The organism is Streptomyces sp. CC224B (assembly GCF_030010595.1).
In the GTDB taxonomy this organism is placed as follows: Bacteria; Actinomycetota; Actinomycetes; order Streptomycetales; family Streptomycetaceae; genus Streptomyces; species Streptomyces longispororuber.
Window position 1 is genome coordinate 107577 of the sequence record NZ_JASCXL010000001.1, and the last position, 94446, is coordinate 202022.

The window sequence follows — 94446 nt, forward strand, 5'->3', positions numbered from 1 at the left end:
GGGGTGAACCGGTCGGGCACGAGGTCGGTCCGTTTCGTCAACCGCTCCCGAGTGATCTGAGGAGGCGTCGTGACTGCCGAAGCCGTCATCACCGCTTGGGACCGGGCCGACCCGGCCGCGATCCATCCCACGCGCCACGTCTCAGAGGACGCCTACTGGGAGTCCGGTCAGGTGCAGGCCGACATGCTCGCCCAGGTGATACCCGACGGTGCGAGGGTGCTCGACTTCGGGTGCGGTGACGGCCGCGTCGCCATCCCGCTCGCTGCCCACGGCTACGAGGTGACCGCCGTCGACAGCTCGCAGCGGATGCTCGACCGGCTCGCGCGCCTCGCGTTTCAGCGAGCCAGCCTCACGACGGTGAACGCGGACGCCGACGGCATCGCCGCGCACCTCGGACGCCGACGCATGGATGCCGTGTACGCGCTCGCCGTCCTCATCCACCACAGCTGGGCGGACTGCCTCCACATCATCGGCAGACTCCGGGCCGCGACGAAGCTCGGCGGGATCCTCGTCCTGGACTGGCCCGTCTCCGAGACGCCCGAAGAGGCCGACTCGTGGATCGGTGTCACCACCTGGTCGGCGCAGCAGCAGGCCGACGCCTGCCAGCGGATCGGCCTGGAGCCTGTCGACAGCGGGCTGCCGTGGGGCGTCTACCGGGCCGTAAAGGCAGGCTGACCCGCGTGCTTTCGTTCTTCCTCCGACGGCTGCGAGTCCACCACCGTTCGGATCGGGCAAGGTTGCGCCGTCCCGTCTGCCGTTGTGGACGACCCCATCCCGGACCCCGCTGAGCCGAGGAGATCCCGATGCGTGTCCTCCTCTCCGGAGCCTCCGGCTTCGTCGGCCGCCGCCTGCATCGCGCGCTCCTCGACCGTGGCGACCTCGTCCTCGGCATCGACCTCAACTGCACCCCGCTCGTGAAGAGCGGTGACGCCCTCGACTTCTTCCGCACCGACGACCGCCGGTGGGACCTCGCCATCCACTGCGCGGCGGTCGTCGGCGGGCGGGCCAGCATCGACGGCTCCCCGCTCGGCGTCGCCACCAACCTCGCGCTTGACTCCTGGTACTTCCGGTGGCTGATCCGTACCGGCACCCCGCGCGCCGTGTACTTCAGCTCGTCTGCCGCGTATCCGGTCGCGCTTCAGCAGCCGGGTGAGATCCACCGGCTCGTCGAGACGGACATCGACTACGAGCAGCCCGGACGGCCCGACGCCACCTACGGGCTCGCCAAGCTGGCGGGGGAGCAGCTCGCCCGGTACGCCGAGGCTGCAGGCTGCCGGGTGCACGTGCTGCGGCCGTTCTCCGGTTACGGCGAGGACCAGGACGAGGCGTACCCGTTCCCCGCGTTCATCCGCCGAGCTCGTGAGCGGCAGGACCCGTTCGAGATCTGGGGCGACGGCAGCTCGACACGCGACTGGATCCACATCGACGACCTCGTCGGCGCCACCCTCGCCGCCGTCGACCAAGACGCAACCGGGCCGATCAACGTCGGCTGGGGCAGGGATGCGTCGTTCGACGAACTCGCCGGGCTCGTCACCGCCGCAGCCGGCTACCGGCCCGAGCTGAAGCACCTGCCGACCGCACCGCAAGGCGTCCACCACCGCGTGTGCGACCCCAAGCGGATGCTCGACGTGTACCAGCCGCGCGTCAGCCTCGAAGAGGGCATACATCGCGCGCTCGCCGCCTGACCACCCCACACCGGAAGGCCCGCGCCCATGGCTTCCACACCTCTCGCCCTCGTCCGCAGCACGAGCCACGGCCACGGAGCTGACGTGCCCTGGCAGTACGTTGTCGGCTACATCGCCATCGGCCTGTTCGCATGGTTGGTCACGGCCATCCTGATCCTCCGCCGTGATCTGACGGGCAGCGGCGAGCCGATCGACAACGACGAAAAGATCTTGGCCGTCATGATGGGTCTGGTCACCGCCGCCGTATGGCCTCTCGCCCTTGTCGGCTTCGCCATCTGGAAACTCATCGGGCACTTCGTCCGGCAGCCGGTCAGCATGACCAAGCGGGACCAGTAGGAGCCGCCGTGACCGAGACCTGGCCCAGCCTCCTCGCCACCCTCGTCCTCCTCGGCGTGGCCTGCGGACTCGCGTGGGCCGTGACCACCGTCATGGACAAGATCGACCGCCGATAGCCACAGGAGCCCGCGCCATGGATCTCCACGCCTGGATCACCCAGCAAGTCGAACACACCCGACTCGTCGCCCTGAATGCGACGCCGCAGAACTGGCGAGACGAAACCTCGCCCGAACACGGCTTCCGAGTCGGGACAGCAGACGGAGCCGAGTGGGTCGCCTTCACTGGCGCCCCCGACGATGACCCCAAGCAGCCAGCAGCCGACGCCCGGCATATCGCCATGCACGACCCGGCCGCCGTCCTGCGGCGCTGCGAGGCGGACCGCCGCATCCTCGCCATCCACTACGCGATCAACAACGGCTACGACGACCCCGTCTGCGACGGATGCGGTACCGCAGGAATTTACGACAATTGGATCACCGAGAACATCAACGACTGCCCCATCCTGCTAGCCCTCGCCCACGCCCACGGCATCACCGACGAGATTCTCACCGAACTCGACCGGCCCCAGCCGCCCGAGCGGAAGCCTGCCACCACCGGGCCCCTCGGCCTCGCCGACGTCCTCGCCGCCCCGCCCATCACGACCAGCGACGTACCCGCCGGACTACGCGGACCCCGCTGGAAGCCATAGCTCAGACACCACGGCGTCCCCTCATCACCAGCTCGTCACCCGAGGCGGCAACGGCGGGTAAGCGGCGCCGCCCTGCGACCAGACGGTGATGTTCTCGAAGCCCAGCCGCTGAAGGTGTCGCTCCAACTCATCGACGTGCCCGTCCCCGTAGTTCCAGCCGAACCACAAGACCGCGCCGTCCGCCCCCTTGCTGCCGCCCTGGAGCGAATGCCAGTCATCACGGCCGAGGGAGATGACCGGAGGAGGGCTGGCGGACACCTCCGGAATGAAGTCGGCAATGGCCCCAGCGACCTTGGGAGCCACCTCGTCGGCGCTACCACCGCCACTATCGCCAACGATCACGAACACGCTGGTCACGTTGCTCATACGGCGGCTCCCCGCTACTCGTCGGAACAAGTCCACCGTAACGCCCCCACACCACAGGAGCCCGCGCCCATGGCCCGCTACCGCATCACCTACGACAACGACCACGACGAGACCGTCACCGCCGCCAACGTCACCAAGGACATCGACAGCGACCAGTACCGCTTCACCGACACCAACCACCTCGACGTCGCCCTCATCCCGGCCGACAACGTCCTCAGCATCATCCGCCAAGACGACGAAGCGGTGACCGGCTGATGGCCACCGTTGAACTGCACATCGCCGACGAACTCCTCCACGACTTCGAGACGATCCGCCCTGCACTCAACGGGCGCGAGATCGGACGCCGCCCAAGTCCGACATGCGACGCCTGCACCATCCTCGACATGGCTATGGCCGACGCGCCCGCCCACGCGAAGACCATGGAGATCATCCTCCAACGCGTCGACAACCAGCCCGTGATCAAAGAGATCCATTACTGGGACGAGCGCGGGGACTTCATCGCGCCCGCAGTCCCGTTCCGCGAGGTGACCGGCTGATGGCCCGCCTGCAGATCCTCGAACTCCCCGAAGGCAGCAGCGACGACAGACCGCCGTTCGTGCTCGTCGTCGACGAGTCCATGCCGCAGCGCATCCTGCTCGGTTTCGACAACCCGATCCGCGACTACTGGCAGGACATCGCTGACAAGATCGGTGCGCGTGCCGTCATCGTCACACCTGAGACCGTCGAGATCCCCGCCAACGACACCAGCGCCTACCTCTGCGAGAGCGGAGAGGCTGTCCGTTCGCGGGCAGACGAGACGCAGGGGCGCACAGCAGAAGCCCTGAGGCTCGCTCACGAGCGCACCGATATTGCCCGTGACATGGACCGGCTCGCCAAAAGACGCAACGAACTCGCCGACGCCCTCGGCATCGACCGACTCCGCGACTGGGACGACATGCGCAACGCCGCCGCCCGGCTGCGGCAGGAACGCGACGCGCAAGCCTTGGCCATCGGACGCGTCCGCGACCTGCACCGACCCGTCGAGTACCGGGGCACATCCATCTGCGTGGAGTGCTCCGCATTCGCAGGCTCAACCACAGACAACGCGCCCGTCGCCTACAACCAGTGCGGCACCCTCCGGGCATTGAACGGCGAGACCGAACGCAGCCCCGAGGAGTAGGAGGCAGCAGCCGTGAGCGGAGGCTGGCAGAACTCCGGGAGGAAGCAACGCCTCCCGTCCGGGTGGGCCAAGATCCGGGCACGGATCCTCGAACGCGACAAGATCTGTGTTCTCTGCGGGATACGACCCAGCCGGTTCTGTGATCACATCGTGGCTAAAGCCGACCTCAACGGGGACTCGGATCTACAGGGAGTTTGTGGCCCCTGCCATGATCGAAAGAGCAGTCGTGAAGGGAATGACGCGCAGCGCGCCAACCCCAAACCCGGACGGCAACGCCCCGCCGAGCAGCACCCCGGACTCCTGTAAGGCGGTGACCATGCCCGCATACCTGATCGTCCACGCTGAGCGGCGACGCGAAGACATGCTCGTCGAAGACCCCGCCCTCACACTGCAGATCAGAGACGGCTGGGCCGTCATAACCGACACCCACGGCATCGCACTCGCCCTCCCCACCGAACACGTCGCCTGCATCCAACGGGTAGACGAAGAGCCGGAGCCCGAAGACCAGAAGCCCGTGCCAAACGAGGAGTGATCCACGTGGCGAGCAAGGGACGAGGAAACCGCAGCCGCCGAGGCAACGCCGAGACGCTCCGCCGATACTGGGGCCCCTCGGGCGCGGGCGGGTCCCGCATCCACTGGGGCACACCAAATGACTGGGGTCGATGCAACCGGCTACTCAGCAAGTACATGGGCGCGAGAGCCAAGGGCTACTGCCAACTCATGCATATCCGAGCGACAGGCCGTGCAACTGGTAGCAGGGCGAACCCCGGTCGACGCAGAACCCGTTGATGCCAGCCGTCGCGCACACCCGATGCGGCGCGTGCCGCGCCCTGATCCCTGTCGCCGTCACCTCCGATCCTGCACACCGGCCGGGCGAGCCGATCACTCTGGTCCTAGACGAGACCGATCTGTGGGTACACGCCCACGAGGAGCAGGCCGACCGCGAGGGGTAAGGCAGGCCATGCCGGCCCCGTCCTCCTGCCCCTACGTCCGCCCGTCCGGGGTGGCCGGCGGGTCGGGTATGGGTAGTGGGCAGTGGGCAGTGGCAAGGCCATGCTGCGTGGTCGTGCATGGCGATGCGATGGTGATCGCGTGAGAGCAATCAGATCTTGATCAGCGAATTGATCAATGATCGAAGTCGAAGAAGATCGAGAATGAAGATCGATTCGAGAACGTTCAGGGTGATCGACAAGACCTTAGTGATCTCCAGGCAAGGTCACTCCGACCGACCAGATGATCCCTTGGGCGATCCGAACGATCTCCGATCTGATGGGCTTGGCGATCACGCCTCTGACCTGGGGATATATCCCTGACCTGCGATTATAGGGATCGGGCTCGTATTGCCGTCGTCCTTCTGTACGGGCCTGGGGATCTGGAGGTGGTCGCGATGGCGGGCCAAGGACCAGCCCCGAAGGACCCCGCGCGGCGGGCACGGCGCAACAAGGATCCACAGCCCCAGACGATTCTGCGGTTCGAGCGGGCAGAGGCCCCTGATCTGCCGGACTTCCGGATCGAGCAGGATGGCGATCTCGTCGAGTTCGTGTGGCCGGAGCGCACCCGCGAGTGGTGGCAGATGTGGGTCGACTCCCCGCAGGCCGAGCACTTCGGTTCGACCGACTGGGACTTCCTGCTGGACACAGCGTTGATCCACGCTCGCTTCTGGCGAGGGGATCTCTCGGTGGCCGCCGAGCTTCGCCTTCGGGTGGCCAAGCACGGGGCCACGATGGAGGACCGCGCACGGCTGCGCATGGCTTTTGCCGAGGCCGATGGCGCGGACGGCGGCCAGGGTTCGTCGGGCGCTGATGCCGCGAAGGCTCGGTACGCGAAGTTGCGGGTGATCAAACCCGGCAAGGAGGGCGAAGCGTCAGGGGGGTGAGTCGATGCCCTGGCGTGGACCCACCTACTCGGGAGAGATTCCGACGCTCGGCTACCAGGTTCTTGGCTGGATCGCTGAGAACCTGATCGTCCCGGACGGGCCGGCGGCCGGAGAGCCGCTGGAGTTCACGGACGAGCAGGCGATGTTCGTGCTCCAGCTGTACGCCATCGATCCGCGCTTCGCGGGCCCGGCGATCGGGGGGCGGGCGCTTCGTAACGGACGCCGTATCCGGCGAGCCGTCCTGTCTCGCCCCAAGGGCTGGGGCAAGTCCCCGTTGGTAGCCGCGCTGTGCCTGGCGGAGGCCCTCGCCGATGTTGTGCCGGACGGCTGGGATGCGGATGGCGAGCCGGTGGGCCGCCCATGGACCTCGTTGGGGTTCAAGGCGAAGGTGCAGATCGTCGCCGTCTCGGAAGATCAGACGGCGAACACCTGGGATCCACTGCTGGAGATGGCGCGTGGCGGGCCCGTTCTCGATGCCTACGACATCGAGCCGATGGAGACGTTCGTCAACGTCCCCCGCGGCCGGGTCGAGTTCGTGACCAGCTCTGGCACAAGCCGCGAGGGCTTCCGGCCCGTGTTCTCTGCAATGGACCAAACGGAGTCATGGATCCCGTCGAACGGCGGCCGCAAGCTGGCCGCCACGATCCGCCGGAACCTCGGCAAGGTGAACGGGTGCTCGGTGGAGACACCGAACGCGTTCATCCCCGGTGAGGGCTCGGTGGCGGAGCGCTCGTTCGAAGCGTGGACGAAGCAGCAGGAAGGGAAGCTCAAGCTGGATGAGGGCCTCCTGTTCGACCACCGGGAGGCGCCACCGGAGACGGACCCGGCCAACGAGCGATCCCTGATGGACGGTTTGGCCGTGGCTTATGGCGATTCGGCTGACCGGAACGGCGGCTGGGTGAACCTGCGTCGCCTGCTGGCGGAGTACTGGGATCCGGACACGGACCCGCAGGACGCCCGCCGGTACTACCTCAACCAGGTCACTCACGCGACGGACGGATGGATCAGCCAGCCCGAGTGGGCCAGCGTGGCCGCGGCGGAGAAGGTGGTCGCGGACCAGGACGAGATCGTTCTTGGGTTCGATGGTTCCCGCCGTCGGTCCCAGGGCGTGACGGATGCGACGGCCTTGGTGGGCTGCCGCGTCTCGGACGGCCATCTGTTTCTGCTCGGCTGCTGGGAGCAGCCGGACGGCCCGTTCGGCGCCGACTGGCAGGTTCCTACGGTCGAGGTGCTCGCTGCGGTTGAGGACGCTTTCCGGGACTACCGGGTGGTCGGGATGTACGCGGACCCGGCGAAGTGGGAGTCGCACATTGCCGCCTGGGAGGCGAAGTTCGGGCGTCGGCTGAAGGTGAAGTCGTCGACGCAGCATCCGATCGAGTGGTGGATGACGGGCGGCCGGGCGATCCAGATCGTGCGGGCGCTGGAAAAGTTCCGTTCGAGCGTGGTCGACGGTGAGCTGTCGCATGACGGATCGAGTGTGCTGACGAGGCACATCCTCAACGCCCGGCGGCGCGAATCGCGCAGCGGCATCCAGATCATGAAAGAGCATCCGGACAGCCCGAGGAAGATCGACGCAGCGATTGCCGCCGTCCTCGCTTGGCAGTGCCGTGTTGACGCGATGGCCAAGGGGCTCGGCAAGAAGAAGGCCGGCAAGTCGGGACGGGTGGTGGTGCTCCGATGACCATCTCCATCCCCGAGCTTCCGCTGGTGACGTTGTCGGACGACGAGTTGGCCCTGGTCAACGTGCTGCGGGCGGACATGTTGCGGGACCGGTGGGCTCTTCAGCTCCGGGATGCGTACTTCAACGGCGAGCAGCTTGTCCGCGACTTGGGTATCTCGATCCCGCCGCAGCTCAAGGGGCTGCACACGGTGATCGGCTGGCCGCGGGTTGGCGTCGAGTCGCTGGAGGAACGCCTTGACCTGGAGGCGTTCCGGTGGGCGGACGGTTCGGATTCCGCAGAGCTGACGGAGATCGCCGAGGCGAACGATCTTTTTGACGAGTCGAGCCTCGCCCACCTGGACGCTCTCGTCTACGGCCGTGAGTATCTGGCGGTCGGCTCGGGGGACTGCGGTACGGATGACTGCCCGCCGTTGATTTCGGTGGAGTCACCGCTGGATATGACGCTGATGTGGGATGCCCGGTTGCGGATGGGTACGGCGGCGCTGCGGGAGTGCGCGGCCGACACCTACATGGAGGCGGGCCCCGACGAGCGGATGCTGGTGCTGTACCTGCCGGATCAGACGGTGGTGTGCCTGCCGTCGGAGTCGGGCGGCTGGGAGGTCATCGGCCGGGACATGCACGGCCTTGGGGTCGTGCCGGTGGTGCGGCTGGCGAACCGGCAGCGGACCGCGGACCGGATCGGCCGGTCGGAGATCACCCCCGAGGTCATGTCGATCACGGATGCGGCGTGCCGTCGGCTGATGGGCATGGAGGTGGCTGCCGAGTTCTTCGGGGCGCCGCAGCGCTACATCCTCGGTGCGTCCGAGTCGGCGTTCCAGGACGCGGAGGGCAATGCCAAAAGCGCCTGGGAGACGTATATCGGCCGTGTGCTCGCGCTGGAGCGGGACGAGGACGGCCAGGTGCCGAGCGTCGGCCAGTTCGCGGCGCACGACCCGACCGGCATGACGAAGATCATTGACTTGTATGCGCGGATCATGAGCTCGCAGTTCGGGCTGCCGCCGCACATGCTCGGCTACACCACCGACAACCCGGCCTCGGCGGACGCGATCCGGTCCACCGAAGCCAAGCTCGTGAAGCGCTCGGAGCGCCGCATCCGACGCTTCGGCGCCGCCTGGCAGCAGGCCATGCGGCTTGCCCTGTGGATCCGTGACGGGGAACCGCCAGACAAGGCCCGGCGGATCGAGACGGTGTGGCGGAACCCGGCGACACCGACCGTCGCAGCCCAGGTGGACGCGACGGTGAAGCTCGTGCAGGCCGGTGTGCTGCCCGCCGACTCCGACGTGACGCTGGAGATGGCCGGCTTCACGGAGGCCCAGCGGCAGCGTGTCGCGGCCGACCGGCGCCGGTCGAGCGCCGCCGCTACCGGCGGCAGGCTGCTGGACCGCCTTGCCGCGGTCAACGAGCAGCCCCAGGGCGGCCTGCCGGATGCCGCGGAGGTGAGCGGTGGTGACGACGGTCTCTGACGGAGGCCGTGACCCCGACCGCTACCGGTCGGCTCAGCTCGGCCTGACGCGGCTGCTGGTCCGGGACGTGCGCGGGCTACGGCGGCTGATCATCCCGTCGCGGCTGCGGACGTCGATACCGGACTGGATCGCTGCGGTGCAGGCCGTCGTCGACCAGTACGCGCAGGCATCCGCTGCCGTGGGGGCCGAGTTCTACGACGCTCAGCGGCAAGCGGCCGGCGTGAGCGGTCAGTTCACGGTGCCGGTGGCGGGTCCTCCGCCCGACGGGAAGACCGAGGCGAGCCTGCGGTGGGCGACGAAGGACGTGTGGGAACGCGACCCGGAGCAGGCCACCGAGGCGCAGCGGCAGCCGCTGGAGACGCGGCTGGAACAGGCAGAGAAGAAGTCCGAGCAGGTTGTCCAGAAACTCGTCGCCGACACCGGCCGCAGTACCGTGCTCGAGGCGGTGCGGCAGGACCGGAGGGCGACCGGGTGGGCCCGCTCGGCGGCTCTGGGTGCCTGTGCCTTCTGCAAGTTGCTGTCCTCGCGGGGGGCCGTGTTCGCGCGGGAGACGGTGGGCTTCCGGGCCCATGACGGCTGCCACTGCGGCGTGATCCCCGTCTTCGCAGGCCAGACCTTCGAGCTGTCCAATCACGCTCGTGAGTGGGCGCGGCTGTACCAGGAGTACGCCGCCGGCCATCCGGGCAGCCAGCTTCGCCGCTTCCGGAGGGCGCTGGCCGAGCACGACCCGAACCCGCTCCCCGGTTCCTTCTGATCAACGAGGTCGCCCCGGTGGCGGCCTTTCTCATTTCCGCACTTCGGCCGCCTCGGTGGCGGACCGTTCTGCCCCCGGAGGGCTAGCCATGTCTGAAGAGATCGAAGCTCCCGAGCCGCCCCAGCCGGAAGGGGAGGTGGAGGCGCCTGAGGCGCCGCAGCCTGAGCTGGAGCACGGCAACGACCCGAAGGCTCAGCCAAAGAAGCCGAAGGGAAACCCTCTCGACACCCTTCTGGCAACGCTCGATGACGAGGCCAAGCTGGCTCTCCTGAACGAGGGCGGCAAGAAGGCGCTGCTCGCCGAGCGAGAGAAGGCGAAGCAGGCACGCGATGCTCGTGACGCTGCTCTCGCCAAGGTGCAGGAGTTCGAGCGGGCCAAGCTCAGCGAACAGGAGCGCATCGCTGCCGATCTGAGCAACGCCCAGAAGCAAGCAGCGACCTTCCGTCAGCGGGCAGTTCGTTCTGAGGTGCGCGCGCTGGCGGCGGCCTCATTCGCTGACCCGGACGACGCGGCCGGCGCACTCGATCTCGACGACTTCATCAACGACTCGGGAGACATCGACGAGCAGGCCATCAGGTCTGCTCTCGATGGCCTCTTGGAGCGCAAGCCGCACTGGGCGAAGCCCCAGCCCCCGGAGGGCCCGCGGCGTCCCGCGCCGGATCGCACTCAGGCATCCGGCGCCAACAAGCAACGGACCCTCAACCCCGCCGACGAGTTCGCGGGGTTCATAAAGGCGCGGCTGAAGTAGCCGCTGAAAGCGAGTAGGCCATGGTGGCTACGGCCCCTCTCAAACTCTCCGACGTCAACGATGCGCTCCTGCCCCGGACCCTGACCGGTCCGATCTTCGAGAAGAGCGTGGAGCAGTCTGCGGTGATGGCGCTGGCGCGCCGGGCGCCGCTGGCGATCGATGCGACGACGTCGGTGCCGATCCCGATGGACGTGCCGACCGCGGACTGGGTCGGGCAGGCGGCGAAGAAGCCGCTGTCGACGTCGTCCGTGGGCGTGAAGCAGATGACGGCGAAGAAGTTGGCGGTGCTCATCCCGGTCGCGGAAGAGGTCGTGATGACCAACGCGGGCGGCCTGTGGACGCAGCTCCAGACGGACCTGCCGACCGCCTTCGCGCGGGCCTTCGACCACGCGGCGATCCACGGCAAGACCATGAAGGGCGCCGCCGGGCCGTTCGACGACTACCTGGCGGAGACCACCAACTCGGTGGCGCTGGGCACCGCGTCGCAGGGGACCGGCGGCATCTGGGCGGACCTGGTGACCGGCATGGAGAAGGTCATCGACTCGGACTGGGACTACACCGGCACGGTCGCGGACCACCGCCTTAAGCCGAAGCTGTTGCTGGCCACGGACACCACGGGCCGTCCGATCCTGGTCGACACGACCACGCCGGGCACGAACATGGCGGCAGCGGGCACGCTGATCGGCGAGCCGCTCGCCTACTCCCGATCGGTGTCGGGCAAGCAGCGCCGCCAGTCCGCCAGCACGGACTCGGGGCTGCGCGGCATCGGCGGCGACTGGTCCCAGGCGGCGTTCGGCGTCGGCATGGACATCACGGTCCGGATCTCCAAGGAGGCTACCTACGTCGATGAGGACGGCGGCGTCCACTCGGCGTTCCAGGAGAACCTAGTGCTGCTGCTCGCGGAGGCCTTCTACGGTCTCGTCATCGGCGACACGGACGCGTTCGTTAAGTTCACCGGCACGCCGTCGGGTAGCGCCTGATGGGCGGGGCTGTCCCGGCTTCCGCGCCGGGCGGGGCAGCCAAGCCCCTGAAGATCGTAGCCCGCGCGCACGCCATGCCACCGGAGCACAACGCCGGCGCCGAGCACATGCTGGTGTCCATGCTGCGGCCTCTGGTGGAGCGCGGGCACGACGTGTCCGTGTGGCTGTCCCGCTACGGCAACGCTCACCAGGAGTACGAGTACCGCGGAATCCGGGTGATCCCGCTGGAGTCGCGCCTGGACTTTCCCTCGACGGTGCGCCGCGCGGACGTGCTGCTGGCCCACCTGGAGACGGTGCCGGCGACGGCGTCGCTGGCCCGCGGGTACGGCAAGCCGCTGGTTGTGGTCTGCCACAACACGCACCGGCCGACGTTCCGGGACATGGCTGCGGGTGGGACCGCGCTGGCGGTGTACAACTCGCGGTGGATGGAGGCGGAGGCGGAGGTCTTCTTCGCTGAGTACCCGAAGTCCACACGTCCTGCGGAGGCGCTGATCGTGCGGCCGCCGGTGTTCGCCGACGAGTACGCGACGAAGCCAGGCAAGGCCATCACGCTGATCAACTGCAACCCGGAGAAGGGCGGCAGGGTCCTTGGGGCCCTGGCGCGCCGCATGCCGGAGCAGCAGTTCCTCGCGGTGAAGGGCGCCTACGGTGAGCAGATCTTGCCGGGTCTGCCGAACGTGGAGGTCGTCGAGCATGTCGACGGGCAGGAGATGCGGGACCGGGTGTACGCGCGGACGCGGGTGCTGCTGATGCCGTCGTCCTACGAGTCGTGGGGCCGTGTCGGCTGCGAGGCGCTCGCCAGCGGGATTCCCGTCGTCGCGCACCCCACGCCCGGGCTGTGCGAGTCGCTGGGCGAGGCCGGGATCTTCGTGGACCGGGCCGACCTGGACGGCTACGAGGCGGTGCTGCGGAAGCTGACGGCGGCCGCCGAGTACCGGCTGGCGTCAAAGCGCGCCAAGGCCCGCAGCGCTGAACTCGACCCTGCGGCTGATCTGGCCGCCTGGTGCACGGCGGTGGAAGCCCTGCCGGGATAGGAGGTCGGAATGGCGTTCCAGACGCCGACGGCCGAGGATCTCGGCCTGTACCTCGGACTCGACGAGATCGAAGGCGACCGGGCCGCGCTGCTCATCCAGCAGGCTGTCAGCCTGTGCGAGTCCGTGGTGAAGCCGCTCCCGGACCAGGCCACCGCGGTGGTGCTGTCGGTTGGGGGCCGTGCCTACGTGAATCCGCAGCAGGTCTCCTACGAGACGATCGGTCCGATGTCGGTGCAGCGGCCGTCCGGGTCGGGCGGCCTGTACCTGACCAAGTCCGACAAGGCCGCGCTCAAGGCGTTGGCAGGCCGGGGCGGGGCGTTCATGGTGGACCCCACACCGGCGACGGCTGATCCGTCTCCGACGTGGCCGGTCGACGATGCCGGGTTTGCGGACGAGTTCGAGCCGGGCTGGGGGTACTCCTGATGCCCGGCCGGTACCCGTTCGGGGAGACCGTGCGGATCCTGCGCACCGGCCTTTCGCCCGGACGCGACCCTCGTGGGCAGCCCCTGCCCGGCCCGGACGAGTCGTTCGATCTGCAGGGCTGTGTGGTCACGCCGCGCGCGGAGACTCCGCAGGTGGGCGGTTCCCAGCAGCAGGCGCGGGACACCGTGATCGTCGGCTGGACCGTGTACGTCCCCGCCAGCCAGAGGGCACGTTCGAGCCTTCCGCTGCGCACCACCGACAAGGCCCTGGTCCGCGGCGTGACCTGCGAGATCACCGGCGAGCCCGGCGACTGGGGGCGTAATCCGTTCACCGGGACGCGCGGCGTGATCCAGTTCGCTGCCGACCGGATCACCGGCTGACGAAGGGAGGGTGCTGTGGCTGCCCGTGTCAAGGTCAAGAGGAAGGGCGTCGGCGAGATGCTGCGGATGCCCGGCATGCGGGCGGAGATGCTGCGCCGCGCCGAGGCCATCAAGACCGTCGCGGTGGCGACTTCCCCGGTCGACCAGGGGAGCCCCCATCCGGGCCACTACAAGGCGTCGTGGGAGACGGACAGCACGAGCCGCGGCGGACGCCGCCGGGACCGTGCCGCAGCCTACGTCCGCAACACGTCCTACTACGCGCGCTGGGTGGAGTACGGCACCGAACGCGTCCCCGCGCACCATGTGCTGCTGCGGGCTGCGCAGATCGGCGGGCGAAACCGGTGACCGCGCTCCTCGATGTGGAGGCCGAGCTCATAGCCCGCGGCGCCGCCCGCTTCCCGCAGGCGGTGGTGCGGGACGAGCTCGACAACAACCTTCTCAACGAGCTGCCGACGATTCAGATCGAGCAGGCGCCTGGCGGGAATGACGACGGGCTGCGGCTCTCGCGTCCTCTGGTCGACATCAACGTGTACGCGGCCACCCGCGCCGGGGCCATCGCCCTCGCCCTGCAGGTGCACGCCTGGGTAACGGGCGAGCTCCGCGGTTCTACGAGCAGCACCGCGGTGATCGGCCGCACGGCTGCTCTGGCTCTGCCCGCTGTCCGCCCCTACGAGAACACTGGGCTCCGTCGTGTCGGAGCCACCTACGAGATCTACCTTCACCCGGTCTCCTGACCGGCCTCGGGCCCGCGCCGGACCCCGTTCCCTCGACCCCGTCTTGGCGGGGTTTTCGCATGTCTGGAGACCCTTTCATGGTCAACATCACTAGGGCGGCGGACCTGACGGTCATCGGCGCGAATGGCGCCGGCTGGGTGGCTGCCACCGGTACGGCTGCTCCCACGGGGCCGCTCACTCAGCCGATGCCTCCGTGGGAGCCGCTCGGCGCCATCAGCGACGACGGCCTCGTTTACGGCTTCGATGAGGACAGCCAGGAGTTCACTCCCTGGGGCCTCACCAGCCCGTTCCGCACGCAGATCACCAAGTCGGTCCGGACTTTCCAGATGACGTTGTGGGAGACCGCGCGCGTCGCCGTCCAGTCGATCATGTACCGGATCTCGGAGGCTGAGCTCGAGCCGGTCGGCGGGATCACGTCCTTCGCCGAGACCGCGAGCCCAGTGCCGGACCGGCGCGCCTGGTGGTTCCTGGTCCTCGACGGGGACACCAGCCGAGGCTTCTACGTGCCCCAGGGAGAGGTTTCCGACCGCTCGGACGTGACGTTCAAGCAGGACGAGATGTCCGGCTACGAGATCACGATCACGGCCTACCCGGACTCGGCGGGCAACACCGTCTACCACAGCGACAAGCTGCCCGTGACGCCCGACTACTCCGGCTCCTGAGCCGGATCTGTGCTGGTGGGCGGGCCGCCACCCTCGGCGCGGGCCCGGCCCGTCCACCTCTTCCCCCTTGCCCGCGCCATGAGCCGAGGAGGCCCGCGCCATGCCCGCCACCAAAGAACAGATCGACGCCGCCCGCGCCCAGGAGACGGAGGCGGAACTCGACGACGGGTACGTCACCGTGCCACTCGTCGGCTACGACGGCGTCACCAAGGACATCCGGGCCCTGCCTCCCACCAGGTGGCGGGCATCAGCACTCCGGGCCCTCAACCAGGGAGACTTCGACGGCCTCATGGCGATCGTGCTGCACGAAGACGATTACGACACCTACGTCGATCTGGACCCGACGGCGGAGAGCATCGGCCGCTTCGCCGAGGCCGCAGCGCGCGCGACTGGCGAAGACCTGGGAAAGTCCAGTGGACAGCGGCTCTCCTCGCGGAGCACGCGGAAGCGGTAGAAGCTGACCTGCTGGAGCGTGGCATCGACGTCCTGGACGTGCACCGGGGACGCATGTCGTGGCGGCGGCTGCGGGTGCTGATCGAGCATCTGCCGCCGGAGTCCCACACGATGACCTCCCTGCGAAACGAGCTCTCCGATGAGGAGTTGGCGGAGCAGGCGGACCAGGGAGAGCCGGAGAAGGGGCGTTGGTCGCAGCAGGAGCAGCTCCTGGCGGCGGCCGTGGATGCTCTGCGACGCGTGGAGTACACGCTGATCTGCGCGAACAGCGAGAAACGCAACCGCCCCAAACCTCCTGAGCCGATGCGGCGCCCGGGAGCGAAGGCCCGCCCGACTAAGCAGGCGCTGACCGAGACGCAGGCCGAGCGCCTGTTCCGGATCATCAACGGGGGCGCGGCCTAGCGCGTGTCTCTTTGATGGTTGATCAGTTGATCGGATGTGCCTGTCCGATTAGTGATCACTGATGCGATGTGGGACCGGATCGAGCCGCTGATGCCGGCCGATCCGGTCCGTGGGCGGCGGTGGGCCGACCATCGCCGCACCCTCGAGGCCATCGCGTGGAAGTACCGCACGAACTCGCCCTGGCGGGACCTGCCCGACGAGCTCGGCTCGTTCCAGACCGCCCACAAACGGCTGATCAGATGGGCCGTCGATGGCACCTGGGAGACAGTCCTTGCCACCGTTCTGGCAGCGGCGGACGCCGATGACGACATCGACTGGACGGTGTCGGTGGACTCCACGGTCGTCCGCGCCCACCAGCACGCTGCCGGAGCGCGCAAAAAAAGGGGGCGGCCCGTCCAGGCGAGCCCGCCGATCACGCACTCGGACGCTCCCGCGGCGGGCTGAGCACCAAAGTCCACCTGGCCGCGGACGGCGGCGCACGGCCTCTGGCCTTTACCGTCACCGCAGGCCAAGCCGGTGACGCTCCGGCTTTCGAGACGGTGATGTCCCGCATTCGAGTCCCCCGTAGCGGCCCGGGCAGGCCGCGAACCCGACCCTTCGCCGTACTGGCTGACCGCGCCTACTCATCCCGCGCCATCCGCAGCCACCTGCGGCGCCGGGGCATCCGCGTAGTCATCCCGCAGCCGTCCGACCAGATCGGCCACCGCCTGCGGCGAGGACGCCAAGGCGGCCGCCCGCCCGGCTTCGACCTCGAGGCGTACAAGCAGCGCAACACCGTCGAGCGGTGCATCAATCGCCTCAAGCAGTGGCGGGGCCTGGCCACACGAACCGACAAACTTGCCATCGCCTACCAGGCCGCACTCCACCTCGTCGGCATTCTCATCTGGACCCGACGCTGACCAAAGAGACAGGCCCTAGCACGCGAGAGGGGGACCTCTCGTGGCGATCAGTGTCGGCTCCGTCGAGATCGATGTCATTCCGAACGCGCGCGGCGTCCACGGCCGTCTGCGGGCGGCGCTGGTGCCTCCGGCGTCGCAGATCGGCGACGAGGTCGGCCGGATCATCGGCCGCCAGATCGCCACCCACATCACCCCTGCGGTACGGGACGGCATCCAGAACGGCGCGCGCGCAGCCCGCCCGGCCGCCACCCGGCAAGGCTCGGACACGGGCGGTGCGTTCGCGCGGTCGCTGCGGGCGCGCCTGGAGGCGGCGTTCCGCAGCATGCCCAGGCTCGACGTTCGCCTGTCCGACACGGGTGTGGACGCGGACCTGGCGCGGCTGCGGGCCCGCCTGGAGGCGCTGTCCGGCAAGACGATCGGTGTCGACATCGACGCGCAGGCCGCCCGCGCGGAGGCCGCGGACATCGAGGAGCGGCTGCGCCGCATCGGCGCCGCCCACCCCAACGTCGCCGTCCGCGCGGACACGGCGGCGGCGATCGCCCAGCTCCGGCTGCTGCGCGAGCAGATGGACGAGCTGTCCGCCGACCCGGCCCGCATCCGGGTCGAGACCGACGGCACCTTCGGTCAGCGGCTGCGCGCCCAGGTGCAGGCCGCGGAGGCGAGCCTCCCCAACATCAACATCGGTGCGGACACGAGTCCCGCCGAGGTGGAGCTGGCCCGGCTGCGGGCCCGGCTGACGGCGCTGCGCGATGTGCGGATCGGCGTCGACATGGACGCCGCCACCGCACAGGCCGAGATCTCCGCGATCGAGGCGCGCCTGCAGGCTCTGGCTGCCCAGGACGCGGATGTGGCAGTGCGCGTGGACGCGGCGGCTGCCGCAGCCCAGCTCGCCGCCGTCCAGGCGATGGTCAACCGGCTGGACTCCGACGACGTGCGGATCCGCGTCGACACGTCGGGCGCCATGTCGGCGATCTTCCAGCTCACGGTGGCGCTCGGGTCCGTAGCAGCCATCCCGGCGATTCCCGTGCTCGCGGCGGGGATGGGCGCGATCGCGTCCGCCGGTGTTGCTGCCGCGGCCGGCGTGGGTGCACTGGGAGCCGTGGCGATCCCGGCGTTCATGGGGATCGCCCGGGCGGCACAGGCCCAGAAGGCGGCGCAGGACGCGGCGACGACCGCGCAGATCAAGGGCGGGCAGGCAGCGGCGCAGAGCGCTGCGCGTGCCTCGCAGCTTGCGGGCGCCCAGCAGGCTCTGGCAGCCGCGCACAGAAATGCCGCGCGGCAGATCCAGCAGGCCGAGCAGGCCGTCGCCGACGCCAAGAGGTCGGCAGCCGAGGCGACCCGCAACGCCGCCCAGCAGATCCGCCAGGCGGAGCAGGATGTCGCCGCCGCGGTGCAGCAGGCGGCAGAGCGGCAGAGGGGTGCGGCACAGCAGGTCAAGGACGCCAAGCAGTCCCTGGCGAACGCGGTCCAGCAGGCTGCGGACCGGCAGCAGGCCGCGAACGAGCGCGTCGTGGCGGCCGAGCAGTCCCTCGCGGACGCCCAGCGCACGGCCCGTCAGGCCCAGCAGGACCTGACGCAGGCACGCCGTGAAGCGTCGATGGAGCTAGAGGATCTCGGCAACCACCTGGCCAGCGCGCAGTTGTCGCAGCGGGACGCGGTCCTTGGCGTGCAGGAGGCCGAGCAGCGGCTGCGCGCGGTGCGCGCAGCCGGGTCGAAGGCGTCGGCGCTGCAGCAGGCTCAAGCGCAGCTCGCCTACGACCAGGCCGTCCAGCGGCTGCGGGAGCAGCAGCTCGCCACGAAGCGCATCGCCGACGAGAAGAAGAAGGCCGACAAGGCTGGCGTGGACGGCTCGGACCGGGTCAAGAGCGCGCAGGACCGGTTGGCCCAGGCGCAGCGGCAGGTTCGTGAGCAGACCGCCGACCTGGCCAAAGCGCAGCAGGCGGCGGCGCGTCAGCAGCACGAGAACGCGCTTGAGATCGCGTCTGCGCAGGAGCGGGTGGCGGATTCGCAGCGCAGCGCCGCGCGTGTGCAGAAGGACAGCGCAGATGCGATCGCCGCCGCACAAGCCAAGGTCGTTGAGGCGCAGCGGGATGCGCGGCGGGTTCAGGAGGACGGGGCTCGGTCGGTTGGGCGCGCGCAGGAGTCGCTGGCACACACGCACACCACGGCGGCGGAGTCGATCGCTTCGGCTCAGCGTCAGGTTGCCTCGGCGTCGCAGCAGGCGGCCGGGGGGATGGATCAGGCTGCCGTCGCGCAGGCCAAGTACCAGGACGAGCTGTCGAAGCTGAGTCCGTCGGCGCGTGACACGTTCGACGCGTTCACCGAGCTGCGTTCGGCGTTCACCAAGTGGTCGGAGTCGCTCCAGCCTGCCGTGATGCCAATTTTCACGCGTGCGCTGGTGGGGTTGAAGAACGCCCTGCCGGGTCTGAGCCCGTTCGCACGGGCTGCCGCCGGTGCGATCGGTGAACTGCAGGACCGGGCATCCCGTGGCTTCAACAAACCGTGGTGGAAGGGGTTCAAAGCTGATCTTTCGGGTGCCGTCCGGCCCGCGATCATTGGACTCGGTGTGGCCTTCGGCAACGTTTTCAAGGGGATGGCGGGCGTTGTCCAGGCCTTCCTGCCTCACATGGACTCGATCTCCACGCGGATGCAGGCCGTCACCGCCCGCTTCGCGAGCTGGGGCACCGGGCTGAAGGGCTCTCCGGCATTCGAGCGGTTCCTGGCGTATGCCGCGGAGAACGGGCCGCTCGTCGCCCGCACCATCGGCGACATCAGCTCGGCGTTCTACCAGGTTGCCCGCGCTCTGGAGCCGCTGTCGGGGCCGATCCTTCAGGTGCTCGGTGCGCTGGCCCGCGGCCTCGCCTCCGTTGCGGAGACTCTGCCGTGGCTGATCCAGGGCCTGTACCTGCTGTACATCGGCACGCGCCTGTGGACCCTGTCGCTGATCGCTCTGAGGCTGGTGATGGCGGCTCACCCGCTGACGCTAATCGTGATCGCGGTCGTAGCGCTCGTTGCGGCCGTCGTCTATGCGTACAAGCATTTCGGCTGGTTTCGTGAGGCAGTCCAGGCTGCATGGCGGGGCATCCAGGCTGCCGCGCTGTGGGCATGGACAAACATCCTCAAGCCGACCTTCGACGCGATCGTGGGCGCTTTGCGCACCGTAGGCCGGTGGGCGTCGTGGCTGTGGCACAACGCCATCAAGCCCGCTTTCGACGGCATCGTGCTGGCCGCGCGCATCCTGGTCGCACTCATCGCCGTCGTGCTGGTCGCCCCGCTGCTCCTGGCCTTCCGTGGTATCGCCGCCACGGGGAAGTGGCTGTACGAGCGAGTCCTGGCCCCGGCTTTCAGAGGTATCGGGAGCGCCGCCGATTCGCTGTGGCGCAACGTCATCGAGCCTGTTGGGGCCGGTATCGCCGCGGCGTTCCGCTTCGTGGCACGCGTCGGCAAGTGGCTGTACGAGACCATTCTGCGGCCCACTTTCCAGGACATCGGTGCGGCGGCTGGCGCGCTGCACCGGGCGGTGATCAAGCCGGTCGCTGACCGCATCGCCGAGGCGTTCCGGGTCGTGGCGCGAGTCGGGAAGTGGCTGTGGCGGGAAGTGCTCGCCCCGGCTTTCCGTGGGATCGGCGGCGCCGCGAGGTCTCTGTACGAGAAGACCATCCGGCCTGTCTTCGGGCACATCGCTGGGCGGGCATCGTGGCTGTGGAACAAGGGGCTGAAGCCTGCCTTCGACAAGATCAAAGAAGGTGTCCGGCTCGTCGCTCAGGCCTTCGAACGGGCGAAGAAGTGGATCGGGTCAGCCTGGGGCAAGCTCAAGTCCATCACCAAGGGCCCCGTGAACTTCGTGATCGAATGGGTCTACGGCAAGGGGATCCGGCCCGTCTGGAACGCAGTCGCGAAGATTGTCAGCCTGGATGAGCTGCCCAAGGCGCCGAAGCTACTGGCGGCAGGCGGCACGGTCGGTAACGGCTTCGACCCGGCACGGCCCATGGTCACCAACCGGCCGACGGCGATCGTCGGCGAGGGCAACAGGTGCATCGCGCATGGGACGGAGATCCAGACAGCGGCTGGCCCACGGCCGATCGAGGACATTCAAGCCGGTGAACAAGTTCTCACCCGTTACGGATATCGGTTGGTAAAATGGTCTGGCCTCACCCGGCCGGACGCCGAGGTTTTGCGGCTCGTGACCGCCAGCGGCGATGGGGTGGTGTGTACACCTGATCACCTGGTCTGGACGGCGCGAGGGAGCAAGAGTGGCGACAGAAGCGGAGATTGCCTGGGCCGCAGGGCTGTTCGAGGGGGAGGGCTGCTTCCTGATCACCAGGACGCCCTACGACACACGGGTTCCGTCGATGCATTTGAGCATGACGGATCGCGACACGGTGGAGCGGTATCAGCGCATCGTGGACTCAAGTCGAGTCTGGGGACCCACGGCTCGCGGGCCTGGCCGGAAGCCGATGTACGGCGTGGACGTGTCCGAGCGGAAGAGTGTCAAGCGGCTGATAATCGCCTTCCTGCCCTGGCTGGGGGCACGCCGCACAGCGAAGGCGCAGGAACTGCTGGCATTGATCGAGGAGCTGGACGCCGCCGCGGAGTACCGGAAGCACTTCTGCAAGCGCGGACACCCGTGGACGCAGGAGAACGTGTACACGAGTCCGCGCGGCATTCGGGCGTGCCGTCAGTGCAAGAAGGACGCTGGCCGCGAGTGGATGCGCCAGAAGCGGGCGAACAACCCGGAGTTCCACGAGCGGGAGAAGGCGAAGGGCCGAGAATATCAGCGCCAGAAGCGTGCTGGCGCGAAGCGCGCGATCTCATCCCAGGAGACTGGGTCTGGGTCCTAACCGACGGGGGCCTGTGCGCCATGCGGGTGGCTGCGGTCACACCTGCGGAGCGCACGGACACCTTCGACCTGACGGTTGACAGAGATCACGAGTTCGTGGCCGGGGGGATCCTGGTTCACAACTCGTACCCCGAGTACGTCATCCCTACGGACCCGAAGTACCGGGGCAGGGCCCGTTCGCTGTGGGAGGCCGCGGGCACGAAGCTGATGGCCGACGGTGGAATCCTTGGTGGCGCCTGGGACTGGACCAAGGGTGCCTTCGGCAAGGTAGCCGGCTGGGCGAAGACCGGCTGGGACCTGATGACGAACCCGTCCAAGGTGTGGGACAAACTCGTCAGGCCGATCAAGGACCGGGTTGCGGAAAAGCTCAGCGGTCCGGGCCTGTGGGCCAAGGCCATCCGCCGCGTGCCGGGCCAGTGGTTCGGCAAGCTCAAGACCAAGCTCGTCGACGCGGTGAACAGCATGCTCGGCGGCGGCGCCGACGGGGCACTCGGCGGCGCCTGGCTCAAGCCCGTCGACGCCCGTTTCGGCACGCGTTTCGGGGCCCGCGGCAGCATGTGGGCTTCCGGCCGCCACACCGGCCTGGACTTCCCTGCCGCCATCGGCACCGCCGTCAAGGCAGTCGCCGACGGCACCATCGCCAAGACCGCGGACGGTGGCCCTTACGGCAAGCACATCGTGATCAATCACGGGAGTGGGCTGCAGAGCCTGTACGCCCACCTGTCAGCGATCCTCATGCGGCAAGGCCGCGGCGTCGCGGCGGGCACCCAGATCGGGCGTGTGGGCCGGACCGGCAACGTCACAGGTCCGCACCTGCACCTCGAAGCCCGCGTCAACGGCAGGTCCGTCGACCCGATGCCGTTCCTCACCGGCGGCGGCAAGGGCTTCAAGGCGACCGCGGTCGGCGCCGCACAGCGGTACGCCAAGGCGATCCTCGGGCGTTACGGCTGGGGTCCGGAGCAGTTCGGGCCGCTCAAGAAGCTCTGGCACGGCGAGTCGGGCTGGCGCTGGAACGCGCGGAACCCGAGCTCCGGCGCATACGGCATCCCGCAGGCGCTTCCGGCGACGAAGATGCGGTCGGCAGGCGCTGACTGGCGGACCAATGCGGCGACGCAGATCCGCTGGGGGCTCGGCTACATCAAGGGCCGCCCGGACTACGGCAGCCCGGCCCGTGCCTACGCGAAGTGGCTGGCCCGCAGCCCGCACTGGTACGACCAGGGCGGCATGCTCCAGCCCGGCCTCAACCTGGCCTACAACGGCACGGGGCGGCCGGAGGCGGTGCTTACGGGTTCTCAGTGGAACATCCTGACCCGCGCGGCCAGCGGGTCCGACCTGGGTGACCTGCACGTGTCGGTGTACGTCGGCGACCGGGAGATCACGGATATCGCGCGCGCCGAGGTGCACCGATCGAACGGCGAGCTTGTGACGATGCTGCGTGGCGGGAGGGGGTGAGCGATGCCCATCCCCGGCAACCTCCTCAGCACCACCACGTCGGAGATCGACCCGAATACCAGCGGTTGGACACCCAAGCTGAACTGCACCATCAGCAAGGGCATCAACGGGCGCATCGGTGACGGCTGCCTGTCGGTGCGGTCGGTGGCGGCGGGGGAGATGCAGGCCCGCACCGTCTCCTCCTACCCGGTTGTCGCTGGGACCGTGTACCAGACGTTCTCGGATGCCGCGGGCGTCGTGCCCGAGCGCATCGGGATCCGCTGGCTCAACGCGGCGGGCGCCCAGATCTCCATCACCTGGTCGCTGACCACGCTGTCGGCGTCGTCGGGCTGGCATCGCGTCGGCGTGGCCGGGGCCGCACCGGCCGGTGCGACGAAGGCGCAGGTGCTGCTGTCGTCCACGGAGACCGCATCGAACTCTTCCCATTTCTGGGAGAACGTCTACCTCGGCCTGCCCATCCGCACCCAGGGCAACCTGTTCGGCTTCAACACCGAGAGCAGCGAGGTGGACGCCTCGGGGTGGACGCCGGAGGTCAACGCGACCGTCGGCCGCCAGGTACCGCCGGTCCTTTGGGCCGTCGACAACTACCTGGTGGGCGGCCACGTCCTCGCGATCACCGCCACTGGGGCCGGTAACGCGCAGGCGGTGGCGACGGACCGCCCGGTGGTCACGCCCGGCACCGACTACCGGGCCTACGTCTACCTCAACCCCCCGACCCTGGCAGCCGATGCGTGGGTTGAGCTGCGCTATTACGACGCCAACGGCAACCAGATCAGCGCCGCCCGCTCCTCCCTGGTGCAGCCGTCGCCGGGGCAGGGCTGGTACCGGCAGCGCGCCTCCGGCATCGCCCCCGCCAACGCCGCCACCTGCTCCATCGCAGCCGGAATTACCGGTGCGGCGGCCGGACAGGTGCTGCGGCTGGAGGGCGCAGTCGTCACCGTCGCCCCCAAGCTGCAGGCCGGGACGGTCGTGCCCTACGCGGACGGATCCTTCGAGCAGGGCGTCGCCGGATGGGCGGCCGTCTCCGGCGTGGCGGCGATCGCCCGCTCCACGCCGTGGGCTGCCGCAGCCTGGGACGGCGCCTACTCGCTGGCGATCACCTCGTCGACAGCCGCGACGAGCGTGATCCGCTCCGGGCGGTTCCCGGCGCCGGCGGGCACCAGCTACCGGGCGCAGGTCATCGCCAGCCGGTCGGCGGGATCGTGGAGCACCGTCAACGTCAAGGTCCGCTGGTACGACACCGGCGGCACCGACTTGGGCACGACCGGCGGCACCAGCTACAACCTGCCGTCCATCTCGTGGTGGGCGATGGCGACCGACGCGCCGGTGCCCGCGACGGCGACGCAGGCCGCGATCGAGGTGACCGTCACCGCGTCGTCCGCCAGCAGCGGCATGTACGTGGACATGGTGGCGCTGTGGGAAGCGCTGCCGCTGACCGCGGTGGAGGTCGTCGAGTCGACGGCCAGCATCACGCTGACGCTGCGGGAACTGCCCCTCGACTACGACATCACCGTCTACCGGGTGGCCTCCGACGGGTCCCGCACCCTGGTGCGTGGCCAGGACGGGCTCCTCGACCGCACGCTGATCGCTTCCGACCTGATGGTGATCGAGGACTATGAGGCGCCGCTCGGCGTCCCGGTGTCGTACCGGATCGAGCTGTATGAGCCCGGCTCGACCAGCCCGTCCACCCGTAGCTCCGACACCGTCACCATCCCGGCCGGGGACCGCAATGAGGCCTGGCTGAAGGACCCCGGCAACCCGCAGCGGAACTGCAAGGTCATGGTGACGAAGGCGCCGGACTGGCAGCGGCCCATCGAACAAACCACCTACCGGGTCAAAGGGCGCCGCAACGCCGTCACCCTCTCCGCCACGCGCGGCGGCCTCGAGGGCGATCTCACCGTGTGGACGCGGACCGACGACGAGCGCGCGGCCTTGCACTGGATCCTCGACTCCGGCTCCACGCTGCTGTGGCAGGCCGCACCCGGCATGGGCGTCGCCGACATGTACGTCACCGTCGCCCAGGCCACCGAGGCCCGCACCGGCGGCACTGCCATGGACCCCTGGCGGGCCTGGACGCTGCCGCTGACCGAGACGGACATGCCCGTCACCACCGGCGTCGGCACCAGCGCAGGCCGCACCTGGCAAGACGTCCTCGCCGAGTTCAACACGTGGCAGGACGTCCTCGACACCTACGCCACCTGGGAGGACGTACTCCTCGACCGCAGAACGGGGTGATCTGTTGTATCCCGTCTCGGACCAGTTCCTGCCGCGTCTCGCCGAATCCCACACGCCCGTCACCCGCGTCCAGTTGTTCCACACCGACGGCAGCGTTCTCGATCTGGGGCACACCGGCGGCTCCGTGCCGGTGGACCGCGGGCAGGCGATCCGCCGCACGTGCACGGTCACCACCGCGGACGTCTCCCTCATCCCTCGCACCCCGACCGACCAGCTTGCCGTGTACGGGTCGAGGCTGCGGATCGCCCGTGGCGTCGACTACGGCGACGGCTCGCAGGAGTTCGTGCCGCTCGGCGTCTTCCGGCTCGACAGCGTCGAAGGCGATGTCGCCGAAGGTCCCGTCACTCTCCACGGCAAAGACCTGTCGGCCTGCGTGGCCGACGACAAGTTCACCGAGCCGTACAAGGCCACCGGCACCGTCGTCGGCGCGATCACCGCGCTGATCCAGCGCAGCCTCCCCGCCGCTGACGTCATCAGCACCGTTGCGGACGCCCCGATCGGCGCCCGCACCTTCGACGTCGAAGCCGACCCATGGGCTGGCGTCCAGGAGATCGCCGCCGCGGCTGGCGCCGAGTGCTACGCCAACGCCGACGGCGTCTTCGTCGTCTCCACGCTGCCGGATCTGACGACGACCCCCGCGGTGTGGGAGGTCGCGGCGGGGGAGGGCGGCGTGTACGTGTCCGGCAGCCGCGCCATGACCAGCGACAACGTCAACAACGGTGTCCTGGCGCGCGGAGAAAACACGGAGGAAAACCTTCCGCCCGTCTCCTACCTGGCGACGGATGACGACCCGACGTCGCCGACGTACTGGGGCGGCCCCTACGGGCGCCGCCCTCTGTTCTACAGCTCGTCGACGCTGACCACGGTCAACGCGTGCGCGCAGGCCGCGAACCTCAAGCTTGCCGCCGCCAAAGCACCGAACGCCAGTGGCGACTTCAGCAGCCTGCCGAACCCCGCGCTCGAGCCGGGCGACATCATCCGTGTCATCCACCCCGACGGCAGCCGGGAGTTGCACCAGGTGCAGTCCTTCACCGTTCCGCTCGACACCGGCGGCGACTTCCCCATCGCCACGATCTCGGCGAAGGAGGACGAATGACGCACTCCTCCGTGCGGCGGCTCGCTGACGCCGTCGTGCACTCCGCGCGCAGGGTCGGGGAGACTACGCCGGCGGTGCGCGGCGCGGACTGGCGGACTGCCACGGTGACCGCGGTCGGCGCGGGCACGGTGACCGCCGAGGGCATCGTCTGCCGCTGCCTCGAAACCTACGCCCTCCCCGTAGTTGGGGACCTGGCCGTCATCACGCAGTCTTCTTCGGGGAACTGGCTCGCGGTCGGACGGACCTCGGACGGGACGGCCGTGGGCTGGGTGACCCCGACGCTAGGCACCGGCTACACCCAGGGCAACACCAGCTCCAGCGGCAACAACAACGGACCGATCCGCTACCGGAGAGTGCCGAGGCTGGGGACCTGGTGGATGGAGTGGGACGGCGGCGCCAACCGATCGAACGGCGCCCAGACCGCGAACATCCTCGCCTCCGCCCTGGCCAGCCAGTACCGGCCGACGGCACGGGCATCCATGGTCATCGCCAGGAACGCAACCAGCATCACGGGCGTCGCGAACTCCAACTCCGTCGTCCACAGTCTGAAGATCGATTTCGACTCGGACGGCACCGTCTCCCTGGTCTCCGCGACCGCAGGCGACGTCGAGACGAATTGGTTCTCCCTTAAGGGAATCCGCTACCCCCTCAGCTAGGAGGCCCTGTGCCGATCACGGACGACTACGGGCAGGGCATCCAGATCGCCGCCCTCACCGACCAGCCGGACGCCGGGAAACTCGCCCGCGACATCGCCAACGCTCTGGCCCGGCGCAGCGTCCTCAGCTTCGCCTCCGCCTCCGCGCGCGCGGCCACCCTCGTGGGGGCTGCGGCCCCGGTGGAGGGCATGCTCACGCACCTGCGGGACGTCAACCGTTTGGATCACTATGACGGATCGACCTGGGTAGCCGTGGCCACCGGCGCCTCCACCTGGAAAACGATCTCCCTCGCCAGCGGCTGGTCGCAGAACGGCAACTCAAACGGCACCCTGCAGTACAGGTTGCTGAACATCTCCGGGGAGGAGTCGCTGCAGTTCCGCGGCGCCGTAGAGCGCAACTCCTACTCTTCCTCTCCGCCGGTCTCCTACGTCATCAACTCGACCGCCCTGCCGTCCGCCGTGCGGCCGTCGACGCTGCGTACCGTGCTGATCCCCTGCTCGGACATCTCCTCGAGCCGCATCGCCCTCAAGCTCGACGTGCGTACCGACGGGATCCTCGAAGTTTTCGGCTTCAGCAGCAGCGTGAAACCGCCGTGGGTCGGCTTCAACGGCACCATCGTCAGCCTCTAACCAACTCACACTCCCGACACGCCCCTGAACTGGGGCTTTTTCTATGCCCAGAACAGGGGGCCCGCATGGCCAAGAGCGGTCCACAGCGTTACCCGGGCGCCTCCACCTCGTACTGGTACGGCAGCCGCTACCCGGGCTCGGCGATGGAAGTCAACGTCATCGTCTGGCACTCCACCGAAGGCACGAGCCTCCCCTCCTACGGAGGCGGCGCCTCGGCACCCAACTTCACCGCCAAGCCCGACTTCCAGGCGAAGCGCCTGGTCTGGTACCAGCACTTCGACTTCGACGTCTCCTCCCGCGCCCTCATGAACCGCAGCGGGGGAGTCGAGACGAACACCCTGAACGCCTGCCAGGTCGAGATCGTCGGCACCTGCGACCCGGCCACCCACGCCAAGTGGGTTCGCGCCGGCTACCCGCACCTGTACATCCCGGAACTGCCGGACTGGGCCATCCGCGACCTCGGCGCGTTCGCCCGCTGGGCCCACGACAAGCACGGTGTCCCGCTCTCCAGCGGACTCACGTTCAAGGCCTACCCGTCCAGCTACGGCAACAGCTCGGTGCGCATGAGCCACAGCCGCTGGCTCAACTTCAAGGGGCACTGCGGCCACCAGCACGTCCCCGAAAACGACCACGGCGACCCCGGCGACTTCCCCATGGCCGCCATCCTCAACGCCGCCAAGGGCGGCACCACACCGCCCAAGGAGGACGACGTGCCCCTCACCAAAGCCGACGTCAACACCGTCTTCAACACCGACAACGTCATCGCCGTACCCGCCGACTGGTCACCCGGCAACGACTACTGGACCGCCGCCAGCCTCCTCGTCGACCAAGGCAAGCGGATCCGTAGCCTCGACAAGAAGCTCGACGCCCTCACCACGGCGAACAACAAGCTTGTCGACACCGTGGCCCAGCTCGCAGCAGGCCTCGGAGACCTCGACCCCGCGGCGATCGTCGCGGAACTCCGCGCAGCCATCGAATCCATCGAGGTCCGCCTCGACGTCCCTGACGCCTGACAGAAGTGAGAACCAAGATGAGGATCTTCGGTAGAGAGCCTGCTCTCGTCATCGCCACCGTGTCGGCAGGCTTGTCGCTGTTGGTGAGCTTCGGCTTCGACGGCCTGTCCGCCGAGCAGGCCGCCGCGATCGTAGCCGTCATCAGCGCCGTCTTCGCCGCAGTCACCGCCGCCGTCACCCGGCCTGTCGCGCCGTCGGCGTTCACCGGGCTCGCCGCCGCGGGCTTCGCGCTGCTCGCTGCCTACGGCCTCGACGTCTCCCAGGAGACCGTCGGCGCCGTCAACGCCCTCATCCTCGCTGTCCTCGGCCTGCTCACCCGCGGCCAGGTCGCACCGACCAACCGCCCCGTCCGGGGAGTGTGATGCGCTGCCGCGCGGCCCACGGTGCCGCCGTGCGCCTCGGCCGCCGCGGCACCTTCCTCCTCATCCTCGGCGTCGGGAAAACGTGCTGGGGTCTCAGCTTCCTCTTCGACCCGCCGCCCACGCAAAGCCTACGGCTGCTGACGTCGATGTGCGACATCCGGCACTGGGCCTGGCTGTGGATCATTGCGGGGTTGATCACCCTGAGCTCAGCGTTCCTGCGCGTCGGACGCGACTGGGCCGGATACGTGGCAGCCCTCATTCCCCCCACCGTGTGGGCCATCGCCTACACCGTCGCCGTCATCAGCGGCGACTACTCCCGCGGCGCCTGGGTCGCCGTCTGGTACCTCACCTCGCACGTCGGGGTCATAATGTGGGCGGCCACGGTGCCCGAGCATTCGGTCCCCCACGCGCCGAGACGCCTCAGAAAGGGCGTCGAATGACACTGTGGGCAGGCGTTGTCGCGGTCTGCGGCACCCTCGGCATGGTCCTCGCGGGCCTCTTCGCCGCACGGGCCACGCGGGCAGCCGCGTCCGCGACAGCAGAAGCCACCCGAGCAGCAGCCCAGGCACAGGCGGAGCCGAACCAGCGCGCCGAGGACCGGCAGGCATTCGAGGCGATCAAGACGGAGCTGCGCGCCGAGCTGACCTCGACACGAGAAGAAGTGCGCTCCCTGCGGTCCCTGGTGCGGGCCTTCTCCTGGTACGTGGCACAGCTCACCCAGCAGATGCGCGACCACCGCATCGAACCTCCGCCACCCCCCGCCCGCGTCGACGAGTACAACCGGACGGGGGTCTGACCATGCCGGACCCGCGTCCGCTGACTCGCCGCCGCGACGAGAACGCCGCCGACACCGAAACGCTCGCGCGGCTCGGCGTGGTCGACGAACCCCCAGACCCCGCCCCGCCCCCAGAGCCGGAACCGCCGGCCGAGCCGGATCCCGAACAGCAAGCAGCCCTGACAGCGGCGATCGTCGACGCCGGTGTGGACCCGGACACCCTGGCCGACCTCACCCCGAGACAGATGTCCGCTGTCGCACGGCTGCTGAACGGCAAGAGCACGATGATCAAGTAGAGGAGCACTGGGTGGACGAAGATCCTGAGCCGCCGTTCTGGCTGTCACCGCGGCCTTTCCTCGAGCCCGACTGGCCACCCGACGACGAGTAGCCCACGCCCCGCCCCTGCTTCGGCAGGCGGCGGGGCGCTTCGCCGTCAGTACTCCAGTTGCTTCTTCACCTCGGCCACGTGAGGACCCGCGTCCTTGAGCGGCATCTTCCACCGGTAGGCGGTCCCTTCGCCGTCCGTGTAGATGAGCGTTCCGCCCTTGGCCTGCTCCTCGGTCAGGTCGAAGACCTGCGAACGCCACTGCCAGGTGCCGGGCTGAACAGGGTCGGCGTTGCTGTACTTGTCCATGGAGACGTTCGTCGAGTTGCCGCTGTCGAAGCCGATCGCCTCACCATCGGGGGCGATCCACGACCAACCGCCGTTACTGATCGGTGGTGCTTCATCCGCCGGCGCCCCGGTCATCGCCTTGTCCTTCATCGTGATGACGGCGAAGACGCCGTTCTCGGGGACCTCGCCGCTGCCCTTCTTCACGTACACGATGGTGTCGGGCGTGATCTGCAGGACACCGCCCTCGTCGCCGATAGTCTCGGCGGGCTCGCCCAGCTTCATCGTCTTCGCCTGCCCTTCGGTCCCGTCCCCGCCGGTGCCGCCCCCCTCCTTGCCGGCACAGTGGTCCATCCATTCCTTCTGGCTGAGGTACTCGTCCGTGCAGTCGACCTTCTTCGACGCCGCGGCTTTCGAGGCTGCAGGCGGCTTGCTGTCGGCCTTGTCGTCGTCACCGCCGCCGCACGCGGTCAGGACGGCCAGGAGCAGGGCAGCCGTAGCCGCGGTAGTGCGAACGCGCATGCGCCCCCCAAGGTTGAACCAGTCGGGACACCGTAGGGCAGGAGGGGTGGGCGGGGGAGGGGCGTTGCCGAGCTGTGACCACGCCGGACACGGCAGCACGGGCCTTGCCTCAGAACGGGGCGTCTCCGTCGCCTTCGATCCGGATCCGGAACTGGCCTGTCGGGGAGTTGATCCAGTCCGAGGCGTCGGGCCGGATGAACGCACCTTCCCGGCCGTGGATCGAGAGGCGGCCCTCGGCCAGGTTCAGCAGCTGGGCAGTTCGCGCTTCGGCGGGGAAGATGAGGCTGCCTCCCCACGTCCCCGTCTCGTCTTTGCGCAAGTCGCCTGCCGCGGCAGGCTTGTCGTCGTCGCTCAGCAGGAGGATCACGGTTCCTCGGTACGCGCTCATGCCGCGAACCTATCGATGCCGTCAAGCCGAATACCCCCGTAGGCGAGCTCCAGGCCGCGTCCCTAGCCGGGCGTTGCTCGATATCAAGGCATGACTCCAGAGGAACGCCGACAACTCCTCGGCGACGACTGCATCGCCGAGATCCACGCCCGAGTAGCCCAAGCTCCGCAAGCGCCACCGGAAGTGATCGAACGACTGCGTCGCATCATGGGTCCCGCCATCGAGCGAACCCTGGCGAAGAAGGCGGCGAGGGCCAACGAATCCAGCTAGCGCATAACGTTCCCTTCTGCGCTGCGGGTTGGCTCGCAACGCTTCCGCCTACGGTGTGGGTGCGCCGAACTCGGTCAGCAGCTCCTGCGTGGTTAACACCTCAATGCCCCACTCGCGAGATCGGGCCGTCAGGCGGCGTTCGTTGGTGACGAGGGCGCACTTCTCGTACCGGGCGGTCGAGGCGATCAACGCATCGCGCGTGTGGTTGATGTTCCCTGACCTGAGAGCTTCCAGAAGATCTCCGTCGGCGTCGCTCCCGGCCCTGCAGAAGTTGAGGCGGGAGAAGCCGACGGCAGCAGTTCCGGTTGGAACCAGGCGGCCGAGGCCGACCATCAGCAGCACGAGCAGGGAGCGGCGCTCCTGGTCAGGGATTGCGGTGAGCTCGTCGATCGTGATGTGTGTGTACAGCACTTCAAGCGAGCCTGAGGCCGTGGCCTCCCTGAGGGTCTCGAACGCGCCTTCTGTTACGGCTAGCGGGTCGATGGCGTTGGAGTCGAAGACGACACGTCTCATAGCGGCAGGCTAGTGATCGCTACGCCGGGCGCCAAATAGATGGCTGACTACGCCGAGTTGGCCATGAGTACTCTCGATAACATGCCATATCGGGGGCGTTATTTGGGGTGATTGTCCGGCTCTCGCTCGGCCGCTTTCATGAGCAACCGGATCTGCTCGCGCGTCCATCCGGTGATACGCGCTACTTGTGCTTGGGCGCCTCGCTCGTTGGTGCTGCGCAGTACTGAGACGACCTCGGCTTGGAGGTCGGCGCGGGCGGCGTCGAGAGCCTCCTGTGCGTCGCGGTAGCGCTGGGCTGCGAGTTCGAGCTTGGCGGTGTCCATGCCGTCATCATGCCATCTGCTTGGCCAAGTCGCTAGGCCGAACCGCTTGACAAGGCCGAGTCACTAGGCCAAGCTGAAGGGCATAAGGGACGGCAAGTGAGGGGGGTCGGAAATGGAACGAAGCGACTGGGGCGAGATCGACGACTGCACCTGCATTGAGTTTTGCGACGAGGGCCCGAGGGTCTCGTGCCGACTCTCCGGCAGGCCGCACGTCCACCCGGAGGACCCGAATCACCCCCGCGCCTACGGGCCCTGCCCGGTCCACCCGGATCGACCCGGTGACCACTGAGTAGGAGTGGCGATGCCCCGGCTGAAGGAAGCAGCCGGGGCATCGCCCGTACCGTACCCGATTGGAGAGTCCGTGACCGACCTCATCCCGCACCAGCTGGACGCCACCCCCGCCGTCTACGACGCTGCGACGCTCGCCGTCCTCGCCGCCATGGAAAAGGCAGCCGGGAAGCACCTCCGCGCCATCCGCCCCCCGGTCTGGTTGAAATGCCTGACGCCATCCGACTCTGTGGTTGATAATGACAGTTATCCAATACTCGCGTTCATGAGGGAGAGCACCGTGACCTACTCCAACTACATGCCGCCCGTCGGAGGAGAGAAGCACCAGTACTTCCCGCTGGAGGATGACTGCTTCCGGTCGGACGGGGAGGCGCACCCCGAGCACGACTACCCGCCGGTCGGCGAGGGCGACGAGTGCCGCCGGTGCGGCGCCGAAGCGGGCGATGACTGAGTCCGGCGAGACAGGCGCGCTCGTCCCACGCCTATCGACGGAGCTGTCGATCGGCCGCCATGACCCCCGCGGTGATCAAACCAACCGCTGAAGGAGACTGAAATGTCCAAGCAACTCCCCGCGAGCATCGAGTCCATCCGTGAAGCAGCCCAACAGGCCCGAACCGATCGCGCCTACGAGAAGTCTCGCCAGTTCACCGTCTTCATCTACTCAGACGGAGAGACGGAGATCGAGCTCGCAGAGTTCGAAGGGCCGATGCCCGTCCCTGTCCCTGGGCAGACCGTCAGCCTGTGGACCAACAAGGTCAGCGTCGTCGTCGACCGTATCGAAACCTTCTACGGGCTCGGGGAAGGCGGCACGCAGCTGGCATCCGTGCAAGTCTTCGTGAAGGCAACCGAGGGCGCATGAGCGGAGACTCGCTGCCCGCGCCGCGGCTAACGGGCGAGGTCTCCACGGAGCGACACGACCCCCGTGACGACTGGCCTAATGAAGCCCGCACCCTCGCCGACCATCTCACCGCCATCTACGGCGACCGCGACCCGTTGCCCACCATCGCCGGGGGATGGATCGCCCGCCAGAAGAGCCGCCACACCCGCCGGGCCTACGTGCGCACGTTCAAGGCGTGGGAGGAGTACGCCCGGTCCACCGCCATCCATCCCCTCCAGGCGAAGCTGCCGCTCGCCGACGCCTACGCCAAGTACCTCGCCAAGACCCCCACCCGCAACGGGCGGCCCCCGGCGGAGACGACCCAGGCGCAGGCCCTCGCTGCCGCCGGGTCCTTCTACACCTACGCAGCCCGCCTCCAGGTCGTCGACACCGACCCGTTCGCCGCCGTTAACCGGCCCTACGTCGACCCGGACTACAGCCCCACCGAAGGCATGACCGAGGCCGAGACCATGCGGCTCATCGAGACCGCACGCCGCTGGGCTCCCCGCTCCTACGCCCTGGTCATGCTGCTCTACCTCACCGGCGCCCGCATCGGCGAGCTGCTGTCTCTCAACGCCGACCAGCTCGGCTACGACCGCGGCCACCGCACCCTGCCCCTCACCCAGAAGGGCGGGAAGAAGCGACCCGCCCCAGTGCCGCCGCTTGCTCTCGACGCGCTCCTCGCCTACCTCGGCGACCGCACCGACGGCCCGCTGTTCACCACCGAGACTGGCCGCCGCTGGACGCAGCCCGAAGTCTGGAAGCACCTGCGCGTCCTCGCCCGCCGCGCCGACATCCCCCAAGCCGCCACGATCAAACCCCACACGCTTCGGCACCAGTTCATCACCGACAACCTCGCCAACGGTGCCCCCCTCCAGGACGTCCAAGACGCCGTCTCTCACTCCGACCCACGCACCACGCAGCGGTACAACCGGCGCCGACGGCAGCTCGACAACCACCCCGCCTATGCCCTCGCGGCCAGGCTCGCAGCAACGTTAGGGAGACAGAATGGATGAGCTGATCCAATGGCTTGAGGGGCAACTGGCGAAGGATGCCCATCGCTGCGAGCTCTGGCACGACTACGAGTGCGACCTGCTGGCGCAGGAAACGGAGGGCGGCTTGCGGTCGGCTGCGGCAGCCCTGGAGATGATGGCAGCCGTGCCGGGAGCGGTGTGCTCGTGCGGGGTGCCTGCGCGCGCCCTGCGCGAGATTGAGTGCAAGCGGCGCGTGCTAACCGAGTACGTCAAGGAAGCCCGCGTGATGGAGCGGGGCCACCGGACGGGCTGGACGGAGGGCGGGCAAGCAGTCCGCAAGCATCTCATCAAAGCGTGGGCTCTGGCCTTCGAGCACCGGCCCGGGTACCGACCGGAATGGCGCCCGTGACCGCCTCACCCGCTCTGAGGGCGGAGTCGTAAAAAGGCGGGATCCTGTACAGCCACTGCGCCCCACCGCAATGATGAGCAGACCCGCAGGAGAGGGAGGCCCCGTGCCTGAGAGGCCTGAACTGCTGACTGAACGCGAAGAGGGAATGCTGATCATGCGCGCGCGTGGTTACACCTTCGCCGAGATCGGCCCTGTGTATGGCGTCGGGGGGAGCCGAGCCCACCAAATCATCAAGGGTGCGTGTCAGGCCCTGGGTGCCAGCGACCCGGCCCACGCCATCGGGATCGCCCTGTGCGCCGGCCTTATCACCGTCGAAGACCTCAGTGGCAGCGACGGCAATGACCGTCTCGGGGAGATGCGGATCCCGGAGCACGTCCGTGAGGCTGTGTCCGGGGTCGGCCAGGAGAGCCGCCCGTGATCCAGATCCGTCTGCTGGGCGGCCCCGAGGACGGCCGCACCCTCACGATCCCTGACGACGAGCCGCCCTCGATGTACTTGATCCCGATCACCCCGCCGCTTTCCGACCTATGGATCGGGCCCCTCGTAGCCAAGCCCACCCAGACATCCGAGTACGAGCCGCTGTGTACCCCGGACTGGGAACATCGCCGCGCAGGTGACGGCGCCTACCTGTACCGGTATCGCGTGCCCCCTGTCTCAGCGGCGGACCGGCAGGCCCTCGAAGAGGCCCGCCGCGCCGCGAAGGCTGCAGAGGAAGAGCGTGAGGCCATGCTGGACGCGGCATGGCAGGACATCCGCAGGGAGCGCCCGCACTACCCTGCCGACCGACGCGAATTCCTCCGCAACCTCTTCAAGGAACCTCCGCGGCGGCAAGACCCCTGAAAGCCGCCAAGGTCTCCCGGGGCCTGTGTAGGAAGTCGCCGGTGACGGGGATGACCGGCAGCGCCCGCCCCGAGCTGGGGCGGGCGTGCTCGCGTGTCAGAGTTCGCCGGGGTTGACCTGTCTGACCGTGATCTCGGTGCAGCCTTCGGTTTCGAGTCTCTGCTTGCGGTCTTGGGCGCTGGGTTTGTCGTAGGTGACGGCGCTGGTGTGGTTCTTGCCCGTGGGGTCGGTCCACTCGAGCCGGTAGCTGATCATTGTGGTGGTCATGGGTGCATCATCGCTGGTGGCACTGACAATGGCCGGTCACCTGGCTGCCGGACCGTGTGGTGCGCCGGGCTGGGGCTGCTCGTAGGCTGGCTTCCTCGGGGCTGTCACGGAGGTGTGCGATGCCCCGCCCTGTCTGGTCCGGCGCGATCTCGTTTGGCCTGGTCACGATCCCGATCAAGGTGGTGAGTGCCACCGAAGATCACAGCATCCATTTCCACCAGTACCACCTGGAGGACATGGGCCGCGTCCGCACCCGCAAGATCTGCGAGCTCGAAGGCCGGCCGGTCGGCCAGGACGAGATCGGCAAGGGCTACGAGTACGCGCGCGATCAGATCGTCGCCGTCTCGGACGCCGAGCTCCGCGAGATCCCCCTGCCGACGGCCAAGGCCATTGAGATCGTCGCGTTCGTGCCCTACGAGACCATCGACCCGATCCGCATCGGCGACGGCTACTACCTCGAGGCCGACGGCGCGGTCGCGGCGAAGCCGTACACGCTGCTGCGCAAAGCCCTCCAGCGGAACAGTAAGGCGGCAGTCGCGAAGTTCGCGTGGCACGGCCGTGAGCGCCTTGGCCTGCTCCGCATCAAGGACGACGTGATTGCCCTGCACGCCCTGCGCTGGCCGGACGAGATCCGCTCCCCAGAGACGCTGGCGCCGGAGTCGGTCGAGGTCAGCGACGAGGAGATCGAGCGGGCCCTCCTCCTCATCGACTCGATGACCGAGGAGAGCATCGAGGGCGCCGAGTGGGCCACCGACCGCTACACGGAGGCCCTCCAGGACGTCATCCACGCCAAGACCGAAGGCAAGCGGGTGCCGCAGCCGGAGGCGGCCGAGCCGTCGGCGGGCCGGGTCGTCGACCTCATGGCCGCCCTGCAGGAGTCCGTACAGAAAGCCAGGGAGTCTCGCGGCGAGCCGGCCGAGGTCCACGAACTCAAGCCGAAGAAGAAGGCGGCGAAGAAGGCCGCGACCAAAAAGACGTCGGCACGCAAGCCACGCAAGAGCGCCTGAGAGGGCGCGCGCTTCGCCTACTCGAGCACCCCGAGTTCCTTGTCGGGCTGGCAGTGGGGGCAGGCGGGGACCTGCTCGTACAGGGCGCGCCGCGCCTGCTCTGCGGTGACGCCGAGGCAGCGCTTGCCCGTCATGTGGCAGTCGCCGACGTGCACGTACACGGGCAGCCGGTCCGCGCCGATGCCAGTCTCCAGCAGCCACTCCGGCGCCGGCGGACGGGCGGCCAGCCCTCGCTGCCGTTCGGCCTCACGTCGCTCCTCGGCCGCGATCCACCGCCGGGTGCGCTCCAGGTCGCCGAGCTGCACACGCTCCAGGAAGCGGAGAGCGGCGAGGCGGTCGTACTCGGCGGCATGGTCGTGCATACGTTCGATTCTATGCATGGCCTGATCTACGCTGTACCCGTGAGCGAACCCGGCAGATACCGCGTCACCCTGACCAGCCACAACAGGACCGTCGCCCGAGGCTGGTGGCACGTGCGAGGCACGGCAGAGCGCAAGTTTTCGGCCGACGTAGGCCTGTACGGCAGCATCGACGGCATGAGCGTCGAACTCGCCGAGCATGACGGCGAGGACTGGCGGGTCCTCAAGACGTGGCCCGACGGACGGGACGCCTGAGCCGCACGGCCGTTGTCAGTGCTGCCCGCTACGGTGGCCCGTATCTATCCGCGTCTGCTGGCTGCAGCGCAACGCCCCGCCCGGAGTGGTGCCCGGACGGGGCGCACTGCTGTCGGCCTGCGGCGGTGGGGCGTGATCACTTTACGGGCGCCCGTAAAGTGATCAAGCGACTTCGCCCTCCGGCTGCGAGTGCCGGACGAGCTGCTTGAGCTGCATCTCCACGGCGGTACGCGACTGCCCCGCCTCGGCGGCGACCTCCGTGATCCGCTCCTGCACTTTCTGTGCCGTCTCCACGGTCAGCGTGCCGTTCTGGATGGCGGTCCAGGCGGATCGTTCCAGCTCGATGAGGTCGTCGGGGATCTCGATGTCTGCCACGTCGTTGAATCTTAAGCGACATTCATGATTCCTTTGCCGAACCCTGGACTGTAGCGAACGCTGCATGTAGCGTGTGCTACATGAACGATGACGGGAAGGCCGCCGCCGAACGGGAACTCACCCAGTACCGGCGCACGGTCGACGGCCGCGACGAGATGATCCGGCGCGCAAACCAGGCCGGTGTCAGCAAGCACCGCATCCATCTCCTGACCGGCATCGCCCGCACCACCATCGACCGCATCCTGAAACCCAAGGAGGAGCAACCATGAAGACGTACACGCTGACGATGAGCATCCAGGCAGACGACGACGTCGACCCCGACCAGATCCGCAACGAAATCTACGATGCGGGCGAACACGTCCCCTTCAGCTTCGACATCACCAGCATCACCGAGGAGAGCTGATGGCCACGAACAAGCCGACGAAGCCCCAGAGGGCGGTGCTCGCCCTGATCGCCTCCGGGGGCGTGTACCGCTGGGAGCGCAATGCCTCCTCCTACGTCACCAGCCCGGACGGCTCAACCATCTCGAAGGTGACTGTGAGCGCGCTGGTGCGCAACGGCTGGGTCCGGTACGGCGACGCCGCAGGTATCAGGCGGCCGCTGCTGATCACCGATGCCGGCCGCGCACTGCTCCCCAGTGCCGCCGAGTAGGAGCGAGCACGGGTACGCAGAAGGCCCGGCCCAGGGTAAGTGGGCCGGGCCTTCCGCCGTCAGCCTACGCCGCTTCGGCGACCTCCAGGCGCTGAGCCTCCACCCACTCCGCCCGCAGCCGCTCGTACCGCTCCCGCGTCGGCCCCCACAGCCAGCCGCCCGTCGCCAGCAGCAGGGCGCGGATCTCCGCATCCACGACCTCCGCAGAACGCACGGAGCCTGCTGGCGGGGGAGAAGGGGGCATAGGGATCAGCCTATGTGCCGGGTCTGACCGCGGGCTACGGCTAATCAGCCGCAGGCTGCTCGGCGATGTACGTGCCCTTCGAGGGCAGAGTCACCGCCAGGCCGCGGTCCCGCAGCTCCTGAATCGCCCGCCGCGCCGTGCCGATCGCGACCTGGTACTCCTCGGCCAGCTCCCGCTCGCCGGCCAGGCGCGCGCCCACCGGGATCTCTCCCGACGCGATCCGCGCGGCCAGGTGGTCGGCAACCTGCACGTACACGTAGACGGGTCTCGACGGATCCACCACCGGCTCTTGATCACCCATGCCGTCAACGTAAAGCGGCGGGTCACACCCCGAAACCGCAGGTAGCGGCATGGTGCTCCATGTAGCGGTATAGAGCGGTACCGTAGACGACCACGCACAGCAGACCCCCGCGACCGCGCGACCGGCCCGGGGGCATGGCCGACGAACGGAGCGTCGACATGAGCCAGCCTAGAGATCACCAGCGAGCGCGCCAGACCACCGACCAGACGGGGGTGTAACCATGGCGCGCACCAGCTACCGCTACATCGACTGGACCCTCGGCGCCGACCCCGCGCAACCGTCGCATCGCCGCATCGAATGCGCCGACTGCCCCGCCGCCTCCGGCGACAGCCCCGGCCAGCTCGGCCCCGACCGGTGGGCCCTCCAGCACGCCGGCGCCACCGGGCACCGCGGCTACCGCGAGACTGTCATATCTCACCTCCGTGCCACGCCCGCCGAGGATGCCTAGTCTCCGGATTCACACGGGGTGTGAAGAGCGTGACGCGACTCTTGTGGTGCACACGCTTCTCGGCATATGCATATATGCAAGACGCTGGTGGAGGCCGGGCCTGGACCCCGCCCGGCGGCAGCTCCTGTTACCTGATCAGATCGGTGATGTGCATGCCGAGGACGCGCGTGATCCGGAGGAGGGTGTTGATCGTGGGATTACCCTGGCCGGACTCGATGTCCTGGTAGACGCTGCGGCTCACTGGGACCCGTAGGTAGACCTCCTCCTGGGTGAGGTTGCGGTGCATGCGGGCGTCGCGCAGGCGGGCGCCGATGGCGCGCCGCTCCCGCAGGAGCCAGGCGTGGTCGTCATCGGGCAGATCAGGCACTCGACAAACGCTCTGACCTGCGTGATCATAAGTCAGCCCGGTATACCGGGCATTTTGTGATCTTGAAACAGTCGAGACTCACGCCCCCGTGACGGCCGACGGCGTCCCGTTGGTTGCCGCTCCCTGTGAGGTGGCGGCATTGCGGGGTCGATGGCGGCTGCCCAGAATCGAATGTATGTTCACCCGAAAGGGTGAACAGCGAATGACCTGCGCATCTCGTTGGGCTGGAGGGAAACATGACCACCACCCCTGTACACATCAGCCCTATGAGCAGGAGGCAGGACATGACCAGCGAGGAGATCCTCGCCCTCTACGAGTGGCAACAGGGTGTCTGCTTCCGTCATCCCACCGCGGGGGAGATCCCGACGGCTGGACTGAAGGCGCTTCACCCGCGGGCCGGCGGCGCCGAGCATGTCGTGCGGGCATGCCACGCCTGCGTCCTCCAGCTCGAGGACGAGCGCCGGGCTGAGGCCACCGAGCGGGGAGTCACCTACGTGCCGGGCCATGCCGGGGAGCCGCTGGTATAAGGCCAGCTCACCTACCCATGGCAGAGGCGCTGCTGGGGAGAATCTGGGGAGCGATCAAGCTATGGGGAGCATCTGGGGAGGGCTGCGCACGCCACCCATCACCACCCAGTGCCACGGTGCGCCACCAGGAACCACCAGGTCAGAAGCCTGGATAGCCTCTTCGGGGCATCGGTCCCAGGTCACGGCTGACACCCGTTAAGTTCTGCATGAACCACGACGGCCGCAGCACCGCCCACTCGTCGAACAGGCCGGGCAGGGCCTGGTGCACCTTCCCCACCGCCGGGCCGCCCTCGGGGACGGCCGAGGCGCTGAGCAGCACCGCGCGGCGGACACCGGCGGCGCGGGCCCGCCGGAGGAACGGCAGCATGACCGCCGCCGGATCCGGGTCGCCGAGGGGCGGGACCAGGTAGACGCGGTCGGCTCCGCCGAGCGCGGCGGCGTGGGTGGCGGGCTCGTACCAGTCGAACCGGACCGGTTCGGCCCCGGGCACCGGCGTGGCGCGCCGGCCGGCGGCCCGGACGCGGTGGCCGGCGGCCGCCAGGCCCGCGACCGTACGGCTGCCGGTGGTGCCGGTGGCCCCGATGACGAGGGTGGTGCCGAGGGGTGAGGCCGCCGCGGGGGTGGGGGCGGTGGTCATCGGCCGCTCCCGGCGAAGTCCGTGCCGGATGCCAGGACGGCGAGCGGGTTCCAGTAGTCGCGGTACGACGTGATGCGCCCGTCCCGGACGGTCACGACGGCGATGTACGTCATGTCGTAGGGGCGGCCGGTCTCGACCAGCCGGCCGACGCCGCGCATCTCGGCCACGATGGTCCCGGGGTCCGTGGTCTCGTGGATCCGCAGGTCGGGGAAGTCGTGCAGGTCGATGTGGTCCGGATAGGGGCGCATATAGGCGGCGACGGCCTCCCTGCCCTCCAGGCGCCTCGGCCGGCCCTCGGGGGCGAAGGGGAACTCCATGACGCCGTCCTCGGCCCACAGGGCGACCCAGCCGCTGATGTCCTTGTCCAGCAGGAGCCGCAGACTCCGGCGGTAGACGTCCGAAGGGGAAGCCGGTGAGGCCGGGGGCGCCAGGGGCGCCGGGTCGGGCTGCGGTACGGATGCGGGGGCGGCGTGCGGCGTGGCCGTCCGCCCGGGCGTTGTCGTGGGTGCGGACATGGGTGTCCTCCGTCTCGTAGAATCTGGACCCGTGGTCCGCTTCGACGATACGGACCGGTGGTCCGCTTTGTGAAGGGAGAGGGAGCAGCAGCATGCCCGAGCGCAAGCCCCGCAAGGACGCCGCGCGGAACCGGGAGGCCGTCCTCGCCGCCGCCGACGCCCTCTTCGCACGGGGCGGGAGCCCGGAGGACGTCACCATGGCCGACGTCGCGGCGGCGGCCGGGGTCGGCAAGGGCACGCTCTTCCGGGCCTTCGGCGACCGCCCCGGACTGCTCCGCGCGCTGTACGAGGCGCGGCTCGAACCGGTCAGGGAGGCGGTGGAGTCAGGCCCTCCGCCGCTCGGCCCCACCACGCCGCCGGAGCAGCGGGTGCCCGCCCTGCTCGACGCCGTCCTGTGCTTCAAGCTCGACAACCGCCGCCTCGCCCTGGCCCTGGAGGAGAGCGGGACCGGCAGCCCGTACCAGGCGGAGCACTACCGGCAGTGGCACGGACTCCTCCGCGCGGTCCTGGAGCAGATCCCCGGCCTGTCCGACAGCGCGTTCACCGCCCACGCCCTGCTCGCCGCGACCCGGGCCGACCTCGTCGAGCACCTGGCCGCGGCGGAGCGCCTGCCGCGGGAGCGCCTGCGGGCGCAGTTGGCGGACTTCACCGAGAGGGTCCTGGCCTCCGGCGCACGCCAGGGTCCGCCGTCCGCCGAGCGCTGAGAGCCGGTGCCGGGAGGGCTCCGGGCGGGGCCGAGGCGGGATGCGCTGTCCCCGGGCCCTGCCCGGTGGTTCACTGTCCTCCCGCGGTGTCGCCGGTTCGTTCTGGAGGGCAGTGTGTGGATCACGCTTGTGGCGACCCTGTGCGGTACGGCCGCCGGTGTCGCCTCGACGCTCGTCGCCGACAAGGTGCGGTGGAAGCGCGACCGGGCCCACCAGGAGCGGGACAAGCAGGTGGAGATCTGCGTGGAGTTCCTCAGGGCGCTGATGCGTGCCTACGAAGGGCTGTACGACATCGCCAGCCGCGAGGACCGCGGCGCCGAAAGGAACTACGGCGCCGTCCGGGACCTCGTGTCCGACGCGGGCACGGCGGACTCCCGGCAGCTCCTGCTCGTCACCACTCCGGCGCACGTCACGACGGCGTGCGAGCACGCGTTCTCGGTGCTCAGAGACCTCAGGGACGCCGTGGGCGGGGGCCTGACCGTGGACACGAGCGCCTACCAGGAGCTCGACCGCGCCTTCCGGGACGCGCTGCACGACGTCCGCGTCGAGGTCCGGCGCAGCCAGGGCCTCGCCGACGCGGAGGCCCTGCGCCGTCCCCGGGTCCCGCCCTACCGGATGGTCCCCGCCCCGGCTGCCGACGGCTCGCCTTCCGCGCCCGCCCGGCCCGGGACGACCGGTGCGTGAGGCCGGACTCCGCAAGCAACGCGCCCCGCGTGCCACCGGGTTCGGCCCGCCGCCGGCCGGGCGCCGTCAGGCGAACAGGTCCGCGCGCTCCCACGGGCTCGGCCCGGTGCCCTCCCGCCACGCGAGCAGGTCCTCGCCGTTGACGCACACGATCCCGCACTGCTGCGCGTACTCCAGGGCGGGAAGCGTGAAGTCGCTCGTGGTGACGAGGGCCGCTATGTCGGCCTCGTGGACGGTGAAGCACGTACCGCCGAAGCGCTGGAGGTCCTGCGAGCCGACCTTGTTGCCCTCCGCGTAGCGCTTGCACTGGATGACGAGGCGCCGGCCGTCGGAGGTGAGCGCGAGGACGTCCGCCCCCAAGTCGCACGCCCCGCCGACCACTTCCACCTCCCGGCAGTGGTCACGGGCGCAGAGGTCGGCTATGGCCTGCTCGAAGTCGTCCGGATCGAGCGCGGCGTAGTCGGGCTGCGGGTCGAGGGCGACGGTCGTGCCCTCCTCGGCCGACTCTGCCGCTCCCTCGGTGACCTGCACTGTGTACACGCCGGGGCACTCCTCCGCCAGGACCTGGACCCCCGGGGACGCGGCGGCGTACGCCTCGCCGGACGCGTCCCTCCGTACGGTGGGCGGCACAGCGGGCGCCGCCCCGCCCGCCGCCGGTACGTCGTCGAGTTCGCCGGAGGCTTCTTCGGCCGCTTCCTCCAGCGCCTCCGCCGCGCGGCGCGCGTACCGCGCGGCGGAGAAGCGGCGCCACCTCGACCGGCTCAGCCCCGCGGCCGCGACGCCGACCACGAGGAGGGTGCAGGCCCACAGCGGGCGGTTCTCGACCACGCGCGCCGCTGTCCGGACCACGAACGCCACGAGGCACAGGACGAGCGCCAGCAGGACGAAGAACAGGGCGGTCGAGCGCAGGTCGAAGCGGTGCGCACGATCCCCGCGCCGCACAGGACGTGAGGGTCCGGTCATGTCACTCCCCTCTCGGACGGCGAAGATCAGATGATCAGTCGTCTCCGTCTGCCCCGGTTCGGGGTGCGTCAAAAACCCGTGGTGACCGCGCCCTTCGCGCCCGGTGACGGTGGTGCCCGGAACTCCGCCGCCGCGGCCACCGCCGCGTGCCGGGCGGGCGCGGCCGGGCGGCCGGAACATCTCTCCGCTGAAACGAACGTTCTACCCAGCGGGAGTTGGTGGCACCGGGCCCCGGCTGCCGGGTCGGCGCGTGGGTGAGGGCCGCGTCTCCGACTGCCGTGGGGGAGCGATCGGGTCCGGGCGGCCCTCGCCACCAGCCTGCCCGGCGTGCCCGGCTCCATCCACGGCTCCACTCCTGCGGGTGACAGCGTCCCTCCGCAGGGGCACAGTGCCGCGTTTCGGTGCATATGGGTCGGTCGCCGTTGCCTGGGCGCCCCGCCGCCGCGGCCGGACGCCCGTCCGGGTATGGGACCGGGGCATCGCGGGCACAAGGGCGGCATGAAGATCCTCTTGGTTCTGGTGGTCATCGCCATCGCGGTCGCAGTCATGTACACGCGCTCACGGAAGGGACGCTGACGGGAGCGTGGGAGACGCGGGCGGACGGGCCGGTGTCTCCCGCCCCGTCCGCCCGCGTGCTCACGCCGCCGCGCCGCCCGGTACGGACGTCCGGTCCGGCGTGTCCGGCGTGGTCGCCGGGGCGGCGGCGAGGTCGTGGCGGAGGCGGTCGGCCGGCAGGCCCCGGGCACACAGACCGCGCACGGTGGCGGCCAGGCCGGGCGGGCCGCTGACGAAGACCGGGCCGGACGGCGGCCACTCGGCGTGCCGGGCCACCGCGTCGGCCAGCGCGTCATCCTCGGCGGCCGCGCCGAGCACGGGAACCACCCGCAGCCACGGGGCCCGGGCCTCCCACTCGGCCACCGCGTCCAGGTCGTACAACTCCTCGCGGGTGCGCGCGGCGAGGAACAGGCGCGCGACACGGCCCGGCACGCGGCGCCGCGCCAGGTCCTGGAGCAGTGCCTTGGCCCCGGCCCAGCCGGTGCCGCGCGCGACGACCACCGCGTCGTGGTCGCGGTCGTCCTCGTGGAGGGTCATGGCGCCCTGGGCGGGGCCGAGGCGCAGCGGGTCCCCGACGCGCGTCCGCGTCACCAGGGCGTCGCTCACCCCGCCCGGGCCGGTGCGGCGGACGTGGAACTCCAGCTCGCCGTCCGCGCGGGGCGCGCACGCCAGGCTGAACGGCCGCCAGGCGCGCGCGAGCTGAGGCGACTGGAGCAGCGCGTACTGACCCGCGCGGTACGGGTACGGCTCGGCGGGGGCGACCCGGAGCACGGCCAGGTCCGGGCCGCGCTCGTCCCGGCCGGTCACGGTGACGTCCCAGAAGGGGCGCTCGGCCAGCGCCGCCTCCGCGCCCCGCACCATGGCCGTCACCGCCCGCCGCAGCATCCGCCGCCACGCCTCCTCCGTGTCCGCGCGCCACCACGTGCCCGCGCGCCGGCGCAACGCCTCCACCAGCGCCGCCTCGAACACGTCGTAGTGCACCGGGCGCACGCCGAGCTTGCGGTGGTCCCGGCCGAGCCGGGTGCAGAACGCGGTCACCTCGTCCGGGCGGTCCAGACGGTCGATCAGGAAGCGGAAGGCCCGCTCCAGATGGGCCTGCTGGAAGGCCATCGACTCGGGGAAGAGCCCCCGCAGATAGGGGTGCCGCTCGAACATGGCCGTGTACAGGTCGGCGATCAGCCCGGGGAAGGGCGTGATCAGCGCCAGGGACTCGGTGATCAACCGCTGGTCGTCGGCTCCGTGGTGGCCGGGTTCGGCGGCGTGTAACGGCTGGGCGTCGGCGGTCCCCGAGGCGTTCGAGGCACGCGGGGCGCCAGGGGTGCCAGGCGTACTCGGGGCGTACGAGGCGTACGAGGCGTACGGGGTGTCCGGGGCGTTCGAGGTGCCCGGGGTGTCCGGTGTCAGCAGTCTTCGCCGGAGCCGCTTCGCTTCCTGGCGCGCGAGCAGGACGCGGTACTCCTCGTACGCATCGGTGGGGTCGGTCATCACAACGGGATCTCCTGCGTAGGGGGCGGGGTGCGCGCGCGTCCGGTCCGAGTGTCGCACCGCGCCCCGCCCGCTGACCGGCCCCATCCATAGGGTCGTTCGGCCCTGTGCGCACGAGGCGGGCACCCGCTACGGCCTGCGGTGACTCAGGCCGGAGGGTCCTCGTGCGGGAGACGCGCGCGGGCGCGCCGGCGGACCCTGCGGCCATGGGCGAACGCGAGGGCGAGGAACAGGCCGAGGACCGCGGCGGAGGCGGCCGCCGCTCGCGGCCAGTCCGCGCCGCCCCCGGGCCCGGCGGCGACCTTGAGGCCCGCGGTGGTGACGGCGGCGACCAGGCCGGTGCCGACGAGGACGGCCACCACGTGCCGCGCGTCGCCCGTCTCGGCGGGCGGCGGTGCGCCGTCCCGCAACCGCGTCCAGTGGTACGCGGCCTCCCGTTGCTCGCGCCGTCGCCGGACGCCGGCACACACCCGGAGGGCGACGGTGACGGCGGCCCCCGCGACCACCGCGGCGCAGGGGAGCCACCAGGCCTCGGCCACCAGCAGCAGCACGGCGGCCGAGGCGATCGTGGTCCATCCGCTCAGGCAGGCCGCGGCGGCCGTACGGCGGGAGACCGGCCGGTCGGCCCCCGCGCGCAGGTCGGCGAGGGCCGGCAGGTACCAGACGCAGCCCGAGGCGGTGACCACGGCGGCGCCGACGGCGAGGACGGTGTGGGACACGGGCCTACCTCGCCGCCCCGGCCCCGGCGCCCTCCGGCTCCGCGGCACTCTCCAGCGCGGCGATCTCCGGGTGGTGCAGGTCGAAGGCCGGGGACTCGGAGCGGATCAGCGGGAGCCGGGCGAAGTTGTGCCGCGGGGGCGGGCAGGAGGTCGCCCACTCCAGGGAGCGGCCGTAGCCCCAGGGGTCGTCGGCGCCGACGGGCTCGCCGTCCTTGGCGGTCTTCCAGACGTTGTAGAAGAACGGCAGGAGCGACAGGCCGAGGAGGAACGACCCCATGGTGGACAGGGTGTTGAGGGCGGTGAAGCCGTCGGCCGCGAGGTAGTCGGCGTACCGGCGGGGCATGCCCTCGGCGCCGAGCCAGTGCTGGACGAGGAACGTGAGGTGGAATCCGGCCGTGAGCGTCCAGAAGGTGATCTTCCCGAGGCGTTCGTCGAGCATCTTGCCGGTGAACTTCGGCCACCAGAAGTGGAACCCGGCGAACATCGCGTACACGACCGTGCCGAAGACCGTGTAGTGGAAGTGCGCCACCACGAAGTAGGAGTCGGAGAGGTGGAAGTCCATCGGCGGCGAGGCGAGGATGACGCCGGTCAGACCGCCGAAGACGAAGGTGACGAGGAAGCCGACCGCCCACAGCATCGGCGTCTCGAAGGACAGCGAACCCTTCCACATGGTGCCGATCCAGTTGAAGAACTTCACCCCGGTCGGCACCGCGATGAGGAACGTCATGAAGGAGAAGAAGGGCAGCAGCACGCCGCCGGTGACGTACATGTGGTGCGCCCACACGGTCACGGACAGGCCGGCGATGGCGATGGTCGCGCCGACCAGGCCCATGTAGCCGAACATCGGCTTGCGGGAGAAGACCGGGACGACCTCGCTGACGATCCCGAAGAACGGCAGCGCCAGGATGTACACCTCGGGGTGGCCGAAGAACCAGAACAGGTGCTGCCACAGCAGCGCCCCGCCGTTGGCCGGGTCGAAGACGTGGCTGCCGAACTTCCGGTCGCACTCCAGGGCGAACAGGGCCGCCGCCAGGACGGGGAAGACGATCAGGACGAGCAGCGCGGTCAGCAGCACGTTCCAGGTGAAGATCGGCATGCGGAACATGGTCATGCCGGGGGCGCGCATGCAGATGATGGTGGTGATGAAGTTGACCGCGCCCAGGATCGAGCCGAACCCGGACAGCGCCACGCCCATGATCCACAGGTCGGCGCCGACGCCCGGCGAGTGCACCGCGTCGGACAGCGGGGCGTACAGGAACCAGCCGAAGTCGGCGGCCCCGCCGGGGGTCAGGAAACCGGCGGCGGCGATCGCGGAGCCGAACAGGAACAGCCAGTACGCCAGCATGTTCAGGCGCGGGAAGGCGACATCGGGAGCGCCGATCTGCAGCGGCATGATCCAGTTCGCGAAGCCGGTGAACAGCGGCATGGCGAACATCAGCAGCATGATCGAGCCGTGCATCGTGAAGGCCTGGTTGAACTGCTCGTTCGACATGATCTGCGTGCCTGGGCGGGCCAGTTCGGCGCGCATGAACAGCGCCATCACGCCGCCGACGATGAAGAACACGAACGCGGTGACCAGGTACAGCGTCCCGATCTTCTTGTGGTCGGTGGTGGTCAGCCACTCCGTCCACGAGGGCCGCTCCGCCCCGCCCGCGGCCCCGCCTCCCGGCGTCCCGGCCCGCACCTGCTGTATCTGCGCCTCGTCCACCGGACGGCGTCCTTCCTTCGTCGCTCACGTCGTCGACGGGCCGGGAAGCGCCGCGCCTGAGGGAGTGAGCGCGGCACCTCCCGGCCGCCGCCACAAGATCACCGCAGGGGCACCGGTGCGGGCCAGGGCCGAACAGTCCCCGCTCCCGCCGCCGGACAGGGCCCAACGGCCCTGCCTCCGCGCGGACGCAGCGGCGGTGCGGCGGGGGAACAGGGGCGCACCGGGCGGCGTGCGGCCGCGCCGCGCTCCGGCGACGAGGCCGTTTCGCCACGGATGCGCGGTACGGCGGGGCAAGGAGTCGCGGGAAGGCACTGGCGTGAGCCGCGCGGCCCGATACTGTGCTGGACATGGCGAACAGTAAGACGACCGACCGTGACCTGCCCGGATACGCTCTGCTGGTTGCCGCCGAGCCGCCCGTACGCCATCCGCTCGCGGTGACCGCGCAGTTGCCGCCGCTGGCCGCGCTCCCGCCCGCGCGTCTCGTCGGCGCCGCGCACGCCAGTGCCGTGCAACTGGCCAACCCCGACGACCCGCAGACGGTCCTGACGTGCCTGCGCACCGCGGCCGCCGCCGAGGGGCACCTGCTCGTCTTCGCCGCCGGGCACCTCGTCGTCGACCCGCGCCAGCACCAGCTCCACCTCGCCCTGGCGCGCACCACCGCCCGCACCGTGCGCTACACCGCGCTGCCGTGGCACTGGCTCGCCGCCGAGCTGCGGCACAGACCACCGGGCACCACCACCGTGGTGGCCGACCTGGCCGCCGACCCGGAGGTCTGGCAGGCCCTCGTCCGCCGTGAGCGGTCCCTGGAGGGCCCGTACGCCCTGTACGGCGCCGTACAGGTGCTTGACCGCCAGCACCGCCCCGAGCCCGCCTACACGCGCGCCCTCGCCCACATCCTGCGCGGCAGCCCGGTCACACCCCCCGCGGACGTCCTCCACCTGGAAACCGCCCGCGCCGCCGCGGCGGACGTCGACGAGGCGGCCACCCTGTGGCTCGGCGGCTTCCTCCCGCCGGCCACCGCACCGGGGCACCCCGTCGACGTGCCGGGGCAAAGGAGCACACCGGCCGTGCCGCACGCGCTGGCCGTGCCAGGCGCAGGGGCCGTACCGGATGCGTCGGGCGCGCCGCACGCGGCATTCGTAACGAACCCACCCGTCGCACCCACCGCACCGGTACCCGTCGCACCGGCCCCATCGGTTCCATCAGTCCCAGCGGCCACACCGATCACGCCCGCCGTGGCGGCCTCCGCCCCGCTCGCGATGGTCGAAGAGGACGCGCACCGCGCCATCAGTGAGGCGAGCCGGGCCGGACGGCACGCCGAGGCGGCCGCCATCGCCGCCGCGTGCGAGCAGAGCGCGCTGCGCAGCCACGGCGCCACCTCGCCCGAGGTGGCCCACTGGATCGAGGTACGGGCCTTCCTCGCCTTCACCGAGGGCGCTCCCGACCGCGCCTGCGAGCTGTGGATGCGCGGTGCCGGGACCCGCCTGGCGGCGGGCAGGGCCGTGACCGGTCCCGACGTCGTCGAGGCCGTCGACCGCGCCCACCACGCCTGGCACCGTGTCACCGACCCCGGCCGGATCCGCGAGCTGGGCACCGGACTCCTCGACCTGCGCACCCGCGTCCCCGGCAGGAACGGCGCCCGGGAGGACGTACGGCAGCGCCTGGCGAAGCTGACCGAACCCCTCAGCCACTGAGCCGGTCACGCGTCAGCCGGCGAGGCGACCACGCGTCAGCCACTGAGCCGACCAGGCGTCAGCCCCTGAGCCGACCACGCGTCGCGGTCCGGCCCCGGGCGGCTCCGCGGGGCCTTGCCGCGCGGCGGTGACCTCGCCGTCGAGCGCCTCGTTGTAGCCGCTGTGCCCGCGAACACACCGAAACACGCCCCGAGTCGGAGCCACCACGACGCCGTCGTCATCGGCGCCGGAACCAGCGGTCTGGCCACCGCGGCGCTGCTGCGCCGCGCCGGTGTCCCGGTCGTGGTCCTGGAACGTTCCGGCCAGGTCGGAGCGAGCTGGCGGCAGCGGTACGACCACCTCCGGCTGCACACCACCCGCGGCGCGTCCAAGCTCCCCGGCCTCGCGGTGCCCCGGCAGGCGGGCGCCTGGGTGGGCAGGGACGACTGGGTGCGCTACCTGGAGCGCTACAGCGCCCACCACCGGCTGGACGTCCGCACCCATTCCCCCGTCCACCGGGTCGAGTCCGCGCCGGCGCCCCACGGGACGCGGTGGCTCGTCACGACCGCCGATGAGGCCTTCACCGCCCGCGCGGTCGTGGTCGCCACCGGTCGCTGTCACACCCCGTACGTGCCGGACTGGCCCGGGCGCGACACCTTCACCGGGGAATTGGTGCACGCGTACGACTACCGGGCGCCGGCCGGCTACCGGGACAAGGACGTGCTCGTGGTCGGCGCGGGCAACAGCGGCACGGAGATCGCCGTCGCCCTCGCCGGGGCCGGAGCGGGCCGGGTCCGCCTCGCGGTCCGTACGCCGCCGAACATCCTGCCCCGGTCCAGCAGCCGCTGGCACACCGTGGGACGGCTCTCGGAGGCGCTGCTGCCCCTGGCCTGGCGGGACCGCATCTCGCTGTGGACGCAGCGCACGGCGCTGCCGGATTTGACCGCGTACGGGCTGCCGCGCCCGACGGAAGGGGTGTACACGCGGAACGCCCGCGACGAGGTCAACCCGGTCCTCGACCACGGGTTCGCGGCCGCGGTGCGGGCCGGGGACGTCGAACCGGTGGCGGCCGTGGAGCGGTTCGACGGGCCCCGGGTGGTGCTGGCCGACGGCGCGTGCGTGACGCCGCAGACGGTGATCGCCGCCACCGGCTACCGCACGGGCCTGGACGGCTGGCTCGGGCACCTCGGCGTGCTCGACGACCACGGGTACCCGTTGGTGCGCGGGGCCCAGACCGCCCCGGACGCCCCGGGGCTGTACTTCGTCGGCTACGCCAACCCCCTGAGCGGCGCGCTGTACCGGGCGGGCGTCGAGGCCCGGGCCGTCACCCGCGCGATCCGCCGCATGCCCGCACCCGTCCGCATCCCCGCCGCCCGCCGCGGCGACCGCCCGCCCGGGCACGCGTACGGCCTCCCCGGCGAGCACGCCCGCCGGGACACCCCCACCGAGGCGGCCGAGTGAGCCGTACGGGAGCGTGGGCCGTACTCCTGACGACCGGCCCCGCCTGAGCGGCGGTCACGCGGGCTTCTCGTCGGCCGCTTCCTCCTCGCCGCCGTCCCGGGAGCTGCCGGGCGCCTCGCCGGCCGCCCTCGCGGGGGTGGCCGCACGGGTGTGCACGTAGGCGGTGAGCTGACGCACCTGGCGCTCCAGGGACTTGATGCGGTCCACGATGTCCTCGGGGAGATTCGGCATCAGTCGGCCTCCTGACCGTCGCGGTCCGATTCCTGTCCTGCGTGTCCTGCGTGTCCTGCGTGCCTTGTGTGTCCGGTGTGGTCTGCGTATCCCGCGTATCCCGCGTATCCCGCGTGCCCCGAGGGAGCCCGTCCCCCGACCCCCTGCTCCTCGGGAGCCCCGCGGTCATCGAGGCCTTCGAGGAAGAGTTCCGCGGACTCCGCGCGGCCGCGCTCGGGGGCGGTGACCTTGACGCCGACGACGCGGTACGCCGCGTCGAGGCCCGGGCTGAACCACACGTTGTGGATCCGCAGCCGCACGGTCGTGCCGAGGAGCAGGGGCGGGGTGTCCGCGTCCAGGCGGACGCGGACGGCGGGGATGACCACGGGCCCGCCGAGCGCGGCCAGTTCGGCGCGGGCGAGGGCGTTCAGCGTCGCCTTGTCGGTGACGTTGCCGTGGTCGGAGGTGGTGTCGAGGCGGGGAAAGCCGCCCTCGATGAGGGCCCGCGCCACGTGCTCGTCCGAGACGACCGGGCCCGCGGCGCCCTCCGGGGTGCCGCCGCGGGCCCGCGCGGTCGTACCGCCGCGGGTGGCGTCGCGCGGGAAGGAGTACGTGAGGACGTCGCCCGGCAGGTCGAGGACCGTGGTGCCCTCGCCGAGGTCGAGGCGCGGGACGCCGAACAGCAGCCGCTTGGCCCGCGCGCCCGTCGCCGGGTCGCGGTGGACGCTCACCAGGTACTCGAACCCCGGGTCCGTGGCGGCCAGTTGCGCGACGGCCTCCTCCACCAGGGTCTCCTCCCCGTCGTGGTAGGTGACCGTGCGCGGTGTGCCCGGCGGCGCGGGCGCGTAGCCGACGCCGATGTCGCCGCTGGGCACCTCCTGGATGTGCTCCCACAGCCGGCGCACGATGGTGACGTCGTCGGTGGCGGTGAAGGCCAGGGTCCGCCGGATGCGGCGGCGCGCCGCGTACGAGTCGAAGGTGGCCGCCTGCAGCGCGACGGTGACCAGGCCCTGCTCGTCCATGGCGGGGGTGAGCGTCCAGACGATGCCGCCCCAGCACACCTGCCCGCCGCGCTCCAGGTAGACGGCGGTGCGGCCCTCCACGATCTCCCTGACCCGCGCCGCCATCCGCCGGTTGGGCACCGGCAGGGTGGCGGAGAGCGACCCCGGCCTGCCGATGTAGTCGTCGAACTCGAGCCCCTGCAGCGGCAGCACGTCGATGGGCGTGTCGGTGCGCAGGTCGGCGAAGTACGCGAGGTACGGGCTGTCCACGGCTCAGGCGACCGGGTCGACGCGGAGGAAGCGGTTGTCGAACCAGGCCTTGGTGGTCCCCGTCCGGTGGGCGGCGGTCACGCTGTACTCGGTACCGGGCGTGAGGCGGCCCAGCGGGACGTTGGTGTACACCGAGGCGGAGCCGGCCCCGGTGTAGATGGCGGCCAGGTCGTCGGAGGCCGTCAGGAGGAGGGCGCCGCCCGCCTTCGGCCGGACGTTCACCGACAGGTACGCGCCGCCGCCGTCGTCGCCCGCGACGCGCGCCCCGAACGCGATGTGCACCCAGGTCGAGGCGGGGGCGACGAAGGTGGTGGTGAGCGGCACGGCCTCGTTGAGCGCCTCGGTGAACGTCCTGGAGGTGGTCCACCCCAGGTCGATGCTGTGCCGCAGGACCGCGTCGGGGATGTACTTCTGCCACTGGCCGCCGTCCCAGCGCTCCAGGCGGCCGCCCGCGTCCCGGTACTGGCCGGGGTGGGCGCCCTGGGTGCCGTGGCCGCCCCCGGCGGGCAGGATGCCGCCGAGCGCGGCGGTGTAGCGGCGCCGGTCCGCGACCGACGTGGCCCAGGTGATGCCGCGGGCCGCCGAGGCCCCCGCCGGGACCGACACCTCGTAGAGCAGCTCGGCGCTCCTGGGCAGCGCGGGCGGCACGGGCGCGCTCGCGGGGGTGCCCTGCACGATCTCCAGGACGGCCTCGTAGCGGCCCGACGCGTCGTAGTCCGCGTCGTACACCCGCACCACCAGCGCGTCCACGCGCGGCAGCGTGGCGTGGCCGTCGGCGAAGGTGAGCTGCGTGTCGGCGTCCACGGTGACGGGGTAGCCGCCCTGGGCGGCGGCGGAGCCGCCCGGCACCCACAGCCGCCCCGGGGACAGCCGGGCCTGCATGCTGGTAGCGGCCGTGCCGGTGAGCTGGAGCTCGCCGACGACGCAGCCGCCGCGCGCGGTCAGCGGCCCGGACGCGGCCAGGCCGAGGCTCACGGCGAGCCGGGTGTCCTCCCGGGTCTGCCCGGTGGGCAGGTGCCATGCGGAACGTGTCGTCATCGAACACTCCAAGGTTGCCGGTCGTCGGTCCGGGCGCGACCGCCGCCCGGGGCGGCGGGCCCGGCCGTGCTGTGGGGCGGCGGGCCCAGCCGTGCTGCGGGTCTCACCACTCGGCCGAGCGCCAGGTGACGGTGGCCGACGCCTCCTCCGCCCAGCCGGACGCGGCCCGGAAGGACAGCCGGGACGGCCCGGGGGCGAGCGTGAACAGCTCCTCGGGCACGCTGCCCACGGTCGCCAGGTGGCGGCGCGAGGCGGTGCCGTTGAACAGGACCGTCCCCTCGGCGGTGTCGACCTCCAGCACGTCGCCCCGCGTCAGCTCGATGCCGTACTCCAGCCAGGTGCCGTCCCGGTGGTTGGCCAGCCGCGGCGTCAGGCACGGCCCGGTGAAGGCGACCAGCACGGGCGTGGCCGCGCTGCCCGCGTTCTCGACCGTCAGGTCGCCGCTCGCGCCCGGGGTGCCCCAGGTGAGCGGCCACGTGAGCGGCCAGGACAGGCCCGGCTCGGCGCGCGGCAGCCCGACCGCGGCGCGGCGCGCGTCGCTCGCGTAGCGCCGCGGGTCCATGGCCTTCCACTGCACGGTCACCTTGGCGAGCCGGCTCGCGAGGAACTGCCGGTCGGTGGGCACCACCCGCTGGGTGACCCGCGCCCTGACGGCCAGTGTCTCCCCGTGGAGGCGTACCGCGAGCCACTCCTCCTCGTCGCGCACGGCGGTCGCCGAGCGCAGCGCCCGCAGGGCGGCGAGCACCGCGTCGGGCCCGCCGTCCGGGTCCGGCGCCAGCCACAACTGGGCGGTGACCGTACGCGGCTGCGCCCACTGCGTGCCCGGCCAGCCGCCGTGCCCCGCCGGGCGGTTGGCGTCGGAGGACTCCAGGCCCGGCAGCTCCTCCCAACCGGTCAGCCCCTCGGCGGCCACCCAGTACACGGTGCCGGGGCCGAGGAGGAGGTCCGCCCACTGCACCTGCCCGTCCGCGGTGATCAGCTCCCCGGGCCCGCCGGCCGCCGCCTCACCCCCTGGCCCTCATCAGGAACATCAGCTCCTCCGCGGTCTGCCGGGCGCTGCCGCCCCGCGCCTCGTGGTAGTGCTCGATCACCAGGGAGCCGGTGCCCCGCGGGTGCGGCCCCAGCGCGGGGACCGGGCCCGCGCCCGGCCGCGCGGAGCGGGTGAGCAGCGCCTCCAGCCGGTTCAGCGGCAGCACGGCCTCGGCCTGCCCCGCCTCGGCGAGCAGGGCGAGCGTGCCGCCGGCGCGGGGCAGGACGACACCGCCCCGGGCCAGCGTGGGGATCGTCGGCAGGCTGACGCCGAAGGACTGGCCGCCGAACTTCGGCACCCACTTCGGGATGGTCACCTTGACCTTGTTCAGCGCCCCGATCGCCGAGTTGACCAGGCTGATCACCGCGTTGACGGGGCCCTTCACGGCGCCGAGCACGCTGGTGAAGACGCCCTTGGTGAAGTTCGCGAGCCCGCTCCAGGCCCGGTGCAGTCCGTCGCGCACGGCGCGGAACGCCGCCGGGACGCGCTCCCGCAGGAACGACAGGGCGGGTCTGATCACGGCGAGGATCGCGCGGATCACCGTCGTGATGATGGTCTTGTAGATCGTGAAGTAGGTCCTGACGACGGTCCAGATCACGCGCAGGACCACCTGGAAGGCGACCCTGATGGCGTTCCAGGTGCTCTGCACGACCTGCCGCGCCACCCGCATCGTCGTCCCGATCACCTGTCCGATGACCCGGAACGCCGTCCGTACGATCCGCTGCACGGTCCTGGACTGCAGGGCCATGTCGACGAGCTTGGTGATGAGCGGCAGCAGCAGCGCCATGAGCGCGCCGAAGACGTTCGCCTTCATGGCGGTGTTCAGCCCCCGCTGCGCGGTGGTGACGCCCTGCAGCCCCGTCCTCATCCGCCCCATGAGGCCGCCGCCGCGCGTGGCCGACCTTCCGGCGCCGTCCATGGCCCGGTCGGCCTGGCGCACGCTGCGCGCCGCGGCGTCGGCCCCTGTCCTGACGCCCCGGAAGGACTGTGCCGTGCGGTCGAGGCCCGCCTTGATCCGGGTCACCGCCCGGTCCGCGGACTGGACCGTGGTGCGCAGCCGGCCGACCCCGGACTCGGCCTGCCCCGCGTTCGTCCGCAGCCCGCGGAAGCCGGTGGCGGAGCGGTTGAGGGCTGCTACGAGGGACATGGGCTGCCTCCTTGCCGTGGTCGTCGCGGTGGTACGGCTGCGGTGGTGCGGCTCTCGCGGGCGGGGTCAGCCCAGGGCGCGGGCCAGCCCGTCCACCCGGCGCTCCAGCTCGCGCAGGGCCCGGGTGGTCTGCTCGACGCTGCCCACGTCCACCCGCTGTGCGGGCCCCCGCGCGCGCCCGGCGGCGCGGGGCGCGGTGTGCCGCTGCCGCAGCGCGGCGTCCGCCTTGCGCACGCCGGTGCGCGCGGTGCGCAGCGCCTGCTCGGCGGTCGCCCTGACGGCGGCGGTCGCCTGCCGGTCCCGCTGGGCGCGCAGCATGGTCCGGGTGAGGGACCTGCGGAGCAGTGCGCTGCGGTTCCTGAGGTCGGTGACCTGGCGGTTGACCTGTCCTTCCAGGGCGTCGACGCGCGCCTTGAGCTGCTCGGGCGTCAGGCCCTTGCGGGCGAGGAGGTAGGTGTCGAGCACCTTGTTGAGGTCGAGGAGCGTCCTCTCGAAACCGACGAGCTTGATCCCCGCCGCGGCGCCGACGCCTTCCACCTTGGCCGCGGACACCTCGCCCTTGGCCTCGGGGTCGACGAGCCCCTTCTTGATGTCGCTCACGATGCGCGTCGCCTGCGTGTCGAGCCACTTGGCGAAGGCACGCTGGGCGTCGTTGTACTCCCTGCTCAGCGGCCCCATCGGGCCGGGCGGTACGGACATGGGCCCTCCTTGGTGGTCGTCGCTCCGGCCTGCGGACGCCGGTCAGCCGAAGAAGCGGGCGAGTTCGGCGGGGCCGGGGCCCTCGGGGACGCCCTCGTCCACGCCCGGCCGCGGCACCGGCTGGGGTGGTTCGGGGGCCGGGTCGTCCTCGTCGCGGTTGACGGAGGCGAACATCCAGTTGGCGATGGCCAGGTGGTCGACCACGGCGGCCAGCAGGTGGTCGGTGAGCGTCCACCGCGCCGCCTCGCCCTCGTGCGCCGCCCGGAACGCGCTGTCCTGCGGCAGGTGCCGTACGAGTACCGCGAGCCGCCGCGAGGACAGCTCGCCGCGGTGCCAGTCGAGCAGGTCGACGCCGTAGTGCCGCAGCAGGTCGGCCTCCAGCGCCTCGGCGTGCTCCTCCACGAGCGCGCCGAGGCTCAGCCTTCCCCCACGCTCAGGCCGGTGTCCTCCCCGTACGCGTTGAGGATGGCGGCGACGTCCTGGACGCTCAGGTCGTGGTCACCGAGCCGCTTGTACTGCTCGTCGCCGAGCAGCAGCGCGAGCAGGCCGTCGAGGTCGTCGTCGCCCAGGGAGGCGAGCGCCTGGGCGGAGCGGCGCGGTATCTCCGTGGGCAGCGAGAACGTCTCGCCGTCCACCTCGAACTCCCACCTCAGGCCCAGCGTCTCCAGGCGCTGGGCACGGGCGGCGTTGACGTTGAAGGGCGCGGGCATACGACTCCTCGGGCGCGGGACGGCTGCGGTCCGCCGGTCTGCGGGCTACTTGGCGAAGGCGGGGTCGTTCGTGATCCAGATCGCGAGGGGCTTGGTGTTGTCCACGGCGAGTGCGGTGAAGGTGACGCCGAGCTTGACCGACGCGGTGCGGGTGAGCTGGAACTCCTCGGTCTCGGTGACCTGCCCCCGCTCGATGACGAAGCGGTACTTGATCGTGTCGCCGTCGGCGAACTCCACGCCCAGCATCCGCTCGTCCTTCCTGGGCTCGGCGGACACCTCGTACCGGTAGAGCTTGGAGCCCTCGGCGGTCTCCTTGACGTCGCCGCCGCCGAAGAAGTACGGCAGCGTGTCCTCGTTGAGCTGGAGCAGCGCGAACTTCACGGTGAGGTCGCGGTCGGAGTACACGAAGCGGGCCGGGCTGACCGACTGCCAGGTGTCCACCGGGTCGATCTTGTCCTTCTTGTTGAAGCGGATGCCGTCGGTCGTCGTGTAGCCCAGGTCGCGCCAGCCCGCTCCCCAGTTGGCGGTGACGTCGGCGGGCGCCGGCGTGCCGGGCGGAGCGGTGAGGATGCGTCCCGTCCCGGCGACACGGATCTCGTTGGGGTTCATTCCGGGCATGCGGGCTCCTTCGGATCGGGCGCGTCAGGAGGGGCGGATCGAGAGCCGGGTGGTGGACAGGTAGCGGCTCGCGGCCTGCCGGCGGTAGTCGGGCAGCCAGCGCGGTCCGTCCGCCTCGACGGCGTCGGTGACGTGGGCGGTGCCGTACGTGGTGCCGCGCACGGTGAGCAGCGCCGTACGGGCCGCGGTGGCCACCGCGTGGGCCGTCGGCTTGTCGGGGCCGTAGATCTCCAGGTCGATCAGGGGCTGGTCGAGGTGCTGGTCGTCGACCCAGGCGCCGCCCGCCCGGGACACCAGGACGGCCTTCTGGGTGCCGTCGAAACCCGGGGGAGTGCGGTTGTCGACGAGGACGCCGGACAGTTCGGGACGGCTCTTGAGGTGGTCGACGACGAGGCGTTCGACATCCGGGAACACGATGGGCGGAACACTCACGCGCACCCTCCTTGCGTGGTCCGGGACGCTCATTGTGCGGGGCGGGTGAGGCGGGTGCAATGTGCTGTCGGGGAAAACCTGGGGACCGCGTATCGGAATGTGATGCTCCGTCAACTCGCCTGTCGTGCAAGGCCTGTTGAGGCCAGAGGGGACTTCTGAGCCGGGCCCGCCGTCACGGCCGTGGCCGAGCCTGCCGCGCCAGGTGGTCCTGGAGCTCGCGGTGGCGGAACTGGTAGGCCGTTCCGGCCACGCGGAGCAGACCGGCGTCGTAGCACCACGCCAGGAACCGCCCGAGCCGCCAGGGCAGCGGCCTGCCGCTCCGGCGCCGGGTGCGCAGTAGCAGACCGGCGTACCACAGGCCGGTGGGGGCCAGCGTGGGGGCGAAGAGGAGCCCGCCCGCGAGGCCTCCGCCGGCCGTGAGGGCCAGCACCGTGACGGGTCCCTTGCCCGCGCTCATCGCCGCCGCCAGCAGCACCTCGGCCGAGACCGCGGCCGGCACCGCGAGGCCCCACACCAGGTGGCTCCTGATGCTCGACGCGGGGTGCGAGCTCTCCGGCGCGCCGGGGAGGGGCACGGCGAACAGCAGGCCCAGGGCGGCGGCGCAGCCGGTGAACACCGCCGCGGTCCGGACGGGTGACGCCGCCGGGTTCTGGCCGGCCACCAGCGCCGCGAGCAGCCCCGACAGAAGGCCGGAGGTGACCAGCGCGGCGGTGAGGCGCTGGACGAAGGCGCGCGGCCGGGCGCGGACCTGCGGGTACTGGTGGTCCTCACCCGCCAGGTCGGACCAGGCCAGGGACCACACGGCCGCCGTGAACATGCCCAGGATGACCAGTGCGGCGAGCACCGGCCACGGGGCGAGCAGGGGCCCCTGCGTGGCGAGCAGCCCCAGCAGCAGGGCCGTACCGGTGAGGGACACCGCCACCGCGGTCACCACCAGCGTGGCGAGGGGCCGCCGGGTGCCGGCCAGCGGCCAGAGGCGGGACGGCACGATGTCGGTGCCGGAGAGCCGGTGGCCCGCGACGGTGCGGCCGGTGGCGGCGTTGTCCTCCAGGTAGCGGGCCAGGGTGGTCAGCCACTCCCGGACCAGGCGGGCGTCGAAGCGGGCGCCGCCCGGGCCGGGGAAGAGCTCGGCCGTGGCCGGGACGAACAGGTCCAGCAGGCGCGTGCCGACGGCCTCGGCGCTGTCCAGGCGCCGGTCCAGGAGGAGGCCCGGGTCGCGCGCGTAGCGGCCCGTGGCCGGGTCCCGCTGCTCGTGGACGGTCGCGGCGAGGGTCAGGCGCCACGGCGTGGCGAGACCGACGGCGAGGGGGCCCGCGGGGTCCCGCTCCAGGCGGTCGAGGACACCGCTCCAGCGCGAGGGGTCGTCGACCCGCGCGTCGAGGAAGGCGCGCGCCTCCGTCGCGGCGACCGGCAGGATCTCGACGCGCGCCGCGTCGTGCGCCCACACCCGGCTGTCCTCCAGCGCGTCGTACGTCTCGCTGCGGCAGGTCAGCAGCAACTCCGCCTTGCGCACGCCCTCTTGGTACGCGTTGAGCGCCCGCAGCACCCGGGCCGCGCGGGAGCCGTAGCCGGGGCACGGGGCCGTGTCCAGCTCGTCGAGGCCGTCGAGGCCGTCGAGCACCGGGAGCACGCGCCGCGCCGCGACCAGGGCGTCCGCGGTCTGCCGGGGCAACTGGTAGACCCGGACGAGGTGCCGCGCGAGCCACGCCTCGACGTCGACGTGCGGCTCCGACGAGGCCAGCGAGAGCCGCACGGGCACGGGCTCGTCGGCCCCGCGCCGCTCCAGGAGGCACAGCAGCAACTGGACCGCGAGGACCGTCTTGCCCGCCCCGGGGGCCCCGGTGATCACCATCCGGCGCGGGCGCAGCCGCCGGAAGTAGTCGGCGACCTCCGCCAGGCTCCCGCCCACGTCCGCGCCGGCCGCGGAGTGCGCGGGGGAGGGGCGGAAGACGAACCGCACGTCGACGGCGCGGTCGTGGTCGCCGAGGAGCTGGCGGCGGGCCTCCCGCTCCACGGCGAGGACCCGTGCCGCCAGGCGTGCGGAGGCGTCCGCGAGGTCCGTCTCCTGCCAGCGCGCCGCGCGCAGGGTCAGCCACGCGCCCCAGGCGCTCACCACGAACGAGCTGGTGCCGATGGCCGCGCCGAGGAGGTCGATGTCACCGGCCGGCGACCCGGCGGCGCGCACCAGCATCGCCACGGTGCCGCAGCACGCCACGAGCGCGGCCGACCCGAACCCGAACGACCGCCCCCGCGCGCCCACCATGGCACCCATGGTGGCCGAAGGACCTCAACCCTGTCGTGATCCCACGGCACTTGGGGGCGCGCCGGCCCCAGGGGAGCGCCGTGTCCCGGCAGCCCCTGGACGGGGCCGCCGGGACACCGCGGTCACGGCCGGGTCAGCGGAGGTCGAACCGGTCCAGGTCCATGACCTTCGCCCACGCCGCGACGAAGTCCCTGACGAACTTCTCCTTCGCGTCGTCGCTCGCGTAGACCTCCGCGACCGCCCGCAGCTCGGAGTTCGAGCCGAAGACCAGGTCGGCGCGGGTGCCGGTCCACCGGACCGCGCCGCTCGCGTCGCGGGCCTCGAAGGTGTCCTGCGCCTCGGACGCCGACGTCCACGTCGTGTCCAGGTCGAGGAGGTTGACGAAGAAGTCGTTCGTCAGCGTGCCGGGCCGGTCGGTGAGGACGCCGTGCCGCGACCCGGCGTGGTTGGCGCCGAGCACGCGCAGGCCGCCCACGAGGACGGTCATCTCCGGCGCGCTCAGCGTCAGCAGGTTCGCCTTGTCGAGCAGGAGGTACTCGGCCGGCAGCCGGTTGCCCTTGCCGACGTAGTTGCGGAACCCGTCGTACGACGGCTCCAGCGCGGCGAACGACTCGACGTCCGTCTCCTCCTGCGCCGCGTCCACGCGCCCCGGCGAGAACGGCACCTCGACGTCGACGCCGCTCTCCCTGGCCGCCTTCTCGACGGCCGCGGTGCCCGCGAGCACGATCAGGTCGGCCAGCGACACCCGCTTGCCGCCGGACTGCGCGGAGTTGAAGGCCTCCTGCACGCCTTCGAGCACCCGCAGCACCTCGGCGAGCTCCGCCGGGTTGTTGACCTCCCAGTTGCGCTGCGGCTCCAGGCGGATGCGGGCGCCGTTGGCGCCGCCGCGCTTGTCGCTGCCGCGGAAGGAGGAGGCCGCCGCCCACGCGACGGACACCAGCTGCGCGGTGGTCAGCTCCGTGGCGAGGATCCGCTCCTTGAGGGAGGCGACGTCCGCGGCGTCGATCAGCTCGCCCGTGCGCTCCGGCAGCGGGTCCTGCCACAGCAGCGTCTCGGCGGGGACCTCCGGACCCAGGTAGCGCACGACCGGGCCCATGTCACGGTGCGTCAGCTTGAACCAGGCGCGGGCGAACGCGTCCGCGAACTCCTCCGGGTTCTCGTAGAAGCGCCGCGAGATCGGCTCGTAGATCGGGTCGTAGCGCAGCGAGAGGTCGGTGGTCAGCATCGTGGGGAGGCGCTTCTTCGACGGGTCCTGCGGGTCGGGGATGATCGCCTCGGCGTTCTTCGCCACCCACTGGTGGGCGCCCGCGGGGCTCTGGGTGAGCTCGTACTCGTACTCGAAGAGGTTCTTGAAGAACCCGTTGCTCCACTGCGTCGGGGTGGCCGTCCAGGTCACCTCCAGGCCGCTGGTGATGGCGTCGGCGCCCTTGCCGGTGCCGTACGTGCTCCGCCAGCCGAGGCCCATCTGCTCCAGCGGCGCGGCCTCGGGGTCGTTGCCGACGTGGTCCGCCGGGCCCGCGCCGTGGGTCTTGCCGAAGGTGTGGCCGCCCGCGATGAGGGCGACGGTCTCCTCGTCGTTCATCGCCATGCGGCGGAACGTCTCGCGGATGTCGCGGGCCGCGGCGATCGGGTCCGGGTTGCCGTTGGGGCCCTCGGGGTTGACGTAGATCAGGCCCATCTGGACGGCGCCCAGCGGGCTCTCCAGCTGGCGGTCGCCGGTGTAGCGCGCGTCGCCGAGCCACTCGGTCTCGGGGCCCCAGTACACGTCCTCCTCGGGCTCCCACACGTCCTCGCGGCCGCCCGCGAAGCCGAAGGTCTCGAAGCCCATCGTCTCCAGGGCCACGTTGCCGGTGAGGACCAACAGGTCGGCCCAGGAGATGTTCTGGCCGTACTTCTTCTTGACCGGCCACAGCAGCCGGCGGGCCTTGTCGAGGTTGGCGTTGTCCGGCCAGCTGTTGAGTGGGGCGAAGCGCTGCTGCCCGGCGCCGGCGCCACCGCGGCCGTCACTGATGCGGTACGTGCCGGCGCTGTGCCACGCCATGCGGATCATGAGCGGTCCGTAGTGGCCGAAGTCGGCCGGCCACCAGTCCTGCGAGGTGGTCAGCACCTCGGCGATGTCGCGCTTCACCGCCGCGAGGTCGAGGGAGGTGAACGCCGCCGCGTAGTCGAAGTCCTCGCCCAGCGGGTTCGCCACGGCCGGGTTCTTCGCCAGGATCTTCAGGTTCAGCCGCTCCGACCACCACTGGCGGTTTCCGCCGCCCTGCGTCGGGTGCGGGGCCCGGCCGTGCGCGACCGGGCAGCCGTCCGTGCCCTCCACCTTCGGGTCGGTGACGATTGCGTCAGGGTTCTCGGCCATGGGAATCCTTTCGGACTGAGCGCGTCGTCGTGCTCAGGGTGCTCGAAGTGCTCGGGTTCCTGGAGTTCTCGGGGTGCTTGACGTACGCGAGACCCTCGGGGTGCTTGAGGTGCTCGGAGTGCTCGAAGTACTGGGCGTGCTCGTCGTGCTGGTGCTCGTCGTGCTCGTCGTGCCCGGTGAAGCGCAGGTGGTGGAAAGGGGGCCGCACCGACCGCGTGGTCGAGACCGCGAGGACGATCACGCCCGGGGGGTGGCCGTCCTCGACGCGTCCTTGGAACATGGGCGAGGCTGCCCTTGGCCATCGTCGGAACCGATCCTACGATGGACCGAGTCCAGGTCAAGAAGCTCATCTGATCCCAGTGCCAGCGGAATCCGTACACGTGCCGGTAAGCTCCGCGCACGCCGCCGAACCGAATAGGTGAACCGCATATGAGTGACCTGCTGGAGCGACTGCGAGGGCGCGGCTGGCGCCTGACCTGCCAGCGGCGCGTCGTCGCGGAGGTCCTGGACGGCGACCACGTCCACCTCACCGCCGACGAGGTGCACGCCCGCGCCGCGCGGCGGCTGCCGGAGATCTCCCGCGCGACGGTCTACAACACGCTGGGCGAGATGGTCCTGCTCGGCGAGGTGATGGAGGTCGCCACCGACGGCCGCGCCAAGCGCTACGACCCCAACGCCCACCGGCCGCACCAGCACTTGGTCTGCTCCCGCTGCGGCACCATCCGTGACGTGCACCCCACCGGCGACCCGCTGGCCGACCTCCCGGCACAGGAGCGGTTCGGCTTCACGGTGGCCGCCGCCGAGGTCACCTACCGCGGCCTCTGCCCGTCCTGCGCCTAGCGCCCTCGGCATGGCCGACGGGTGACGCCCACCGCGGGGCCCGCGGCGAGGGCGATGAGCCACGCGTCGGTGCGGGTGCGGGCGACGAGGTCCGCGGCCTCGTCGACCGGCCGTCAAGGCCCCGACCGCTGGGCCGGGGTCTCGTAGCGGTGCGTACGCACAAAACCCCAGCTCAGCGCGTGTCTGTACCGGACCGAAGCCCGGTCGGCGGCACCCTCTGCTTGATCGAAAAGGCCTGGGGTTAGCATATGAGCGCCGCCTAGCTCGATCGAGAGATAAGCCTGTGACTGTCAACGACGACTCGTTCACCAACTGGAAGCACCGCGAGGAGATCGCGGAGTCGATGATCCCGCTGATCGGGAAGCTGCACCGCGAGCGGGACGTGACCGTCCTGCTGCACAGCCGCTCGCTCGTGAACAAGTCGGTGGTCAGCATTCTCAAGACCCACCGATTCGCCCGGCAGATAGCGGGCGAGGAGCTCTCCGTCACCGAGACGCTGCCGTTCCTGCGGGCCCTCACCACGCTCGACCTCGGCCCCTCCCAGATCGACATCGGCATGCTCGCCGCGACGTACAAGGCCGACGACCGCGGCCTGTCGGTGGAGGCGTTCACCGCCGAGGCCGTGGCCGGCGCCACCGGCGCCAACAAGATCGAGTGCCGGCAGGGGCGCGACGTCGTCCTGTACGGCTTCGGCCGCATCGGCCGCCTCGTCGCCCGGCTGCTCATCGAGAAGACGGGCTCCGGCAACGGCCTGCGGCTGCGCGCCATCGTCGTCCGCCCGGGCGGTGGACGCCCCGCCGACGACCTCGTCAAGCGCGCCTCGCTGCTGCGCCGCGACTCGATCCACGGCCAGTTCCAGGGCACGATCACCGTCGACGAGGCGAACAGCACGATCATCGCCAACGGCAACGAGATCAAGGTGATCTACGCGAGCGACCCGTCCGAGGTCGACTACACCGCCCACGGCATCAAGGACGCCATCCTCATCGACAACACCGGCAAGTGGCGCGACCGCGAGGGGCTCTCGAAGCACCTGCGCCCCGGTGTCGACAAGGTGGTCCTGACCGCTCCGGGCAAGGGCGACGTGCCCAACATCGTGCACGGCGTCAACCACGACACCGTCAAGCCGGACGAGCAGATCCTGTCCTGCGCCTCCTGCACCACCAACGCCATCGTGCCGCCGCTGAAGGCGATGGCCGACGAGTACGGCGTGCTGCGCGGCCACGTGGAGACCGTCCACTCGTTCACCAACGACCAGAACCTCCTGGACAACTACCACAAGGCCGACCGCCGGGGCCGCTCCGCGCCGCTGAACATGGTCATCACCGAGACCGGCGCCGCCTCCGCCGTCGCCAAGGCGCTGCCCGACCTCAAGGCGCCCATCACCGGCAGCTCGATCCGCGTCCCGGTGCCGGACGTCTCGATCGCCATCCTCAGCCTGCGGCTCGGCCGCGAGACCACCCGCGACGAGGTCCTCGAGTACCTGCGCGAGGTGTCACTGACCTCGCCGATGCGCCGCCAGATCGACTTCACCAGCGCGCCCGACGCCGTCTCCAACGACTTCATCGGCTCGCGCCACGCCTCGATCGTCGACGCCGGCGCCACCAAGGTCGACGGCGACAACGCCATCCTCTACCTCTGGTACGACAACGAGTTCGGCTACTCCTGCCAGGTCATCCGCGTCGTGCAGCACGTCTCCGGGGTGGAGTACCCGACCTACCCGGCCCCGGCCGCCTGACGGACGCACCACCGCCGTACGGCGAGCACGCAGGGCCGCGGGGCGCCCCGGAACTTCCGGAGCGCCCCGCGGCACGTCCGGGTACACGGAACCCCGCCGCGACGGGGGAGCGCGGCGGGGTCCACCTGGCTCGTACCCGGTGCGGACGGGGCCATGCCCCCGTATGCCGGAACTCCCCAAAAGGAGCCGCCTGGTCCGCCGCGGCCCGGCGGGCTCAGGCGCCCCGCACGGTGTGCCGGTGCACCGGGGGCAGGCCGGGCAGCACCCCGGGCCAGACGACGTCCAGGACGTGCGCGCTCGGCCCGAACAGGGAGCCGAGACCCGGCAGGGCGGCGACCTCGTGCCACTGCCAGCACTTGATGCGGTCCGGCTCGGTCACCGTCGGCTCGCCCTCGGCACGGGCGACGCGGACGGCCGCCGTCAGCCGGGCCAGGCTCTGGGCGGCGGCGTCCATGAGGACCGCGAGGACCCGGGCGTCGGCCGCGGCGGCCTCCAGGCCGGTCTCCTCGCGCAGTTCGCGGACCGCGGCCTGCTCGAACGACTCACCGGGGTCGAGCTTGCCGCCGGGCAGCTCCCAGACGCCGTCGCGCGCCAGGCCGAGCAGCACCCGCCCCCGCCCGTCGGTGACGACGACGCCCGCGCCGATCGCGGCGTGCGCGGTCGGAGGGCGGTTGTCGACGAGCGCCGGCGACCGGGGCGGCGGTTCCGCCGCCCGGTCGCCGTGGTTCCGCTCGTGCCCATGGATGTGTTCCACCGCGTTCCTCCGCGTTCCTTCCGCGCCCGCCCCTGTCCTGGGACCTCACTGTGCCGATCATCCCCGCCGGGCCGAGGGGGCACCAAGTGGCCCTCATGTCCGGCCACGGGGAGGACGGCGGGCGGGCCGTGGGAACGCCGGAGCGGGCGGCCCCGGAGGAACCGCCCGCCCTGTCACCGCCTCAGTCCACGGTTACGACGCGTTGCGCACCCGACCGGTGAAGACCGGCCCCCGGTGCTCGTTCCAGTCCTGGTCGTACGTGTACAGCCGCAGCCGCACCGACTCCTGGGACTCGCGTACGCGGTCCTTCACGGTGGGGACGCGCAGGTCGGCGCTGCGCTTGCCCGCCGGGACCACGACCGACAGGTACGGGTCCTCCGCCACCTTGGACAGCGCACGCGCCGGGTTGGGCTTGGCGTCGAACAGCCGCTTGAGCCACGCCTTGTCCACGTCCTTGGTGGACAGCTCCTTGCCGCCGCTGACGCGCTCGAAGCGGAACGCGGCGACCATCTCGGTGTCGGCGGCCTCGGACAGCGAGACCCGCCACGTGAGGGGCTTGCCCTCGGTGACCTTGGCCGCGACCGGCTTCACCGTGATCTTCGGCATCGGGTCGTCCTCGCGGACGGAGAGCCCGCCGGCGTAGGAGCCCACGACCGCGCCGCCGACCGCCTTGGCCAGGACGCTGTACGACTGCGGCACGCCGTAGCGCTTGTTGCCCTTGACCTTGAACGGCACGCCGAGGGACGTGTCCCCGGGCCGCACCGACACGGTCTTGACGGTGAACGTCTCCGGGTCCGGGCCCGGCACCCACAGCCGCACCTTGCCCTCGCCGTCACCGGTCACGCGCACCGGCACGCGGTGCGTACGGACCCCCGAGTCGCCCTCGTCGACGCGCGGCTGCCCGACGTCGACGCGGGCCAGCGCGGACGGGCGCACCTCGGCCGTGCCGGGGCGCCAGCCCCAGGCGTCCATCAGCACCGCGTGCCCGGACCCGGTACGCGAGGTCAGCTCCAGGGACTGGATCCGCTTGAGGTCGAGTCCCGCGCGCGTGGCGGCCGTCAGCGGCACCCGCAGCTCCTGGCCCCAGTACGTGGCCATGTAGCCGCTGCTCGGCAGCCCGTCCGCGCGGACCTGGCCGAGCTTCGCGCGGCGCCCGGAGGCGTCGACGGCCGTCACGTCCAGCTTGGTGCCGGTGGAGTTGGGCGGCAGGGCCACCCGCAGCGCGAGCGACGTCGAGCCGTCGAGGGAGACGGGGCGCGGGTTCTTGACGGCCATCGTGGAGCCCGCCCGGGACCAGCGCATCGCGAGCGCGTACCGACCGGGGTCGGGCTGCGCCTCGAAGCCCGCGAAGTGCGGGGACTGCGCCTTGGTGCCGCTCTTGAGGCAGGCGCGCGCCCCGCCGGAGGCGGTCTGGTCGCACAGCGTGCCACCGGTCACCTTCAGCGCGGGGTCGGGCACGACGGCGGCCGTGCGCCGCCCGCCGACGGCGTGGGTGAGCACGCGGGCCGGGCCCGCCGACGGCGCACTCCTGCCGGAGCCGTCGAGCAGCGGGCGCACCGCGTCGTCACCGGCGACGAAGAGGCGCGCGGCGGCCGCGATGTACGCCGACCCCGCCTTCTGCTGCTGCTTCGCCGTCAGCCGGGGGCCGTGGCCCGGCGAGCACACCGGGTGGGGCTGGTCGGAGGAGAAGTCGTCGTTGGCCGGTGCCTGCGCCTGCCCCGGCGTCCACTCGGTGTTGAAGAAGTTGTGGTTGGCGCCGACCATGTACGCCGCGCTGTGCAGGGCCGAACCGTTGCCCACGCCGCGGGTGTTGTCCAGGTAGAGCTGGCCCTGGAGGTCGGAGACGTCGCCGTCGCAGCCCGGCAGGAGCGTCAGGGACGGCACGTCCGGGTCCGGGTTCTGGCCGAAGACCGTGGGGCCGATGAGGACGGTGCCGCGGACCTGCCAGCGCGCCTTGTGGGGGTAGCCGTCCTGGTCGGCGGGCGGCGCGTAACGGCTGTCGAGCGCGGCCCGGTTGACGCCCTCGCCGCCGCGGGAGTGGCCCACGAGCAGGACCCGGGACAGGTCGGCGGCCGCCGCGCTGTCGCGGACGGCGCCGGGCGCCTGCTGCGGGTCGGCGGCCCAGTCGGCGAACCGGCCGAGGTGCCGGCGCACCAGGGACGAGCGGGCCTGCGCCCCGCCGTCGGCGGCGACGTCGTCCTGGCCGTTGATGCCGTTGGCCGAGATGGACACCGTCACATAGCCCTGGGAGGCCAGGAGCTTCTGGTCGTGCAGGTAGCCCTGGTAGCTCGGGATCGGCTTCCAGCCGGACGCGCAGGGCCAGTTGCCGCCGGCCTCGCCGCCCTTGTAGCAGGTGGCGTGGCGGCCGTGCAGGAACAGGGCCACGGGCCGCTTCCCCGGGGCGCCGACCGGGCCCGTCACCGTGGCCCGCATCTCCACCTTGCGCGGGAAGCCGGGCAGCTTCACCGGCTCCAGGTCGTACTCGCCCTTGACGGTGCGGTACGGGCCCGGCTCGCCGGGGTCGGTTCCGTTCGCGGGCAGTCGGTCCGGCACGGGCGCCGTGCGCTGCGGCGGCGCGGCGGGCTCGGGCCTGTCGAGGCGGCGGCCGCCCGCGTCGGCCCGGAGGCCCTCCAGGCCGTCCCGGGCGCTGACGCTGTCGTCGAGCTTCAGCCGGAACGTGCGCCGGTCGTCGGTGGCCTCGGGGTGGCCGAGCAGCCGGCCGCCCGCGGAGAACTCCACCCGGGCGTCGCCCATGGGCACCGGCTTCGGCGCGCGCCACACGAGGTGCCGGTCGGCGCCGTCACCGGTGAGCTCCCAGCCCGGCGGCAGCCGGTCGCCGGGTCTGTCGGGCGATATGAGGTCGTCGGAGCGCTGCGCGCGCGGCTGGTCGGGCGACGCGTGCGCGAGCTCCGGCAGGCCCACCGCCAGTGCGAGTGCCGTGACGGTGGCAGTCGCCAAGCGCGGGACACGGATCAAGACAGTCCTCCTTGTCGTGTGCTCCCCCGAAGGCCCCGTGCGTGTACCGGGGCTCGAAGGCCCCGTGCGTGTACCGGGGCTCCAGTGCGAAGGAGGGCGAAGGAGGGCCTGGGGTTGCCTGGCGAGTGATCAATATCGTGCGTGGCGCGGCATGTCCCGGACCGATATCGGAACGATGCGGTCGAAAAGCCTCAACTCGCGGAACTCTTGGGCCGGTCCACGGACAGGGCCCCATCAGCCGCTCCCGCCTCGGCCGCTCCCACCTCAGCCGCTCCCGTCTCGGCCACCGACGTCTCGGCCGCTGTCGCCTCGGGCGCTTCCCCTCCCTCCCGCGCCCCGGCCCCGTCCTGCGTCCCCGGCACCCCGGTCCAGCGGATGCGCAGCGCGCAGGCGGCGACGAGCAGGGCCGAGGCCGCGACGGCCGCCATGCCCCAGACCAGGCTGGTGCCGCTCGCGAGGAAGCCGATGAGGGGTGGCCCGGCGAGCAGCCCGGTCGTGCCCATCGCGGCCACGAGCGCCAGCGCGTCGGAGCCCTGCCGCGCCGCGGCGACGTACACGCACGGCGTGACGGCGGCGAGGCCGAGGCCCATGCAGGCGAAGCCGATCAGGGCCGGTACGACGCCTCCGGCGAGCAGGGCGGAGGCCAGGCCCGCGGCGGCGAGGACGCTGCCCACGCGGACCACGCGGCCGTCGCCCCAGCGGGTGCGCCAGCCGTCGGCGAAGAGGCGCGCGAGCACCATCATCACCGAGACGACGGCGATGCCGAGCGGGGCGACGCGGGCGGAGGCGTCGGCGACGTCCTTCAGGTACAGCGCCGACCAGTCGTTCATCGCGCCTTCCGCCACGGTGCCGAACACCATGGCGAAGCCCATCCAGAGCGTCACGGCGGCGGGCAGGCCCCGGCGGCGGCGCTTCTTCTCCGCGGGCTCGTCCGCGGACCCGTCACCAGGCCCGTCATCGGCCAGCAGGTCGGGCTCGGCGTACATCGCGAGCAGCAGCACCAGGACGGCGGCCACCCCGAAGTGCACGGCGACGGAGGATGTCACCGCGCTGGTGCCGGACGCGAGCAGCGCCGCGGCGAGCGAGCCGCCGCTGAACGTCGCGTGCAGCTTGGCCATGGCGGTGCGCCGGTAGCGGGACTCCAGGGCGGCGCCCTGGGCGTTCATGGCGACGTTCAGGCAGCCGACCGCCACGCCGTCGGCGGCCATGACGAGCAGGGCCACGGGGTAGTTCGGCGCCACGGCGAGGACGAGCAGGAGCAGGCCGAGGACGAGCGCGGAGACGAACGCCAGGCGGCGCGAGCCCCACCGCCGTGTCAACACGGCGACCAGCGGGAACGACACGGCGGCGCCGACGCCGGTGGCCATCAGGAGCAGGCCGAGCTCGGCCTCGCTCAGCCCGAGCCGGGACTTGAGCGCGGGCAGCCGCGCGGCCCAGGTGGCGTACTGGAAGCCGAGGACGCAGAACAGCGCCGCGATGGCCACCTGTGTCCGGCGAAACTCATCGCGAACACGCAACATGTGCATCAGCCTCTTCGTCTTTCCTGTGGGTCGGTGGCCTGGTGAGGGGCGGCCGGCGGGGCCGTCGCCGTCAGGGGCAGGGACATGTACAGCGCGTCCGGTCCGTAGCCGTCCGGCAGGGGGACCTCGGGGTGGGCGGCGAAGCCCCGCGCCGCCCAGTAGGTGTCGCTGCCACCCACGGCGACCAGGGAGATCCGCTCGTACGTCCGCGAGCGCGCGGTCGCCGACAGGTGGCGCAGCAGCCGCCGCGCGAGCCCGTGGCCGCGCAGGTCCCCGGCGACGACGAGGTCGTGCAGGTGCAGGTTGCGCGAGGGGAGGGCGGCGCCCTCGTCCCGGCTCAGGTCGGGGCAGTGGAACGGCGGGTAGGGCAGCGCCAGGACGTAGCCGACCGCCGCGTGCCCGTCGTCCAGGACGAAGCAGGTGCCGGGCGAGGCGCGGGCCCGCGACTCCAGCGCGGCCCGGCCCTCGGAGAGGCCGAGCGGGGTGTACACCTCGGCCTCCAGGGCCGCGATGCCGTCCCAGTCGCCCTCGGCGATGTGCCGGATGCGGATCCCGGACGGCCGTGTCCCGGAACGACCGGAACCCCGTGCGCCGGGAGGCGCCCCGGCCCCGGCGGGTGCGTCGGCGCCCATCTACCGCACCCCTTCCGGCCCGTGGCCCGACCCGGTCGGGGCGTCGTGCCCGCCTCGTACCCAGGTGCACGGCAGCGGGCCGAAGCCGTTGAACCCCTGGGTGGTGTAACTGGTCGCGTACGCCCCGCTGGAGAGGACCCACACGGGGTCGCCCGAAGCGGCCGCGCGGGGCACGCGCACGGGGCTCAGCTCGTGGCTGTACGCGTCGTCGCTGTCGCAGGTGGGCCCCGCGACGACGGCGGGGACGCGGTCGCCGTCCGGGTGCGTGGGGAAGACCAGCGCGTACTGCAGGGCGTCCATCTCGTACAGGCCGTTGAACTTGCCGCAGCTCAGGTACAGCCAGTGCCGCCGTTCCCCCGCGCCCCGCCCGCGGGCGGAGAGCCGGGAGACGTGGGCCCGGACGGCGCCGTGGTCGGCGACCAGGTAGCGGCCCGGTTCGATGACGAAGTCCAGCGGCGCCGGGGAGGCGGCCCGCAGCCGCCGCATGCCCTCGCGGATCACGGCGAAGATCTTGTCCAGGGGTGGTTCGAGGGGCCTGCCGTACCGGTCGCGGTAGCCGAGCGCGGGCAGTCCGCCGCCCAGGTTGACGTGGTCCAGGTGGATGCCGCGCCGGGCCAGGGCCGCGACCACGTCGGCCATCCGCTCCAGGGCGGCGCGCCAGGCCTCGGCCGTCATCTGCTGGGAGCCGACGTGCACGGACAGGCCCGCCGGGGTGAGGCCGGTGTCCCGCGCCGTCTCCAGGACGTGCAGCGCGTCGGCGGGGGAGCAGCCGAACTTGTGGCTCAGGCCCCACAGCGCGCCCTCGCCGTCGGTGGCGAGGCGGCAGAAGACCCGGGCGCCGGGGGCGAGCGCCGCGAGCGCGAGGACGTCCTCGACGCTGTCGGTCGCGTAGTCCCGGACGCCCAGGCGGTGCGCCTCGGCGATGTTCCGGTCGGACTTGATGGTGTTGCCGTAGTGGATCCGCCCGGCCGGCACGCCGGTGGCCAGGGCTTGGGCGATCTCGTGCGGGCTGGCCGCGTCGAAGCCGGCGCCGCGCCGGGCCAGGGTGGTGAGCACCTCGTCCAGTGGGCAGGCCTTCATCGCGAACCGGACGTCGACGCCCGGCAGTTCGCGCCGCAGCGTCTCGTACTGCTCCTCGATCCCCGGCAGGTCGTAGACGATCCGGTCCTCGGTCGCGGCCTCCAGGGCCGCGCGCAGCCGTGTGCTGACGTACATGTCGATGACCTGTTCCTCGCTAGCGTTCCTGCCGGGGCGCGCGCGGTTCGAGGCGGGGCACGTCCGTGCCCGCGCTCGCCCCGACCAGCGCTCCCCAGGCGTCGATGAGCAGCGCGAAGTCCTCCATGTCCGAGCGGGCCTCGTCGATGAGGCGCCGCCGCCGGGCGGGCAGCGCCGCGGCGAACTCGGCGTAGCGGCCGCCGAGTTTGCGGTACGAGCGCTCGATGACGTCCAGGCGGTCCTCGTTCTCGGCGGTGTCCAGGCGGGTGGACGCGCGGACCAGCTCGGCCACGCGCGCGGCGCGGACCCCGTACCGCTCGTCGAGCAGCGACGCCCCGGCCCGGGCGAGCCCGGCGTAGACGTGGTTCAGGTAGAGCATCGACAGGAAGAACTTCGTGAAGCGGGTCTGGTACGCGTGGAAGCCGGGGTCGGTGCGCCGCTCGCCGGTGTAGAAGTTGACGATGTTGCGGTTGTGCAGGACGCCCGGGAGCGTGCCGTTGTACACGACGTGCAGCAGGAAGTAGTCGCTGCCGATGGTGTCGGTCGCCGGGGGCAGCGGCACGCGTTCGTGCACCTGGTGGAAGGCGATGTTGCACATGTCGACGCGCATGGGGTCGACGAGGGTCAGCACCGCCCGGTCCCCGGTGAACGGCTCGGTGCCCGCGCCCTTGAAGGACTCCTCGACCAGGGCCCGCTTCTCCTCCTGCGGCCAGGCGGCGGGCGCCCAGAGGCTGACGACGTCGTGGTACACGGCGGGGTCGAGGGCGAGGATCTCGCCGATGTCGACGGAGAGTTCCCCGATGAACGAGCTGCCCACGAGGACCACCGGCTTGTCCGCGTGCGCCGGGTCGAGCGCCGTCTCGGTCACGCCTTGGGCCGCGTCGCCCGCCCGCCTGCCGAGCGACGTCAGCTCGTGGTGCACGGGGAAGACGGTCTCGCCGTCCAGGACCTGGTAGCTGCTGTCGGAGTCCCGGCGGTGCACGGAGTCGCAGCCGAGGGCGGCCGCGATGAGGAAGGCGCGGTTGGTGCAGGCGCCGTACGACAGGCGGGCGGGCAGCATCAGGTCGAGCAGCAGCTCGCCCTTGGGCAGGCCGGAGCGCTCGACGACCTGTCGCAGGAAGGCGCGCTGGGCGGCCTCGTCGAGGTGGTGGACGACGACGCCCGGCACCTCTGTGAGGGCCCGCGCGGCGCGGGCGTGGGCGGCGAAGGCGTCCGGGCCGGAGGAGTCGAGGACCAGCAGGTGCACCTCGACGCCGAAGTGCGCGGCGGCGTGGGCGGCTTCCGCGCCCAGGGCCGTGACCATCGGGGCGCACGCCCTGTTCGTGGGCAGGGTGAGGCAGATCTTGCGCATGGCGGCTCTCCGCTTCACCGGGCGTCGTCGGCGTGCCAGGACGTCAGGCCGAGGAGCTTCTCGCCCAGTTCGTTGAGCGTGGCGGTGCCGTAGCGCTCGGATTCGTGCTTGCGGGCGTCGCCGACCAGCGTGACGTTCCAGTCCGGCGTGGACAGGTGCCGCCAGGACTCGATCCGGGACTTCCGCAGGGCGTGGTGCTCCTCCAGGGCGGGCATCATCGACAGGTACTGCACCGCCCGGACGCCGTCCGCCGAGGTGTTGGGCGCCACGCCGTGCGCGAGCATGCCGTTCCAGATCAGCAGGTCACCCGCCCCGAGTTCGGGCCTGACGACCGGGAACCGCTCCCGGTCGGCGTTGGGCCGCACCGGGTCCCGGTCGGCGGGCTGGTCGAGCTTCCACCGGTCGAACTGCCGGAACAGCTCCGGCGAGCACTGGAAGCCGCCGAGCTCGGGCCGGGTGTCGTGGAGCGCGATGATGCCCTGGACGCGCTGCGGCAGCACGCTGAGCGTGGAGTCGACGTCCCAGTGCAGCTCGATGTCGAAGCCCGTGTCGGTGGGTTCGATGAGCGAGCGGGAGCGGTTCCTGACGTTGGGCGGGTTGAGGTTGAGCCGGTCCAGGGTCACCCACAGCTCCTCGCAGTCCCACACGTCCACGAACGCGTCGTAGACGCGCTGGGTCTGCCGGCTGTCCCAGATGAGCTGGTGGTGGTACGCCTCCACGAAGCCGTAGACGTACAGGTCCCGCTCCAGGTCGGTGCGGAACTCCCGCTCCTCGTACCAGGTTTCGGGCCGCTCGCGGTCGAGGCCCTGGAACTCCCAGGTGAAGTCGAGCAGTCGGCGCGCGGCGTCGGCGGGTATCGCCTCCTTCACCACCACGTAGCCGTACGTCTGCCAGAAGGTGTGGTCCTCCTCGGAGAGCACCCGCAGCGGGCGGGACTTGCGGATGTCCTTGAGTGGCGTCGGCGCGAGGTACGTCTCGCCGTCCGCGCTGAAGTACGGGGTCGCGGAGGCGGCGCGGTGCAGGTAGGCGTCGGATGCGGGCATGCTCGTACTCCTGGGCGTGGGTGCGGGTGACATGGGCAGGAGCGACCGCGGCTCCGCGGTTCCGCGCGTGGGGGGACCTCTGGGCGGAGTCGGGTCGAAAACGGCGGAGGCGCCGCCGCCGGCGCGGGCCGGGAACAGCGGTGTTCACCGGACCGCGAGGAGGGGCCGGGCGCGACGCGCCCCCGGAGTGGGTTCGGGCCACACGGTGGTGGCTGGTGCGGGGCGGCGGCCCTCACGGGTGGCCGCAAAAAGGACTAGACCAGTCTCGGGTTGCTACAAAGATGGACCAGGCCAACGGCGGAGTCAAGCCCCGTCCGTACGAGGAGTGTTGGCGTGCCCGCAGGGCCCCGCACGCTGCCCGGAAGGAGCGTAAGCACTGGTGAGCGGCGTGCGGAGGCGGCTGTCGGGCGCCACGCGCGGCCCGGCGGGCACTGTCCGGTGAGGGCCGCCGCACGCGCCGTGACGGCGGCTGTCCAGGTGCTCAGCCGTCCCGGGACCGTCGTCTCCCGGGGGACGCCCCGGTGGCCGAGGACCGTCGTCGCGGCACTGCCGTCCGGTGCTCCCGCGCGAGGTCCCGCGACCCGCGGGGCCGTGAGCGTGCTCAGGCGGCCCCCGCAAGCACCTCCGCCACCGCGATGCCGGACACGCGGGTGGCGCCGTACGTCGTCAGGTGGACGGCGCCGACCCGGTCGCCCGCGGGCACGCCCATCTCGACGACGAGGGCGTCGGGGCGGCGGCTCACCAGGCCCGTGAGCGCGCGGGACATCCAGGGGTGGCGGGCCGCGTCCCGGACGACGACGACCAGTTCCCGCCCGGTCGCGGGGGCGAGGGCGACCCGGTCCAGGAGGTCCGCCTCGCCCGCGAGTTCGGCTTCGCAGACGCGCACGGACGTGGTGCCGGGGCGCAGCGCGCGCAGCGGCTCGGCCACGCCCCACGGCGTGGCGCCGTCGACGGCGAGGCTCATCGTCGGGGACAGCTCGACGACGTGCGGGTCGGCGGTCAGGGGCAGCTTGGCGCCGGACCCGCTGTGCACGCGGACCGCGCGGCGGGCGGCGACCAGGCCGATGTCGGAGGCGTCCGGCGCGGGGGCCGCGTCCCGGCCGAGCCCGGCCGACCAGGCGGCGAACTCCCGTACCCGGTCCGCCGCCTCGGTCAGGCGCTCCTCGGGCAGGGTGCCGTCGAGCACCGCCCGCACGAGGGCGTCCCGCAGGTCGTCCGCCGTGGCCTGCTCGGCGTTCTCGCCGCCCACGCACACCGCGTCCACGCCCGCGGCGACCGCCCGGACGGTGGCCCCCGCGATGCCGTACGGGCCGGACACGGCGCCCATCTCGATGCCGTCGGTGACGACCAGGCCCCCGAAGCCGAGCCGGCCGCGCAGCACGCCGCCGAGGATCGCGGGGCTCAGCGTCGCGGGCAGCTCGGCGTCGTACGCGGGCACGAGCATGTGCGCGGTCATCACGGCGCGGACGCCCGCCTCCATCGCGGCGGTGAACGGGGGCAGCGCGGTGCGGGCGACGGTGTCCGCGTCGGCGGTGAACCGCGGCAGGCCGTGGTGCGAGTCCACGTTGGTGTCGCCGTGGCCGGGGAAGTGCTTGGCGCAGGCCGCGACCCCGGCGGACTGCAGGCCGCGGATCCAGGCGGCGGTGTGCCGGGAGACGACGTCCGTGCTCGCGCCGAAGGACCGCACGCCGATCACGGGGTTCATCGGGTTGGAGTTCACGTCCGCGCTCGGCGCGAAGTCCAGCGACACTCCGATCTCGCGCAGTCTGCGGCCGATGTCGCGGGCCACGCGCTCGGTCAGCTCGGCGTCGTCGATGGCGCCGAGGGCGAGGTTGCCCGGCCAGGAGGCGCCGGTGCGCGCGGCGATGCGGGTCACGTCGCCCGCCTCCTCGTCGATGGCCACGATCAGGTCGGGGTTCTCGGCGCGCAGCGCGTCGGTGAGCGCGGCGACCTGCTCCGGGCTCTCGATGTTGCGCCCGAACAACACCACGGAGGCCAGTCCGTCGGCGATCCTGCGCCGCACCCAGTCCGGCGCGGTGGTGCCCACGAACCCGGGCTGGAGGACGGCGTTGGCAAGACGGGTGAGGTGCGGGTGACTGGTGCTTGCCATGGGGACCTCCACAGGGGCGCGCGGCGGGCAGTGCGGTCGGCATCATCGGTGGACCGCGGCGAAGCGGGCGACCGAGCCGGATGTTGGCCTATACCAATCCGGGGTGTCAAGGAGTCCCGTTGCGTCGGTATGGCCTTAATTGCCCTGGCCGAGGGGTGACTTGCGCCCCTCCGGCGACTCGGGCACGCACCGCCTCGAAGCGCTGCGGCGTACGCGTCCACCCGCGGGCCGCGGGGCTGGCCCCGCCCGCGGTTGCGCGGGCGAGGGCGCCGGGGCAGGTCCGGGACGCCACACGGCAGCGGGAATCCGCGCTGGTGGGCGCGGGTGCCGGGTGGTCGGCCGACCGGGGCGGAGAGGGGCTGCCGACCGGGGCGGAGGGGAGGCGGCGGACGTCCGGCGGGCCGGGGCCGGACGGAGCGGGACGCATTCGGCCGACCGGAGCAGGACGGAGCGGGATGGCGGGACGGAGCAGGACGGGGCGGGACGCACCCGGCCGGCCGCTGGGGGGGGGGGGCCCGCGGTCGCCCGGCCGGACGCGCCCACGACCGTGCCGGACCCCGGGCGCCACCCGCGAGGACCGGCCACCGCGGCCAGGCGCCCCGGCGTCGACCCCCGGACGGGCGGCCCCCGTACGGGCCAACACCACGCGCCGTCCCGCGTACCCGCCGGTGGAATGGACGGGTGACGCCCCCGGACGACTGCCTGGCCCGCAACGAGTGGATCTGCGGCACGTATCTGAGCACCCGCCGCCACATCCTGCTCGACGCCGTCCTCCAGCACCTGGAGCTCACCGCCGTCTCCGTCCTGACCGCGCTGGCCGTCGCGCTGCCGCTGGCCCTCGTGGCCCGCCGCTGGAGGGTCGCGGCGGGACCCGTCCTCGGCCTGACCACCGTCCTGTACACGATCCCGTCCCTCGCGATGTTCTCGCTGCTGCTGCCCGTGTACGGCCTGTCCGCGTCGCTCGTCGTCGCCGGGCTCGTGCTCTACTCCCTCACCCTGCTCGTGCGCAACATCCTCGCCGGGCTGCGCGCCGTGCCCGAGGAGACCCGCCAGGCCGCCCGCGGCATGGGCTACGGGCCGGTCCGGCTGCTCCTGGCCGTCGAACTGCCGCTCGCGCTGCCCGCCGCCATGGCGGGCCTGCGCATCGCCACCGTCTCCGCCGTCTCGCTCGTCACCGTCGGCGCGATCGTCGGCTTCGGCGGCCTCGGCAACCTGATCTACGCGGGGATGAACACCTACTTCAAGGCGCAGGTGCTCACCGCCTCCGTGCTGTGCGTGGCCATCGCCGTGGCCGCCGACGTGCTGCTGCTCGGCGTCCAGCGGCTGCTCACGCCCTGGACGAGGGCGGCCCGCGCGTGAAGACCCTCGGCGACGCCTGGGCGTGGCTCGGCGACCCCGCGCACTGGGCGGGCGAGGACGGCATCGGGCACCGGCTCGCCCAGCACCTCGTGCTGACCGTGGTCTGCCTGCTGCTGAGCTGCCTGGTCGCACTGCCCGTCGCGCTCGTCCTCGGCCACCTCGGCAAGGGCGGGGCCCTCGCCGTCAACCTCTCCAACGCCGGCCGCGCCGTGCCGACCTTCGCGGTCCTCGTCCTGCTGCTCCTCACGCCGGTCGGCACCTGGGAGCAGGGGCCCACCGTCGTCGCCCTGGTCCTCTTCGCCGTGCCGCCGCTGCTGACCAACGCCTACGTCGGCATGCGCGGGGTCGACCGCGGCGTCGTCCAGGCGGCCCGCGGCATGGGCATGACCGGGTGGCAGCTCCTGTGGCGGGTCGAGGCGCCGCTCGCGCTGCCGCTGATCATGAGCGGGGTGCGCCTCGCCGCCGTCCAGCTCGTCGCCACCGCCACCCTCGCGGCCCTCGCGGGCGGCGGCGGGCTCGGCCGGATCATCACCGCGGGCTTCAACCTCGCCAGCACCCCGCAGGTCGTCGCCGGGGCGGTGCTCGTCGCCGCGTTCGCCCTGGTCGTCGAGGGCCTCTTCGAGGCGGCCGAGCGGCTCGCGCCCGGCCCGGCCCGGCGCCGGGGGAGGGCGCGATGACGCGGCGCCCCCGGCCGGCCCGCGCCGCCCTCGCCCTGGCCGCCCTGCTCACGGCGGCCGGCTGCGCCACGGGCCCCGCCCTGGAGCACCGCGGCGACGTCACCGGGCCGCCGGGCGACAGCGACCACCTCGTCGTCGGCTCGGCGGGCTTCACCGAGAGCGACCTGCTCGCGCACATGTACGCGCTGCTCCTGGAGGAGGCCGGGTACGACACGGAGTTCCTGTCCGTCGCCAACCGGGAGCTGTACGAACCCGCCCTGGAGGCCGGGCAGATCGACGTCGTGCCCGAGTACGCGGCGACGTTCGCCGACTGGCTGAACGCCAGGACCCACGGCGCGGACGCCGAGCCCGTCGGCTCGCCCGACCTCGGCAGGACCATGAGGGCCCTGCGGGCGCTCGCCGCGCCGCGCGGTCTGGCCGTCCTCGACCCCGGCAGGGCCGTGGACCAGAACGCGTTCGCGGTCGCCGCCTCCTACGCGCGCGAACACCGCCTCAAGACCCTCACCGACCTGGGCGCCTCGGGCCTGAAGGTGCGGCTCGCCGCGGGCGACGAGTGCGTACGGCGGCCGTACTGCGCCCCCGGGCTCGAAAAGGTGTACGGCATCGACATCACCGCCGTCGACCCGAAGGGCGTCGGCACCACCCAGGCCAAGAAGGCGGTGCAGAGCGGCCGGGACCAGATGGTCCTCACCACGTCGACGGACGCCACCCTCGACGCGTTCGGCCTCGTGCTGCTCGCCGACGACAAGCGCCTCCAGAACGCCGACGCCGTGGTCCCCGTGGTCAACCGCTCCCGCGCGGGCGGCGACCGCGTGGCCCGCGCCCTCGGCCGCCTCAACACCGTGCTCACCACAGGCGACTTGGCGGACATGAACCGCCGGGTCGACAGCTGGCGGCGCCTCCCGGAGGACGTGGCGAAGGCATACCTGAAGGACAAGGGCCTGCTGTAGAAGCCCACCACCGCGGCTGCCATCAGAAGCGCCCGCAAGGGGCGCGGGGAACTGCGCGCCCAGCCACAACGAACCGCAAGGACGGGACGCACACACGGGGCAAGGGGCACCCACGAAAAAACCAGGCAGGCTGAACAAGAGGGCAGGGGCCACCCCCGCCCCACCCCCGCTCAGCCAGCGCAGCGCTACGCGTCGGAGACGGAGGAGAACTCCACCTCCCCCCGCCCCACCCCGTGGGCCTCCGCGTCCACCGACCGCCGCAGCGCCTCGTGCAGCCTCGCCGGGGTGAGGACCCCGACGAAGCGGGCGCCGTCCACCACGGCGACCCACCCGGCGTCGTGCTGGAGCATCACGCCGAACGCCTGCTTCAGGGAGGCCCCCACGGGCAGCCAGGCGTTCATGCGGTGGGCCAGGTCGCCGACCGTGGCGCCGTCCCCGGCGAGCCTCACCTCGTCGACACCGACCCAGCCGTGCAGATCGCCGCCCGCGTCCAGGACCATCGCCCAGCGCGCGCCGTCGGCCCGCATCCGGGCCGCCGCCCGGTCGGCGGGCTCCTCCAGGCGGGCCAGCGGCGGCTGCTCCAGGTCGTCCGCCTCGATCGCGGTCACCGACAGTCGCTTCAGGCCCCGGTCGGCGCCCACGAACTCGGCGACGTACGGCGTCGCGGGCGCCCCGAGGACCGCGCCCGGCGTGTCGAACTGCTCGATGCGGCCCTGCCCGTACACCGCGACCCGGTCCCCGAGCCGCACGGCCTCCTCGATGTCGTGCGTGACCATCAGGACGGTCTTGCGCACGGTCCGCTGGAGGTGCAGGAACTCGTTCTGCAGCCGCTCCCGCACCACCGGGTCGACGGCGCCGAACGGCTCGTCCATCAGCAGCACCGGCGGGTCGGCGGCCAGCGCCCGGGCCACGCCGACGCGCTGGCGCTGCCCGCCGGAGAGCTGCTCCGGGTAGCGCGAGCCGTACGTCTTCGGGTCGAGGCCCACCAGGTCCAGGAGCTCGGCGGCGCGGGCCCGCGCCCTGGCCCGCTTCCAGCCGACGAGCGCGGGCACGGTCGCCGCGTTGTCGAGGACCGTGCGGTGCGGGAAGAGGCCGACCTGCTGGATGACGTAGCCGATGCGGCGGCGCAGCCGCACGGGGTCGACGCCCGCGATGTCCGCGCCGTCCACGAGGACGCGGCCCGACGTGGGCTCGACGAGCCGGTTGACCATCATCATGGTGGTCGTCTTGCCGCAGCCGGACGGGCCCACGAGCGTGACCAGCTCGCCCTCGGCGACCTCGAAGGAGAGGTCGTCCACGGCCGTCGTCCCGTCCGGGTAGCGCTTGGTCACATGCTCGAACCGGATCATTCCCTCACGCTAACCGCGCCCGTCACACCCCGCTCACCAGCACCACCTCCAGGGTGCGGGGCCCGTGCACGCCCTCGACCCGGTCCAGTTCGATGTCGCTGGTCGCGGACGGCCCGGAGATCCAGGTCAGCGGGCGGCGCGGGTCGAGCCGCCCGAGCGCCTCGGGCACGGACGCGACGACCTGGTCCGGGACCCGTACGACGCACACGTGGTGATCGGGGACCAGGGTGACGCGGCGGCGGCCCTGGTCGGGCGAGCCGTCCAGGACGAGCGTGCCGGTTGCGGCGATCGCGACCGCGCAGCCCGTCACCACGCTGTCGACGCGGTCCAGGTCGTACGCGGTGTCGGCCGCCCGGTCGGGAACCTGCTCCACGGCGGCCGCGGCCAGCCAGGAGGGCGGCAGGCCCGGCGGCACGAGCACCCTGCGCGCGCCGCGCCCGGCGAGCAGCCGGGCCAGCAGGTCCGCGAGGCCGTCGCCGTCCACGCGGTGCACGACGGCCCGGTAGTCCGCCAGGTTCCCGGCGAGCAGGTCGAGGACACCGGCGCCCCGCTCCTGCGCGCGGTCGCCGGGGCCGCGCCGGTAGGCGCGGGCGACGGCGTCCTCGTACGTCGCGTCCGGGTCCCGCAGGCGCGGCCCGAGGGCCCGTCCGATCCGCCCCAGGACCACGTCCCTGTCGCTCACCGCGGGCCGCCCTTCCCTGTCCGCGCACGGCTGGTCTCCGCAGGCGCGGCGTCCGTACGCGTACGGCGCCACCAGTCCCGGAATGGCTCGGCGGGCACCTCCGGCAGGTCTCTGCTCGCGCTCCACGCCCTGCCGGGCCCGGGCAGGGTGCGCGGATGGAGACCGCGGGTGCGGGACGCCAGGCGCTGGCCCGCGCGCAGCGCCTTCGGGCGCCCGAGCACCCACCGCGCGGCCCGCATCGCCGCCCGCTCGGCGGCGTGCCCCCGGGCGGGTCGCAGCCGGACCCGCACGCCCCGCCGGGTCACCTCGCCGCCCTCGACGACCCGCTCCCGCAGGTGCACCAGCACCTCGGGGATGTCGATGGCGACCGGGCACACGTCGTAGCACGCGCCGCACAGCGAGGACGCGTAGGGCAGCGAGGCGTCGAGCGCGCTCCGCGTCCCGCGGAGCTGCGGACCGAGGACGGCGCCGATGGGCCCGGGGTACACCGAGCCGTAGGCGTGCCCGCCCGCCCGCTCGTACACCGGGCACACGTTGAGACACGCCGAGCAGCGGATGCAGCGCAGCACCTGGCGGCCGACGTCGTCGGCGAGGGTGTCGGTGCGGCCGTTGTCGAGCAGCACCAGGTGGAAGGCGCGCGGCCCGTCACCTTCCCCGGCTGGACCGTCGCTCGTGCCGGTCCACATCGACGTGTACGGGTTCATACGCTCGGCCGTGGCGGAGCGGGGGAGCGTCTGGAGGAAGACCTCCAGGTCCCGCCACGTGGGCACGACCTTCTCGATGCCGACGACGGAGATGAGGGTCTCCGGCAGCGTCAGGCACATGCGGCCGTTGCCCTCGGACTCGACGACGACGAGCGTGCCGGTCTCGGCGACCATGAAGTTGGCGCCCGAGATGCCGACCTTGGCGCGCAGGAACTTCTCCCGCAGGTGCAGCCGCGCGGCCTCGGCGAGGTCGGCGGGGGTGTCGGTGAGCCCGTCCGGGGCGGGGCGGCCCCAGCGCCCCATCTCGGTGCGGAAGATGTCCCGGATCTCGCCGCGGTTGCGGTGGACGGCGGGGACCAGGATGTGCGAGGGCCGGTCCCGGCCGAGCTGCACGATCAGCTCGGCGAGGTCGGTCTCGTAGGCGCGGATGCCCGCGGCCTCCAGGGCCTCGTTGAGGCCGATCTCCTGCGTGGCCATGGACTTGACCTTGACGACCTCCCGCTCGCCGGTCTCCTTGACGAGCCGGGTCACGACGCGGTTGGCCTCGTCGGCGTCGGCCGCCCAGTGCACGGTGCCGCCCGCCGCCGTGACCGCCTCCTCCAGGCGCACCAGGTAGTGGTCGAGGTGGCGCAGCGTGTGGTCCTTGATGCGCTTGCCCGCCTCGCGCAGCTCCGCCCAGTCGTCCAGCTCGGCGACGGCGCGGGCGCGCTTGTCGCGGATGGTGTGCGTGGCGTGGCGGAGGTTGGCGCGCAGGGTGGCGTCGCGCACGGCGGCGCGGGCGGCCTCCGGAAAGGCGGGAGCGGCGGACGGGGGAGGGAACCCGGCGCGGGCGGACGCGGACGGCGCGCCGCCGGGGGGCGGAGGGGACGCGCCGCCGGCGCGGGGGCGCGGCCCGGGCATGCCCAGGAAGGTGCCGCTCATGCCAGGACCTCCTCCGTGCTCGCCAGGATCTCCGCGATGTGCACCGGCCGCATGCCGGTCCGCAGCCGCGCCATCGTGCCGCCGAGGTGCATCAGGCAGGAGTTGTCCGCCGCGCACAGCACGTCGGCGCCGGTGGACCGGGCCTGCCGCACCTTGTCGGCGCCCATCGCCGCCGAGACGTCGGGGTTCTTCACCGCGAACGTGCCGCCGAAGCCGCAGCATTCGTCGGCGCCCGGCAGCTCCACCAGATCGAGCCCGCGCACGGCCCGCAGCAGCCGCACCGGCCGCTCGCCGAGGCCGAGCGAGCGCAGGCCGTGGCAGGTGGGGTGGTACGTCACCGTGTGCGGGTAGTACGCGCCGACGTCGGTGACGCCGAGGACGTCCACGAGGAACTCGGTGAGCTCGTACGTCCTCGCCACCACGGGCGCCAGGGCCGTCGCGAGCCCGCCGCCGCGGCCTTCGGCCCGCGCCCGCTCACCGAGGCGCGGGTAGAGTTCCCGCACCATCGCGCCGCACGATCCGGAGGGCGTCACGATCGCCTCGTAGCCCCGGAAGACATCGGAGAAGTGCCGGGCCAGCGGTTCGGCCTGGTGGCGGTAGCCGGTGTTGTAGTGGGCCTGGCCGCAGCAGGTCTGCGCCTCCGGGAAGTCCACGTCGACGCCCAGCCTGGTCAGCAGCTTCACGGTGGCACGGCCGGTGTTCGGGTACAGCGTGTCGTTGACGCAGGTCAGGAAGAGAGCGATACGCAAGGCGCGTGCCTCCTCGTCGATCATCGGATGTATGGGCAGCGTAATCTGACGGGGGCGCCTGGGGGAGCCCTCGCGTCCGACCGGCCCGCCCGCGCACCCGGGCGGGCCCCTGACCTGCTGCAGCCGCGCCGCAGCCGTGCCGCAGACGTGCCGGAGGAGTCGCCTTGACCGTGACCTACCGTCAGTACCGCCAGCCCGGGGTCGTGCTGACCGACCGCCGCTTCCGCGTGCCGCTCGACCACGGCGACCCGGCGGGGGAGCAGATCGAGCTGTTCGCCCGGGAGTGCGTGGCCGCCTCCCGGCAGGACGCGCGGCTGCCCTGGCTGGTGTACCTCCAGGGCGGCCCCGGCTTCGGCGCGCACCGGTTCGCCGGCGCCCAGGCCTGGCTCGGGCGGGCCCTGCGCGACTACCGCGTGCTGCTCCTCGACCAGCGCGGCACCGGCGCCTCCACGCCCGCCAACCGCCAGACGCTGCCGCTGCGCGGCGGCCCCCGCGAACAGGCCGACTACCTGCGGCACTTCCGCGCCGACGCGATCGTGCGGGACTGCGAGGCGATCCGCCGCGAGGTCACCGGCGGCGCCCCCTGGACCGTCCTCGGCCAGAGCTTCGGCGGCTTCTGCGCCGTCCACTACCTCTCGGCCGCGCCCGAGGGCCTGGACGCCGCGCTGATCACCGGCGGCCTGCCGACGCTGGACGGGCACGCGGACGACGTCTACCGCGCCGCCTACCCGCGCATGGAGCGCAAGTCCCTGGCCCACTACGCCCGTTACCCGGGGGAAGTCGAGCGCGCCCGGCGGATCGCCGAGTACGCCGCCGAGCACGAGCCGGTCCTGAACGGCGGCTACCGCCTCACCGCCGAGGCCTTCCAGTCCCTCGGCATCCTCCTCGGCACCGGCGACGGCAGCCACCGCCTGCACTACCTCCTGGAGGACGCCTTCGTCCGCACCGCCGCGGGACCGGCCCTCTCGGACGCCTTCCAGGAGCAGGTCCAGGCCCTGCTGTCGTACGCGGCGCACCCGTTGTACGCCGTCCTGCACGAGGCCTGCTACGCGCAGGACGGGCGGCCCACCGCCTGGTCCGCCGAGCGGGTGCGGGCCGAGTTCCCCCGGTTCGACGCGGGCAAGAGCCTCGCGGGCGGCGAACCGGTCCTGTTCACCGGGGAGGCCGTCCAGCGCTGGATGTTCGACTGCGACCCGGCGCTGCGGCCGCTGCGCGAGACCGCGGACCTGCTCGCCGCGCGCACCGACTGGGTCCCGCTGTACGACGCCGAGCGCCTCGCCGCGAACGACGTGCCGGTGGCGGCCGCCGTCTACCACGACGACCTGTACGTCGACACCGCCGACTCCCTGCGCACCGCACGCGCCATCCGGGGCCTGCGCACCTGGGTCACGGACGAGTACGAGCACGACGGACTGCGCGCGAGCGGCCCCCGGGTCCTCGACCGGCTCCTCGGCCTCGTCCGGGGCGAGATCTGATGCCGTGAAGGGCACGGGTGCCGCTGGATAGGGTGCGCGCATGACCGAGCCGCAGCACACCAGCACGACCGGGCCCGCCCCGCTGGCCCCCATGCCCGAGGACTGGCAGCGGGCCCTCGCCGTCGTCGCCCACCCCGACGACCTGGAGTACGGCTGCTCCGGGGCGATCGCCTCCTGGACGGACGCCGGGCGCGAGGTGGCGTACCTCCTCGCGACCCGGGGCGAGGCGGGCATCGACACCCTGGCGCCCGCCGAGGCCGGGCCGCTGCGCGAGCGGGAGCAGCGCGCGAGCGCGGCCGTCGTCGGCGTGCGCACCGTCGAGTTCCTCGACCACGCCGACGGTGTGATCGAGTACGGCACGGCGCTGCGCCGCGACATCGCCGCCGCGATCCGCAGGCACCGGCCCGAGCTGGTCGTGACGCTCAACTACCAGGACACGTGGGGCGGCGGAGCCGCCTGGAACACCCCGGACCACGTCGCCGTCGGCCGCGCCACCATGGACGCGGTCGCCGACGCGGGCAACCGCTGGATCTTCCCCGACCTCGCCGAGCGGGGCCTGGAGCCGTGGAACGGGGTGCGCTGGGTCGCCGTGGCCGGCACGGACCGGCCGACGCACGCGGTGGACGCCCGGCCGGGTCTGGAGCGTTCCGTCCGGTCCCTGCTGGAGCACCGCGCCTACCTGGAGGCGCTCACCGACGAGGATCCGGAGGAGTACTGCCGCTCCTTCCTCACCGGCTTCGCCGAGCAGCTCGCGCCGCGCTTCGACGGGGTCCCCGCGGTGGCCTTCGAGGTCTTCGCCCGTTGATGCGGGTTTGACATACCGCGTTGCTGATTCTGCAATGAGCGCATGGGATCCGCAGAGAGTCACACGCACGGGAGCCAGGCGCAGGGCAGCGGTCGGGCGTCCGCGAGCCGGGCGTCCGCGAGCCGGGCGTCCGCGAAGCAGGCGCAGGGGAGCCAGGTGCCCGCGAGTCAGGCGGAGGGCGGTCAGGCGCACGAGGGCGACGGCGGGGAGACCGACAAGGTCCTCACCGCCGTCGGGCCGCGCCTGCGCAGGATTCGCAAGGAGCGCGGCGCGACGCTTGCCGAGCTGTCCGCCGCCACCGGCATCTCCGTCAGCACGCTCTCGCGCCTGGAGTCGGGCGGGCGCAGGCCGAGCCTGGAACTGCTGCTGCCCATCGCCCGCGCCCACCAGGTCCCGCTGGACGAACTCGTCGGTGCCCCGCCCGTCGGCGACCCCCGCGTCCGGGCCAAGCCCATCGTCCGCCACGGCCGCACGATGGTGCCCCTCACCCGCCAGCCCGGCGGACTCCAGGCGTACAAGGTGATCGAACCACCCCGGACCGCGGTGGAGCCCGACCCGCGCACGCACGAGGGGTACGAGTGGCTGTACGTCCTGTCGGGGCGGCTGCGCCTCGTCCTCGGCGAGCACGACGTGGTGCTCACCGCGGGGGAGGCCGCCGAGTTCGACACCCGGGTGCCGCACTGGTTCGGTGCCACCAGCGAGGGTCCGGCCGAGTACCTCAGCCTGTTCGGGCCGCAGGGGGAGCGCATGCACGTCCGGGCCAAGCCCAAGGCGCGGCCGGGGGCGTCCGGGTGACCCTGTTCCGCTGAGGCAAGCGACCGCTTAGTATGCGCGGGTACGGTCCGCTACCGCCCCGTGGAGGCCCCGCATGCACGCATGGCACGTACCCCGTAACGGCGAGCCGGGCGAGGTGATGCGGCTGACCGAGGCGGACACCCCGGTGCCCGGTGACGGCCAGGTGCTGCTCAAGGTCCGCGCCGCGAACGTCAACTTCCCCGACGCGCTGCTGTGCCGGGGGCAGTACCAGATCACCCCGCCGCTGCCGTTCACGCCCGGCGTGGAGATCTGCGGCGAGACCCCCGACGGGCGGCGCGTCATCGCCAACCCCGCCCTGCCGCACGGCGGTTTCGCCGAGTACGCGCTCGCGGACGCCGCCGCCCTGCTGCCCGCGCCGGACGCCCTCGACGACGCCGAGGCCGCCGCCCTGCACATCGGCTACCAGACCGGCTGGTTCGGCCTGCACCGGCGGGCCCGGCTCCAGGCGGGCGAGACGCTGCTCGTGCACGCGGCCGCGGGCGGCGTCGGCAGCGCCGCCGTCCAGCTCGGCAAGGCCGCGGGCGCCCGCGTCATCGGCGTCGTCGGCGGCCGGGACAAGGCGCGGGCCGCCCGCGAGCTCGGCTGCGACGTGGTCGTGGACCGGCGCGAGGACGACGTGGTCGCGGCGGTGAAGGACGCCACCGGCGGCCGCGGCGCCGACGTGGTCTACGACCCCGTCGGCGGCGAGGCGTACACGCAGTCCGCCAAGTGCGTGGCCTTCGAGGGCCGCGTCCTCGTCGTCGGTTTCGCGAGCGGCACCATCCCGGCGCCCGCCCTCAACCACGCCCTGGTGAAGAACTACTCCATCGTCGGCCTGCACTGGGGCCTGTACGCGGCCAAGGACCCGCGCGCGATCCTCGACTGCCACGAGCGCCTCACCGACCTGGCCGCCAAGGGCGCCGTCAAGCCGCTGGTCAGCGAGCGCGTGCCACTCGCCGGCGCGGCCGCCGCGGTGCAGCGCGTCGCCGACGGCGTCACCACCGGCCGCGTGGTCGTCCTGCCCCGCCTCACCGAGGGAGCGCCCGCATGACACCCACCGCGCCCGACGCCGCCGAACTGCGGCGCCGCACCCGCGACTTCCTCGCGGCCCACCCGCCCGCGACCACCGACCGGGCGGACTTCCTGAGCGCCCGGTTCGACGCCGGCCTCGCCTGGGTGCACTACCCCGAAGGCCTCGGCGGCCTCGGCGCGCCACGCTCCCTCCAGGCCGTCGTGGACGACGAGCTCCAGGCCGCGGGCGCCCCCGACAACGACCCGCGGCGCATCGGCATCGGCCTCGGGATGGCCGCGCCGACGATCCTCCAGTACGGCACCGAGGACCAGAAGCGGCGCTTCCTCAAACCCCTGTGGGTCGGCGAGGAGGTCTGGTGCCAGCTCTTCAGCGAGCCCGGCGCGGGCTCCGACCTCGCCGCGCTCGGCACCCGCGCCATCCGCGACGGTGGGGGCGGCTGGGTGGTCAACGGGCAGAAGGTGTGGACCTCCAGCGCCCACCTCGCCCGCTGGGCCATCCTCATCGCCCGCACCGACCCGGACGCGCCCAAGCACCGCGGCATCACGTACTTCGTCTGCGACATGACCGACCCGGGCGTCGAGGTGCGGCCGCTGCGGCAGATCACCGGCGAGGCGGAGTTCAACGAGGTCTTCCTCACCGACGTGCGCGTCCCCGACACCCACCGGCTCGGGGACGTCGGCGACGGCTGGCGCGTCGCGCAGACCACCCTGATGAACGAGCGCGTCGCCATCGGCGGCCTGCGCCTGCCGCGCGAGGGCGGCATGATCGAGCCCGTCGCCCGGGCCTGGCGCGAGCGCCCCGAGCTGCGCACCCACGACCTGCACCAGCGCCTGCTCACCCTCTGGGTCGAGGCCGAGGTCGCCCGGCTCACCGGCGAGCGCCTGCGCCAGCAGCTCGTCGCGGGCCAGCCGGGGCCCGAGGGCTCCGGCATGAAGCTCACCTTCGCCCGCCTCAACCAGGAGATCAGCGGCCTGGAGGTGGAACTCCTCGGCGAGGAGGGCCTGCTGTACGACGACTGGACCCTGCGGCGCCCGGAGCACGTCGACTTCACGGGGCGCGAGGCGGGCTACCGCTATCTGCGCGCCAAGGGCAACAGCATCGAGGGCGGGACGAGCGAGGTCCTGCTGAACATCGTCGCCGAGCGCGTCCTGGGCCTGCCGCCGGAGCCGCGCACCGACAAGGACGTCGCCTGGAAGGACCTGAGCCGATGAACGCCCCGAGCGACCTGCTGTACACCGAGGACGAGGAGGCGCTGCGCGCGGCCGTGCGTGACCTGCTCGCCGACCGGTGCGACGCCGCCGCCGTCCTCGCCCGCACCGAGTCCCCCCGGCCGCACGACCGCGAGCTGTGGAAGACCCTGGCCGAGGGCATGGGCCTGGCGGGCCTGCTCGTCCCCGAGGAGCGCGGCGGCCAGGGCGCCACGCACCGCGAAGCCGCCGTGGTCCTGGAGGAGCTGGGCCGCGTGGTGGCGCCGGTGCCCTATCTGACGAGCGCGGTCGTCGCCACCGAGACGCTGCTCGGCTGCGCGGGCGGCACGGCGGCCGAACTCCTCGCCGCCCTGGCGTCGGGCCGCACGATCGGCGTCCTCGCGGTCAGTCTCGCCACGGCCCCGGACGCGGCTCCCGTACGCCCGGGGGCCGCAGCGCCGCACGACGCCCCCGTACACCCCCGCGACGAGGCGCCGCACGGCACTCCCGCACCCGGTGAGGGCGGCGCGCCCCACGGCACCCCCGTACGCCACCAGGGCGGCGCGCTGCACGGCACCGTGACGGGTGTCGCCGACGCGGGCGCCGCCGACGTGCTGCTGGTCCCCGCCGACGGCGGTCTGTATGCCGTCGAGGCGGACCGGGACGGGGTCACGGTGACCCCGCGCACCTCCCTCGACCGCACCCGGCCGCTCGCCACGGTCACCCTCCGCGGGGCCGTCGCGCGGCCCCTGACCGAGGACGCCGGGGAAGCGGCGGCGGCCGTCCGCCGCGGCCTGCGCTCCGGCGCCGGGCTCCTCGCCTCCGAACAGCTCGGCCTCGCCGAGTGGTGCCTGGCGGAAACGGTCCGGTACACCAAGGAGCGGCACCAGTTCAACCGGCCCGTCGGCTCCTTCCAGGCGCTCAAGCACCGTCTCGCCCGGCTCTGGCTCGACGTCGTCCACACCCGTGCCGCCGCCCGGCACGCCGCGGCCGCCCTCGCCACCGGCGGGGACGAGCCGGACCTCGCGGCCGCGCTCGCCCAGGCCTACGCCGGGCCCGTGGCCGTCCGCGCCGCCGAGGAGGCGCTCCAGTTGCACGGCGGCATTGGCATGACCTGGGAGCACCCCGTCCATCTGTACCTGAAGCGGGCCAAGGCCGACGCGATCGCCTTCGGCACGGCGGGCCGGCACCGCGAGACCCTGGCGGCCCTTGTGGACCTTCCCGCTCCGGTTGCGCCCTGACCTGGACGGGAACCGGTCACCGTACGGGACCCGAGGCGGACACCCCCCGGCCGTGAGGCATAATTGCGAGTCGTTCGCAAGAAGGATTGATCTTCAGTAGGGGTGTGGAGCATGAGGGCCCGATCCATACGGACCACGGGCGCGGTCGCGGCGTCCGCCGCCCTGGCGGTCGCCGCGTCGGCCTGTTCGGCGCCGGACGACGGCAAGGGCGCCGACGGCGCCAAGGACTCGGCCGTCGTCGGCATCGCCTACGAGCCCGAGACCCTCAGCCCGCTCCTCGGCTACGGCAAGGACGGCAACTCCAAGATCTTCGACGGGCTGCTCACGCACGACGCGGACATGAAGCTGAAGCCCGCGCTCGCCGCGAAGCTGCCGAAGGTCGGCGACGGCGGCAGGACGTACACCTACGAACTGCGCAAGGGCGTCAAGTTCAGCGACGGCAAGCCCTTCACCGCCAAGGACGTCGTCTTCACGTACGAGACCATCCTCGACAAGAAGACGAACAACGCCTCCAAGACCGAGCTGGACGCCCTGAAGAGCGTCGAGGCCAAGGGCGACGGCACCGTCGTCTTCCACCTCAAGTACCCCTACGCGCCGTTCGCCGAGCGCACCGTCCTGCCCATCGCGCCCGAGCACGTCGCGGGCAAGCAGGACGTGAACAAGGGCGACTTCTCCACCAAGCCGATCGGCACCGGACCGTACGAGCTGGTGAAGTGGTCCAAGGGCGAGAAGCTCGTCTTCAAGGCCAACCCCGACTACTGGGGCGGCGCGCCGAAGATCAAGAACTTCACCATGGCGATCATCAAGGACGACGACGTGCGCGCCACCCGGCTGCGCACCGGCGACCTCGACGGCGCCATCCTGCCGCCCAACCTCGCCAAGACCTTCAAGGGCGACGGCGACAAGAAGACGTACGCCGCCAAGACCTTCGACTACCGCGTCGTGACGCTGCCGACCGGCAACAAGGTCGCGGGCGACACCGCCGTCCGGCGCGCCCTCGACCTCGGCGTCGACCGCAAGGCCATGGTCGACTCCATCCTCGAAGGCGCGGGCAAGGAGGCCTACGGCCCCGTCCCGACGGACAGCCCCTGGTTCACCAAGGGCACCGAGCGGACCTTCGACGCGGCCAAGGCGAAGAAGATCCTCGACGACGCGGGCTGGAAGCCCGGCAAGGACGGCATCCGCGAGAAGGACGGCGTCAAGGCGGCCTTCCCGCTCTGGTACCTCACCGGCGACAAGCTCCGCCAGGAGCACGCCCTCGCCTACGCCTCCGACGCCAAGAAGCTCGGCATCAAGATCGAGGTGCAGTCCGGGACCTGGGAGGTCATCGAGCCGCGCATGCCCAAGGACGCCGTCCTCGCGGGCGGCGGCTCCCCGGCCGACCCCGACTTCGACCAGTACACCCTCCTGAAGTCCTCCCTCGCCGGGGACGGCTTCAACAACATGGCGCACTACGACAACCCCACGGTCGACAAGGCCCTGGAGGACGCCCGCAGGAGCGGCGACCACGCGAAGCGCCAGGCCGCGTACGACACCATCCAGCGCGAGCTGGTGAAGAACCCCGGCTACACCTTCCTCACCCACATCGACCACCTGTACGTGGTGGACAAGGCCTTCGGCAACCTGTCCACCCAGGTCGAGCCGCACGACCACGGCCTGGCCTCCGGCCCGTGGTGGAACGTCGAGGACTGGCAGCCGCAGAAGTGACCTCCGCGTCCGACACACGGCGCCCCCGGGGTACCCGCCGGGTCCCCTGGGGGCCCATGGCCCGGCTCGTGGGACGGCGGGCCGTGTTCGCCGTCCCGGTGCTGCTCGTCGTGACCTTCGGCGTCTTCGCCGTCGCCGACGCCTCGCCCTTCGACCCGGTCAAGGCCTACGCGGGCACGGCCGGGCTCACCGCGTCCCAGGAGAACCTCGACCAGCTGCGCGCCAACCTCGGCGTCGACAAGCCCCTCGTCGGCCGCTGGTGGGACTGGCTCACCGCCGCCCTCCAGGGCGACCTCGGCGACTCCAGCACGCTGCGCCAGCCCGTCGCCGACGCCATCGCCGAGCGCGTCGGCTGGTCGGTGCTGCTCGCCGCCACCGCGTTCGTCGTCGCGATCCTGGCCGGCAGCGCCCTCGGCGTGCTCGCCGCGCGCCGCCCCGGCGGCTGGCTCGACCGGTGCGTCACCTCGCTCGCCTACACCCTGGAGGCCGCCCCGCCGTTCTGGCTCGGGCTGCTCGCCATGTGGCTGTTCGCCCTGAAGCTCGACGTGCTGCCCGCCGGCGGGCTCACCGACACCGCCAGCACGACCGTGACGTTCGGCCAGGTCACCAGCCACCTGGCCCTGCCCGCCACGGTCCTCGCCATCTCGCAGCTCCCGTGGTTCGTCCTGTACGTCCGCCAGGGCGTCGGCGACGCGCTCGGCGACGACCCCGTGCGCGGCGCCCGCGCCCGCGGCCTCGCCGAGCGCACCGTCCTGCTGCACCACGCCTTCCGCTCCGGCATGCTGCCGGTGCTCACGCTCATCGGCTCCCGCGTGCCCGAACTCATCACCGGCGCGCTCCTCGTGGAGACCGTCTTCAGCTGGCCCGGCATCGCCGCGGCCACCGTGGGGGCCGCCACCTCCGTGGACTTCCCGCTGCTCGCCGCGCTCACCGCGCTCGCGACGGCCGCCGTGCTGCTCGGCAACCTGCTCGCGGACCTGCTGTACGGACTCGCCGACCCGAGGGTGGGATTCGATGGCTGAGACCACCGCCTGGCGGTGGGGGGGGGGGGGGGGGGGGGGGGGGGCCGCGCCGACCCCCCCCCCGCCGGGGGGGGGGGGGGGGGGCGCCCGGCGGGGCACCCCCGCGGGGGGGCGGGCGGGAGGGGGGGGGCCCCGGG

The 94446-nt window shown here is 71.9% G+C and carries 105 protein-coding genes and 1 pseudogene (1 of these 106 cut by a window edge); 64 read left to right on the top strand and 42 right to left on the bottom strand.

Going from position 1 to position 94446, the window contains the following annotated elements:
* The 5 genes from QK440_RS00650 to QK440_RS00670 all read left to right on the top strand — a co-directional run.
* Positions 1–60, top strand: partial view of a hypothetical protein gene (locus tag QK440_RS00650; protein WP_282790913.1) — the 3' end only. 510 nt of this gene lie to the left of the window's left edge; the window shows 60 of its 570 coding nt (coding positions 511–570); its start codon lies off the left edge, out of view; the stop codon is at positions 58–60.
* A 9-nt stretch (positions 61–69) separates the two neighbouring features.
* A complete protein-coding gene (locus QK440_RS00655) occupies positions 70–675 on the top strand; it encodes a class I SAM-dependent methyltransferase (RefSeq protein ID WP_282790914.1) in 606 nt (201 codons plus the stop codon).
* A 128-nt stretch (positions 676–803) separates the two neighbouring features.
* Positions 804–1685 carry an NAD-dependent epimerase/dehydratase family protein gene (locus QK440_RS00660; RefSeq protein ID WP_282790915.1) on the top strand — a complete coding sequence of 294 codons (882 nt, stop codon included), beginning with the start codon at positions 804–806 and terminating at the stop codon, positions 1683–1685.
* 84 nt (positions 1686–1769) lie between these two features.
* Complete coding sequence (locus QK440_RS00665) at positions 1770–2021, top strand: hypothetical protein (RefSeq protein WP_282790916.1); 252 nt, start codon at positions 1770–1772, stop codon at positions 2019–2021.
* 133 nt (positions 2022–2154) lie between these two features.
* On the top strand, positions 2155–2709 hold the full coding sequence (locus tag QK440_RS00670) for a DUF6221 family protein (protein ID WP_282790917.1): 555 nt from the start codon (positions 2155–2157) through the stop codon (positions 2707–2709).
* Positions 2710–2733: 24 nt separating this feature from the next.
* Here QK440_RS00670 and QK440_RS00675 read toward each other — a convergent pair whose 3' ends face one another.
* Entirely contained in the window at positions 2734–3075 is a 342-nt protein-coding gene (locus tag QK440_RS00675) for a hypothetical protein (RefSeq protein WP_282790918.1), read from the bottom strand.
* Positions 3076–3144: 69 nt separating this feature from the next.
* Between QK440_RS00675 and QK440_RS00680 the strand changes: the two genes are divergently transcribed.
* The 29 genes from QK440_RS00680 to QK440_RS00820 all read left to right on the top strand — a co-directional run bounded on the left by QK440_RS00680 (position 3145) and on the right by QK440_RS00820 (position 30077).
* On the top strand, positions 3145–3330 hold the full coding sequence (locus tag QK440_RS00680) for a hypothetical protein (RefSeq protein WP_282790919.1): 186 nt from the start codon (positions 3145–3147) through the stop codon (positions 3328–3330).
* Positions 3330–3611, top strand: coding sequence for a hypothetical protein (locus tag QK440_RS00685; RefSeq protein WP_282790920.1), 282 nt, complete (start codon positions 3330–3332; stop codon positions 3609–3611). Before QK440_RS00680 ends, QK440_RS00685 begins: the two co-directional genes overlap by 1 nt.
* Positions 3611–4234, top strand: a complete 624-nt coding sequence (locus QK440_RS00690; RefSeq protein ID WP_282790921.1) for a hypothetical protein — start codon at positions 3611–3613, stop codon at positions 4232–4234. Before QK440_RS00685 ends, QK440_RS00690 begins: the two co-directional genes overlap by 1 nt.
* 316 nt (positions 4235–4550) lie before the next feature.
* On the top strand, positions 4551–4766 hold the full coding sequence (locus QK440_RS00695; protein ID WP_282790922.1) for a hypothetical protein: 216 nt from the start codon (positions 4551–4553) through the stop codon (positions 4764–4766).
* Positions 4767–5621: 855 nt separating this feature from the next.
* Entirely contained in the window at positions 5622–6110 is a 489-nt protein-coding gene (locus QK440_RS00700; protein ID WP_161236735.1) for a hypothetical protein, read from the top strand.
* Between the two features lie 4 nt (positions 6111–6114).
* Positions 6115–7791: a terminase gene (locus tag QK440_RS00705; RefSeq protein ID WP_282790923.1), complete on the top strand. Its 1677-nt coding sequence runs from the start codon at positions 6115–6117 to the stop codon at positions 7789–7791.
* A complete protein-coding gene (locus QK440_RS00710; protein WP_282790924.1) occupies positions 7788–9254 on the top strand; it encodes a phage portal protein in 1467 nt (488 codons plus the stop codon). Before QK440_RS00705 ends, QK440_RS00710 begins: the two co-directional genes overlap by 4 nt.
* A complete protein-coding gene (locus tag QK440_RS00715; protein WP_282790925.1) occupies positions 9235–10008 on the top strand; it encodes a hypothetical protein in 774 nt (257 codons plus the stop codon). The genes QK440_RS00710 and QK440_RS00715 overlap by 20 nt, the downstream gene beginning before the upstream one ends.
* 88 nt (positions 10009–10096) lie before the next feature.
* Positions 10097–10756, top strand: a complete 660-nt coding sequence (locus tag QK440_RS00720) for a hypothetical protein (RefSeq protein WP_282790926.1) — start codon at positions 10097–10099, stop codon at positions 10754–10756.
* Positions 10757–10776: 20 nt separating this feature from the next.
* A complete protein-coding gene (locus tag QK440_RS00725) occupies positions 10777–11736 on the top strand; it encodes a phage major capsid protein (RefSeq protein ID WP_282790927.1) in 960 nt (319 codons plus the stop codon).
* 119 nt (positions 11737–11855) lie between these two features.
* On the top strand, positions 11856–12770 hold the full coding sequence (locus QK440_RS00730) for a glycosyltransferase family 4 protein (RefSeq protein WP_349239255.1): 915 nt from the start codon (positions 11856–11858) through the stop codon (positions 12768–12770).
* A gap of 9 nt (positions 12771–12779) precedes the next feature.
* The gene (locus tag QK440_RS00735; protein WP_282790929.1) at positions 12780–13193 is read left to right on the top strand and encodes a hypothetical protein; all 414 of its coding nucleotides are present in this window, start codon (positions 12780–12782) and stop codon (positions 13191–13193) included.
* Positions 13193–13573 (top strand): hypothetical protein, encoded by a 381-nt coding sequence (locus tag QK440_RS00740; protein ID WP_282790930.1) that lies wholly within the window; start codon positions 13193–13195, stop codon positions 13571–13573. The genes QK440_RS00735 and QK440_RS00740 overlap by 1 nt, the downstream gene beginning before the upstream one ends.
* A 15-nt stretch (positions 13574–13588) precedes the next feature.
* Entirely contained in the window at positions 13589–13918 is a 330-nt protein-coding gene (locus QK440_RS00745; protein ID WP_282790931.1) for an HK97 gp10 family phage protein, read from the top strand.
* The gene (locus QK440_RS00750) at positions 13915–14307 is read left to right on the top strand and encodes a hypothetical protein (protein ID WP_282790932.1); all 393 of its coding nucleotides are present in this window, start codon (positions 13915–13917) and stop codon (positions 14305–14307) included. Before QK440_RS00745 ends, QK440_RS00750 begins: the two co-directional genes overlap by 4 nt.
* A 59-nt stretch (positions 14308–14366) precedes the next feature.
* Positions 14367–14969 (top strand): phage tail protein, encoded by a 603-nt coding sequence (locus tag QK440_RS00755; RefSeq protein ID WP_282790933.1) that lies wholly within the window; start codon positions 14367–14369, stop codon positions 14967–14969.
* A 100-nt stretch (positions 14970–15069) separates the two neighbouring features.
* Entirely contained in the window at positions 15070–15423 is a 354-nt protein-coding gene (locus tag QK440_RS00760; protein ID WP_282790934.1) for a hypothetical protein, read from the top strand.
* Between the two features lie 110 nt (positions 15424–15533).
* On the top strand, positions 15534–15824 hold the full coding sequence (locus QK440_RS00765) for a hypothetical protein (RefSeq protein WP_282790935.1): 291 nt from the start codon (positions 15534–15536) through the stop codon (positions 15822–15824).
* A 36-nt stretch (positions 15825–15860) separates the two neighbouring features.
* A protein-coding gene (locus tag QK440_RS00770) for an IS5 family transposase (protein ID WP_282790936.1) occupies positions 15861–16723 on the top strand; the annotation gives its coding sequence in 2 pieces (ribosomal slippage) (positions 15861–16199 and positions 16202–16723; 861 coding nt in all).
* A 40-nt stretch (positions 16724–16763) separates the two neighbouring features.
* Positions 16764–23015 (top strand): peptidoglycan DD-metalloendopeptidase family protein, encoded by a 6252-nt coding sequence (locus QK440_RS00775; protein ID WP_282790937.1) that lies wholly within the window; start codon positions 16764–16766, stop codon positions 23013–23015.
* A 3-nt stretch (positions 23016–23018) separates the two neighbouring features.
* Positions 23019–25250: a hypothetical protein gene (locus QK440_RS00780; RefSeq protein ID WP_282790938.1), complete on the top strand. Its 2232-nt coding sequence runs from the start codon at positions 23019–23021 to the stop codon at positions 25248–25250.
* A 4-nt stretch (positions 25251–25254) separates the two neighbouring features.
* A complete protein-coding gene (locus QK440_RS00785; RefSeq protein WP_282790939.1) occupies positions 25255–26346 on the top strand; it encodes a DUF5047 domain-containing protein in 1092 nt (363 codons plus the stop codon).
* On the top strand, positions 26343–27002 hold the full coding sequence (locus QK440_RS00790; protein ID WP_282790940.1) for a hypothetical protein: 660 nt from the start codon (positions 26343–26345) through the stop codon (positions 27000–27002). The genes QK440_RS00785 and QK440_RS00790 overlap by 4 nt, the downstream gene beginning before the upstream one ends.
* Before the next feature lie 8 nt (positions 27003–27010).
* Positions 27011–27631 carry a hypothetical protein gene (locus QK440_RS00795; protein WP_282790941.1) on the top strand — a complete coding sequence of 207 codons (621 nt, stop codon included), beginning with the start codon at positions 27011–27013 and terminating at the stop codon, positions 27629–27631.
* Positions 27632–27696: 65 nt separating this feature from the next.
* A complete protein-coding gene (locus QK440_RS00800) occupies positions 27697–28644 on the top strand; it encodes a hypothetical protein (RefSeq protein ID WP_282790942.1) in 948 nt (315 codons plus the stop codon).
* 17 nt (positions 28645–28661) lie between these two features.
* On the top strand, positions 28662–29006 hold the full coding sequence (locus QK440_RS00805; protein ID WP_282790943.1) for a hypothetical protein: 345 nt from the start codon (positions 28662–28664) through the stop codon (positions 29004–29006).
* Positions 29007–29035: 29 nt separating this feature from the next.
* Positions 29036–29446, top strand: coding sequence for a hypothetical protein (locus QK440_RS00810; protein ID WP_282790944.1), 411 nt, complete (start codon positions 29036–29038; stop codon positions 29444–29446).
* Positions 29443–29802, top strand: a complete 360-nt coding sequence (locus QK440_RS00815) for a hypothetical protein (RefSeq protein WP_282790945.1) — start codon at positions 29443–29445, stop codon at positions 29800–29802. Before QK440_RS00810 ends, QK440_RS00815 begins: the two co-directional genes overlap by 4 nt.
* 2 nt (positions 29803–29804) lie before the next feature.
* A complete protein-coding gene (locus QK440_RS00820) occupies positions 29805–30077 on the top strand; it encodes a hypothetical protein (protein WP_282790946.1) in 273 nt (90 codons plus the stop codon).
* A gap of 137 nt (positions 30078–30214) precedes the next feature.
* On the opposite strand, the gene QK440_RS00825 is transcribed toward QK440_RS00820, so the two are convergent.
* From QK440_RS00825 to QK440_RS00840, 4 genes are all read right to left on the bottom strand, one after another.
* The gene (locus QK440_RS00825) at positions 30215–30913 is read right to left on the bottom strand and encodes a hypothetical protein (RefSeq protein WP_282790947.1); all 699 of its coding nucleotides are present in this window, start codon (positions 30911–30913) and stop codon (positions 30215–30217) included.
* A 109-nt stretch (positions 30914–31022) separates the two neighbouring features.
* The gene (locus QK440_RS00830; RefSeq protein WP_282790948.1) at positions 31023–31280 is read right to left on the bottom strand and encodes a hypothetical protein; all 258 of its coding nucleotides are present in this window, start codon (positions 31278–31280) and stop codon (positions 31023–31025) included.
* Between the two features lie 339 nt (positions 31281–31619).
* On the bottom strand, positions 31620–32084 hold the full coding sequence (locus tag QK440_RS00835) for a hypothetical protein (protein ID WP_282790949.1): 465 nt from the start codon (positions 32082–32084) through the stop codon (positions 31620–31622).
* Between the two features lie 98 nt (positions 32085–32182).
* A complete protein-coding gene (locus tag QK440_RS00840; protein ID WP_282790950.1) occupies positions 32183–32407 on the bottom strand; it encodes a hypothetical protein in 225 nt (74 codons plus the stop codon).
* 361 nt (positions 32408–32768) lie between these two features.
* Between QK440_RS00840 and QK440_RS00845 the strand changes: the two genes are divergently transcribed.
* The 6 genes from QK440_RS00845 to QK440_RS00870 all read left to right on the top strand — a co-directional run bounded on the left by QK440_RS00845 (position 32769) and on the right by QK440_RS00870 (position 35795).
* Entirely contained in the window at positions 32769–33146 is a 378-nt protein-coding gene (locus QK440_RS00845) for a hypothetical protein (RefSeq protein ID WP_282790951.1), read from the top strand.
* Positions 33147–33248: 102 nt separating this feature from the next.
* A complete protein-coding gene (locus tag QK440_RS00850; protein WP_282790952.1) occupies positions 33249–33554 on the top strand; it encodes a hypothetical protein in 306 nt (101 codons plus the stop codon).
* On the top strand, positions 33551–34588 hold the full coding sequence (locus QK440_RS00855) for a tyrosine-type recombinase/integrase (protein ID WP_282790953.1): 1038 nt from the start codon (positions 33551–33553) through the stop codon (positions 34586–34588). Before QK440_RS00850 ends, QK440_RS00855 begins: the two co-directional genes overlap by 4 nt.
* Positions 34581–34955 carry a DUF6221 family protein gene (locus QK440_RS00860; RefSeq protein WP_282790954.1) on the top strand — a complete coding sequence of 125 codons (375 nt, stop codon included), beginning with the start codon at positions 34581–34583 and terminating at the stop codon, positions 34953–34955. Before QK440_RS00855 ends, QK440_RS00860 begins: the two co-directional genes overlap by 8 nt.
* A 103-nt stretch (positions 34956–35058) precedes the next feature.
* Entirely contained in the window at positions 35059–35373 is a 315-nt protein-coding gene (locus QK440_RS00865; protein WP_282790955.1) for a hypothetical protein, read from the top strand.
* On the top strand, positions 35370–35795 hold the full coding sequence (locus QK440_RS00870) for a hypothetical protein (RefSeq protein WP_282790956.1): 426 nt from the start codon (positions 35370–35372) through the stop codon (positions 35793–35795). The genes QK440_RS00865 and QK440_RS00870 overlap by 4 nt, the downstream gene beginning before the upstream one ends.
* Positions 35796–35891: 96 nt before the next feature.
* Here QK440_RS00870 and QK440_RS00875 read toward each other — a convergent pair whose 3' ends face one another.
* Positions 35892–36062 carry a hypothetical protein gene (locus QK440_RS00875; protein WP_282790957.1) on the bottom strand — a complete coding sequence of 57 codons (171 nt, stop codon included), beginning with the start codon at positions 36060–36062 and terminating at the stop codon, positions 35892–35894.
* A 119-nt stretch (positions 36063–36181) separates the two neighbouring features.
* Between QK440_RS00875 and QK440_RS00880 the strand changes: the two genes are divergently transcribed.
* Positions 36182–37069 (top strand): Ku protein, encoded by an 888-nt coding sequence (locus QK440_RS00880; RefSeq protein WP_282790958.1) that lies wholly within the window; start codon positions 36182–36184, stop codon positions 37067–37069.
* Between the two features lie 17 nt (positions 37070–37086).
* Here the strand turns inward: QK440_RS00880 and QK440_RS00885 are convergent, their stop codons facing one another.
* Positions 37087–37431: a DUF6233 domain-containing protein gene (locus QK440_RS00885; RefSeq protein ID WP_282790959.1), complete on the bottom strand. Its 345-nt coding sequence runs from the start codon at positions 37429–37431 to the stop codon at positions 37087–37089.
* 39 nt (positions 37432–37470) lie between these two features.
* Here QK440_RS00885 and QK440_RS00890 point away from each other — a divergent pair, with 39 nt between their 5' ends.
* Positions 37471–37683, top strand: coding sequence for a hypothetical protein (locus QK440_RS00890; RefSeq protein ID WP_282790960.1), 213 nt, complete (start codon positions 37471–37473; stop codon positions 37681–37683).
* A gap of 162 nt (positions 37684–37845) precedes the next feature.
* On the opposite strand, the gene QK440_RS00895 is transcribed toward QK440_RS00890, so the two are convergent.
* Positions 37846–38058, bottom strand: coding sequence for a hypothetical protein (locus tag QK440_RS00895; RefSeq protein WP_282790961.1), 213 nt, complete (start codon positions 38056–38058; stop codon positions 37846–37848).
* Between the two features lie 80 nt (positions 38059–38138).
* Here QK440_RS00895 and QK440_RS00900 point away from each other — a divergent pair, with 80 nt between their 5' ends.
* The 3 genes from QK440_RS00900 to QK440_RS00910 are packed head-to-tail and all read left to right on the top strand — an operon-like array spanning position 38139 to position 38709.
* The gene (locus tag QK440_RS00900; protein WP_282790962.1) at positions 38139–38327 is read left to right on the top strand and encodes a DUF6003 family protein; all 189 of its coding nucleotides are present in this window, start codon (positions 38139–38141) and stop codon (positions 38325–38327) included.
* Positions 38324–38461: a hypothetical protein gene (locus QK440_RS00905; RefSeq protein WP_282790963.1), complete on the top strand. Its 138-nt coding sequence runs from the start codon at positions 38324–38326 to the stop codon at positions 38459–38461. The genes QK440_RS00900 and QK440_RS00905 overlap by 4 nt, the downstream gene beginning before the upstream one ends.
* On the top strand, positions 38461–38709 hold the full coding sequence (locus QK440_RS00910; protein ID WP_282790964.1) for a hypothetical protein: 249 nt from the start codon (positions 38461–38463) through the stop codon (positions 38707–38709). Before QK440_RS00905 ends, QK440_RS00910 begins: the two co-directional genes overlap by 1 nt.
* Positions 38710–38773: 64 nt before the next feature.
* Here QK440_RS00910 and QK440_RS00915 read toward each other — a convergent pair whose 3' ends face one another.
* Entirely contained in the window at positions 38774–38923 is a 150-nt protein-coding gene (locus QK440_RS00915) for a hypothetical protein (RefSeq protein WP_282790965.1), read from the bottom strand.
* 70 nt (positions 38924–38993) lie between these two features.
* Positions 38994–39254: a winged helix-turn-helix domain-containing protein gene (locus QK440_RS00920; protein ID WP_282790966.1), complete on the bottom strand. Its 261-nt coding sequence runs from the start codon at positions 39252–39254 to the stop codon at positions 38994–38996.
* Positions 39255–39474: 220 nt separating this feature from the next.
* On the opposite strand from QK440_RS00920, the gene QK440_RS00925 reads away from it, so the two are divergent.
* Entirely contained in the window at positions 39475–39702 is a 228-nt protein-coding gene (locus QK440_RS00925) for a hypothetical protein (protein WP_282790967.1), read from the top strand.
* A 127-nt stretch (positions 39703–39829) separates the two neighbouring features.
* Here QK440_RS00925 and QK440_RS00930 read toward each other — a convergent pair whose 3' ends face one another.
* Complete coding sequence (locus tag QK440_RS00930; RefSeq protein WP_282790968.1) at positions 39830–40069, bottom strand: helix-turn-helix transcriptional regulator; 240 nt, start codon at positions 40067–40069, stop codon at positions 39830–39832.
* Positions 40070–40353: 284 nt separating this feature from the next.
* On the opposite strand from QK440_RS00930, the gene QK440_RS00935 reads away from it, so the two are divergent.
* Entirely contained in the window at positions 40354–40596 is a 243-nt protein-coding gene (locus QK440_RS00935) for a hypothetical protein (RefSeq protein WP_282790969.1), read from the top strand.
* Positions 40597–40786: 190 nt separating this feature from the next.
* Here the strand turns inward: QK440_RS00935 and QK440_RS00940 are convergent.
* A pseudogene (locus QK440_RS00940) lies at positions 40787–41233 on the bottom strand (NAD(P)H-binding protein); the annotation flags it as partial.
* Complete coding sequence (locus QK440_RS00945; protein ID WP_282791015.1) at positions 41230–41664, bottom strand: nuclear transport factor 2 family protein; 435 nt, start codon at positions 41662–41664, stop codon at positions 41230–41232. The gene QK440_RS00945 and the pseudogene QK440_RS00940, both read right to left, overlap by 4 nt.
* A 176-nt stretch (positions 41665–41840) precedes the next feature.
* Between QK440_RS00945 and QK440_RS00950 the strand changes: the two genes are divergently transcribed.
* Together QK440_RS00950 and QK440_RS00955 are read left to right on the top strand one after the other, a co-directional pair.
* A complete protein-coding gene (locus QK440_RS00950) occupies positions 41841–42452 on the top strand; it encodes a TetR/AcrR family transcriptional regulator (protein ID WP_282790970.1) in 612 nt (203 codons plus the stop codon).
* 114 nt (positions 42453–42566) lie between these two features.
* Entirely contained in the window at positions 42567–43136 is a 570-nt protein-coding gene (locus QK440_RS00955) for a hypothetical protein (RefSeq protein ID WP_282790971.1), read from the top strand.
* A 66-nt stretch (positions 43137–43202) separates the two neighbouring features.
* Here QK440_RS00955 and QK440_RS00960 read toward each other — a convergent pair whose 3' ends face one another.
* The 4 genes from QK440_RS00960 to ctaD form a co-directional block, all read right to left on the bottom strand.
* Positions 43203–44099, bottom strand: a complete 897-nt coding sequence (locus QK440_RS00960; RefSeq protein WP_282790972.1) for a restriction endonuclease — start codon at positions 44097–44099, stop codon at positions 43203–43205.
* 636 nt (positions 44100–44735) lie between these two features.
* Positions 44736–46139, bottom strand: coding sequence for a globin domain-containing protein (locus QK440_RS00965; RefSeq protein WP_282790973.1), 1404 nt, complete (start codon positions 46137–46139; stop codon positions 44736–44738).
* A gap of 146 nt (positions 46140–46285) precedes the next feature.
* Positions 46286–46858: a hypothetical protein gene (locus QK440_RS00970; RefSeq protein ID WP_282790974.1), complete on the bottom strand. Its 573-nt coding sequence runs from the start codon at positions 46856–46858 to the stop codon at positions 46286–46288.
* A 4-nt stretch (positions 46859–46862) separates the two neighbouring features.
* Positions 46863–48542 carry a cytochrome c oxidase subunit I gene (ctaD, locus tag QK440_RS00975; protein ID WP_282791016.1) on the bottom strand — a complete coding sequence of 560 codons (1680 nt, stop codon included), beginning with the start codon at positions 48540–48542 and terminating at the stop codon, positions 46863–46865.
* 371 nt (positions 48543–48913) lie between these two features.
* Between ctaD and QK440_RS00980 the strand changes: the two genes are divergently transcribed.
* Together QK440_RS00980 and QK440_RS00985 are read left to right on the top strand one after the other, a co-directional pair.
* Complete coding sequence (locus tag QK440_RS00980; RefSeq protein WP_282790975.1) at positions 48914–50260, top strand: hypothetical protein; 1347 nt, start codon at positions 48914–48916, stop codon at positions 50258–50260.
* A 162-nt stretch (positions 50261–50422) separates the two neighbouring features.
* Entirely contained in the window at positions 50423–51700 is a 1278-nt protein-coding gene (locus QK440_RS00985; RefSeq protein WP_282790976.1) for an NAD(P)/FAD-dependent oxidoreductase, read from the top strand.
* A 54-nt stretch (positions 51701–51754) separates the two neighbouring features.
* On the opposite strand, the gene QK440_RS00990 is transcribed toward QK440_RS00985, so the two are convergent.
* From QK440_RS00990 to QK440_RS01050, 13 genes are all read right to left on the bottom strand, one after another.
* A complete protein-coding gene (locus tag QK440_RS00990; RefSeq protein WP_282790977.1) occupies positions 51755–51931 on the bottom strand; it encodes a hypothetical protein in 177 nt (58 codons plus the stop codon).
* Positions 51931–53181: a hypothetical protein gene (locus tag QK440_RS00995; protein ID WP_282790978.1), complete on the bottom strand. Its 1251-nt coding sequence runs from the start codon at positions 53179–53181 to the stop codon at positions 51931–51933. The genes QK440_RS00990 and QK440_RS00995 overlap by 1 nt, the downstream gene beginning before the upstream one ends.
* Before the next feature lie 3 nt (positions 53182–53184).
* Complete coding sequence (locus tag QK440_RS01000) at positions 53185–54219, bottom strand: hypothetical protein (RefSeq protein ID WP_282790979.1); 1035 nt, start codon at positions 54217–54219, stop codon at positions 53185–53187.
* A gap of 103 nt (positions 54220–54322) precedes the next feature.
* Positions 54323–55177, bottom strand: coding sequence for a phage tail domain-containing protein (locus tag QK440_RS01005; RefSeq protein ID WP_282790980.1), 855 nt, complete (start codon positions 55175–55177; stop codon positions 54323–54325).
* A 46-nt stretch (positions 55178–55223) separates the two neighbouring features.
* Positions 55224–56396 (bottom strand): hypothetical protein, encoded by a 1173-nt coding sequence (locus tag QK440_RS01010; protein WP_282790981.1) that lies wholly within the window; start codon positions 56394–56396, stop codon positions 55224–55226.
* A gap of 66 nt (positions 56397–56462) precedes the next feature.
* The gene (locus tag QK440_RS01015; RefSeq protein WP_282790982.1) at positions 56463–57095 is read right to left on the bottom strand and encodes a hypothetical protein; all 633 of its coding nucleotides are present in this window, start codon (positions 57093–57095) and stop codon (positions 56463–56465) included.
* Between the two features lie 42 nt (positions 57096–57137).
* Positions 57138–57497, bottom strand: coding sequence for a hypothetical protein (locus QK440_RS01020; protein ID WP_282790983.1), 360 nt, complete (start codon positions 57495–57497; stop codon positions 57138–57140).
* 14 nt (positions 57498–57511) lie between these two features.
* Complete coding sequence (locus tag QK440_RS01025) at positions 57512–57805, bottom strand: hypothetical protein (RefSeq protein ID WP_282790984.1); 294 nt, start codon at positions 57803–57805, stop codon at positions 57512–57514.
* Positions 57806–57850: 45 nt separating this feature from the next.
* A complete protein-coding gene (locus QK440_RS01030) occupies positions 57851–58423 on the bottom strand; it encodes a phage tail protein (RefSeq protein WP_282790985.1) in 573 nt (190 codons plus the stop codon).
* A gap of 24 nt (positions 58424–58447) precedes the next feature.
* The gene (locus QK440_RS01035) at positions 58448–58855 is read right to left on the bottom strand and encodes a hypothetical protein (RefSeq protein WP_282790986.1); all 408 of its coding nucleotides are present in this window, start codon (positions 58853–58855) and stop codon (positions 58448–58450) included.
* A 172-nt stretch (positions 58856–59027) separates the two neighbouring features.
* Entirely contained in the window at positions 59028–61118 is a 2091-nt protein-coding gene (locus QK440_RS01040) for an NACHT domain-containing protein (RefSeq protein WP_282790987.1), read from the bottom strand.
* A 133-nt stretch (positions 61119–61251) separates the two neighbouring features.
* Entirely contained in the window at positions 61252–63474 is a 2223-nt protein-coding gene (katG, locus tag QK440_RS01045) for a catalase/peroxidase HPI (RefSeq protein WP_282790988.1), read from the bottom strand.
* On the bottom strand, positions 63458–63754 hold the full coding sequence (locus QK440_RS01050) for a hypothetical protein (protein WP_282790989.1): 297 nt from the start codon (positions 63752–63754) through the stop codon (positions 63458–63460). The genes katG and QK440_RS01050 overlap by 17 nt, the downstream gene beginning before the upstream one ends.
* Positions 63755–63903: 149 nt before the next feature.
* On the opposite strand from QK440_RS01050, the gene QK440_RS01055 reads away from it, so the two are divergent.
* Both QK440_RS01055 and QK440_RS01060 read left to right on the top strand, forming a co-directional pair.
* Positions 63904–64314 (top strand): transcriptional repressor, encoded by a 411-nt coding sequence (locus tag QK440_RS01055; protein WP_282790990.1) that lies wholly within the window; start codon positions 63904–63906, stop codon positions 64312–64314.
* A 283-nt stretch (positions 64315–64597) separates the two neighbouring features.
* On the top strand, positions 64598–66052 hold the full coding sequence (locus tag QK440_RS01060) for a glyceraldehyde-3-phosphate dehydrogenase (protein WP_282790991.1): 1455 nt from the start codon (positions 64598–64600) through the stop codon (positions 66050–66052).
* Positions 66053–66266: 214 nt separating this feature from the next.
* Here QK440_RS01060 and QK440_RS01065 read toward each other — a convergent pair whose 3' ends face one another.
* The 8 genes from QK440_RS01065 to QK440_RS01100 form a co-directional block, all read right to left on the bottom strand.
* Positions 66267–66806: an NUDIX domain-containing protein gene (locus QK440_RS01065; protein ID WP_282790992.1), complete on the bottom strand. Its 540-nt coding sequence runs from the start codon at positions 66804–66806 to the stop codon at positions 66267–66269.
* 192 nt (positions 66807–66998) lie between these two features.
* Positions 66999–69782, bottom strand: a complete 2784-nt coding sequence (locus QK440_RS01070) for a hypothetical protein (protein ID WP_282790993.1) — start codon at positions 69780–69782, stop codon at positions 66999–67001.
* Positions 69783–69973: 191 nt separating this feature from the next.
* A complete protein-coding gene (locus QK440_RS01075) occupies positions 69974–71302 on the bottom strand; it encodes an MFS transporter (protein ID WP_282790994.1) in 1329 nt (442 codons plus the stop codon).
* Positions 71303–71307: 5 nt separating this feature from the next.
* Positions 71308–71934, bottom strand: coding sequence for a GNAT family N-acetyltransferase (locus QK440_RS01080; protein ID WP_282790995.1), 627 nt, complete (start codon positions 71932–71934; stop codon positions 71308–71310).
* On the bottom strand, positions 71935–73149 hold the full coding sequence (locus tag QK440_RS01085; RefSeq protein ID WP_282790996.1) for a type III PLP-dependent enzyme: 1215 nt from the start codon (positions 73147–73149) through the stop codon (positions 71935–71937). It lies immediately after the preceding gene.
* Positions 73150–73168: 19 nt separating this feature from the next.
* Entirely contained in the window at positions 73169–74500 is a 1332-nt protein-coding gene (locus tag QK440_RS01090) for a DUF6271 family protein (protein WP_282790997.1), read from the bottom strand.
* A gap of 14 nt (positions 74501–74514) precedes the next feature.
* The gene (locus QK440_RS01095) at positions 74515–75543 is read right to left on the bottom strand and encodes a phytanoyl-CoA dioxygenase family protein (RefSeq protein ID WP_282790998.1); all 1029 of its coding nucleotides are present in this window, start codon (positions 75541–75543) and stop codon (positions 74515–74517) included.
* A 601-nt stretch (positions 75544–76144) separates the two neighbouring features.
* Positions 76145–77653: a glycoside hydrolase family 3 protein gene (locus QK440_RS01100; RefSeq protein WP_282790999.1), complete on the bottom strand. Its 1509-nt coding sequence runs from the start codon at positions 77651–77653 to the stop codon at positions 76145–76147.
* A 681-nt stretch (positions 77654–78334) separates the two neighbouring features.
* On the opposite strand from QK440_RS01100, the gene QK440_RS01105 reads away from it, so the two are divergent.
* From QK440_RS01105 to QK440_RS01115, 3 genes are read left to right on the top strand one after another with little or no spacing between them, the layout of a single operon-like run.
* The gene (locus QK440_RS01105) at positions 78335–79012 is read left to right on the top strand and encodes an ABC transporter permease (RefSeq protein ID WP_282791000.1); all 678 of its coding nucleotides are present in this window, start codon (positions 78335–78337) and stop codon (positions 79010–79012) included.
* Positions 79009–79689: an ABC transporter permease subunit gene (locus QK440_RS01110; RefSeq protein ID WP_282791001.1), complete on the top strand. Its 681-nt coding sequence runs from the start codon at positions 79009–79011 to the stop codon at positions 79687–79689. The genes QK440_RS01105 and QK440_RS01110 overlap by 4 nt, the downstream gene beginning before the upstream one ends.
* Positions 79686–80639 (top strand): ABC transporter substrate-binding protein, encoded by a 954-nt coding sequence (locus QK440_RS01115; protein ID WP_282791002.1) that lies wholly within the window; start codon positions 79686–79688, stop codon positions 80637–80639. The genes QK440_RS01110 and QK440_RS01115 overlap by 4 nt, the downstream gene beginning before the upstream one ends.
* A 185-nt stretch (positions 80640–80824) precedes the next feature.
* Here QK440_RS01115 and QK440_RS01120 read toward each other — a convergent pair whose 3' ends face one another.
* The 4 genes from QK440_RS01120 to QK440_RS01135 are packed head-to-tail and all read right to left on the bottom strand — an operon-like array spanning position 80825 to position 85044.
* The gene (locus QK440_RS01120; RefSeq protein WP_282791003.1) at positions 80825–81988 is read right to left on the bottom strand and encodes a betaine/proline/choline family ABC transporter ATP-binding protein; all 1164 of its coding nucleotides are present in this window, start codon (positions 81986–81988) and stop codon (positions 80825–80827) included.
* 22 nt (positions 81989–82010) lie between these two features.
* Complete coding sequence (locus tag QK440_RS01125; protein ID WP_282791004.1) at positions 82011–82670, bottom strand: LUD domain-containing protein; 660 nt, start codon at positions 82668–82670, stop codon at positions 82011–82013.
* The gene (locus QK440_RS01130) at positions 82667–84295 is read right to left on the bottom strand and encodes a lactate utilization protein B (protein ID WP_282791005.1); all 1629 of its coding nucleotides are present in this window, start codon (positions 84293–84295) and stop codon (positions 82667–82669) included. The genes QK440_RS01125 and QK440_RS01130 overlap by 4 nt, the downstream gene beginning before the upstream one ends.
* Positions 84292–85044 carry a (Fe-S)-binding protein gene (locus tag QK440_RS01135; protein ID WP_282791017.1) on the bottom strand — a complete coding sequence of 251 codons (753 nt, stop codon included), beginning with the start codon at positions 85042–85044 and terminating at the stop codon, positions 84292–84294. Before QK440_RS01135 ends, QK440_RS01130 begins: the two co-directional genes overlap by 4 nt.
* 164 nt (positions 85045–85208) lie before the next feature.
* Between QK440_RS01135 and QK440_RS01140 the strand changes: the two genes are divergently transcribed.
* From QK440_RS01140 to QK440_RS01175, 8 genes are all read left to right on the top strand, one after another.
* Complete coding sequence (locus tag QK440_RS01140; protein WP_282791006.1) at positions 85209–86519, top strand: alpha/beta fold hydrolase; 1311 nt, start codon at positions 85209–85211, stop codon at positions 86517–86519.
* A 40-nt stretch (positions 86520–86559) separates the two neighbouring features.
* A complete protein-coding gene (locus QK440_RS01145) occupies positions 86560–87324 on the top strand; it encodes a PIG-L deacetylase family protein (RefSeq protein WP_282791007.1) in 765 nt (254 codons plus the stop codon).
* A gap of 243 nt (positions 87325–87567) precedes the next feature.
* Positions 87568–88119 (top strand): XRE family transcriptional regulator, encoded by a 552-nt coding sequence (locus QK440_RS01150; RefSeq protein ID WP_282791018.1) that lies wholly within the window; start codon positions 87568–87570, stop codon positions 88117–88119.
* Positions 88120–88192: 73 nt separating this feature from the next.
* Positions 88193–89170, top strand: coding sequence for an NADPH:quinone oxidoreductase family protein (locus QK440_RS01155; protein WP_282791008.1), 978 nt, complete (start codon positions 88193–88195; stop codon positions 89168–89170).
* Positions 89167–90363: an acyl-CoA dehydrogenase family protein gene (locus QK440_RS01160; RefSeq protein WP_282791009.1), complete on the top strand. Its 1197-nt coding sequence runs from the start codon at positions 89167–89169 to the stop codon at positions 90361–90363. The genes QK440_RS01155 and QK440_RS01160 overlap by 4 nt, the downstream gene beginning before the upstream one ends.
* Entirely contained in the window at positions 90360–91580 is a 1221-nt protein-coding gene (locus QK440_RS01165) for an acyl-CoA dehydrogenase family protein (RefSeq protein ID WP_282791010.1), read from the top strand. The genes QK440_RS01160 and QK440_RS01165 overlap by 4 nt, the downstream gene beginning before the upstream one ends.
* A 111-nt stretch (positions 91581–91691) precedes the next feature.
* The gene (locus QK440_RS01170; RefSeq protein WP_282791011.1) at positions 91692–93287 is read left to right on the top strand and encodes an ABC transporter substrate-binding protein; all 1596 of its coding nucleotides are present in this window, start codon (positions 91692–91694) and stop codon (positions 93285–93287) included.
* Positions 93288–93343: 56 nt separating this feature from the next.
* Positions 93344–94309 carry an ABC transporter permease gene (locus QK440_RS01175; protein ID WP_282791012.1) on the top strand — a complete coding sequence of 322 codons (966 nt, stop codon included), beginning with the start codon at positions 93344–93346 and terminating at the stop codon, positions 94307–94309.
* Positions 94310–94446 lie beyond the last annotated feature (137 nt).

Excerpts from the sequence above, each read along its gene's own strand:
- QK440_RS00690 (WP_282790921.1), top strand. The coding sequence starts at position 3,611 with ATGGCCCGCCTGCAGATCCTCGAACTCCCCGAAGGCAGCAGCGACGAC.
- QK440_RS00815 (WP_282790945.1), top strand. The coding sequence starts at position 29,443 with ATGACACTGTGGGCAGGCGTTGTCGCGGTCTGCGGCACCCTCGGCATG.
- QK440_RS00685 (WP_282790920.1), top strand. The coding sequence starts at position 3,330 with ATGGCCACCGTTGAACTGCACATCGCCGACGAACTCCTCCACGACTTC.
- QK440_RS00850 (WP_282790952.1), top strand. The coding sequence starts at position 33,249 with ATGTCCAAGCAACTCCCCGCGAGCATCGAGTCCATCCGTGAAGCAGCC.
- QK440_RS00735 (WP_282790929.1), top strand. The coding sequence starts at position 12,780 with ATGGCGTTCCAGACGCCGACGGCCGAGGATCTCGGCCTGTACCTCGGA.
- QK440_RS00860 (WP_282790954.1), top strand. The coding sequence starts at position 34,581 with ATGGATGAGCTGATCCAATGGCTTGAGGGGCAACTGGCGAAGGATGCC.
- QK440_RS00725 (WP_282790927.1), top strand. The coding sequence starts at position 10,777 with ATGGTGGCTACGGCCCCTCTCAAACTCTCCGACGTCAACGATGCGCTC.
- QK440_RS00705 (WP_282790923.1), top strand. The coding sequence starts at position 6,115 with ATGCCCTGGCGTGGACCCACCTACTCGGGAGAGATTCCGACGCTCGGC.
- QK440_RS01000 (WP_282790979.1), bottom strand. The coding sequence starts at position 54,219 with ATGACGACACGTTCCGCATGGCACCTGCCCACCGGGCAGACCCGGGAG.
- QK440_RS01120 (WP_282791003.1), bottom strand. The coding sequence starts at position 81,988 with ATGATCCGGTTCGAGCATGTGACCAAGCGCTACCCGGACGGGACGACG.
- QK440_RS01075 (WP_282790994.1), bottom strand. The coding sequence starts at position 71,302 with ATGTTGCGTGTTCGCGATGAGTTTCGCCGGACACAGGTGGCCATCGCG.
- QK440_RS01050 (WP_282790989.1), bottom strand. The coding sequence starts at position 63,754 with ATGTTCCAAGGACGCGTCGAGGACGGCCACCCCCCGGGCGTGATCGTC.
- QK440_RS00805 (WP_282790943.1), top strand. The coding sequence starts at position 28,662 with ATGAGGATCTTCGGTAGAGAGCCTGCTCTCGTCATCGCCACCGTGTCG.
- QK440_RS00855 (WP_282790953.1), top strand. The coding sequence starts at position 33,551 with ATGAGCGGAGACTCGCTGCCCGCGCCGCGGCTAACGGGCGAGGTCTCC.
- QK440_RS00675 (WP_282790918.1), bottom strand. The coding sequence starts at position 3,075 with ATGAGCAACGTGACCAGCGTGTTCGTGATCGTTGGCGATAGTGGCGGT.
- QK440_RS00885 (WP_282790959.1), bottom strand. The coding sequence starts at position 37,431 with ATGCACGACCATGCCGCCGAGTACGACCGCCTCGCCGCTCTCCGCTTC.
- QK440_RS00780 (WP_282790938.1), top strand. The coding sequence starts at position 23,019 with ATGCCCATCCCCGGCAACCTCCTCAGCACCACCACGTCGGAGATCGAC.
- QK440_RS00710 (WP_282790924.1), top strand. The coding sequence starts at position 7,788 with ATGACCATCTCCATCCCCGAGCTTCCGCTGGTGACGTTGTCGGACGAC.
- QK440_RS00950 (WP_282790970.1), top strand. The coding sequence starts at position 41,841 with ATGCCCGAGCGCAAGCCCCGCAAGGACGCCGCGCGGAACCGGGAGGCC.
- QK440_RS01160 (WP_282791009.1), top strand. The coding sequence starts at position 89,167 with ATGACACCCACCGCGCCCGACGCCGCCGAACTGCGGCGCCGCACCCGC.
- QK440_RS00695 (WP_282790922.1), top strand. The coding sequence starts at position 4,551 with ATGCCCGCATACCTGATCGTCCACGCTGAGCGGCGACGCGAAGACATG.
- QK440_RS00965 (WP_282790973.1), bottom strand. The coding sequence starts at position 46,139 with ATGACCGACCCCACCGATGCGTACGAGGAGTACCGCGTCCTGCTCGCG.
- QK440_RS00800 (WP_282790942.1), top strand. The coding sequence starts at position 27,697 with ATGGCCAAGAGCGGTCCACAGCGTTACCCGGGCGCCTCCACCTCGTAC.
- QK440_RS01155 (WP_282791008.1), top strand. The coding sequence starts at position 88,193 with ATGCACGCATGGCACGTACCCCGTAACGGCGAGCCGGGCGAGGTGATG.
- QK440_RS01085 (WP_282790996.1), bottom strand. The coding sequence starts at position 73,149 with ATGTACGTCAGCACACGGCTGCGCGCGGCCCTGGAGGCCGCGACCGAG.
- QK440_RS00880 (WP_282790958.1), top strand. The coding sequence starts at position 36,182 with ATGCCCCGCCCTGTCTGGTCCGGCGCGATCTCGTTTGGCCTGGTCACG.
- QK440_RS01100 (WP_282790999.1), bottom strand. The coding sequence starts at position 77,653 with ATGGCAAGCACCAGTCACCCGCACCTCACCCGTCTTGCCAACGCCGTC.
- QK440_RS00910 (WP_282790964.1), top strand. The coding sequence starts at position 38,461 with ATGGCCACGAACAAGCCGACGAAGCCCCAGAGGGCGGTGCTCGCCCTG.
- QK440_RS01130 (WP_282791005.1), bottom strand. The coding sequence starts at position 84,295 with ATGAGCGGCACCTTCCTGGGCATGCCCGGGCCGCGCCCCCGCGCCGGC.
- QK440_RS01015 (WP_282790982.1), bottom strand. The coding sequence starts at position 57,095 with ATGTCCGTACCGCCCGGCCCGATGGGGCCGCTGAGCAGGGAGTACAAC.
- QK440_RS00740 (WP_282790930.1), top strand. The coding sequence starts at position 13,193 with ATGCCCGGCCGGTACCCGTTCGGGGAGACCGTGCGGATCCTGCGCACC.
- QK440_RS00925 (WP_282790967.1), top strand. The coding sequence starts at position 39,475 with ATGGCGCGCACCAGCTACCGCTACATCGACTGGACCCTCGGCGCCGAC.
- QK440_RS01175 (WP_282791012.1), top strand. The coding sequence starts at position 93,344 with ATGGCCCGGCTCGTGGGACGGCGGGCCGTGTTCGCCGTCCCGGTGCTG.
- QK440_RS01010 (WP_282790981.1), bottom strand. The coding sequence starts at position 56,396 with ATGTCCCTCGTAGCAGCCCTCAACCGCTCCGCCACCGGCTTCCGCGGG.
- QK440_RS00765 (WP_282790935.1), top strand. The coding sequence starts at position 15,534 with ATGACCTCCCTGCGAAACGAGCTCTCCGATGAGGAGTTGGCGGAGCAG.
- QK440_RS00680 (WP_282790919.1), top strand. The coding sequence starts at position 3,145 with ATGGCCCGCTACCGCATCACCTACGACAACGACCACGACGAGACCGTC.
- QK440_RS01080 (WP_282790995.1), bottom strand. The coding sequence starts at position 71,934 with ATGGGCGCCGACGCACCCGCCGGGGCCGGGGCGCCTCCCGGCGCACGG.
- QK440_RS00730 (WP_349239255.1), top strand. The coding sequence starts at position 11,856 with ATGCTGCGGCCTCTGGTGGAGCGCGGGCACGACGTGTCCGTGTGGCTG.
- QK440_RS01030 (WP_282790985.1), bottom strand. The coding sequence starts at position 58,423 with ATGCCCGGAATGAACCCCAACGAGATCCGTGTCGCCGGGACGGGACGC.
- QK440_RS01145 (WP_282791007.1), top strand. The coding sequence starts at position 86,560 with ATGACCGAGCCGCAGCACACCAGCACGACCGGGCCCGCCCCGCTGGCC.
- QK440_RS00660 (WP_282790915.1), top strand. The coding sequence starts at position 804 with ATGCGTGTCCTCCTCTCCGGAGCCTCCGGCTTCGTCGGCCGCCGCCTG.
- QK440_RS01025 (WP_282790984.1), bottom strand. The coding sequence starts at position 57,805 with ATGCCCGCGCCCTTCAACGTCAACGCCGCCCGTGCCCAGCGCCTGGAG.
- QK440_RS00990 (WP_282790977.1), bottom strand. The coding sequence starts at position 51,931 with ATGCCGAATCTCCCCGAGGACATCGTGGACCGCATCAAGTCCCTGGAG.
- katG (WP_282790988.1), bottom strand. The coding sequence starts at position 63,474 with ATGGCCGAGAACCCTGACGCAATCGTCACCGACCCGAAGGTGGAGGGC.
- QK440_RS00905 (WP_282790963.1), top strand. The coding sequence starts at position 38,324 with ATGAAGACGTACACGCTGACGATGAGCATCCAGGCAGACGACGACGTC.
- QK440_RS00820 (WP_282790946.1), top strand. The coding sequence starts at position 29,805 with ATGCCGGACCCGCGTCCGCTGACTCGCCGCCGCGACGAGAACGCCGCC.
- QK440_RS00720 (WP_282790926.1), top strand. The coding sequence starts at position 10,097 with ATGTCTGAAGAGATCGAAGCTCCCGAGCCGCCCCAGCCGGAAGGGGAG.
- QK440_RS00960 (WP_282790972.1), bottom strand. The coding sequence starts at position 44,099 with ATGACCGGACCCTCACGTCCTGTGCGGCGCGGGGATCGTGCGCACCGC.
- QK440_RS00935 (WP_282790969.1), top strand. The coding sequence starts at position 40,354 with ATGACCAGCGAGGAGATCCTCGCCCTCTACGAGTGGCAACAGGGTGTC.
- QK440_RS01170 (WP_282791011.1), top strand. The coding sequence starts at position 91,692 with ATGAGGGCCCGATCCATACGGACCACGGGCGCGGTCGCGGCGTCCGCC.
- QK440_RS01165 (WP_282791010.1), top strand. The coding sequence starts at position 90,360 with ATGAACGCCCCGAGCGACCTGCTGTACACCGAGGACGAGGAGGCGCTG.
- QK440_RS00755 (WP_282790933.1), top strand. The coding sequence starts at position 14,367 with ATGTCTGGAGACCCTTTCATGGTCAACATCACTAGGGCGGCGGACCTG.
- QK440_RS01115 (WP_282791002.1), top strand. The coding sequence starts at position 79,686 with ATGACGCGGCGCCCCCGGCCGGCCCGCGCCGCCCTCGCCCTGGCCGCC.
- QK440_RS01040 (WP_282790987.1), bottom strand. The coding sequence starts at position 61,118 with ATGGTGGGCGCGCGGGGGCGGTCGTTCGGGTTCGGGTCGGCCGCGCTC.
- QK440_RS00900 (WP_282790962.1), top strand. The coding sequence starts at position 38,139 with ATGAACGATGACGGGAAGGCCGCCGCCGAACGGGAACTCACCCAGTAC.
- QK440_RS00825 (WP_282790947.1), bottom strand. The coding sequence starts at position 30,913 with ATGCGCGTTCGCACTACCGCGGCTACGGCTGCCCTGCTCCTGGCCGTC.
- QK440_RS01055 (WP_282790990.1), top strand. The coding sequence starts at position 63,904 with ATGAGTGACCTGCTGGAGCGACTGCGAGGGCGCGGCTGGCGCCTGACC.
- QK440_RS00760 (WP_282790934.1), top strand. The coding sequence starts at position 15,070 with ATGCCCGCCACCAAAGAACAGATCGACGCCGCCCGCGCCCAGGAGACG.
- QK440_RS00835 (WP_282790949.1), bottom strand. The coding sequence starts at position 32,084 with ATGAGACGTGTCGTCTTCGACTCCAACGCCATCGACCCGCTAGCCGTA.
- QK440_RS00980 (WP_282790975.1), top strand. The coding sequence starts at position 48,914 with ATGGCGAACAGTAAGACGACCGACCGTGACCTGCCCGGATACGCTCTG.
- QK440_RS00670 (WP_282790917.1), top strand. The coding sequence starts at position 2,155 with ATGGATCTCCACGCCTGGATCACCCAGCAAGTCGAACACACCCGACTC.
- QK440_RS01095 (WP_282790998.1), bottom strand. The coding sequence starts at position 75,543 with ATGCCCGCATCCGACGCCTACCTGCACCGCGCCGCCTCCGCGACCCCG.
- QK440_RS01090 (WP_282790997.1), bottom strand. The coding sequence starts at position 74,500 with ATGCGCAAGATCTGCCTCACCCTGCCCACGAACAGGGCGTGCGCCCCG.
- QK440_RS00920 (WP_282790966.1), bottom strand. The coding sequence starts at position 39,254 with ATGGGTGATCAAGAGCCGGTGGTGGATCCGTCGAGACCCGTCTACGTG.
- QK440_RS00790 (WP_282790940.1), top strand. The coding sequence starts at position 26,343 with ATGACGCACTCCTCCGTGCGGCGGCTCGCTGACGCCGTCGTGCACTCC.
- QK440_RS00840 (WP_282790950.1), bottom strand. The coding sequence starts at position 32,407 with ATGGACACCGCCAAGCTCGAACTCGCAGCCCAGCGCTACCGCGACGCA.
- QK440_RS00875 (WP_282790957.1), bottom strand. The coding sequence starts at position 36,062 with ATGACCACCACAATGATCAGCTACCGGCTCGAGTGGACCGACCCCACG.
- QK440_RS00700 (WP_161236735.1), top strand. The coding sequence starts at position 5,622 with ATGGCGGGCCAAGGACCAGCCCCGAAGGACCCCGCGCGGCGGGCACGG.